This is a genomic window from Rhizobium sp. 862_C5_N1_2 (assembly GCF_051811205.1).
GTDB classification, from domain to species: domain Bacteria; phylum Pseudomonadota; class Alphaproteobacteria; order Rhizobiales; family Rhizobiaceae; genus Rhizobium; species Rhizobium leguminosarum.
The window spans coordinates 2,306,000-2,416,153 of sequence record NZ_JBPWPT010000001.1 but is presented as its reverse complement, the minus strand read 5'-3'; the positions used below and the strand labels follow the sequence as shown (position 1 = coordinate 2,416,153).

The 110,154-nt window shown below is 61.9% G+C and carries 115 protein-coding genes, 2 pseudogenes and 1 riboswitch (1 of these 118 running past the window's edge); of the genes and pseudogenes, 68 read left to right on the top strand and 49 right to left on the bottom strand.

Going from position 1 to position 110,154, the window contains the following annotated elements:
- Nucleotides 1–42: 42 nt before the first annotated feature.
- The gene (locus ACD590_RS12215) at nt 43–1,098 is read right to left on the bottom strand and encodes a GlxA family transcriptional regulator (protein WP_193446587.1); all 1,056 of its coding nucleotides are present in this window, start codon (nt 1,096–1,098) and stop codon (nt 43–45) included.
- Nucleotides 1,099–1,247: 149 nt separating this feature from the next.
- Between ACD590_RS12215 and ACD590_RS12210 the strand changes: the two genes are divergently transcribed.
- The 6 genes from ACD590_RS12210 to ACD590_RS12185 all read left to right on the top strand — a co-directional run bounded on the left by ACD590_RS12210 (nt 1,248) and on the right by ACD590_RS12185 (nt 6,852).
- Nucleotides 1,248–2,126 (top strand): ABC transporter substrate-binding protein, encoded by an 879-nt coding sequence (locus tag ACD590_RS12210; protein ID WP_439002631.1) that lies wholly within the window; start codon nt 1,248–1,250, stop codon nt 2,124–2,126.
- A gap of 181 nt (nt 2,127–2,307) precedes the next feature.
- Entirely contained in the window at nt 2,308–3,060 is a 753-nt protein-coding gene (locus ACD590_RS12205) for an amino acid ABC transporter ATP-binding protein (RefSeq protein ID WP_047610405.1), read from the top strand.
- Between the two features lie 7 nt (nt 3,061–3,067).
- Entirely contained in the window at nt 3,068–3,727 is a 660-nt protein-coding gene (locus ACD590_RS12200) for an amino acid ABC transporter permease (protein ID WP_018242469.1), read from the top strand.
- On the top strand, nt 3,724–4,386 hold the full coding sequence (locus tag ACD590_RS12195; RefSeq protein ID WP_113541979.1) for an amino acid ABC transporter permease: 663 nt from the start codon (nt 3,724–3,726) through the stop codon (nt 4,384–4,386). Before ACD590_RS12200 ends, ACD590_RS12195 begins: the two co-directional genes overlap by 4 nt.
- A gap of 23 nt (nt 4,387–4,409) precedes the next feature.
- Nucleotides 4,410–5,639, top strand: a complete 1,230-nt coding sequence (locus ACD590_RS12190) for an Atu1372/SO_1960 family protein (protein WP_439002630.1) — start codon at nt 4,410–4,412, stop codon at nt 5,637–5,639.
- A 1-nt stretch (nt 5,640) separates the two neighbouring features.
- On the top strand, nt 5,641–6,852 hold the full coding sequence (locus ACD590_RS12185) for an FAD-dependent oxidoreductase (protein WP_439002629.1): 1,212 nt from the start codon (nt 5,641–5,643) through the stop codon (nt 6,850–6,852).
- 177 nt (nt 6,853–7,029) lie between these two features.
- On the opposite strand, the gene ACD590_RS12180 is transcribed toward ACD590_RS12185, so the two are convergent.
- A complete protein-coding gene (locus ACD590_RS12180; RefSeq protein ID WP_439002628.1) occupies nt 7,030–7,800 on the bottom strand; it encodes a siderophore-interacting protein in 771 nt (256 codons plus the stop codon).
- Between the two features lie 283 nt (nt 7,801–8,083).
- On the opposite strand from ACD590_RS12180, the gene ACD590_RS12175 reads away from it, so the two are divergent.
- Both ACD590_RS12175 and ACD590_RS12170 read left to right on the top strand, forming a co-directional pair.
- A complete protein-coding gene (locus ACD590_RS12175) occupies nt 8,084–8,695 on the top strand; it encodes an O-methyltransferase (RefSeq protein WP_130652598.1) in 612 nt (203 codons plus the stop codon).
- A 123-nt stretch (nt 8,696–8,818) separates the two neighbouring features.
- Nucleotides 8,819–9,214 (top strand): hypothetical protein, encoded by a 396-nt coding sequence (locus tag ACD590_RS12170; RefSeq protein ID WP_130749903.1) that lies wholly within the window; start codon nt 8,819–8,821, stop codon nt 9,212–9,214.
- A gap of 6 nt (nt 9,215–9,220) precedes the next feature.
- On the opposite strand, the gene ACD590_RS12165 is transcribed toward ACD590_RS12170, so the two are convergent.
- Nucleotides 9,221–9,907 (bottom strand): GntR family transcriptional regulator, encoded by a 687-nt coding sequence (locus ACD590_RS12165; protein WP_439002627.1) that lies wholly within the window; start codon nt 9,905–9,907, stop codon nt 9,221–9,223.
- Nucleotides 9,908–10,268: 361 nt separating this feature from the next.
- Here ACD590_RS12165 and ACD590_RS12160 point away from each other — a divergent pair, with 361 nt between their 5' ends.
- The gene (locus ACD590_RS12160; RefSeq protein ID WP_439002626.1) at nt 10,269–11,051 is read left to right on the top strand and encodes an alpha/beta fold hydrolase; all 783 of its coding nucleotides are present in this window, start codon (nt 10,269–10,271) and stop codon (nt 11,049–11,051) included.
- Between the two features lie 65 nt (nt 11,052–11,116).
- On the opposite strand, the gene ACD590_RS12155 is transcribed toward ACD590_RS12160, so the two are convergent.
- From ACD590_RS12155 to ACD590_RS12145, 3 genes and pseudogenes are all read right to left on the bottom strand, one after another.
- Complete coding sequence (locus ACD590_RS12155) at nt 11,117–12,463, bottom strand: epoxide hydrolase family protein (protein ID WP_439002625.1); 1,347 nt, start codon at nt 12,461–12,463, stop codon at nt 11,117–11,119.
- Nucleotides 12,464–12,538: 75 nt separating this feature from the next.
- Nucleotides 12,539–12,667, bottom strand: a pseudogene (locus tag ACD590_RS12150) (isochorismatase family protein); the annotation flags it as partial.
- A 9-nt stretch (nt 12,668–12,676) separates the two neighbouring features.
- Nucleotides 12,677–13,348, bottom strand: coding sequence for a TetR/AcrR family transcriptional regulator (locus ACD590_RS12145; protein ID WP_247266423.1), 672 nt, complete (start codon nt 13,346–13,348; stop codon nt 12,677–12,679).
- A 93-nt stretch (nt 13,349–13,441) separates the two neighbouring features.
- Between ACD590_RS12145 and ACD590_RS12140 the strand changes: the two genes are divergently transcribed.
- The 3 genes and pseudogenes from ACD590_RS12140 to ACD590_RS12130 all read left to right on the top strand — a co-directional run bounded on the left by ACD590_RS12140 (nt 13,442) and on the right by ACD590_RS12130 (nt 15,930).
- Complete coding sequence (locus ACD590_RS12140) at nt 13,442–14,080, top strand: NAD(P)H-dependent oxidoreductase (RefSeq protein ID WP_168319297.1); 639 nt, start codon at nt 13,442–13,444, stop codon at nt 14,078–14,080.
- 62 nt (nt 14,081–14,142) lie between these two features.
- Nucleotides 14,143–15,102, top strand: a complete 960-nt coding sequence (locus ACD590_RS12135) for an acetylxylan esterase (RefSeq protein ID WP_439020862.1) — start codon at nt 14,143–14,145, stop codon at nt 15,100–15,102.
- Between the two features lie 159 nt (nt 15,103–15,261).
- Nucleotides 15,262–15,930 (top strand): annotated as a pseudogene (locus tag ACD590_RS12130) (esterase family protein).
- Nucleotides 15,931–15,946: 16 nt separating this feature from the next.
- Here ACD590_RS12130 and ACD590_RS12125 read toward each other — a convergent pair.
- The 14 genes from ACD590_RS12125 to ACD590_RS12060 all read right to left on the bottom strand — a co-directional run bounded on the left by ACD590_RS12125 (nt 15,947) and on the right by ACD590_RS12060 (nt 28,188).
- Nucleotides 15,947–16,939: a dihydroxyacetone kinase subunit DhaK gene (locus ACD590_RS12125; protein WP_130652593.1), complete on the bottom strand. Its 993-nt coding sequence runs from the start codon at nt 16,937–16,939 to the stop codon at nt 15,947–15,949.
- 51 nt (nt 16,940–16,990) lie between these two features.
- Nucleotides 16,991–17,398, bottom strand: a complete 408-nt coding sequence (locus ACD590_RS12120; protein WP_018242455.1) for a hypothetical protein — start codon at nt 17,396–17,398, stop codon at nt 16,991–16,993.
- 1 nt (nt 17,399) lies between these two features.
- Nucleotides 17,400–18,971 carry a putative PEP-binding protein gene (locus ACD590_RS12115; RefSeq protein ID WP_439002624.1) on the bottom strand — a complete coding sequence of 524 codons (1,572 nt, stop codon included), beginning with the start codon at nt 18,969–18,971 and terminating at the stop codon, nt 17,400–17,402.
- The gene (locus tag ACD590_RS12110) at nt 18,955–19,299 is read right to left on the bottom strand and encodes an HPr family phosphocarrier protein (RefSeq protein ID WP_026230806.1); all 345 of its coding nucleotides are present in this window, start codon (nt 19,297–19,299) and stop codon (nt 18,955–18,957) included. Before ACD590_RS12110 ends, ACD590_RS12115 begins: the two co-directional genes overlap by 17 nt.
- Complete coding sequence (gene dhaM, locus ACD590_RS12105) at nt 19,299–19,697, bottom strand: dihydroxyacetone kinase phosphoryl donor subunit DhaM (RefSeq protein ID WP_028733133.1); 399 nt, start codon at nt 19,695–19,697, stop codon at nt 19,299–19,301. The genes ACD590_RS12110 and dhaM overlap by 1 nt, the downstream gene beginning before the upstream one ends.
- Nucleotides 19,694–20,308 carry a dihydroxyacetone kinase subunit DhaL gene (gene dhaL / locus ACD590_RS12100; RefSeq protein ID WP_028733132.1) on the bottom strand — a complete coding sequence of 205 codons (615 nt, stop codon included), beginning with the start codon at nt 20,306–20,308 and terminating at the stop codon, nt 19,694–19,696. Before dhaL ends, dhaM begins: the two co-directional genes overlap by 4 nt.
- 52 nt (nt 20,309–20,360) lie before the next feature.
- Nucleotides 20,361–22,004 (bottom strand): dihydroxyacetone kinase subunit DhaK, encoded by a 1,644-nt coding sequence (locus ACD590_RS12095; protein ID WP_439002623.1) that lies wholly within the window; start codon nt 22,002–22,004, stop codon nt 20,361–20,363.
- Nucleotides 22,005–22,057: 53 nt separating this feature from the next.
- Nucleotides 22,058–23,065, bottom strand: coding sequence for an ABC transporter ATP-binding protein (locus ACD590_RS12090; protein WP_028733130.1), 1,008 nt, complete (start codon nt 23,063–23,065; stop codon nt 22,058–22,060).
- Nucleotides 23,058–24,155, bottom strand: a complete 1,098-nt coding sequence (locus tag ACD590_RS12085; protein WP_130729096.1) for an ABC transporter ATP-binding protein — start codon at nt 24,153–24,155, stop codon at nt 23,058–23,060. The genes ACD590_RS12090 and ACD590_RS12085 overlap by 8 nt, the downstream gene beginning before the upstream one ends.
- 3 nt (nt 24,156–24,158) lie before the next feature.
- Complete coding sequence (locus tag ACD590_RS12080; protein ID WP_018447247.1) at nt 24,159–24,371, bottom strand: hypothetical protein; 213 nt, start codon at nt 24,369–24,371, stop codon at nt 24,159–24,161.
- Nucleotides 24,368–25,321: a carbohydrate ABC transporter permease gene (locus tag ACD590_RS12075; RefSeq protein WP_018242446.1), complete on the bottom strand. Its 954-nt coding sequence runs from the start codon at nt 25,319–25,321 to the stop codon at nt 24,368–24,370. The genes ACD590_RS12080 and ACD590_RS12075 overlap by 4 nt, the downstream gene beginning before the upstream one ends.
- A complete protein-coding gene (locus ACD590_RS12070) occupies nt 25,318–26,286 on the bottom strand; it encodes a carbohydrate ABC transporter permease (RefSeq protein WP_112906592.1) in 969 nt (322 codons plus the stop codon). Before ACD590_RS12070 ends, ACD590_RS12075 begins: the two co-directional genes overlap by 4 nt.
- Before the next feature lie 102 nt (nt 26,287–26,388).
- Nucleotides 26,389–27,714 (bottom strand): ABC transporter substrate-binding protein, encoded by a 1,326-nt coding sequence (locus tag ACD590_RS12065; RefSeq protein WP_439002622.1) that lies wholly within the window; start codon nt 27,712–27,714, stop codon nt 26,389–26,391.
- A 105-nt stretch (nt 27,715–27,819) separates the two neighbouring features.
- Nucleotides 27,820–28,188 carry a hypothetical protein gene (locus tag ACD590_RS12060; RefSeq protein WP_439002621.1) on the bottom strand — a complete coding sequence of 123 codons (369 nt, stop codon included), beginning with the start codon at nt 28,186–28,188 and terminating at the stop codon, nt 27,820–27,822.
- Between the two features lie 84 nt (nt 28,189–28,272).
- Here ACD590_RS12060 and ACD590_RS12055 point away from each other — a divergent pair, with 84 nt between their 5' ends.
- From ACD590_RS12055 to ACD590_RS12035, 5 genes are all read left to right on the top strand, one after another.
- Complete coding sequence (locus tag ACD590_RS12055; RefSeq protein WP_439002620.1) at nt 28,273–29,718, top strand: MFS transporter; 1,446 nt, start codon at nt 28,273–28,275, stop codon at nt 29,716–29,718.
- 278 nt (nt 29,719–29,996) lie between these two features.
- Entirely contained in the window at nt 29,997–31,061 is a 1,065-nt protein-coding gene (locus ACD590_RS12050) for a histidine kinase dimerization/phosphoacceptor domain -containing protein (protein WP_439002619.1), read from the top strand.
- Nucleotides 31,062–31,170: 109 nt separating this feature from the next.
- Nucleotides 31,171–31,722, top strand: coding sequence for a DUF924 family protein (locus ACD590_RS12045; RefSeq protein ID WP_193446563.1), 552 nt, complete (start codon nt 31,171–31,173; stop codon nt 31,720–31,722).
- Between the two features lie 91 nt (nt 31,723–31,813).
- Nucleotides 31,814–34,348 carry a mechanosensitive ion channel family protein gene (locus ACD590_RS12040; RefSeq protein WP_439002618.1) on the top strand — a complete coding sequence of 845 codons (2,535 nt, stop codon included), beginning with the start codon at nt 31,814–31,816 and terminating at the stop codon, nt 34,346–34,348.
- 112 nt (nt 34,349–34,460) lie between these two features.
- Nucleotides 34,461–34,727 carry a hypothetical protein gene (locus tag ACD590_RS12035; protein WP_018242438.1) on the top strand — a complete coding sequence of 89 codons (267 nt, stop codon included), beginning with the start codon at nt 34,461–34,463 and terminating at the stop codon, nt 34,725–34,727.
- Between the two features lie 21 nt (nt 34,728–34,748).
- Here ACD590_RS12035 and arsK read toward each other — a convergent pair whose 3' ends face one another.
- The 5 genes from arsK to ACD590_RS12010 are packed head-to-tail and all read right to left on the bottom strand — an operon-like array spanning nt 34,749 to nt 38,201.
- The gene (gene arsK, locus ACD590_RS12030; protein ID WP_439002617.1) at nt 34,749–35,981 is read right to left on the bottom strand and encodes an arsenite efflux MFS transporter ArsK; all 1,233 of its coding nucleotides are present in this window, start codon (nt 35,979–35,981) and stop codon (nt 34,749–34,751) included.
- Complete coding sequence (gene arsH / locus ACD590_RS12025; RefSeq protein WP_193446560.1) at nt 35,978–36,703, bottom strand: arsenical resistance protein ArsH; 726 nt, start codon at nt 36,701–36,703, stop codon at nt 35,978–35,980. The genes arsK and arsH overlap by 4 nt, the downstream gene beginning before the upstream one ends.
- Nucleotides 36,678–37,100, bottom strand: coding sequence for an arsenate reductase (glutaredoxin) (gene arsC / locus ACD590_RS12020; RefSeq protein WP_439002616.1), 423 nt, complete (start codon nt 37,098–37,100; stop codon nt 36,678–36,680). The genes arsH and arsC overlap by 26 nt, the downstream gene beginning before the upstream one ends.
- Entirely contained in the window at nt 37,097–37,792 is a 696-nt protein-coding gene (locus tag ACD590_RS12015) for an aquaporin (RefSeq protein ID WP_439002615.1), read from the bottom strand. Before ACD590_RS12015 ends, arsC begins: the two co-directional genes overlap by 4 nt.
- 52 nt (nt 37,793–37,844) lie before the next feature.
- Nucleotides 37,845–38,201 carry an ArsR/SmtB family transcription factor gene (locus ACD590_RS12010; protein WP_047620990.1) on the bottom strand — a complete coding sequence of 119 codons (357 nt, stop codon included), beginning with the start codon at nt 38,199–38,201 and terminating at the stop codon, nt 37,845–37,847.
- 42 nt (nt 38,202–38,243) lie between these two features.
- Between ACD590_RS12010 and ACD590_RS12005 the strand changes: the two genes are divergently transcribed.
- The 3 genes from ACD590_RS12005 to ACD590_RS11995 all read left to right on the top strand — a co-directional run bounded on the left by ACD590_RS12005 (nt 38,244) and on the right by ACD590_RS11995 (nt 40,026).
- Complete coding sequence (locus tag ACD590_RS12005) at nt 38,244–38,768, top strand: DUF6428 family protein (RefSeq protein ID WP_028733121.1); 525 nt, start codon at nt 38,244–38,246, stop codon at nt 38,766–38,768.
- A gap of 120 nt (nt 38,769–38,888) precedes the next feature.
- Nucleotides 38,889–39,392: a DinB family protein gene (locus ACD590_RS12000; RefSeq protein WP_439002614.1), complete on the top strand. Its 504-nt coding sequence runs from the start codon at nt 38,889–38,891 to the stop codon at nt 39,390–39,392.
- 19 nt (nt 39,393–39,411) lie between these two features.
- On the top strand, nt 39,412–40,026 hold the full coding sequence (locus ACD590_RS11995) for a TetR/AcrR family transcriptional regulator (protein WP_439003530.1): 615 nt from the start codon (nt 39,412–39,414) through the stop codon (nt 40,024–40,026).
- Here ACD590_RS11995 and ACD590_RS11990 read toward each other — a convergent pair.
- Complete coding sequence (locus ACD590_RS11990; protein WP_439002613.1) at nt 40,012–40,995, bottom strand: squalene cyclase; 984 nt, start codon at nt 40,993–40,995, stop codon at nt 40,012–40,014. The two genes, ACD590_RS11995 and ACD590_RS11990, sit on opposite strands and share 15 nt — an antisense overlap.
- Nucleotides 40,996–41,124: 129 nt before the next feature.
- Between ACD590_RS11990 and ACD590_RS11985 the strand changes: the two genes are divergently transcribed.
- From ACD590_RS11985 to ACD590_RS11975, 3 genes are all read left to right on the top strand, one after another.
- Complete coding sequence (locus tag ACD590_RS11985; protein WP_261320509.1) at nt 41,125–41,250, top strand: hypothetical protein; 126 nt, start codon at nt 41,125–41,127, stop codon at nt 41,248–41,250.
- A 145-nt stretch (nt 41,251–41,395) separates the two neighbouring features.
- Nucleotides 41,396–42,226 (top strand): response regulator, encoded by an 831-nt coding sequence (locus ACD590_RS11980; protein WP_032980464.1) that lies wholly within the window; start codon nt 41,396–41,398, stop codon nt 42,224–42,226.
- A 186-nt stretch (nt 42,227–42,412) separates the two neighbouring features.
- The gene (locus tag ACD590_RS11975) at nt 42,413–43,744 is read left to right on the top strand and encodes a diguanylate cyclase (RefSeq protein WP_018074553.1); all 1,332 of its coding nucleotides are present in this window, start codon (nt 42,413–42,415) and stop codon (nt 43,742–43,744) included.
- A 119-nt stretch (nt 43,745–43,863) separates the two neighbouring features.
- On the opposite strand, the gene ACD590_RS11970 is transcribed toward ACD590_RS11975, so the two are convergent.
- The 5 genes from ACD590_RS11970 to ACD590_RS11950 form a co-directional block, all read right to left on the bottom strand.
- Nucleotides 43,864–44,883: a GlxA family transcriptional regulator gene (locus tag ACD590_RS11970; protein ID WP_018242426.1), complete on the bottom strand. Its 1,020-nt coding sequence runs from the start codon at nt 44,881–44,883 to the stop codon at nt 43,864–43,866.
- A 295-nt stretch (nt 44,884–45,178) separates the two neighbouring features.
- Nucleotides 45,179–45,379 (bottom strand): hypothetical protein, encoded by a 201-nt coding sequence (locus tag ACD590_RS11965; protein ID WP_018447267.1) that lies wholly within the window; start codon nt 45,377–45,379, stop codon nt 45,179–45,181.
- Between the two features lie 399 nt (nt 45,380–45,778).
- On the bottom strand, nt 45,779–46,177 hold the full coding sequence (locus ACD590_RS11960; protein WP_018242420.1) for a hypothetical protein: 399 nt from the start codon (nt 46,175–46,177) through the stop codon (nt 45,779–45,781).
- A 55-nt stretch (nt 46,178–46,232) separates the two neighbouring features.
- Entirely contained in the window at nt 46,233–48,389 is a 2,157-nt protein-coding gene (locus ACD590_RS11955) for a mechanosensitive ion channel family protein (RefSeq protein ID WP_439002612.1), read from the bottom strand.
- A 47-nt stretch (nt 48,390–48,436) separates the two neighbouring features.
- Nucleotides 48,437–49,750: an alpha/beta hydrolase gene (locus ACD590_RS11950; protein ID WP_028733116.1), complete on the bottom strand. Its 1,314-nt coding sequence runs from the start codon at nt 49,748–49,750 to the stop codon at nt 48,437–48,439.
- Nucleotides 49,751–50,103: 353 nt separating this feature from the next.
- On the opposite strand from ACD590_RS11950, the gene ACD590_RS11945 reads away from it, so the two are divergent.
- The 4 genes from ACD590_RS11945 (at nt 50,104) to ACD590_RS11930 (ending at nt 51,797) form a co-directional block, all read left to right on the top strand.
- Entirely contained in the window at nt 50,104–50,337 is a 234-nt protein-coding gene (locus ACD590_RS11945; protein ID WP_012757858.1) for a DUF2171 domain-containing protein, read from the top strand.
- A 107-nt stretch (nt 50,338–50,444) separates the two neighbouring features.
- On the top strand, nt 50,445–50,630 hold the full coding sequence (locus ACD590_RS11940; protein ID WP_028733115.1) for a DUF3008 family protein: 186 nt from the start codon (nt 50,445–50,447) through the stop codon (nt 50,628–50,630).
- A gap of 214 nt (nt 50,631–50,844) precedes the next feature.
- Nucleotides 50,845–51,327: a transcription elongation factor GreA gene (greA, locus tag ACD590_RS11935; RefSeq protein ID WP_168331894.1), complete on the top strand. Its 483-nt coding sequence runs from the start codon at nt 50,845–50,847 to the stop codon at nt 51,325–51,327.
- A 110-nt stretch (nt 51,328–51,437) separates the two neighbouring features.
- On the top strand, nt 51,438–51,797 hold the full coding sequence (locus ACD590_RS11930) for a hypothetical protein (RefSeq protein ID WP_115157398.1): 360 nt from the start codon (nt 51,438–51,440) through the stop codon (nt 51,795–51,797).
- 39 nt (nt 51,798–51,836) lie between these two features.
- On the opposite strand, the gene ACD590_RS11925 is transcribed toward ACD590_RS11930, so the two are convergent.
- Nucleotides 51,837–52,730, bottom strand: a complete 894-nt coding sequence (locus ACD590_RS11925) for a LysR family transcriptional regulator ArgP (protein ID WP_028733113.1) — start codon at nt 52,728–52,730, stop codon at nt 51,837–51,839.
- Between the two features lie 100 nt (nt 52,731–52,830).
- Between ACD590_RS11925 and ACD590_RS11920 the strand changes: the two genes are divergently transcribed.
- Nucleotides 52,831–53,439, top strand: a complete 609-nt coding sequence (locus tag ACD590_RS11920) for a LysE/ArgO family amino acid transporter (protein ID WP_032998455.1) — start codon at nt 52,831–52,833, stop codon at nt 53,437–53,439.
- A 111-nt stretch (nt 53,440–53,550) separates the two neighbouring features.
- On the opposite strand, the gene ACD590_RS11915 is transcribed toward ACD590_RS11920, so the two are convergent.
- The gene (locus ACD590_RS11915) at nt 53,551–53,739 is read right to left on the bottom strand and encodes a hypothetical protein (protein ID WP_018242412.1); all 189 of its coding nucleotides are present in this window, start codon (nt 53,737–53,739) and stop codon (nt 53,551–53,553) included.
- 73 nt (nt 53,740–53,812) lie between these two features.
- On the opposite strand from ACD590_RS11915, the gene ACD590_RS11910 reads away from it, so the two are divergent.
- Together ACD590_RS11910 and ACD590_RS11905 are read left to right on the top strand one after the other, a co-directional pair.
- Nucleotides 53,813–54,754, top strand: coding sequence for a LysR family transcriptional regulator (locus ACD590_RS11910; RefSeq protein ID WP_018242411.1), 942 nt, complete (start codon nt 53,813–53,815; stop codon nt 54,752–54,754).
- 154 nt (nt 54,755–54,908) lie between these two features.
- Nucleotides 54,909–55,064, top strand: a complete 156-nt coding sequence (locus tag ACD590_RS11905) for a hypothetical protein (RefSeq protein ID WP_003540537.1) — start codon at nt 54,909–54,911, stop codon at nt 55,062–55,064.
- Between the two features lie 86 nt (nt 55,065–55,150).
- Here the strand turns inward: ACD590_RS11905 and ACD590_RS11900 are convergent, their stop codons facing one another.
- The gene (locus tag ACD590_RS11900) at nt 55,151–55,513 is read right to left on the bottom strand and encodes a hypothetical protein (RefSeq protein ID WP_028733111.1); all 363 of its coding nucleotides are present in this window, start codon (nt 55,511–55,513) and stop codon (nt 55,151–55,153) included.
- 19 nt (nt 55,514–55,532) lie between these two features.
- Entirely contained in the window at nt 55,533–56,534 is a 1,002-nt protein-coding gene (locus tag ACD590_RS11895) for a glycine betaine ABC transporter substrate-binding protein (RefSeq protein ID WP_018242409.1), read from the bottom strand.
- Between the two features lie 649 nt (nt 56,535–57,183).
- Between ACD590_RS11895 and ACD590_RS11890 the strand changes: the two genes are divergently transcribed.
- Together ACD590_RS11890 and ACD590_RS11885 are read left to right on the top strand one after the other, a co-directional pair.
- Nucleotides 57,184–58,638, top strand: a complete 1,455-nt coding sequence (locus ACD590_RS11890) for a cobyric acid synthase (RefSeq protein WP_026188424.1) — start codon at nt 57,184–57,186, stop codon at nt 58,636–58,638.
- A gap of 121 nt (nt 58,639–58,759) precedes the next feature.
- Complete coding sequence (locus tag ACD590_RS11885) at nt 58,760–59,530, top strand: SDR family oxidoreductase (RefSeq protein WP_018242406.1); 771 nt, start codon at nt 58,760–58,762, stop codon at nt 59,528–59,530.
- Between the two features lie 78 nt (nt 59,531–59,608).
- Here the strand turns inward: ACD590_RS11885 and ACD590_RS11880 are convergent, their stop codons facing one another.
- Nucleotides 59,609–60,742, bottom strand: coding sequence for a helix-turn-helix transcriptional regulator (locus ACD590_RS11880; protein WP_018447278.1), 1,134 nt, complete (start codon nt 60,740–60,742; stop codon nt 59,609–59,611).
- A gap of 186 nt (nt 60,743–60,928) precedes the next feature.
- On the opposite strand from ACD590_RS11880, the gene ACD590_RS11875 reads away from it, so the two are divergent.
- From ACD590_RS11875 to ACD590_RS11860, 4 genes are all read left to right on the top strand, one after another.
- Nucleotides 60,929–61,414 (top strand): hypothetical protein, encoded by a 486-nt coding sequence (locus ACD590_RS11875; RefSeq protein ID WP_115157400.1) that lies wholly within the window; start codon nt 60,929–60,931, stop codon nt 61,412–61,414.
- 42 nt (nt 61,415–61,456) lie between these two features.
- Nucleotides 61,457–61,732: a DUF4242 domain-containing protein gene (locus ACD590_RS11870; RefSeq protein ID WP_018242402.1), complete on the top strand. Its 276-nt coding sequence runs from the start codon at nt 61,457–61,459 to the stop codon at nt 61,730–61,732.
- A gap of 187 nt (nt 61,733–61,919) precedes the next feature.
- Nucleotides 61,920–62,141 carry a DUF1127 domain-containing protein gene (locus ACD590_RS11865; RefSeq protein WP_018447281.1) on the top strand — a complete coding sequence of 74 codons (222 nt, stop codon included), beginning with the start codon at nt 61,920–61,922 and terminating at the stop codon, nt 62,139–62,141.
- Between the two features lie 370 nt (nt 62,142–62,511).
- Complete coding sequence (locus tag ACD590_RS11860; RefSeq protein WP_245368759.1) at nt 62,512–63,558, top strand: adenylate/guanylate cyclase domain-containing protein; 1,047 nt, start codon at nt 62,512–62,514, stop codon at nt 63,556–63,558.
- Between the two features lie 28 nt (nt 63,559–63,586).
- Here ACD590_RS11860 and ACD590_RS11855 read toward each other — a convergent pair whose 3' ends face one another.
- Complete coding sequence (locus ACD590_RS11855; RefSeq protein WP_018242399.1) at nt 63,587–65,377, bottom strand: chloride channel protein; 1,791 nt, start codon at nt 65,375–65,377, stop codon at nt 63,587–63,589.
- Between the two features lie 258 nt (nt 65,378–65,635).
- A riboswitch (cobalamin riboswitch) is annotated at nt 65,636–66,032 on the top strand.
- 161 nt (nt 66,033–66,193) lie between these two features.
- Here ACD590_RS11855 and cobU point away from each other — a divergent pair.
- Genes cobU through cobO form a run of 4 tightly spaced genes read left to right on the top strand, consistent with a single transcriptional unit; the run spans nt 66,194 to nt 72,224 of the window.
- Nucleotides 66,194–66,718: a bifunctional adenosylcobinamide kinase/adenosylcobinamide-phosphate guanylyltransferase gene (gene cobU, locus ACD590_RS11850; RefSeq protein ID WP_028733104.1), complete on the top strand. Its 525-nt coding sequence runs from the start codon at nt 66,194–66,196 to the stop codon at nt 66,716–66,718.
- A 4-nt stretch (nt 66,719–66,722) separates the two neighbouring features.
- Nucleotides 66,723–67,772 carry a cobalamin biosynthesis protein CobW gene (gene cobW / locus ACD590_RS11845; protein WP_130652576.1) on the top strand — a complete coding sequence of 350 codons (1,050 nt, stop codon included), beginning with the start codon at nt 66,723–66,725 and terminating at the stop codon, nt 67,770–67,772.
- 4 nt (nt 67,773–67,776) lie between these two features.
- Nucleotides 67,777–71,577 carry a cobaltochelatase subunit CobN gene (gene cobN, locus ACD590_RS11840; protein WP_439002610.1) on the top strand — a complete coding sequence of 1,267 codons (3,801 nt, stop codon included), beginning with the start codon at nt 67,777–67,779 and terminating at the stop codon, nt 71,575–71,577.
- Complete coding sequence (gene cobO, locus ACD590_RS11835; RefSeq protein ID WP_018242395.1) at nt 71,574–72,224, top strand: cob(I)yrinic acid a,c-diamide adenosyltransferase; 651 nt, start codon at nt 71,574–71,576, stop codon at nt 72,222–72,224. Before cobN ends, cobO begins: the two co-directional genes overlap by 4 nt.
- A gap of 5 nt (nt 72,225–72,229) precedes the next feature.
- Here the strand turns inward: cobO and ACD590_RS11830 are convergent, their stop codons facing one another.
- From ACD590_RS11830 to ACD590_RS11820, 3 genes are all read right to left on the bottom strand, one after another.
- Nucleotides 72,230–73,024: a helix-turn-helix domain-containing protein gene (locus tag ACD590_RS11830; protein ID WP_439002609.1), complete on the bottom strand. Its 795-nt coding sequence runs from the start codon at nt 73,022–73,024 to the stop codon at nt 72,230–72,232.
- Nucleotides 73,024–73,437: a nuclear transport factor 2 family protein gene (locus ACD590_RS11825; protein ID WP_171820906.1), complete on the bottom strand. Its 414-nt coding sequence runs from the start codon at nt 73,435–73,437 to the stop codon at nt 73,024–73,026. Before ACD590_RS11825 ends, ACD590_RS11830 begins: the two co-directional genes overlap by 1 nt.
- Before the next feature lie 63 nt (nt 73,438–73,500).
- On the bottom strand, nt 73,501–74,286 hold the full coding sequence (locus ACD590_RS11820; protein WP_439002608.1) for a TSUP family transporter: 786 nt from the start codon (nt 74,284–74,286) through the stop codon (nt 73,501–73,503).
- 101 nt (nt 74,287–74,387) lie between these two features.
- Between ACD590_RS11820 and ACD590_RS11815 the strand changes: the two genes are divergently transcribed.
- The 8 genes from ACD590_RS11815 (at nt 74,388) to ACD590_RS11780 (ending at nt 81,068) form a co-directional block, all read left to right on the top strand.
- Nucleotides 74,388–74,807: a cobalamin biosynthesis protein gene (locus ACD590_RS11815; RefSeq protein ID WP_018242391.1), complete on the top strand. Its 420-nt coding sequence runs from the start codon at nt 74,388–74,390 to the stop codon at nt 74,805–74,807.
- 70 nt (nt 74,808–74,877) lie between these two features.
- On the top strand, nt 74,878–75,831 hold the full coding sequence (locus tag ACD590_RS11810) for a nucleoside hydrolase (protein ID WP_439002607.1): 954 nt from the start codon (nt 74,878–74,880) through the stop codon (nt 75,829–75,831).
- A 189-nt stretch (nt 75,832–76,020) separates the two neighbouring features.
- A complete protein-coding gene (cobA, locus tag ACD590_RS11805; protein ID WP_439002606.1) occupies nt 76,021–76,860 on the top strand; it encodes a uroporphyrinogen-III C-methyltransferase in 840 nt (279 codons plus the stop codon).
- Nucleotides 76,857–78,164 carry a cobyrinate a,c-diamide synthase gene (locus ACD590_RS11800; RefSeq protein ID WP_018447294.1) on the top strand — a complete coding sequence of 436 codons (1,308 nt, stop codon included), beginning with the start codon at nt 76,857–76,859 and terminating at the stop codon, nt 78,162–78,164. Before cobA ends, ACD590_RS11800 begins: the two co-directional genes overlap by 4 nt.
- A complete protein-coding gene (gene cobD, locus ACD590_RS11795) occupies nt 78,161–79,225 on the top strand; it encodes a threonine-phosphate decarboxylase CobD (RefSeq protein ID WP_439002605.1) in 1,065 nt (354 codons plus the stop codon). Before ACD590_RS11800 ends, cobD begins: the two co-directional genes overlap by 4 nt.
- A complete protein-coding gene (gene cbiB / locus ACD590_RS11790; RefSeq protein ID WP_439002604.1) occupies nt 79,222–80,202 on the top strand; it encodes an adenosylcobinamide-phosphate synthase CbiB in 981 nt (326 codons plus the stop codon). The genes cobD and cbiB overlap by 4 nt, the downstream gene beginning before the upstream one ends.
- Before the next feature lie 88 nt (nt 80,203–80,290).
- On the top strand, nt 80,291–80,491 hold the full coding sequence (locus ACD590_RS11785) for an ECs_2282 family putative zinc-binding protein (protein ID WP_018074603.1): 201 nt from the start codon (nt 80,291–80,293) through the stop codon (nt 80,489–80,491).
- A gap of 145 nt (nt 80,492–80,636) precedes the next feature.
- Nucleotides 80,637–81,068, top strand: a complete 432-nt coding sequence (locus ACD590_RS11780; protein ID WP_196767180.1) for a L,D-transpeptidase — start codon at nt 80,637–80,639, stop codon at nt 81,066–81,068.
- Between the two features lie 43 nt (nt 81,069–81,111).
- Here the strand turns inward: ACD590_RS11780 and ACD590_RS11775 are convergent, their stop codons facing one another.
- Nucleotides 81,112–81,834 carry a Crp/Fnr family transcriptional regulator gene (locus tag ACD590_RS11775; protein WP_439002603.1) on the bottom strand — a complete coding sequence of 241 codons (723 nt, stop codon included), beginning with the start codon at nt 81,832–81,834 and terminating at the stop codon, nt 81,112–81,114.
- A 155-nt stretch (nt 81,835–81,989) separates the two neighbouring features.
- Between ACD590_RS11775 and ACD590_RS11770 the strand changes: the two genes are divergently transcribed.
- From ACD590_RS11770 to ACD590_RS11735, 8 genes are all read left to right on the top strand, one after another.
- Nucleotides 81,990–82,223 (top strand): hypothetical protein, encoded by a 234-nt coding sequence (locus ACD590_RS11770; protein WP_130716548.1) that lies wholly within the window; start codon nt 81,990–81,992, stop codon nt 82,221–82,223.
- Between the two features lie 52 nt (nt 82,224–82,275).
- On the top strand, nt 82,276–82,554 hold the full coding sequence (locus ACD590_RS11765; RefSeq protein ID WP_003540486.1) for an acyl carrier protein: 279 nt from the start codon (nt 82,276–82,278) through the stop codon (nt 82,552–82,554).
- A gap of 117 nt (nt 82,555–82,671) precedes the next feature.
- Entirely contained in the window at nt 82,672–83,154 is a 483-nt protein-coding gene (locus tag ACD590_RS11760) for a 3-hydroxyacyl-ACP dehydratase FabZ family protein (protein WP_115157410.1), read from the top strand.
- Nucleotides 83,151–84,356, top strand: coding sequence for a beta-ketoacyl-ACP synthase (locus ACD590_RS11755; protein ID WP_028733090.1), 1,206 nt, complete (start codon nt 83,151–83,153; stop codon nt 84,354–84,356). The genes ACD590_RS11760 and ACD590_RS11755 overlap by 4 nt, the downstream gene beginning before the upstream one ends.
- 12 nt (nt 84,357–84,368) lie before the next feature.
- Nucleotides 84,369–85,655, top strand: coding sequence for a beta-ketoacyl-ACP synthase (locus ACD590_RS11750; protein WP_210067552.1), 1,287 nt, complete (start codon nt 84,369–84,371; stop codon nt 85,653–85,655).
- 56 nt (nt 85,656–85,711) lie between these two features.
- The gene (locus tag ACD590_RS11745) at nt 85,712–86,740 is read left to right on the top strand and encodes a zinc-binding dehydrogenase (protein WP_018447304.1); all 1,029 of its coding nucleotides are present in this window, start codon (nt 85,712–85,714) and stop codon (nt 86,738–86,740) included.
- A 4-nt stretch (nt 86,741–86,744) separates the two neighbouring features.
- Complete coding sequence (locus tag ACD590_RS11740) at nt 86,745–87,680, top strand: lipid A biosynthesis lauroyl acyltransferase (protein ID WP_439002602.1); 936 nt, start codon at nt 86,745–86,747, stop codon at nt 87,678–87,680.
- Between the two features lie 255 nt (nt 87,681–87,935).
- Nucleotides 87,936–88,652: a PAS domain-containing protein gene (locus tag ACD590_RS11735; RefSeq protein ID WP_193446539.1), complete on the top strand. Its 717-nt coding sequence runs from the start codon at nt 87,936–87,938 to the stop codon at nt 88,650–88,652.
- Between the two features lie 55 nt (nt 88,653–88,707).
- On the opposite strand, the gene ACD590_RS11730 is transcribed toward ACD590_RS11735, so the two are convergent.
- The 3 genes from ACD590_RS11730 to ACD590_RS11720 all read right to left on the bottom strand — a co-directional run bounded on the left by ACD590_RS11730 (nt 88,708) and on the right by ACD590_RS11720 (nt 90,331).
- Nucleotides 88,708–89,070, bottom strand: coding sequence for a VOC family protein (locus ACD590_RS11730; protein WP_018242378.1), 363 nt, complete (start codon nt 89,068–89,070; stop codon nt 88,708–88,710).
- The gene (locus ACD590_RS11725; protein ID WP_018242377.1) at nt 89,071–89,469 is read right to left on the bottom strand and encodes a polyketide cyclase; all 399 of its coding nucleotides are present in this window, start codon (nt 89,467–89,469) and stop codon (nt 89,071–89,073) included.
- 70 nt (nt 89,470–89,539) lie between these two features.
- The gene (locus tag ACD590_RS11720) at nt 89,540–90,331 is read right to left on the bottom strand and encodes a helix-turn-helix domain-containing protein (protein ID WP_439002601.1); all 792 of its coding nucleotides are present in this window, start codon (nt 90,329–90,331) and stop codon (nt 89,540–89,542) included.
- A gap of 212 nt (nt 90,332–90,543) precedes the next feature.
- Between ACD590_RS11720 and gndA the strand changes: the two genes are divergently transcribed.
- Nucleotides 90,544–91,995 carry an NADP-dependent phosphogluconate dehydrogenase gene (gene gndA, locus ACD590_RS11715; RefSeq protein ID WP_193446537.1) on the top strand — a complete coding sequence of 484 codons (1,452 nt, stop codon included), beginning with the start codon at nt 90,544–90,546 and terminating at the stop codon, nt 91,993–91,995.
- A 154-nt stretch (nt 91,996–92,149) separates the two neighbouring features.
- On the opposite strand, the gene ACD590_RS11710 is transcribed toward gndA, so the two are convergent.
- Nucleotides 92,150–92,527, bottom strand: a complete 378-nt coding sequence (locus ACD590_RS11710) for a VOC family protein (protein WP_130729069.1) — start codon at nt 92,525–92,527, stop codon at nt 92,150–92,152.
- 238 nt (nt 92,528–92,765) lie between these two features.
- Here ACD590_RS11710 and ACD590_RS11705 point away from each other — a divergent pair, with 238 nt between their 5' ends.
- From ACD590_RS11705 to ACD590_RS11695, 3 genes are all read left to right on the top strand, one after another.
- Nucleotides 92,766–93,260, top strand: coding sequence for a GNAT family N-acetyltransferase (locus tag ACD590_RS11705; RefSeq protein WP_018242373.1), 495 nt, complete (start codon nt 92,766–92,768; stop codon nt 93,258–93,260).
- Between the two features lie 56 nt (nt 93,261–93,316).
- Nucleotides 93,317–93,826, top strand: a complete 510-nt coding sequence (locus tag ACD590_RS11700; protein WP_018242372.1) for a GNAT family N-acetyltransferase — start codon at nt 93,317–93,319, stop codon at nt 93,824–93,826.
- Nucleotides 93,827–93,927: 101 nt separating this feature from the next.
- Nucleotides 93,928–94,545: a class I SAM-dependent methyltransferase gene (locus ACD590_RS11695; protein ID WP_439002600.1), complete on the top strand. Its 618-nt coding sequence runs from the start codon at nt 93,928–93,930 to the stop codon at nt 94,543–94,545.
- Between the two features lie 45 nt (nt 94,546–94,590).
- Here the strand turns inward: ACD590_RS11695 and ACD590_RS11690 are convergent, their stop codons facing one another.
- The 3 genes from ACD590_RS11690 to ACD590_RS11680 are packed head-to-tail and all read right to left on the bottom strand — an operon-like array spanning nt 94,591 to nt 96,875.
- Entirely contained in the window at nt 94,591–95,136 is a 546-nt protein-coding gene (locus tag ACD590_RS11690; RefSeq protein ID WP_113542013.1) for an AAA family ATPase, read from the bottom strand.
- 14 nt (nt 95,137–95,150) lie between these two features.
- Nucleotides 95,151–96,227, bottom strand: a complete 1,077-nt coding sequence (locus ACD590_RS11685; protein WP_439002599.1) for a D-alanine--D-alanine ligase family protein — start codon at nt 96,225–96,227, stop codon at nt 95,151–95,153.
- A gap of 33 nt (nt 96,228–96,260) precedes the next feature.
- Nucleotides 96,261–96,875: a C39 family peptidase gene (locus ACD590_RS11680; protein WP_113542015.1), complete on the bottom strand. Its 615-nt coding sequence runs from the start codon at nt 96,873–96,875 to the stop codon at nt 96,261–96,263.
- A gap of 173 nt (nt 96,876–97,048) precedes the next feature.
- Between ACD590_RS11680 and ACD590_RS11675 the strand changes: the two genes are divergently transcribed.
- The gene (locus ACD590_RS11675; protein ID WP_439002598.1) at nt 97,049–97,957 is read left to right on the top strand and encodes a LysR substrate-binding domain-containing protein; all 909 of its coding nucleotides are present in this window, start codon (nt 97,049–97,051) and stop codon (nt 97,955–97,957) included.
- 388 nt (nt 97,958–98,345) lie between these two features.
- Nucleotides 98,346–100,862 (top strand): leucine--tRNA ligase, encoded by a 2,517-nt coding sequence (leuS, locus tag ACD590_RS11670; RefSeq protein WP_439002597.1) that lies wholly within the window; start codon nt 98,346–98,348, stop codon nt 100,860–100,862.
- Between the two features lie 57 nt (nt 100,863–100,919).
- On the opposite strand, the gene ACD590_RS11665 is transcribed toward leuS, so the two are convergent.
- Entirely contained in the window at nt 100,920–101,963 is a 1,044-nt protein-coding gene (locus ACD590_RS11665; protein WP_018242366.1) for a LacI family transcriptional regulator, read from the bottom strand.
- Between the two features lie 454 nt (nt 101,964–102,417).
- Between ACD590_RS11665 and ACD590_RS11660 the strand changes: the two genes are divergently transcribed.
- The 6 genes from ACD590_RS11660 to ACD590_RS11635 form a co-directional block, all read left to right on the top strand.
- Nucleotides 102,418–103,653, top strand: coding sequence for an ABC transporter substrate-binding protein (locus tag ACD590_RS11660; RefSeq protein WP_018242365.1), 1,236 nt, complete (start codon nt 102,418–102,420; stop codon nt 103,651–103,653).
- A 184-nt stretch (nt 103,654–103,837) separates the two neighbouring features.
- Entirely contained in the window at nt 103,838–104,743 is a 906-nt protein-coding gene (locus ACD590_RS11655) for a carbohydrate ABC transporter permease (RefSeq protein ID WP_018242364.1), read from the top strand.
- Complete coding sequence (locus tag ACD590_RS11650; RefSeq protein WP_439002596.1) at nt 104,736–105,680, top strand: carbohydrate ABC transporter permease; 945 nt, start codon at nt 104,736–104,738, stop codon at nt 105,678–105,680. Before ACD590_RS11655 ends, ACD590_RS11650 begins: the two co-directional genes overlap by 8 nt.
- 4 nt (nt 105,681–105,684) lie before the next feature.
- Nucleotides 105,685–106,776, top strand: a complete 1,092-nt coding sequence (locus tag ACD590_RS11645; protein ID WP_439002595.1) for an ABC transporter ATP-binding protein — start codon at nt 105,685–105,687, stop codon at nt 106,774–106,776.
- 122 nt (nt 106,777–106,898) lie between these two features.
- Nucleotides 106,899–109,361: a beta-mannosidase gene (locus ACD590_RS11640; protein WP_439002594.1), complete on the top strand. Its 2,463-nt coding sequence runs from the start codon at nt 106,899–106,901 to the stop codon at nt 109,359–109,361.
- Nucleotides 109,362–109,398: 37 nt separating this feature from the next.
- A protein-coding gene (locus tag ACD590_RS11635) for a sugar phosphate isomerase/epimerase family protein (RefSeq protein WP_018242361.1) crosses the window boundary here: on the top strand, nt 109,399–110,154 show its 5' portion. Its footprint extends 6 nt past the window's final position; only the first 756 of its 762 coding nucleotides appear in the window; the start codon lies at nt 109,399–109,401; its stop codon lies off the right edge, out of view.

Below are 110,154 nucleotides of genomic sequence, written 5' to 3'. Positions count from 1 at the left end.
TCGAAGTCGGTTTTCGATCCTGCCGTGGTGACCCGACAAAGATCAGCGGAAACTCCTGGGAGGCTTCCCATACTTCTTGCGAAAAGCGGTCGCGAAATGGGCGGAGTCGGAGAATCCGATTTCAAAGGCGATCGCCGTCATGGGCAGTGGGCTATTTTCGACCAGAAAACGGCCATAGCGCAATCTCGTCTCGACGATAAAGCGCTTCGGGGTCATGCCGATATTGTCCTGGAAGAGACGCGCGAACTGGCGTGGCGACAGGCCGACCATAGAGGCCACCTGTTCCGGTGAGACGTCGCGGCCTTTCCGACTCTCGATGAGAACGACGGCTCGCTGTATGCGCGAATCTTCTGTGCGGCGAAATGTTGTGGCGCGGCCGTGATCGAAGACGCTCATGTGCTTCTGCTCCGTGAGCGAAAGCTGGTGCACCGCCTTAGCCGCCCGATCCGGTCCGCAATGCGTGCGGATGAGTTCAGTCATCAGCGACAGGATCGATACGCCGCCAGGCACGGTAATGCGACCGTTTTCGATCAGGAAATCATCGCGCGTGGAGAAGGCAAGACGCGGAAAGGCAATCCGGAAATCCTCCGCATGAAACGGATGAACGCACGCCTTGCGTCCGGCAAGCAGTCCTTCCTGCGCCAAGACGAAGGCGCCCGTGCAAACACCAATTACCGGGACACCTGCCGATGCCGCCACCCTGAGATAGTCGCGATGCTTGCTGGGTGCAGCGCGCAGATGTGGCAGGAGGCCACCGATAACCACGACGTAGTCGAAGTCGGTCGGGTTGGTGTAGGGCGCATCGGCATGAACCCGGATGCCGCAGCTGGCGACCGCTGCATGGCCCGGAGCCCCCATGATCGACCAGCGACAATGTAATGGGCGGGAATTGTCGGCAAAGTCCGCCGCATGCCTGAGAGGCTCGACGATACCCGTCAGCGACATCATCGGGAAGGTCGGCCAGAGGAGAATGCCGACGGAGAGATCGGCCTTTCGGTCGCGTGCGACCAGAAGCCGCTCGGCCCAAAGATCGTCGAGCCAGCGCACATAGTCTGGCTCGCCGGCGGATGCTTCAGGAGGTTGCTCGGATGTGATCATGGCGCAGCCATGTCCTTTTTTCAAAGAAAATGTCTGATTTATAAAATTCAGGCGCGGTCTTCAGTGTCAAGTTTCTTCTCGTCGAACGCGACATCCGGGGAGCAGAAACCACCGGACCGGGGAACCAACAAATCAAGGATCACAGAACAATGGCACTTTCTCTTTCGAGAAGGATGGTGACGTGCGCTCTGCTGGCAGGCAGCTTCATGTCCCTTTCATCTATCGCCAATGCTTTCGAACTTGCCGAGCAGGGCAAGCTGACGGTTGCCTTCACCGGCGACATGCCCGGCTCCGGCTGGCAGGACGGGAAGCTGATAGGCTACGACGGTGAAATCATGCAGCGCATTGCCGACAAGCTCGGCCTCAAGATTGAGCCGGCGCTCATGGAATGGTCGGGTACGATCGCCTCCGTTCAGTCAGGCCGCGTCGACGTCATGCTCGGCACCATGGGCTGGACCGAAAAGCGTACGAAGATCATGAGTTTGTCTGAGCCGATCCACTACTTCAAAAATGGCATCATGCAATCGACGAAGACGAGTTGGGACAAGCTTTCCGATTTGGAAGGCAAGAAGATCGGCACGATCACCGGCTTTTCGTTCATTCCGGAATTGAAGAGCATCAAAGATCTTCAGCTCTCGCTCTACGACACGTCCGACGCGGCCGTGCGCGATCTTATTGCCGGGCGCATCGACGCGGTCATCGGCGATCCGCCGGTGGTCTCCTATGCCATCAAGCAGAACCCTGATTGGAAAATGCACTTCCTTGCCTTCACCGATAACAGCCCGGACTTCCCGCTGCTGACCGGTCTCGGCCAGGTGGTCTATGGCCTCAATCAGAAGAACGACGATCTGCGCCAGAAGATGGACGCCATCATCGCTGACATGTGGAAGACTTGCGAGATGAAGGAAATCGGCGCCCGCTACGGATTGTCGTCGGATGTCTGGTTCAAGCCGGTGGGCCAAAACTTCCGAGCCGGCGTCGATCGCCCGGCAGATTACAAGCTGCCGTCTTGCGCAGCTGGCGGCTGAACGGCCGTGCGGACGGAAGCTGCACGGCAGCTTTCGTCCACCCTCTTCGCCTACTGCATAATTCCTTAAATCGGAATCGATTTCAGGAGAAAATTATGCAGCAATTCAAAGTGCTACAGCGTCCTTGGCGCGTCTGAAAAGACGCGCGGCGCCGTAGATATAGTCGCATAAGGAAACGGCGATGAATGCGCTTCTCAGCGTTGCAGGCCTGCGCAAGAGCTATGGTCCTATCGAAGTTCTCAAAGGCATCGATTTCGATGTCGCGCCAGGTGAGAAGATTGCCCTGATCGGCCCATCCGGCTCTGGGAAATCCACCTGTCTGCGCTGCATGAATTTTCTGGAAAAGCCCAGTGCCGGCGAGATCCGCCTCGACGGCGAGCGCATCGGCGTGCGCAACGGCCATGTCATGAGCGACCGGCAACTTGCACCGCAGCGCGCCGAGATGGGCATGGTCTTCCAGCTCTTCAATCTCTGGCCGCATCTGTCGGTGACGGAAAACGTGGCGATCGCGGCGCGCAAGGTGCGCGGCCTGCCTGCTGCCGAGGCCCGCGAACTGGCGTTGGAGATGTTGGCCAAAGTCCATATGACGCACCGCGCCGACGCCTCACCGCTCGAACTGTCCGGTGGCCAGCAGCAACGTGTCGCGATCGCGCGGGCGCTTGCCCAGAAGCCAAAGCTCATGCTGTTCGACGAGCCGACATCCGCACTCGATCCCGAACTGGTCCAGGAGGTTCTGAAAGTGATGGAGGAGCTGGCAGCCGAAGGGCGCACGATGCTGATCGTCACGCACGAGATCGCGTTTGCGCGCGACATTGCCGATCGCGTCCTGTTTCTTGACGGCGGCACCATCGTCGAAGCCGGGCCGGCGCGCCAGGTCATAACCGCTCCCCGCGAAGCGCGCACGCAAGCGTTTCTCAACAAGATCCGGCACTAGGCGCCTCATGACCGGATTTTCCATATTCTTCTCGGTCGTCCAGGGGCTCGTCGCCGGCCTCGGCGTAACCGTTTTCGTCACGATCGCCTCGCTGGCGCTCGCAGCCGCCTTCGGGTTCCTTCTCGCCCTGCTCAGGCAATTTGCCGGGATCAAATTCATCGATCTGGCGATCGATGTCTGCTGCGAGATTCTCTGCAATGTGCCGGCCTTGACGCATCTGTTCATCCTCTACTTCGGGCTTGCCAGCATCGGCGTGAAATTGACGTCGATCACGGCGGCCGTCCTGGGCCTCGGGCTCATCGGAGCGGCGATCACCTGTGCAATCTTTCGCGCCGGTTTCGCCGCGCTGCCTGGCGGGCAGGCGGAGGCGGCGCTTGCCGCAGGGCTGACCCCGCTCCAGACCATCTTTGAGATCCTGACGCCGCAGGCCATGCGGATAGCGCTTCCAGGGCTCGGGAACTACGCGGTGCAGCTTCTCAAGGATACATCCGTCGTCTCGGCCATCGCGGCGCCGGAAATCATGTTCTTTGCCCGCTCAATGGTGACGTCGTCCTTCCAGACAACAATGATCTACGCGACGGCGGCGGCACTCTACCTGTTGCTGAGCTTGCCATTGATGCAGGTCACGCGGTTCCTCGAAAGACGTTATGGGAGATTGAAAGGATGAGCGCTTTCCTAGCGCCCTATGGCGATTATGGTGCCGAATGGCTGCCTCTCCTCCTGCGGGCGATGGTGAATACGGCCCTGCTTTCCGTTTGTGCCTTTGCCCTGGCATTCGTTTTTGGCTTGCTGCTTTCGCTCTGCCAGAAATCCAGTTTCGCGGCGCTAAGGTATTTTGCGGCCCTTTATGTGACGATCGTGCGTGGCGTGCCGCTGCTGGCGGTTTTGTTTCTGCTTTATTTCGGCTTGCCGGGTATCGGGATCGTCTTTGATGCTTTCGGCGCGGCGATTGCGGGCCTGGCGTTGTGTTTCGCGGCCCAGGTCGCAGAGCTTTTCCGCGCCGGCCTGAAGGCTATACCTGCCGGGCAGAGCGAGGCAGCGTTGGCCGCGGGCTTCAGCCCGGCCCAGAGCTTCGTCCTGATCATCCTGCCGCAGGTCGCGCGTGTCATTCTGGCGCCCATGATCATCACCTTCGTCTCGCTGCTCAAGGATTCTTCGCTCGCTTCGCTGATTACCGTCAACGAACTGGTCCTCACCGGGCGGTCAATGGCGACCGAGTATTTCCTGCCCCTGCAAATCTACATTGCCGTCGGCCTCTGCTATTTCGCGATAGCCTGGCCTTTCTCGGTCCTCTCGCGCCGGCTAGCCCTTCCGGCCACCCGCTAACTCGTCATCACAAGGCCAAGACCATGACCATTGAAACGACCGTTGCCACCGGCGACGCACGTCGGCATGCAACGCAATCGGATGAACCTCGTTGGCCGGTGATCCTCATGACGCCCGACCTCAGCGAAGCGCCTGATGCTCCGACCGAGAAGGAGTATGTGGTACGCGCCAACTATGCGGACGCCATAGCCGAGGCAGGGGGAATTCCGTTGATCCTGCCTTACAATACCCGGAACCTGGCACCGGCCTTGGCACTCGCCGATGGAATCCTCCTTACCGGTGCGCGGCCGGGGACGGAGGTGACAGGGGCGCGCAGGCAGTTCGAAATTCAGCTGGTCGAGCAAGCCTTGAAAACCGGCAAGCCGCTTCTCGGCATCTGCCATGGCATGCAACTGATCGGTGAATGCCTTGGAGGCAAATTTCAAACCGAGCTGCCGGCCGCCGCCGTATCCCACATCCCGCAAGATGTCCCCGACGTGCTGGCGCACGAGATCATCGTCGAGCAGGGCAGCGTGCTCGCCAACTGGGTCGGGAAGAGGTCGGCGCGCGTCAACAGCCTGCATCGGCATGCTTTGGCCGGCCACGGACGATTCCGTGTCGCTGCGAGGGCGCCGGACGGCATCATCGAGGCATTCGAAGGAGAAACAGACGGCTTTTGCCTGGGTATCCAATGGCACCCGGAATACCGGCTGACTGAACTCGATAGGAATGTCATGAGGGCCTTCGTCGACCGCAGCGCCGAAGCGGCAGCCCGCAAGGCACGCAATGCTTCGTCGGCTGGAAGCAATCGCGTGCGCGAACGGCTGGTACAGCTCGAGCTTGCTCTGCCGGAAGCATCCTCGCCGCCGGGTGCATTTTCCGGAGCTGTGCGGACCGGCAATATCATCACCATTTCCGGTCAAGTGCCGTTGAAGGATGGCGTGGTGCTGCAGACGGGACACCTCGGAGCATCAGTCTCCATCGAAGAGGGGCGAGAATGTGCGCGTTGGGCGCTCCTCAATGCGCTTGCCCAGTTGGAGGGAGCTGCGGGCGGCTTCCACAAGATCCGGGGCTTCGTACGGCTGGCGGGCTATGTCGCGGCAGATGCTGCTTTCGAGCGCCACGGCGCGGTCGTCGATGGCGCTTCGGAACTGCTCCGAGAGCTTTTCCCGGATCGATGGACGCATGCCCGCATCGCGGTCGGCGTTGCATCCCTGCCACGTGGGGTTCCTGTTGAAGTCGAGCTGACGGCCATCGTCGGCGACGAGGCCTGAGATGGGGCGCGTTGCGGTGATCGGCGCCGGCGTCATCGGTGTATCGTCGGCCTATCTTCTCGCCCGGGCCGGGCATGATGTGACACTTATCGATGCGGCGGGCGAGCCGGGCATGGGGGCGAGTGCCGGCAACGCCGCGCAACTGTCCTGGGCCTATGGTGACGCTATGGCATCGCCAGCCCTGCTGAAGCATCTGCCAGCCATTGCGATGGCGCGCGATCCGGCCTTCCGCATCCACTGGCAACTCGACCGGGACTTTCTGCGTTGGGGGCTGAAATTTATTGCCAATACCCCGTTCAGGCGTTGGTGGAACAATACGCAGGACATCCTGCGCCTCGCCGAGCAATCCCGTTGCGAACTCGCGATCCTGCTTAAGGAAACCGATGTCGAATTCGATTACCGTGTCGCCGGAAAGCTGCATCTCTACGCCGACCGGCAGAGTTTTGCTGCCGCCCATTCCAGTGTCGTGCGCAAGAATGCCCTTGGCTTCGAACAGCGCCTGCTGACGCGGATGGAAGCGGAAAACATCGAACCGGCGCTTGCCGCGTATCAGGGAGAGATTGCCGGCGCCGTTTATACCCCGGATGATGCCCTCGGCGATGCGGCCGAATTTTGCCGCCAGCTGACCGCCTGGATGATCGGGCGCGGGCAGGTGTCGACGCTTTTCGGCAGAAGGGTTTCGAGCTTTGTCCAAACGGGAGGGGTGCTGACAGGGTTGAGGTTCGAGGATCGCGACGAGCTTCACGTCGACGCCGCCGTTGTCGCCGCAGGACCGCAGATCCTTTCCCTCGTGTCCGATCTGCCCGAGGCCCGGGACATACGCTCCGTCAGAGGCTACTCGCTCACCATTCCAAGATCCGGCCTTGCACCAAGTATCAGCCTGACAGACGTCAAGCGAAAGCTTGCCTTTGCGGCAATCGGCGACCGTTTTCGTGTTGCCGGACTGGCAGACATCGAGCGTCCCGGAGCCGGTTTTGATGTCGGGCGTTTCGACACGCTCAAGCTGGCCGCGTCCGCAGTGCTGCCCGATCTTTTCGACCGATCGGACGAATTGAAGAGATGGTCGGGCGAGAGGCCCATGACTCCGACCTCCAAGCCCATGATCGCCGCCTCCCGACGCATCAAAGGTCTCTACATCAATGCCGGCCACGGCATGTTGGGATGGACGCTCGCATTGGGTTCTGCCCGCCGCGTGGTCGATCTCCTTCGATAAGTCGGTGGTTGGCGCCCGGTGCTCACAGTTGCGGACGCCCACCTGCCGCAGCGTTCCGGCAGATGCGGGGACTTCGCTCAATTCATACCTCTTCACATCCATCTGATCGCTTCGGATCATAAAATCCGGAGCGAAGTGAGTGAGAGCGCGTCACCAATGGAATCTGTGGAATGACCCCTAGCCGAATTTCTCAGTCGTGTCGGCCTTGCCGAACACCCAATAGCCGGATGCCTTGATCCAGCCGAGCGGGCAACCTCGTTCCAGCAGATAGGCGCGGATATCGCGTGTTACCGAGGCTTCCGCCGCGACCCAGATGAAGGTTTCCGGTTGGATATCGACCGTGCTCAACAATTTCAGCAGCGCTGCGGCATCGGTTGCCTGCGAGAGAGGCCGATGCGCCCAGTGGATGTGCAGTTCGGCTGATGTCGTGAAGACCTGCTCTTCCAACGGGCCGGTGACGGCTGCGATTGTGGTGATGACGGTTCCGGCACTGCTCTCCTCGATCCGGCGGCCGATTGCCGGCAGTGCCGTTTCGTCGCCGATCAGCAGCCATCGTTTGAGTGTCTTCGAAACCACGGCGGAGCCCCTTGGTCCGCCGATCTCGAGCCTGTCGCCGGGGCGCGCGTCGATCGCCCATTGGGTCACGGGGCCCGCCTCGTGCAAGGCGAAGTCGATGGTCAGTCTGCGTTCGGCATTGTCGTAGCGGCGCGGCGTGTAGTCACGGCGTTCTTCCCCGCCATCGGTGGCCGGTACGAAAATCTTGATGTGGTCATCGGGTGCAAGACTGGTGAAGTCGGCGAGATCGCCGCCGGTCAATTCGATGCGGCGCATGCTGGGGGTGATGTCGATGACGCTTTCGACCATCAGGGTGCGCCGTCGCGTGTCGTGGCGGATCCGCTCGATGACAGGGGCGGGTGAAGTCTGTTCTTTGAGTTGATTGTTATCCATGTGTCCTTCCGGGGCTTTGAAGCTCGATCCGCAGGACATAGTCGCGCAGATCGAAGCCGCAAAAGCCGTTCGATCATACGCGTTGAGTGACGTTAACGCTTACGTGGCCGGGTGACCCGACCATTGAGCGCATGATGTAACCGACGCCGGCGGCATGTGCAACGGCAAGGTGGCCAACAAGGGCGATGATTGCCAAAGTTTAACTTTCCGGCGGTGTTTCGGTCGGGCAATGATCATCTGCTCAACGCGCAGGAATTTCGTGCAGGCGGTCATGGAGAAGACAATGGACACCGAAATCCAGGACGTGCTCGACATCTATCACGCGATGATCGAGACCGAGCATAACAGCCCGCGCGAACTGCCTCCCGGCGGCCGCGACGGAGGACAGGATCAGCGGCTGCGCGCGGTGGGACCAGAGACTGGGCAGTTCATCAATATCCTCGCCAGGAGCCTCAAGGCGCCGACGATCCTCGAACTCGGCACCTCCTTCGGTTATTCCGGGATATGGCTGGCGGAAGCCGCGCGCGCTTCCGGCGGTCGGCTGATCACCATGGAAATGCACGACTACAAGTCTGCCTACGCACGCGACATGGCCGTCAGGGCAGGGCTTGCCGAGTATGTGGAATTCAAGGTCGGGGATGCCGTCCAGATGATCGGCGCGCTTTCCTCCGGCATCGACTTCGTGCTGGTGGATCTGTGGAAGGATCTCTACGTTCCCTGCCTCGAAGCCTTCTATCCCAAGCTCAATCCGGGCGCGATCATCGTTGCCGACAACATGCTGCGCCCGGGAGGCGATGATCTCAAACGCTATGGTGAGGCTGTCCGTGCCAAGCCAGGGATATCAAGCGTGCTGCTGCCGGTCGGCAGCGGGCTTGAGGTCAGTCGGTTCGATTGAGGCTGAGGTGAGATTAGCTGTCATTTTGTTTTTTGGTTGCAGAAAAAAAGAAGACACGTTTTAAGCTAATTTCCGACACGTTCCCGATCAAAGCTCTGCGTTATTGCGAGCTTTGGAGATGTGATGTCGGGCATTCTTGTCGCCACCCTTTTGGCAACGGTTTCTGCAAAGATTCCAGCCGGGTTTTCTAGCGGTGACGTTCTCTATTCTGATTGCAGCGAGTCCCGGCAGTTTGTCGTCGGGTATGTTGCCGGTTGGTTGGACAAATGGAATAGGGATGAGCAACTCGCTCGTCGCATTTTTACCGAAGCCGCTCCCAGACCCAGCAGGATGGTGAACTCGGCGCATTTTGCAATCGCCGTTGGTGTCAACGTCTGTATCCCAGTCGGAACTACGGCGGAAGCGATCGGCAATACGCTATGCACGTTCCTGGAGGAGAATCCCGGCATACGCGGGGCCACCGGCGACGAGTTGATGACCACCATGGCTCATTATAAATACCACTGCCCTATTCCTTAGGGAGATTCACGCCGGCTTGTTGGCCTCGATGAAACGGCTGAGCGAGGTGGCGGCGTTGAGCATATGGGCGCGCATGCGCCGTGACGCCATCTCGCCGTCGCCTTCGGCGATCGCCTGCATGATGGCCTCGTGTTCGTCGCGGGAGCGGCTCAGCCTTTCGCCCTGGCGCAGTTGCGTGCGTCGGAAGGCGTTCAGGCGGTTGCGGATGGCGATCGCCTGCTCCGCGAGGAAGCCGTTGTGGGTGGCGCGGTAGATGGTCTCGTGGAATTGGCGGTTGAAGCTGTCATAGGCGTCGAAATTTCCGGCTTGGACAATCGGCTCTGAGAGCTCGTGCAGTTCGATCAGGCGGCTGCGCTCCAGCGGCGTCATGCGGTAGGTCGCGAGCCTGACGCAGACGGCCTCGATCTCGGCCACCGTCTCGAACATCTCCATGATGCGTTCCGGCGTCATACGGGCGACGACGCCGCCGCGCCGGGCGCGAAGCTCGACGAGGCCGCCCGCCGCCAGCTGACGCAGCGCTTCGCGAACCGGCGTGCGGGAGGCGCCGAAACGATCGGCAAGCTGCTGTTCGTCCAACGCTGCGCCCGCCGCCAGCGTGCCGGCGGCGATCTCGTCGGTCAGGGCGTTGCGAATGCGATCGGAGAGCAAGCCGCGATCATCGCCGTCATCCTCGGTTTCGAAACCATTCGCCATTCCGTCATCTCCGATCTGTTTCAGGCATCGGCCCCAAGCGCCCGCGTATGCGATTGCGTGCCCCTTCTGCGTATACACTTTTGGCATCACGAAGGTGTTACGTATTCAATAATTGACTTTATGTCGGATGGGAATACATAAATCTCCAGAAAGCAGCCTTCTGCATACAAGAAGCCGCTTCAAATACCGAGTTTGACGACGGGAGCGCGCAACCCGACGAAGGCCAGTGCCTCGCGCCCGGCTAGCGAACCGTTCCGACATGGCATCACAGGCCAACCGATTTTGACTTGGCTTCCGTTCTTCGGTCCCGAGCCGACATGCTTTCGATCCTTCAATTCCTGGACGCACAAGGAACCAGATCATGATGATGAACAGACGGACTTTCTCGGCCGCCCTTGTTGCCGGCGCTGCCGCTTCTCTGCTTGCCACACGCGGCATGGCCGCGACATCCGCTCCCATAAAGGCGCGCAACGTCGTGCTGGCGCACGGGCTGTTTGCCGACGGCTCGTGCTGGACCGAGGTGATCGCGCGCCTGCAGGCGGCTGGACTCAATGCCACGGCGGTGCAGAACCCGCTGACGACGCTGCCGGAGGCTGTCGCTGCCGTGAAGCGGGTGCTCGACCGACAGGATGGCCCGACGGTTCTCGTTGGGCATTCATTTTCCGGCATGATGGTTACCGAGGCCGGCGTGCACCCGGATGTTTCGGCGCTCGTCTACGTGGCGGCGCGGGCACCGGATGCAGGTGAGGATTATACCGCTCTCGCTAAGACTTTCCCAACGCCGCCGGCTTCGGCCGGCATCGTCTTCGACGGTGACGAGGGTCGGCTGAGCGAGGAAGCCTTCCTGCGTGATTTCGCCGGCGACCTGCCGGAGACGAAGGCGAAAGTGCTCTATGCCGTGCAGCAACCGTTCCAGAAGGCGCTGCTGACCGGCAAGACGACGCAGGCCGCCTGGCGTTCGAAGCCGAGCTGGTATGCCGTCTCGACCGAGGACCGGACGATTAATCCCGATCTCGAACGCTTCATGGCCAAGCGCATGGGCGCGAAGACGATAGAGGTGAAGGCCAGCCATCTGTCGCTGATCTCCCACCCCGACGAGATCGTCCGATTGATCCTCGACGCGGCGGGGCAGAATAGGGACTGATGCCGAGGCCGGGAAGCGGCAGGGCCGCGGCGGCATCCCTAAGCGGCGAGGGGCCGCCGCTCCTCTCATATCGGTCGGCGCAGCGGCCTGAACGCTGCACGAAGCTCGGCGGAGAAGAGCTCCGGCTGCTCCCAGGCGGCGAAGTGGCCGCCCTTGTCGACCTTGTGGAAATAGATAAGGTTGCGATAGGCGCGACGGGCCCATGTCTCCGGGGCCTGGTAGCTCTCCCCAGGAAAGACGGTGATGGCGACCGGAAGCGCGATCTTGGAGGTCTTCTCCCCGGCCGCAAGGACGGGACTGCGCCCGCCGCCATATTCCCAGTAGATCCGGGCCGAGGAAGCGGCGCTGTTGGTCAACCAGTAAAGCGTGATGTCGTCGAGCACCTCGTCGGGAGACTTTTCGGGATCGCTGCTGTCGTAGGTCCAGTGCGTGAAGCCTGGATGACCGAGCGTCCATGCCGCAAGGCCGGCCGGGGAGTCCGATATGGCGTAGCCGATCGTCTGCGGCCTCGTGCCCATCATCGTGGCATAGGACCTGTTCCCCATCTTGGCTGCGGCGCTGAGGGCATCGAACGCCGCGCGTTCCTCGGTGGAGAGTCGCTGCGGCGCCGGCCCGCCCGCGGCGAGCACCGCGGCAACTTCGGGCGGCACGACAGCCGGCAGGTTGATGTGGATGCCGAGCAGACCTTGTGGCGCGAGCCGTCCCATTGCGCCGGAGACCGGCGAGCCCCAGTCGCCGCCCTGGGCGACGTAGCTGCTGTAAGCGAGGCGCTTCATCAGTTCCGCCCAGGCCCGCGCGATGCGGTCTGGCCCCCAGCCGGTGCCGGTCGGCTTGCCGGAGAAGCCGTAGCCCGGCATCGACGGAATGACCACGTCGAACGCATCTTCGGCGCGTCCGCCATGAGCGGTCGGATCGGTGAGCGGGCCGATGATCTTGAGGTTCTCGAATACCGATCCCGGCCAGCCATGGGTGATGATGACGGGCAGGGCATTCGGATGTTTCGAGTGGACGTGAATGAAGTGGATGTCTAGGCCGTCGATCTCGGTGATGAACTGCGGCAGCGCGTTCAGCTTCGCTTCCGCCTTTCGCCAGTCGTAGCCGGTGCCCCAATAATCGACGAGCGGCTTGATCTTCTCGAGCTGTATGCCCTGCGTCTGGTCGTCGACCGTCTCGCGTTCGGGCCAGCGTGTTGCCAGCACGCGCCGGCGAAGGTCGAGGAGGTCCGCCTCGGGAGTGTCGACGCGAAACGGGCGGATAGCATCTCCCGTGGCAGCCGATGCCGGATAGGACGGAAACAGGCTGCGCGCGCCCGCGGCGGCGATCCCGATCGCCGCGGTGGTCAGGAACCTGCGCCGGTCGCGGTTCAGGGATTCCGAGCCGGCACTTGTGAGCAGTTTGAAGAGAATGGTCATGGCATTGTCCTTTGAAGCAGACGCCTTGGGCAAGACTTCGAAAAGTTCGGCCATCGTCAGAATAGCATGGGCCTAGGTCGGGCCGTCCAGCTTGTGCGCCGCATGCATCATTAGGTGCGAGAAGGCGGCCGTCGCGTCGCTCACCAGGGTCGCGAAATAACCGAGTTCCATGGCGAAGCGGGCGGTGGATTCGATACAGGTATTCCCGCCGGATCATCTCGATGCGAGGCCGGCCGTATTGCGCAGGTGATCGGGATGCGTGCCGCCGCCCATACTTCTCGCCACCATCGCGACGATAGTTTCGAAGAGTTCGTTCTTTGCCTCGACGGCGGTGATGTCGCCCGACGCGGCGGCATAGGAGAGGGCTTCGGCGGCGCCGAGCATGGCCCAGAGGCCGGCTGCGGCGATCGTGCCGGCACCGGTAAAGGGCGAAAGCGCGATGCGGCATTTCTCGATGAAGGCCGCTTCGTATTCGCGCTTGATCCTTTCGAGTTCCGGCGAGCCGGCAAGTGCTGCGATCACACCGGGGATTTCGCGGCCCTGAAGAAGCACGCAGTCGACATAGGAGGTGGCGATGACTGTGGCCCGGTCGGCGAGCGACGGCTGGCTTGCCGCAAGGGCTGCGTCCATCACAGTCGTCTGGCGGGCGTCGAATTCGCGGTAGAGCGCTGCGAGCAGGCCGGGGCGGGTTTCGAAATGATCATAGACCACGGGTTTCGTTACACCGGCCCGCTCGGAAAGCCGGCCGAGGGTCAGCGCTTCCGTTCCCTCGTCACGGGCGATCTGCCAAGCGACGTCGAGCAACTGGCGATGCCGATCCTGCCGCGACAGGCGGCGACGCGGTTGCGGATCTGTCGGCTGATTTATTGTTTGGGCGCTTGACATCGCTATATACCAAAAGTAACTTACTGAAAGTAGCTTACCAAAGGTATACAGGCTGCGTCTTCCATCCGCAATCATTCAGCAGGAGTTTTCGCCATGCACGCGCTCATCGTCGTCGCGCATCCCGATCCCCAGTCGCTCACCCACCGCGTCGCCGCCCATCTTGCCGAAGGTGTCACACTTTCCGATGCCGGCCATTCCGTCGAGTTTGCCGATCTCGCGGCCGAGGGCTTCGATCCCCGGTTCACCGCGGCCGATATTGCTCGGCATCTGAGGAAAGGGGTGCTGCCCGCCGACGTTGCCGCCGAGCAGGCAAGGATCGACCGCGCCGATGCGCTGGTGCTCGTCTATCCCGTCTACTGGTGGTCGATGCCGGGGCTTATCAAGGGATGGATCGACCGGGTGTTCACCAATGGCTGGGCTTACGACGATCGCCCGGATACTGGGCTGGTGAAGTTGCTTGGCCGCCTGCCGGTGCATCTGGTCGGCCTCGGCGGCGCCGATGCAGGGACCTATGTGCGGCACGGCTATTTCGGCGCCATGAAGACGCAGATCGATCACGGGATCTTCGACTATTGCGGCGCCCGCGTCGTGACATCGGAGCTGTTGCTCGAAGCCGGACCGAACCATGCGGCCGCCCATCTGGAGACTGCGCGCGCCGTTGGCCGCAGGCTCTTCGACACATCAAGGCGATACGAGGCGACTGACCGCGTAAAGGTGCCCGAGTTCCGGTAAGGTTTATCGGCTGGCTAAGGCAGAGTCTTGCGCCGCCGGCCTTTTCACGAGACAAGCCTTGGATGAGTATTCCGACGACACATCCCTTCGACTTTGATCCGACCTACGGCATGCAGCTCGCAGACCTCCTTGCCGTCAAGCAGCCCGAGGCGCCTGAGGGTTTCGACGATTTCTGGGAGGCGCGTTATCTCAGGGCGCTGGCGGTTGATCCGCAGCCGGTGCTGCGCCGGAGCAAGATCACCCATGCCGACTGGCACGTGCTCGATCTCGTCTATATCTCGACCGGTTCATTCAGGATCGGCGGCTGGCTCATCCTGCCGCGTCGAGGGGAGGTGCGGCGCGGGCTCGTCGTCGGGCATGGTTATGGCGGGCGGGATCGGCCTGAATTCGATCTGCCGGTCAAGGAAACGGCGGTGCTTTTTCCCTGCTGCCGCGGGCTGTCGCTTAGCGCTCGTCCGCCGATCTCGCAAAATCCCTCCTGGCATGTGCTCCACGATATCGACAAGCCGAAATCCTATATCATCGGCGGCTGCGTCGAAGATCTGTGGCTTGCCGTCTCGACACTTGTTGCGCTCTATCCTTGGCTTTCGGGGCATATCGGCTACAGCGGCATCAGCTTCGGCGGCGGTGTCGGGGCGATGGCGATCGCTTACGACCAGCGCATCGATCGCGGTCACCTTGCGCTGCCGAGCTCCGGGGATCAGCCGCTGCGGCTGATCTTGCCGACCGTCGGCAGCGCGCAATCGGTGCAGGAGTATCATAAGGAACACGCAGATGTGCTCGAGACGCTTCGGCTCTACGATGCGGCAACGGCCGCTTCGCGGATCAAGGTGCCGATGCTGGTTGCCGTTGCGCTGTTCGATCCTTCGGTGGCGCCACCCTGTCAGTTCGCTGTCGCAAATGCGCTACCGAAATTTAATGAAATCTTCATCCTGGATGCCGGGCATTTCGACTATCCTGGCAGCGCTGAGCAAGAGGCGGTTCTCCGCGACAAGGTGGGACAGTTTTTCAGGGTGCCATGAACCGCGAATATCTGCGCTGGTACAGACAGCGGCTGCATCGAGACATGGAGATGCTGCTGCATAATTCCTTCAATCGGACTCGATTTACGGACAAAATTATGCAGCCATTCAAAGTGCTACAGCGTCCTTTGCGCGTCTGAAAAGACGCGCGGCGCTGTAGTGTTCGGCCATGCCGGCGCCAAGGTGCTGGTCTTTCCGACGCGGGACGGGCGCTTCTTCGAGTATGAACAGCTCGGGCTGGTCGCGAGCCTCGCAGACAAGCTCGGGGCCGGCCATCTCCAGCTCTATTGCATCGAGGGCCCGGCGGCAGAAACCTTCTATGGCTTCCACCGTCACCCGGCCGAGCGCATCCGCCGGCATGGTGCGCTCGAGGATTACATCCTGAATGAGGTGCTGCCGCTGATGGCGGCGAAGAATTCGCATGAATGCACCATCGTGCATGGCTGCAGCCTCGGCGCCTTCCAGGCGGCAAGCCTGTTCTTTCGCCATCCGCATCTCTTCCGCAAGCTCGTCGCCTTTTCCGGCCGCTACGACCTGACGATGAAGGTGGAATCCTTCGGCGACCTGTTCGACGGCTATTACGACGACAGCGTCTATTTCCACACGCCGACGCATTTTCTGCCTGGGCTCGGCGGCGATTAGCGGCTCGACAGGCTGCGTGAGAGCGACATCATTCTCACCATTGGCGATGCTGACCCTTTCCTCGACAATAACCGCTATCTCAGCCGGTTGCTCGCGGACAAGAATGTCGGCCATCAGTTACATGTCTGGGATGGACGCGCCCACCGCGCCGGCGCCTGGCGGAAGATGGCGGCGCTTTATATCTGACACGCTTGGAACGCTGTCACGGCCAATGCAGCGCTGCGGTCGCTACCGGCGCGTCCCAGAGGGCGATCTCCTCGTCGGTCAGTAAGGCAAGGGTGACGGACAGTCCCTGCATGTCGAGCGAGGTGACGTAGGTTCCGACCAGTGAGCGCTCGATCGGGATGCCTCTTTCCTCGATGAAACGGCGGGCGCCGTTATAGGCGAGGTAGAGTTCGGCGGGCGGCGTGCCGCCGAGGCCGTTGACGAAGAGCAACGCCTTGGCGCCTGGCGCTGCCGCGATGTCGCCGGCGATGGTCTGGCAGAGATGGCCGATGATGGTGTCGGAGGCGGCGAAGGGCTGCCTGGCATGGCCGGGTTCGCCATGGATGCCGACGCCAATCTCCATTTCGTCGGGTCCGAGCGAAAATGTGGTGCGCTCGGTCTGCGGCACCGTCACGCCATTCAGCGCCACACCCATTGAGCGGATGCGCGTATTCAAACCTTCCCCAAGCTGCTTCAATGCGGAAAGTGTCATGCCGCGTTCGGCCGCAGCGCCGAGGATCTTTTCGACGACCAGCGTTCCGGCGACGCCGCGTCGGCCTCTGCCTTCGCCGATCTTCGATGTTTCGATATCGTCACTGACGACCACCATGTCGAGGCTGTGGCGATCTCCGGCCATTTCAATCGCCATTTCGAAATTCATCAGGTCGCCGTCGTAATTCTTGACCACGAGCAGGCAGCCGGCGCCGGTATCGGTCTCTTCGATCGCGGCGATGATCTGACTCGGCGTCGGCGAGGTGAAGATATGGCCGACGCAGGCGGCGTCCAGCATGCCGTGTCCGACGAAGCCGATATGCATCGGCTCATGGCCGGCGCCGCCGCCTGATATAAGCGCCACCTTGCCAGGGGTGAGATGGCGGCGGCGGATGCATCTGCGCTCAGGCCCGAACACCACGAAGGCCTCATGGGCGCGCACGAAGCCTTCGACGCTTTCGGCGACCATGGTTTCCGCAGTGTTCATGAACTTCTTCATCAAGCCTCTCCCAAGGCCAAAAGCGTTACGTTACGTCAACCAGCTTACTCGTCATTCCGCACCCGATATCGCGACGATTTTCTGCACCAGATCTGAGATCGCCTCTTCCAGCAGGCGGTTTTTCCTGTCGTCGCCGAAATCAGGCACCATCAGCGACAGGTGCCGCAATTTCTCGGAATGGCCGAGATCCGGCAACTTGCCGGGATGGGCGGCCTGATAGGCTTCGAGAAAGCGCTCCTGTTCGGCAGCGCTGAAATGGCAGACGCGGACAATCGTCGCGAGATGGCGCGCCGGCAGCGGCGTTGCATAGGTCGGGCTGGTGATCTGGGTGACGAAGCTGCGATGTTTTCCAAGCGCCGTCGCCAGTCGCTGGCGCGTGCCCGATGGCCTGTTGTCGATGATCTGCGCCAGAATGGACTTGTAGGCGATAATGGCGTCTTCGATGTCTTCGCGCGCCATCCTACTCTCCGGCTGCCCTTGTGCCATCGGCATTGAGGCCGATGATCGCCGATCTTATCGCGGGACGCCGGGCCGGCGCCACGGAAAAATGCCGGAGGCCGGCGGCGAGCAGCCTGGGCAGATAGCTGGGATCGCCGGCCATGTCGCCACAGATACTGACTGGCTTGCCGGCGGAAAGTTTCACCGCCTGGGCGAGCAGCCGGAGCACGGCGGGTGCAGCCTTGCCGGCATCGGCGTCCATATCGTCGCGGGCGGAGGCGGCAAGATATTGGGTTAGGTCGTTGGTTCCGAACGAGAAGAAAGCCGCCGACCCGAAGGCGTCGAGCATCAAGGCGGCTGATGGTACCTCCACCATCATGCCGATCGGCGGCATTCGGTGGGGCAGGGCACGGCGGCCCAGCTTTTCGGCTTCCTTGCGGAATAGCTCGCGCATCCTGTCGACCTCGTCGGGAAACGTCACCATCGGCAGCATCACCGACAGCCTGCCAAAGACAGCGGCGCGCAACAGGGCGCGGGCCTGCACGCGGGCGATTTCCGGCCGGGCAAGCAGCAGCCGGATGCCGCGCAGGCCCGAGGCGAGAGCCGGCAGGTCTTCCAGGCCGGCGAGCGGCTTGTCGCCGCCGATATCGAGCATTCTTATGATCACCGGCCTGTCGCCTGCCTGCTCCAGCACGCGGCGATAGATCGCCAGCTGTCGTTCCTCGTTGGCAGCATCGGCGACCGAGGCAACTGAAAACTCCGAGCGCATCAGGCCGACGCCTGCGGTTGCCGGATCGAGCGCATCGATCTCGGCGGGATCGTTGATATTGATGGAGAGCAGGATCGGCACGCCGTCCGCCGTGCGCAGCTCACTGCTGCCGGTTTGCGTGTCGCTGGCAGGTGCTTGTGCCGGTGCCGGGATCAGCATGCCGCCGGCCTTCAGGATGACCGCACCGGCGTCGCCATCCACGCGAACGGGATCTCCATCTGCTGCCGAAAAGCGACCCGTGCCGACCACCATCGGCACCGATTTCGCCCGGGCAAGCAGGGCGACATGGCCGGCGGTGCTGCCTGCAAACAGCGCGATGCCACCGCCCTTCGACCAGTCATGGGCGAGAAAGCGGCTCGGCTCCATATCCTTGCCGACGAAGACCGAGCCAGGCGGGAAATCGGCGATCGGGGTGCCGGCGAGCGCCCCGAGCACGCGGTTCTTGATGTCGAGAATATCGACGGCGCGTGCCCGCATCTGCTCCTCGTCGGCCGCTTCGAGTTCACCGATATAGGCGTCGAGGGTGGCGACCCAGGCGAAGACGACATTCTCGTCGGCCTCCATGCGTGCGCCCGTCGCTTCCGCGATCGTCGGATCGCGCAGCACCTCGATCTGGAAATCGATGATATCCCGGCTTTCGGCATCGGCTCCATCGGCAAGGTGCTCGAGTTCGCCGATCGAGATGTCGATCGCCTTCTCCAGCGCGCTGTATCCACCGACGGCTCGGGATGCAGGGGCGGCGTCCGGCCGCTCGCCAAGAAAGGCCGGGCCGGATGCGATGCCCGGGGATGCGCTCTTCGCTTTCAGTCTAAGCGGTTCGGCCATGTTTCTTTTCCTCATCGAAGTTGCGCTCGATGAGTTCCTTCAGCGCGCGGATCGCCTCTTCGGCGAGAATGCCGTCGGCGCGGATCCTGAGGATCGACCCTTTTCGGATTCTCGCACCCATGATCTTGATGATGCTCTTGCCGTTGAGCCAGACGTCGCTGCCGTTGACAGCGATCTCGATCGAACAGGGGAAGGACTTGGCAAGCCGCGTGAAGGTGACGGAGGGGCGGGCATGCAGCCCGACACCGTGCTTGACTTCCACCTCCGTCTGGCAATTCACGTGCAATGGGTCGGGCTCCTGTTTTTCACTACGCAATCCGCTCGTCATCAGGGGGACAGTTCCTCGGCTGTGGCGACGACTTTGGCCAGCGACGCGCCCCCCGACGCCTCGGCAGCGGCGATGACGGCGCCTTCAACCAAAGGCGCGTTGCAGATGGAGACGAGGGCCGCGCGCGGAAGGCCCAGCATTTCGATCGCCATCTCGCTGTTGGTCTCGGCGCCACCGAGATCGACGAAGACGGCGACGCCGGCATCGGACCATGCGGCCTCGATCGCTTTCAGGATGCCGCCGGCATCGGTGCCGAGGTCGCCGTGGACATTGCCACCCGACCAGGCGAGCGGCACGCAGTCGCCGACCATCTGCCGCACCATGTCGGCGATCCCCCTTGCCACCAGCGGCGAGTGGGAGACGATCACGATACCCACATTTGCGGTCTTTCCATTCATTGCGGACGGTGCTCCCCGAGATAGCGGCAGATCGCCGTGGTCAGCAGCGCGCAGCTCGACGCGCCGGGATCGACATGACCGATGGAGCGGTCGCCGAGATAGGCCGCGCGCCCGCGCATTGCCTTCATGTCAGCAGTGCGGTTGGCGGAACGCTCGGCCCTGCGGGCGATTGCGCCGAGTGGCGAGCGGCTGGCAAGTGCCGCATGCACGGGATAGAGCACGTCGAGCAGGGTTTTGTCGCCGGCATGCGCGCGACCGCGTCTGGCCACGGCATCGATCGCCTGTTTCAGCACCTGCGAAAAATCGGCCTTTTCATCACTTTTGCGAAGCTCGCGGCCGATCTCCATCAGCAGCGTGCCGTAGAGAGGCCCGGCGGCACCGCCGACAGTCATCACCAGCGTCAGGCCGATCTTTTCCATGGCGTCGGGAAAGGGCAGGCTGGACAGGCTTTCGCCTTCGGCGCTCACTGCCTCGCAGCCGCGCCGCATGTTGGTTCCGTGATCGCCATCGCCGATGGCGCGATCGAGCGCGCAGAGATGATCGCTGTTTGCCGCGATCGTCGCGCGGCACACCTCTATCAATCCTGCCACAAGCACCGGTTCCGCCTGCACTGCCGTCCTCCCTGTCGCCGCGCCTCCCGCGGGCTTCTGAATTTCACGCCGGTCAGGCGAGGCTTGCCGCCACGCCGAACGCGCCGGCAACCGCGACGGCGCCGGGATCGGCGACACCCGCCAGATCCCTTTCGCCGACATAGGAGGCGCGTCCGGCTTTCGCCTTCATCATCGACTTCGTCGACTCCGCACCGGCTGCCGCAGCTCTTGCCGCGGCGGCGACATCGCCGGATGCGAGCGCCTGCAGGGCAGGCGACAACGCATCGACCATCGTCCGGTCGCCGACTCCGGCTCCGCCATAGAACGTCATCCTGTCGAGCCCGGCAAGAAGGGCTGCTGATATATCGGCTTTGTCAGCCATCGCCTTTGCCGCGGCGGTGAAGAAGATCGACAGCAGCACGCCGCTCGATCCGCCCATGCTGGTGCCGAGGATCTCGCCGAGCGAGGCAAGCGTTGCCGCCGGCCGGTCGAGCGGCAGCGTGTCGAGGCGGGCAAGCACACTGCGGGCGCCTGAGGCCACCGTCGAGCCGGTATCGCCGTCGCCGACGCGCCCGTCCAGCCGGTTGAGTTCGCTTTCCTGCGAGATCAGATGCTCGCAGAGCGCCGTGATGAGGCGCCGGTTGCGATCATTTTCTCCGGCCTTGCCGTTGGCGCCGTTCAATCCGGCTGATGTTCTCGGTGCGGCGACGATCCTGATCTCGTGGCGTTCGACGGCCGGCATCCAAGCGTGCGGCTCGACCGCTGCCGTCAGCGCCGCCTCGCGCTCGGCATCCAGCCAGATCAGCGACAGCGAGAAACCGTTCATGTTGAGCGCGGTCATCATCGGTGCCGGGCCGATGATCAGCCGGACGCGGCGGCCAAGCGGCGAGGACAGCACTGCATTGGCGATGACGGTCATTTCTAGCGGCGGCACGGCGCCGAGATTGTTGATGAGAAGGGCGTGGCTTCCCCCTTCACGCAGCGTTGGCGACAGGCGTGCCACCATGGTGGCGACGATATCGATGACCGGCTGCAGCGCGATGCGCTCGACGCCAGGCTCGCCATGGATGCCGAGGCCGAGCTCGCCTTCGTCCGCGCCGAGACGGTCCTCATGCGCCTGGCCGGGCACGCTGCAGGTGGACAGCGACACGCCGAGCGAGACGATGTCGCCGGCTGCTGCCGCGGCATGGGCCGCGACTGTCTTCAGATTCTCGCCTCGTTCGGCGTGATGGCCAGCGATTTTGTGGACGAATAGCGTGCCGGCCACGCCGCGCGGCTGGTTGATGCCAGGGATGGCGATATCGTCGGCGACGATGACCATCTCGACGTCGAAGCCCTCAGCGCGCGCCTTTTCGGCGGCAAGGCCAAAATTCAGCCGGTCGCCGGTATAGTTCTTGACGATCAGCAGGGCGCCCTTCGGGCCGGCGACGGCGCGGATCGCCGTCAGCACGGCATCGACGCTCGGCGAGGCGAAAATCTCGCCGGATACGGCCGCCGTCAGCATGCCTTTGCCGACGAAGCCGGCATGGGAGGGCTCATGGCCGGCGCCGCCGCCGGAGATGATCGCCACCTTCGACTTGTCCCAGTCCGCGCGCAGGATCACCTTGATGTCGGGAAAGCTGTCGAGGCGGGCCAGACGGCCATTGCTGCTCGTCAGAAGCAGACCGTCCAAGGCTTCGGTGACGATGTTTTCCCTGCGGTTGAAGAAGTGTTTCATCGATTGAGACCCGTCTGTTTGTTTTTCATGCCATCATCATGTCTGTTTGCCGGTCAGGAAAGGCGCTGTCCACCCGCGTCGAAATAAAGCGGATCGCGCAATGTCAGGCTGATCCGGTCGCCCGGCGCGATCGCCAGATATGGATCCGCAAGTGTGACGAGCTTGTGATTGCCTGCCCTGATGTGCAGATGGTTCTGGTCGCCGAGATGTTCGATCCAGTCGATTTCGGCATTGGCATTCTTGCCGACAATGATGTCGAGATGTTCGGTGCGCGCACCGATGGTCTTCGTGCCGGGCGGCGGCTGGCCGCCGGGCAAGAGGTCCGCAGGCAGTAGGTTGATGTGCGGCTGCCCGAGGCGGGCGGCGACATGCAGGTTGGCGGGATTGCCGTAGATCTCGCGCGGTGTTCCCACCTGCATCAGCCGTCCCTCGGCGACGATGCCGATCCGGTCGGCCATGGTCATGGCTTCCACCTGGTCATGGGTGACATAGAGCAGCGTCGAGCCGAGTTCCTTCTGGATGCGCTTCAGCTCCAGGCGCAGTTCGGCGCGCAGCTTGGCATCGAGCGAGGACAAAGGTTCATCCATCAGATAGATCGCCGGCCGGCGCACCAATGCCCGGCCGATCGCGACACGCTGCATCTCGCCGCCGGAAAGCCTGGTCGAGCGGTTCTCCAGCTTGTGGTCGATCCTGACCATGCGGGCGACCTCTCGGACGCGGCGGTCGATTTCCTCGGCGCTGAGTTTGCGGACCGGCGCCTTCAGCGGAAAAGCAAGGTTCTCGTAAACCGTCATGTGCGGATAGAGCGAATATTGCTGGAAGACGAAGGCGACGTCGCGTTCGGCGGGGGCTTCGGCGGCGACATTGCGGCCGCCGATTTCGATGCGGCCGCTATCTGGCTTTTCGAGGCCGGCGATCAGCCGCAGCGTCGTGGTTTTGCCGGCACCGGTCGGGCCGAGCAGCACGACGAACTCGCCGTCGCGGATCGAAAGATCAAGATCGGCCAGAGCCTGGGTGTCGCCGAAGCGCTTGGCGAGGTTCCTGAGGACGACATCAGCCATGCCGGGTCTCCTGATAGAGCGAGGACGGGACGGCACGGCCCGATGTGCAGTCGAAGAGCGCGAGTTTCGCCGGATTGAATTCCAGGCCGACCCTCTCGCCGATCTGGAAGCTGCGATTGGCGGGAACGCGGGCCTTGATCAGCCCGCCCGGGGTTTCCACAGCCACGACCTGATTGGTGCCGAGATATTCGCTGCCATAGACGGCGCCGCGGAGCCGCGAGGCGTCGCTGAAGCGGATATGCTCCGGCCGCACACCGAGCGCCAGCTCGCTTTCGGCCATGTCCTGATGGATCTCGGGAACGGCGACATCGACGCCGTCGAGCAGGATGGAGCGGTCGCCGCTCTTCAGACCCGAGGTGAAACGCATGAAGTTCATCGGCGGCGAGCCGATGAAATCGGCGACATACATGGTCGCCGGCTTTGAATAGATCTCCTGCGGCGTGCCGAACTGCTCGATGACGCCGTGGTTCATGACGGCGATCTTGTCGGCCATCGCCATTGCCTCGTGCTGGTCGTGAGTGACGTAGACGGTGGTCGCGTGGATGCGGTTGTGCAGTTCGCGCAATTCGTGGACCATGATCTCGCGGAACTCGGCGTCGAGCGTGCCGAGCGGCTCGTCCATCAGGAAGCATTTCGGACGCCGGACGATGGCGCGGCCGAGCGCCACGCGCTGCCGGTCGCCGCCGGCAAGGCCGGAGACCGAGCGGTTGAGAATATGGTCGATCTGCAGCAGGCGGGCGGTCTCTTCCACGCGTTGACGGATTTCGGCCTTTGCCATGCCCTGCGACAGCAGCGGGAAGCCGATATTCCTACGCACGTTCATATGTGGGTAGAGCGCGAAGAGCTGGAAGACGAAGGCGATGTCGCGGGCGCTGGCGCGGTTGAAGGTGACGTCCTCGCCGTCGAGATAGATCTTGCCACTGCTTGGCAGCTCGAGGCCGGCGATCATGCGCAGCGTGGTGGTCTTGCCGCAGCCGGAAGGCCCGAGCAGCGCCAGGAACTCGCCGTCATGGACGGTGAAGCTGGAATCTTGAACGGCGACGAAACTGCCGAATTCCTTGCGGAGATTTTCGATCCGGATGTCCGCCATGGTTCACTCCGGGAATTTCGAAACGATGATGAACATGACGGTGCCTGCAAGCAGGGTCACCAGCGAATAGGTGTAGAGCACCAGCAGGAAGGGCTGGAACAGCATCAGGAAGCCCAACCCGATCAGCACGGTCGCGATGGTTTCCATCGGGCCGCGGCGCAGGAGGAATGGACGCTTTGGGCGGGCGGGCGCAGGTGTTTCGATCAGATGGCTCATTTGCGGACGGCTCCGAAGGTGATGCCGCGCAGCAGCTGCTTGCGCAGGAGAATGGTGAAGACGAGGATCGGGATCAGGAAGATCGTCGTGCCGGCGGCGACCGCCGGCCAGTCCTGCCCGCCTTCGCCGATGATCGTCGGGATGAAGGGCGGCGCGGTCTGGGCCTCGCCCGAGGTCAGAAGGGCGGCGAAGGCATATTCGTTCCAGGCGAAGATCAGGCAGAAGATCGCGGTCGCGGCAATGCCCGTCGTCGCCTGCGGCAGTACGACCTTGCGGAAGGCCTGCAGTCTCGTATAGCCGTCGATCATCGCCGCTTCCTCGTATTCGCGCGGGATTTCGTCGATGAAACCCTTGAGCAGCCAGACGGCGAGCGAGACGTTGACGGCGGTGTAAAGCAGAATCATGCCGAGCGCCGTGTCCGACAGGCCGAGCTCGCGGTACATGAGGTAGATCGGGATGGCGACGGCGATCGGCGGCATCATGCGCGTCGACAGAATGAAGAACAGCAGGTCGTCGGCGAGCGGCACCTTGAAGCGGGAGAAGCCATAGGCGGCGAGTGTGCCGAGAAAGACCGCAAGGAAGGTGGAGCCGAAGGCGATCACCAGCGAATTGACGAAACGCGGCAGGAAGTTCGACGGGCCGGCGATCACCATGTTGCGCCTGCGCGTTACCTCGTCACAGGCGCCGACCGGCGCCGGCAGCGAAGCGATATAATCAGGCGTCTGCCGGGTGCGCGTGGTGAACAGGTTGCAATAGCCTTCGAGCGACGGCGTGAAGACGATCTTCGGGGGATAACTGATCGAATCCGGCGGCGACTTGATGCTGGTTAGGAAGATCCAGACGAGCGGGATGAGGGTGATCAGCGCATAGATGACGACGATGGTGCCGGCGATGCGCTTGCTGGAGAGGCTCGGTTCGACGACCGAATGGGCTGAGTTGGCGGCGCTCATCGTTGCTTCACCTTGTTCAGTGCCTTGACGTAGATGTTGGCGAGACCGAACACCGCGACGAAGAGGATGATGGCAAAGGCCGAGGCCCGGCCGGTCGCCCAGCTTTCGAAGGCGGCGCGTTTCAGCGTGATCGAGGCGACCTCAGTGACTGAGCCCGGCCCGCCGCCGGTGAGCAGCGTCACCATGTCGAACATCTTGAAATTCTCGATGCCGCGGAAGAGCACGGCGAGCATGATGAAGGGCAGGGCCATCGGCACGGTGATCGACCAGAACTGGCGCCATGGCGAAGCGCGATCGACCTCGGCAGCCTCATAGATATAGTCGGGGATGGAGCGCAGGCCGGCGAGGCAGATCAGCATCACATAGGGCGTCCACATCCAGGTATCGACGATGATAATCGCCCAGGGCGCCAGAGAGACATTACCGAGCATCTGGATATCCGATGTCGGGATGCCAGACACCATCGACACGGCATAGGCGAAGAGGCCGATCTGAGGCTCGTAGAGAAAGCGCCAGAAATTGCCGACCACGGCAGGCGACAGCATCATCGGGATCAGGATGATCGTCGTCCAGAAGGCATGGCCGCGAAACTTGCGGTCGATCAGATAGGCGAGCGTGAAGCCGATCACCGTCTGCAGCACGATCGTCCAGAAAACGAAATGCGCGGTGGTCTGCATCGCCTGCCAGATATCGGGATCGTTGAGGACGCGCTGGTAATTTCCAAGGCCGACGCCCTGGACAGGCGCATTCGGCCGGTTGGCGCGGTAATTGGTGAAGGAGAGGTAGACCGCCCAAAGCAGCGGAAAGATGTTGATCGCCAGCAGCAAGGTGATAGCCGGCGCAATGAACAGCCAGGCGATCGCCCTGTCGGAGAGGCCGCGGACGCGCCGGGCGACCGAGACGGGCGTCGCCCTTGCTGTCGCATCGGCTGCTTTCTCGACGATCGAGGAAGGGGAAATAGTCAAGTTTTCACCCGGTCTTTTGGGATATGGGAAATTTGGCGGCCCGGCTCGTCTGCCGATCCGGGCCGCCATCTTAAGGATGGCACGCATCAGGGATGCCGCACGCTAGATCTTGCCGTCGTCCTTGAAGACGTCGCTCCAGTCCTTCACCAGACCGTCGAGCGCTTCCTTGGCGGTGCCATTGCCGGCGACCACGTAGTTATGGACGCGCTTCTGCATGGCCTGCAGCAGCGAGGCGTAGCTCGGCTCGGCCCAGAAGTCCTTGACGATCGCCATCGAGTCGAGGAAGGCCTGGGCATAGGGCTGGCTCTTGGCAAAGCCCGGCGCATTGACGACGGAGTTCAGGCAGGAAAAACCGCCGAGTTCCCACCATTTGGCCTGCACATCGGGCTGTGCGAACCACTTGATGTATTGCAGGGCAGCATCGCGCTTGTCGGAGTAGGAGACCACCGAGATGCCCTGGCCGCCGAGCTGGGCGAAGTGCGCCTTTTCAGCCGGATTGGGGAAGAAGCCGATCCTGTCGCCACCGACCTTCTCGTCCTTGTAAAGGCCGGGCCAAGTGAAGGCGAAGTTCATCTGCATGGCGACCTGGCCGGATTTGAAGGCATCGGCGGATTCGACCATGTAGACGTTGGAGCTGCCGGGCGGTGTGCAGCAATCATAAAGGGACTTGTAGAATTCGAGGCCCTTGACCGCGTCGGCCGAGTTGACGAAGCCTTCCATGTCATAGGGCTTTTGCGGGTTTTCGTACTGGAAGCCCCAGTCGTAGAGGACGTTGGTCACGCCCATGGTGATGCCTTCGGAGCCGCGCTCGGTATAGATCGAGGCGCCGTAGACGGTCTTGCCGTCGATCTCACGTTTCTGGAAGAACTCGGCGATTTGCTTCAGCTCATCGTAGGTCTTCGGCGCTGCGAGATCCCGGCCGTATTTCGCCTTGAATTCCTTCTGCAGTTCCGGCTTCTCGAACCAGTCCTTGCGGTAGGTCCAGCCGACGACGTCGCCCATGGCGGGCAGCGCCCAGTAGTTCGGCGTGTTCTTCGGCCATTCCGAGTAGCCGACGACGGTCGCCGGCACGAAGTCATCCATCTTGATGCCTTCCTTGTCGAAGAAGTCGTTGAGCTTGACATAGTGGCCGTTCTCGGCCGAGCCGCCGATCCACTGGCTGTCGCCGATGATGAGGTCGCAGAGCTTGCCATGGGAATTCAGCTCGTTGAGGAAGCGGTCGGCATAACTCGTCCAGGGAACGAATTCGAATTTCATCTGCGTGCCGGTCTTGGCGGTGAAATCCTTCGACAGCTCGACGAGCGCATTGGCGGGGTCCCATGCGGCCCAGCACAGCGTCAGTTCATCGGCTTTGGCGAGATTGGGCAATGCCGACGACATGACGAATGCCGTGGCCAGCCCCAAAAGGGCTTTCGATGTTTTCTGCATAAGTTCCTCCCAGAACCAAAAGCCGGCTCCCCGCCGGCGTCGCATGTTCACCCACTTCAGAGAATGCTCACATGAACTCCTCAATCATCATGTTTAGCAATATGTTTAGTGATATCTATTTTTATAAACATTGCAAGCCTCAATCGTTGCTGCAATGCGAAAAGCGTGGCGCCACATGGGCGGATATTTTTGGGAGCCGATCTTTTCGGCCGATCTCGAAAAATTCTTTGGCGAGCGTACCGATGCAGCGACATCTGGCCTCGCTGCGACATGGATCGCACGGTATGGACTGCGCGCCGCTCCTGCTTTTCCCCGGAGCGGATCACTTGGCCTCGCTTCGGCGGGGCCTTTTTCTTGAATCTTTTCTTTAGCTGCCCGTAATCCGGATGCATCGGGAATATTCCTGCGCAGTGCGAGATTTAGCCTTTCCGCCCGGCTGCAACGGGCGTATTCAGCCAGTGCGCGGCTTTCCATGTCCGCGCTCCCCGCGCGGCAGATCTCCGATCGACTTCTTCCCGTTTCCCTGCCGCGTCATCCGGAATTTCTATTGGCAGATCCATGACCACGGCAGAGACGAGCGAGAATGGGCAAGAGGCGGCGAGCGGCCGCCAGGCGAAGATCGTGGCGCTGGTCGTTGCCGTTTCCTTCTTCATGCAGATCCTCGACGGCACGATCGTCACCACCTCGCTGCCGCAGATGGCGGCTAGCTTCGGCGTGCAGCCGGTATCGATGAGCATCGGCATCACCGTCTACATGCTGACGATGGCCGCCTTCATTCCGCTGTCGGGCTGGCTCGGCGATCGGTTCGGTGCGCGCCGTATCTTCCTGATGTCGATTGCCGTCTTTACCGGCGCCTCGCTGTTTTGCGGGCTGTCCGGCAGCCTTGCGGAATTCGTCCTGTGGCGCGCCGTGCAGGGGGCGGGCAGCGCGCTGATGACGCCGGTCGGGCGTATCATCGTGCTGAAAAACGCCCGCAAGTCGGAACTGGTCCAGGCGATCGCACTGATCACCTGGCCGGCGCTGACGGCGCCGGTGATCGGCCCAGTGCTCGGCGGCTTCATCACCACCTATGCCAGCTGGCACTGGAACTTCCTCATCAACATCCCGATCGGCATTCTCGGCATCGCGCTGGTGCTGCGTTTCGTGCCGGAGCAGCGCGAGACCAATCCCGGCCGGCTGGATCTCATCGGCTTCGTCCTTAGTGCTGCGGGCCTGACCTTCCTGCTCGCCGCCCTCGAACTCTCGGTCAAATGGGAGAGCGGGCTTTTGCCCGTCATATCAATGCTGGCGGCGGGCATCGTACTGTCGGTCATGGCGACGCGGCATTTCCTCGCCGTCGACAACCCGCTGCTCGACCTTTCGGCTTTCCGCATCCAGACCTTCTCGATGTCGACGCTGTCGGCGGGCACGGCCTGCCGGATGGCGATCAATGCGACGCCGTTCCTGCTGCCTCTGCTGTTCCAGCTCGGCTTCGGTCTGAGCTCGATTGCCGCCGGCACCTATCTACTCGTTTATTTCCTCGGCAATTTCAGCATGAAGGCGGTGACGACGCCGCTGCTGCGCTTCTTCGGCTTTCGCTCGGTGCTTGGGGTCAACGGGCTGATCGCGGCGCTTTCGATCGCCGCCTGCGGTTTCCTTTCGCCGGAGACGCCGCCGTTTTTCATCCATACGCTGCTCTTTCTCGCCGGCCTGTCGCGGTCGATGGAATTCACCGCGCTGAACACGTTGGCCTTCGCCGATATCGGCCCGGCGCAGCGAAGCTCGGCCTCTACGCTGTCGAGCATGCTGCAGCAGGTATCGATGCTGCTCGGCGTGGCGGTGGCGGCGGCCGTGCTCAACATCGGCTCGGCTCTCAGGGGCGCCGACAATCCCGTTCTTGCCGACTTCCGCTGGGCTTTCGTCGCGGTCGGCGCGATCGGCATCGTCTCGTCGCTGCGCTTTATGCAATTGCCGGCAGAGGCAGGGGCCGAAGTATCCGGCCATCGGAAATTCCAGAAAAATTAGCTTATTGGCGGAACCAATCGAGTCGCTCAGCGTTCACGCATTTCATTTCAGGTTTTTCGTTTCCCATCTCTTTCAAAGGCTTCCATGGGGAACCTCTCCAGGCCAAGGTCATGTTCTAAAAATGCCGGAGTCCCGACATCCTCCTTCCGTGCCGCCTGCGACAAGAGCGAGGGATAACCGCTGTTTACCCCAGACGGCCAATGCAATACGACATTCCCATGCGGACGACTCGGACGCTTGCGGGCGGTCGTCGCTGCGAGAGAACGCCGGGAGACTGAATGAGCAATTCTAGCGGCGATGCGGATGCCCTGATCCACATCCTCTATATCGACGACGACGAGGGGCTTGCCCTACTGATGCAGAAAAACCTGCGTCGGTGTGGCTTTTCGGTCGAGTGGGCCGAGAGCGGCGCTGCCGGCCTTGCGAGACTCGGCGAAGGCGGTATCGACGCCGTCGTGCTCGATCATATCCTGGCTGGCGAGACCGGCCTCGACATTCTGCCCTGCATCACGGCGATGCCGGATCATCCGCCAGTGATCTATGCGACGGGTTCGGACGATACCAGCATCGCGGTCGCGGCGCTGAAGGCCGGCGCCGACGATTACATGCTCAAGGGGATCTCAGCCGATTATTTCGACCTGCTCGCGGCCGCGCTCGAACAGGTACTGGAGCGGGCGCGTTTTCGCCGCGAGACGGCGCAGGCGCAGGAGGTGATCCGCCAGCAGCGCGACCTTGCCGAAATGCTGCTTGCCGAGGTCAATCACCGCATCGCCAACAGCCTCGGCCTCGTCGGCGCGCTGATCCGCATGCAATCCTCGATGACCAAAGACCAGGTGGCGATCGATGCGCTGCACGAAACGCAGATGCGCATCAACGCCATCGCCAGCGTGCACCGCAGGCTCTACACCAACCGGCAGGTCGGCTCGGTGCAGGTCGACGAATATCTGAACAGCCTGCTCACCGAACTCGAAGCCTCGATGCGCGACGACAAGCGGCCGCATCGGATCGTGCTCACCGCGCAGCCGGTCAACCTGGCGACCGACAAGGTGATCACGCTCGGGCTGATCGTCAGCGAGCTCGTCACCAATGCCTTCAAATATGCCTATCCGGACAGCGTGCCGGGCGAGATCCGCGTCATCGTCGACCAGACGGACGAGGCATTGCGCGTCATCGTCGAGGATGACGGCGCCGGTTTCGATCCGTCGAGCCCGGCCCGGGGGACCGGCCTTGGTACACGCATTCTGACGGCCATGGCCGCCAGCTTGAAATCGGATTTCGCCTATGACCCCGGCCATGACGGAACCAAGGCGACGCTGGTGTTCTCGTTGCATGAGGGGAAGTAGGGTATTCCCCGTTCAGTGCTGAGTTTGTCGCCATGCGGAACGCCGTTTCTTCTATCATTACAATAGCTTGCCGACGATACATCAAGAAACATGACGCTAGGGGAGGAACATGGCGACGATCCGCACACCGAAGGAAGTCTATGATTTCTGGTTCGTCAGATGCGGCCGGGAGCTGTGGTTCCGCGCGACGCCTGACCTCGATGCAGAGATCAGCACGGTCTTTCGCGATACTCATCTGGCCCTTGCCGCGGATGTTGGCGCCGAATGGCGGGCGGATGCGGAGAGCCGGCTGGCGGCTGTCATCGTGCTCGACCAATTTCCTCGCAACATCTATCGCGGCACGCCGCTTGCCGTTGCGACCGACGGGCTGGCGCTTCGCGAAGCCAAACTCGCGCTGGCATCCGGCGCCGACCGGGTGGTGGAGGCCGCATGCCGTACCTTCTTCTACTTGCCGTTCGAACATGCCGAAGACCTTGGCGAACAGGAACGATCGGTGGCGTTGTTTACCGCCCTCGGCGATGAAGAATATCTCGATTATGCGATTCGCCACCGCGACGTGATCGCTGCCTATGGCCGTTTTCCGCACCGCAATGCCATGCTTGGGCGGGAGTCGACGGCTGGGGAGCGCGACTATCTTTCCAAGCCCGGCGCCGGTTTCTAGGCCTTTCCAGGGAGCTTCCGCCTTTCTGTCGCCTTTCTTTACTATGACAAGCTGGCATTCTACCTCGACGACAACCTTTCCGGAGGCGCTTTTGCGGCTGAGACCTATCCTGCTTCGCACCATTCTTCTGCTGACGCTGGCGGTCGCTGGCGCGCATTTCAAGGGTGCTGCGGCCTTTGCGCAGGAGCCACAGGCACCGGCGGCCGCGCAGGCGCCGCTTGCCGATACGCCGCTCGACCAGGCGACAAAGGAGATCGACAAGGCGAAGGTCCAGCTGACGGCGCTTCAGGACGGCGTCAAGCAGAATGCCGACAATGACGATGCCCTGGTCGGGCTTGCAACCAAGGCCGACGAGCTCAGCCGCGCCGTCATCACCATATCGATCAATCTGAGGCCGCGTTTGGACCAGATCAAGAACCGGCTTGCCGAGATCGGCGATCCGCCGAAGGACGGGCAACCGCCGGAGGCCGAGATCGTCACCCAAGAGCGCAACGCGCTCGCCGCCGAGCGCGCGCAGATCAATGCGGTGACGGGCGACGCCGAAAACCTGTCGATCACGGTGACGAAGCTCGTCAACGAGGTCACCGAAATGCGGCGGCGGCTGTTTGCCGACACGTTGCTCAGGCGCACCGAGATCTCTGTCTCGGTGCTGGATGACGCCGGCGGTGCCTTCGTGCATGAGGCCAGCGAATTCTTGCAGGCCCTGTCAAGTTGGGCCACGTTCGTCTGGAAATTTAAGCGTTTCCCGCTGTTTGCCGCGATTTTCCTGTCACTCGCCTCGGCCCTCATCCTGCTTTCCGGCAGTTACCGGCTGTTCGGTTCGTATCTCCGTCGCGACGAAGCAGTCGAGAACCCGTCCTATATCGGCCGGCTGTCGATTGCCTTCTGGTCGACGCTGATCCGCACCCTGGCGCTCTCGGTTCTACTCGTCACGTCGTTCTTCTTCCTCAATGGTTTCAACGTATTGCGACCCGACATCGCACCCGTCATCGGCGCTCTGTTCGGGGCGATCGGTCTCGTCTATTTCGTCGGCCGCTTCGTCAATGCGATCTTCGCGCCGAATGAACCGCGCTGGCGGCTCGTTCGGCTTTCCAATCTCGGCGCGCGCTCGATCGGTTATTGCTTGCTGGCGATGGCCGTCGTCAACGCGCTCGATTATTTGTTCGGTACGATCGGCGAGGCGATGAGCTCGCCGCTGGTGCTGACCGTGGTCAGGAGCCTGATTGCCGCGCTGATCATCGGCCTGATCCTGATTTCGGTCTCGTTCGGCAAACCGATGCTGGCGAAGAACGGCGATCCAGATGCACCGGGCCGGCATTGGCCGCGCGGCATGGCGATCATCCTGCGTGTCGTCGGCGCCGGCCTCATCCTCACCGCGCTGACTGGTTATGTGGGGCTGGCACGCTTCGTCGCCACGCAGCTCATCATCACCGGCGCGGTCGTCGTCACGATGTATGTCGGCCTGCTTTCCGGCAAGGCGATATCCAGGCAGGAAAGCTTCGGTGACACCTTCTTCGCTCGCTTCCTGACGCGCCGTTTCAAGTTGGGACCTGTGGCGATCGACCAGGCTGGCCTGGTCGTCGGCCTTGCCATCTATGCCGTGGCGCTTATCGTCGGCATCCCCCTGATCCTGCTGCTCTGGGGTTTCCATGTGCAGGACCTGCAGATGCTTGCCTATAGGCTGTTCACCGAGGTCAGGCTCGGTGGCATTAGCATCTCGCTGCTCGGCATCTGCACCGGTATCCTGCTGTTTGCCGGCGTCTACCTGCTGACGCGCTGGCTGCAGCGCTGGCTGGATGGCAATGTGATGGCGCGAAGCCATGTCGATCTCGGCGTGCGCAATTCGGTCAAGACAGGTATCGGCTATCTCGGCGTCGGCATCGCGGCGATCATCGGCGTTTCGGCCGCAGGCATCGACCTCTCAAGCTTCGCGCTCGTCGCCTCGGCGCTCTCTGTCGGTATCGGTTTCGGCTTGCAGAACATCGTCTCTAACTTCGTCTCCGGCTTGATCCTGCTCGTCGAGCGGCCGTTCAAGGTCGGGGACCATGTCGTTTCCGGCACGGCCGAAGGCATCGTCAAACGCATTTCGGTGCGCGCCACCGAGATCGAGACGTTCCGCAAGCAGTCGATCATCGTGCCGAATTCCGAGCTGATCAACGGCCTCGTCGGCAACTGGACACACCGCAACAAGATCGGTCGCTCGGAAATTCCGGTTTCCGTTGCCTACAACGCGGATCCGCAGCAGGTGATGGACATCCTACTGGAACTGACGGCCAAGATACCGCTCGTCATGCGCAATCCGGAGCCGCATGTCGAATTCCTGCGCTTCGGGCCATATTCGCTGGATTTCGAGCTGCGTTTCTTCCTCGCCGACATGGGTGACGGCATGGCGGTGCGCAACAATCTCAGGATCGAGATCCTTAAGCGCTTCAAGGCCGAGGGAATCGAGATCCCGCTGCCACAGACTGATCTTACCATCCATCGGGAGGCTCGTCCCGCGCTTACCGATGCGGGCAAGGATCAACCCAACGAGCAGGAAAACTCGGCGGACACGCTCATGGGGGAGGAAGAGCAGCCGGTGCGGCAATTGCGCAGCAAGACGGCAGACGGCAATCGGAAAGGCTGAACGGGTCATTCAGCCATCATTCACAGCTATATGTGCATGATCTCCACTATCGGGATCGCTGCCGGGGGCAGCACCGATCGCTCGAGGGGAGGGCGCGCCAGCGCCGCCGCACATGATGGCAAGATTTGCCGCCGTTCTGCTTGTCCCGCTGCTTGCCGCGCCCGCGGTTGAAGCGGCATCCATCACCAACACCGATCCCGCCGCCGTCGTGCTCGTCATCACCGAGAGCGGCCAGCGCGTCGAGGTCGTCGTCGATGCCGGCGCTTCGGAAAGCCTCTGCCCTTCCGGCTGCTTCATGACGACGCCCGACGGCGACCGCATTGGGCTCGACGGCGGCGAGACGATCGACATCGTCAAGGGCTCGGCCGTCGTCAAGTAGCGGCTGCACTGATTAATGCGCTCAGGCTTCTCCGGGGTTGGGAACAGTTTCCGACCGGGCAACCGGGCGCGTCAGCCGCATAATAGCGGAGAATGCGGCGACGGGGATGGTGCTGAGCAATGCTGCGATCGACAGTGACCATGATACGCCGAGATTGCCCATCAGGAAGGCGAGTGCGAACGGCGCCATCGAGGAGACGACGAGACGGGCCGACATGATTTGTCCTTGCCGCCGGCCGTAGCCATCGCTTCCGAAGAGCGCGAGCGGTAAGGTTCCGTAGACGATGCTGTTAAGGCCGGAGCCGAGGCCGAAGACAATGGCGAAGACCAGCGCGCCGGGCACCGAGGGTGCGGTGGCGATGAGGATGACAAGGGCCGCCGGCAGCAGGATGGCGCAGATGATCGCCAGCATCACTTGCGACAAGCTCTCACCAAAGACCATATTGATGAGGCGGCTCAACACCTGTGACGGGCCGAAGAGCGTTCCGACCACCACTGCCATGGTGCCGAGGCCGAGTGCAGACATGACAGGCACCATGTGAACCAGAAGTGCCGAGTTCACGAAGCTTTCCAAAGCAAAGCCCGTTACCATCAGGATAAAGGCCGGCCGGCGCACCGACGGCTGAAGGCTCGGCTCGACGCGTTTGGCGGACTCCTTTCCTGTCCGTCTCCTGGTCTCGCTGACGCCACGGGAGAGCCAGGCATGAATGGGAAGGCAGATGGCGAGATGAAGCGCGGCGAAGATCAGATAGACATTCTGCCATGAGAGATGCGCGTGCAGCGCCGTGGTGATCGGCCAAAAGATGGTCGAGGCGAAGCCGGCGATCAGCGTCAGGTAGGTGATACTGCGCTGGGCGATGCGCGGCCTGATCTGCACGAGCAGGGCGAAGGCGGCGCCATATTGCACCAGGTTCGAGGCGATCTCGATGCCGATCAATGCCGCGACGAAAGCGACCTTTCCCGGCGCGAAGGCGCAGACGACGAGGGCAGCGGCGGCAATCGCCGAGCCCGATGTCATGATCCTGCCTGCGCCGAAGCGATCGATCCATGTGCCCATTAGAGGTGCGGCCAGGCCGCCGATCAGAAGGGCTAGGGAGAGCGCAGCGAAGATCCATTCCGATGACCAGTTGAGATCGCGGGCCATGTCAGGGGCGAGGATGCTGAAGCTGTAATAGAGCGATCCATAACCGATGATCTGTGTAAGCCCGAGTGCAACAATGGTCGCTACCGGCGGTCGTTCGGTGCTGATTGTCATAGGGATCTGAGGCTCACGCGCTGTTCGAGCTTTTCGGCTTCTTCTTTCCGCTCGCTGTAGCGGTCGGTCAGATAGTTCGACGCACCACGGGTCAGCAGCGTGAACTTCACCAGTTCCTCGCAGACGTCGACGACGCGGTCGTAATAGGATGAGGGTTTCATGCGGCCGTCGGCGTCGAATTCCTGAAAAGCCCTGGCGACTGATGACTGATTGGGAATTGTGATCATCCGCATCCAGCGACCAAGGATGCGAAGCTGGCCTACTGCATTGAAGGACTGGGAACCGCCGGAGACCTGCATCACTGCCAGCGTTTTACCCTGTGTCGGCCGGACCGAGCCGACCGACAGGGGGATCCAGTCGATCTGCGCTTTCATGATACCGCTCATTGCTCCATGACGTTCAGGGCTGATCCATACCTGGCCTTCCGACCATGCCGACAATTCGCGCAGTTCCTGAACTTTTGGGTGGCTCGCCGGCTCGGCGTCGGGCAACGGCAGATCTTCCGGATTGAAGATACGCACTTCACAGCCGAAATATTCGAGCAGCCGTGCCGCCTCCTGTGCGAGGAGGCGGCTATAGGACACCGCTCGCAAGGAGCCATAAAGGATCAGGATGCGGGGCTTGTGCGTCGAGAACGCCGGCCTGAGTGCGTCCATATCGGGTTGACGCAGATGCATCGGCGATACGGCAGGCAGATCAGACAATGCGCTTGCCCTCGGCATCGAGCACCTTCTCGCCATCTTCCTTGGTGAAGGCGCCGTTGTGCGTTTCCGGCAGGATTTCGAGGACAAGTTCCGACGGTCGCGACAGGCGCGTACCGAGAGGGGTGACGACGAAAGGCCGGTTGATCAGGATCGGATCTTTCAGCATCGCGTCGAGAAGCTGATCGTCGCTTAGATCGGGATTGTCGAGGTCGAGTTCGGCGTAGGGTGTATCTTTCTGGCGAATGGCATCGCGCACTGTCAGGCCGGCATCGGCAATCATCCTGCCCAGCTCGTGACGTGACGGCGGGTTTTGCAGATATTCGATGATATCAGGTTCGATGCCGGCATTGCGGATCATCGCCAGCGTGTTGCGGGAGGTGCCGCAGGCAGGGTTGTGATAGATGGTGACGTTCATAGTTTTGCCTCTGACGACAGGGTTGATGAAGCGCCTGGCTGCAGCAGCCAGGTGAACAGGAAAAGGGCTGCGACCGCGCCTGTTATTTCGGCGATCCAGAAGCCGGGAAGATCGACCGGACGAATGCCGGAGAAGGTATCGGTCAGCGAGCGGGCCAAGGCGACGGCCGGATTGGCGAACGAGGTCGAGGCGGTGAACCAGTACGCGGCGGTGATATAGAGCCCGACCAGCCGCGGCACCGCCTTCTGCTCGAACTTGATGCCGGCGACGATGATCGCGACCAGGCCGAAAGTGGCAACGCCTTCCGAAAACCATTGCGCGCCGCCGGTGCGTATCTTGCTCGACATTTCGAGAAGCGGCAGGGCAAACATCAGATGGGCGGCGACGGTCCCGACGATGCCTCCAGAGATTTGTGCGGCGATATATCCGGCGAGATCGCGTTTTGCCAGCGAGCCCGACATCGCAAAGATCAGCGAGACCGCCGGGTTGAAGTGGGCGCCGGAGATCGGTCCGAGCACAGTGACCAGCACCACCAGGATGGCGCCGGTCGCGAGCGTGTTGCCGAGCAGGGCAAGTCCTACGTCCTGCGTCAGCGATGTCGCCATGATACCCGACCCGACAACTGTCGCGACCAGCATGGCGGTGCCGAGACCCTCGGCGACGAGCCGGCGTGGTAGATCGAAGCCCGTCATCAGCCCATCCTCGTCGTGCCGCGGAACGGTGTATCGCCAATCCGGCCTACGGTCATTGCAGTTCCTCTTTCGTTGCAGGTGCACAGCATGCGGCGACGGCGGCAGCCGGCGCGCAGATCTGAGGATTTCCGCTGCAGCAATCCTCCATCAGGAAACGGATCAGGCCGCCGAGTGCCTCGTAATTGGCGGTGTAGATGATCGAGCGGGATTCGCGCTGCTGCGTAATCAGGCCCGAGCGTTCGAGCTCCTTCAGGTGGAAGGAAATATTGGACGGCGAGACCTCCGCCTTTTCCGCGATTGCACCTGCCGCCAAGCCATCGGGACCCGAAACCACGAGCATGCGGACGATGTGCAGGCGAGTCTCTTGCGAGAGAGCACCGAATGCGACGAGGGCTTGACGTTGATCCATATTTCAATGATCCTTGAATTATTGAAATGAGGATTAGCTGATATGAGCGCGATCGACAACGGAAAAATTCAAGAGGACGACATCAGCCTTGGCCAGCTGCTCAATACGCTCGACGGCGAAAGGGACGCGCCGCTGGTTTTCTATTACGACGGCCGGCCGGTGAAGCCTGGTTATCATATCACCGAGGTCAAAGCGGGCCAGTTCTCGGCCCTCGATTGCGGCGCCAATCCTGAGGCCTGGACGGAGATCTTCATCCAGCTCTGGGACATCGAAGAGGGCGACCGCACACACATGCCGGCCGGCAAGTTCCAGGCGATCATCCGCAAGGTTACCGACCACGTGCAGCTGGATGGTTCGGCGAAGCTGACCTTCGAAGTCAGCGATGGCGTGCGCCCGATGCAACTCTATTGCGCGGCGATGCCGATTCTCAGCGCTGGAACCGTCCATGTTTCGCTTTCGCCACGGCCGGCAAGCTGCAAGCCGCGCGACCGCTGGCTGGCAGAGGAAAACAGCAAGGCGGCGGCCTGCTGTGGGCCGCGAACGGCAACGCGCGGCTGCTGCGCGTAAGGGACACATGATTGTGCGGCAGGGCAGCGCGGGATCGTATTGACTGACCACCAGTCAGTCATATAAATGGAGGCTGTCGGTTTGATGCCGGCGCCGCCCGTTTCACACCCGGAGATCGCAATGAGCGCGCAGACCCTGTTGAACTCTCTGTTCCGATACAAAGCCAGCGTTGACGATGAGCTTCTCGATGCCTTGAATGCGCTCGGGGCTGAGGCGCGATCTGACGACTTTCGCTCAGCCCTTCGTGTGCTCAATCACGCCCATCTCGTCGATCGTATTTTCGTCGCCAATCTTCAGCGGCTCAATCATTCCTACGCGGCGAGCTGGAGCAGCGAAGTGCCGCCGTTGGCGCAGCTGTCGTCCGATATCCGGGAAACCGACCGTTGGTATACCGACTATACCTCGCGCATAACGCTTCCGGAAATGGAGGAAGTCATAGACTTCACCTTCACCGATGGTGGGCGCGGGCGCATGTCCCGCGAAGAGATGCTGGCCCATGTGGTGACGCATGCCGGTTATCATCGCGGTGAGGTCGGTCGCCTGCTGCCAGAAATCGAGAGCATCGCCATGCGCGACGTTTTTACCGGCTACCTGCACAGGACCGACCCCACGCGCCGTCAATGAGAGTGGAAGCACCGTGTCGATGCCGGCCGATCCTGTTTCTAAACCGAGAACCAAACCTCCCGAGGAGCGACGCGACGAGCTGATGACCGCAGCCGAGCGGCTGTTTCTGGAAAAGGGCGTGGAGCTGACCACGATCGAGGAGATCACGACGGGGGCGGGGGTCGCCAAGGGCACCTTCTATCTGCACTTTTCCTCGAAGGCCGATGTTCTCCAGGCGCTGCGCGCCCGTTTCGTGCAGGGCGTGCTGGATGGCATCGTTGCGGCGGTCGAAGGACGGAGACGAGAGGATTGGCGCGGGAGACTGGCGGCCTGGTCCATGGCATGCGCCACCGGCTATCTCGACGCGGCCGGGCTGCATCATCTCGCCTTCGTGACAGCACCTCCCGCAACAAGGGAAGGGCTTTCGCGCAACATCCTGATCGACCATTTGAGCGAATTGCTCGCCGCTGGCGCTTGCGAGAATGCCTGGTCGATCGACGATCCTGGCTTCACGGCGGTGTTCCTGTTCAATGCCCTGCACGGCGTGGTCAATCAGCCGGGCATCGGCGAGACGCCATCCGATCGCGCCGAATTGCTGCGGGCGATCGAGGCGCATTTCCTGCGCGGGCTGGGTTTGCCGTCAGGCATTGATTGAGGGCTGGGCATTCCACCATCTCAGCACCCGCATAGCCCGGAGCGTCACCCATCGCGACGGCTTGCCTTGCCCGTCGTCGATCTCGAACCACACCCGACCTGCAGGGCTCCCGTCGAGCTGCCAGCTGCCGTCCCGAAGGCGTCTGGAACGCAGGTGCTCGATCGCCTCGCCGAGACGCGGATCGGGATTATTGCCGGTCAGGATCGCGCTGGAGCGGAAATAGTCGAGCGCACGCAGAATGTCGTAGCGCCAGCGGTTCGGGTGCAGGAAGTGCAAGAAGCGCTCGTCGGCCGGCTCGCCGGTGCCGAGGCGGCGGAAGAGGTTGCGGGCCAGTAGAAACTCCTCGCCCGTCCTGCGCGCCTCTTGAGACCGATGCGTGCCGCCGGTCGACCTCTCGTATTCCAGCAAGCCTTCCAGCACGTTGATGGTGCTGGCGAAAGATGAGCGGACAGAGCCATTGATCCGCTCGCAGTTCCAGCCGCCGTCGTCGAGACGCTCGCCGGCCAGCCTGTCGACGATGGGCGAGACGTCGATCCCGAAATAGGCGCCATCGGCAATGGTGCGGCCGTTGATGCACTCCTCGACTTCGCCTTCCCAGTAGGGCTGGCCGCCTTCTTCCCAACGGGCGCTGGCGCCGATCAATTCGACGGTGCGCCTGGCGCACCCGCAGGCGGGATCAAGACCGAACTCCCTCAATTGCGATAGCGAGAAAGTCGTGGCCGTCCACGGCTGGCCACGCTCCCTCCACTCGCGAGCGTCGAAACCGGCGGGCAGGAAGGCGCCGCCCGCCCACTGCCCGTCCTCGTCCTGGCAAGAGAGCAGCCTGGCGCCCCAACCCTCGGTCTCGACTTTGGCCCGCTCGGCCATCCATTCCCTATCTGGGGCATCGAGCAGGTCGCGCATCACCTGCCACCGGATCGACGGATCGGAGTCGAGAAGCCATTCGATCACCGGATCGGATTGGATCATGGGGCGAACCTGTCGGCGGATCGGGTCGATGGCTCGTTTATAATCGCTTCGGCTGAGCAGTGCCACCCGGACAGGCCCACGGGAAATCGTCTAAATCCGACGTGGTCGCGTCAGGCGCTGGCGCTTGCGATGCCGCGGCCGGACTATGCCAGCGAAGGCACGAAGCTGAAGATCAAAATCCTCGGTTCGACCTATAATGCGACGGTTGTCGGCGAAAGCCCGTTCGATGCCTGGAATGCGGCGCTTCGCGCCTGATTTCTTAATCATATCCGCAAAGAAATCGGAGGCGGCGCCATTGAGCCGCCTCTTCGTTTAGAACTGGGCGCGCCGATTAATAATTATTCAAATCAATTGATGTATCAGTTTGATCCGGGGACAGATTTTACATCAAAGGTTTGCTATGGCGTTTCTAGGTATTTCGGGGATGCAATATTCCGGGGAAATGTTTGCTGGTGCGCGTATTATTGTCGCGGAAGATTCCAACGTATTCACCTCGATGATCAGCAAACGCCTCAAGGAGCTGTTCGACATCGAGGTCGAGATTTGCCGCAGCTTCGAGGATCTGCAGGTTTCCTACGACAAGTCTTCCGATCCGATCACGCTGGCGATCTCGAACATCAATCTGCCCGGCGCCGAAAACGGCGAAGCGCTCGAATATCTGGTCGATCTCTCCATACCCACAATCGTCTTTACCGGCACCTTCCATGAAAGCATGCGCGACAAGCTGATGGCCAAGGATATCGTGGACTATATCCTCAAGGACAATATCTTTGCCGTCGACCTGCTGGCGGAATCGATCTGTCGCTTCCTCACCAATCACCGCCATCACGTGCTGATCGTCGATGATAGTGCGACCGCGCGCGCCCTGCTGTCGAGCCGGCTGAAGCGCTACAATTTTCGTGTCAGCGTCGCCGAGAGCGGCGGCAAGGCGCTGGAGATCCTGAAGGCCAACCGCGATATCGGCCTGATGATCACCGACTACAACATGCCCGACATCGACGGCTTCGAACTGACGCGGCGCATCCGCGCGAGCATCGGCTCGCACGAGCTGCGCATCATCGGTGTTTCCTCCTCCTCGAACCGGCTGCTTTCGGCGCGATTCCTGAAGGCCGGCGGCAATGATTTCATGCTGCGTCCCTTCATTGACGAGGAGTTCTATTGCCGCGTCAACCAGAACCTCGATACGCTGCTGCAGATTCAATCGATGCGCAAGGAGCGGGCGGTTGCCTGACGGCCCTTCCAGTATCGGTATCGTCAGGGGGGCGGATATCACGCTCGGGGACAGTCGTCGAATTTCTGCAATTACAGGTAATGTCGCTGTTATTTGTCCCCTTCACGCGCACAGGCCTCTCGGTTATCGTCCCCGCCGGGGAGAGGGCCGAGTCGAGCCCATCGGGCGCATCGGGGAGTAGGGGCTGTGGCTTTTCAAGCGGATTTCCAGCGGGATGGTATCGGGCTGCGCTCCGGCGGGCTCAAGATACTTCTGGTTGAAGATTCCCGGATGTTTTCCGCCGTGCTCTGTCACCGATTCCAGACGGAGCTCGGCCTTGCCGTCAAATCCTGCCCGTCGCTGAAAGCTCTTCGCAAGGAACTTGCTGACGACGGTCACGGCTACACCATGGCCGTCGTCGACCTCAACCTGCCGGATTCGCCCTATGGTGAAGCGCTCGACTGCACGATCGAGCACGATATCCCGGCAATCGTCTTCACGGCGACATTCGATCTCAACACGCGCAACAAGATCATGGAGCGCAATGTCATCGATTACGTGCTGAAGGACAATGAATTCGCGCTCGACAATCTGGTCGCCACCGTCCGCCGGGCGATCTCCAACCGCAAGACGCGAGTGCTCGTCGTCGACGATGTCGTCTCGGCACGCCAGGTGCTCGTCGACCTGCTCAAGGCACAGCAATATCTCGTCGTCGAGGCAAATTCGGGGCTCGAGGCGCTGGCGGCGCTCGAGGCCTACAGCGATATCGAGCTCGTCGTCACCGACCACCATATGCCCGATATGAGCGGCTACGAGCTGACGCGGCGCATTCGCCATCGCTTCGGCTCGGACAGGCTGCGTGTCATCGGCGTTTCCTCCTCCAACGACCGCATGCTTTCGGCGAGTTTCCTCAAGGCCGGCGCCAGCGATTTCGTTTACCGGCCCTTCGTTGCCGAGGAGCTGCAATGCCGCATCGCCAACAATGCCGAAACGCTGGCGCAGATGCGGCAGCTGAGGGCGGCGGCGGCCTGCGACTACCTGACCGGCCTCTATAACCGCCGCTATTTCTACGACAACGGCCCGAAGCTGGTGAACGAGTGCCTGCGGCTGAAGGTACCGAGCTCCGTCGCCATTCTCGATATTGACCATTTCAAGCGGCTGAACGACACCTATGGCCACGAGATCGGCGACAAGGTGCTGAAGGCTGTCGCAAACAGGCTGTTTACGATCTTCGAGGGCAGCGACAATCTTCTGTCGCGCCTGGGGGGCGAGGAATTCGCCATCCTCTTCCCGCAGATGGATTCCGCTGCCGCGACCAAGCTCTGCGACGAGATCCGCTCGGATATTTCGCGGCTGAAGGTCACGGCCGACGACGAGGAACTCGGCGTTACGATTTCGATCGGCATCGCCGAGATCGGCGGTTACGAGACCTTCGAGAATTACCTCAACGCCGCCGACCAGTTTCTCTACATGGCCAAACACCGGGGCCGCAACCAGGTCTATTCCGACGCCAGGATGACGGAAGAGGCGGCGCAATAGCGCCATCCGAAGGGCAGAGCCAAGCCGCCGCCTTTCATATCAGGCGGCAGATGGCCGTCTTATCATCTCAAGCGGCGACCGTCTTTTATTGTCTCAGGCGGCGACTGTCCTTTATTGTCTCAGGCGGCGACGGCCTGGCGAGCGGTCGCCATGGTCATCTTGCGCTCGGCGCGCTCCTGCTGCGGTGAGCGATGGTAGAGTTCGCGATAACACTTGGAGAAGTGCGAGGCCGAGACGAAGCCGCAGGCGACGGCGACCTCGACGACGGGCATCGAGGACTGCACCAGGAGGTGGCGCGCACGGTCGAGGCGGATTTCCAGATAGTAGCGGGCCGGCGAGCGACCCATCTCCTGGCGGAACAGCCGTTCGATCTGGCGACGGGAGAGGCCGGCGCCGTCGGCGATCTCGATCAGCGACAGCGGCTCGGCGAGATTGCCTTCCATCAACTCGATGATCGACAGCACCTTGGCGTTCTGGACGCCGAGGCGGGCGCGCAGCGGCAGACGCTGGCGGTCATGCGGGTTGCGCACGCGGTCGGTCAGGTGCTGCTCGCAGATGCGGTTGACAAGGCTTTCGCCGAAATCCTCGCCGACGAGGTTCAGCATCATGTCGAGCGAGGCGGTGCCGCCGGCGCAGGTATAGAGATTGCCGTCGATCTCGTAGAGATCGGCATAGACTTCCGCCTGCGGGAAGGCTTCCGAAAAGCCCGGCAGGTTTTCCCAGTGGATGGCGCAGCGCTTGCCGTTCAGGAGGCCGGCCTGAGCAAGCACATGCGCGCCCGTACAGAGGCTGCCGACGGCAACGCCGCGATTGTAGCATTCACGCAGCCAGGCATTGACCGATTTGTTGTTGAACTGCTCGACATCGATGCCGGAACAGACGAGCACCATGCCCGGCCGGTTTTCGCCGCCGAGATGGCGGCGCTCCTCGGCAAGCGAGGAATTGGCCTCGACGCCGATGCCGCAGGAGGAATAGACTTTTTCCCCATCGACGGAGGTCAGTCGCCAGGTATAGGCCTGATAACCGAGCATGCGATTGGCGATGCGCAAGGTGTCCACGGCCGCCGAAAAGGGCAGCATGGTGAATTGCGGTACCATAAAGAAGACCAGCGAACGCTTCTTGATCTGCATCCTGTTCATAGCGAAATCCATGCTCGAGGGACGATGACACATTCGTTGCGCGGAATGCGTCGCGCCGATGTCCTGAAAGCGACACTGGCATGGAAAAATGCGGCCGGGAAGAGCAAATATGCGACATCGGGCACGATTTGGCCGATCAAACTGCCGGAATGGCTGCGGATAGGGCTGATGACGGGCTGATAGGCGACTGAAATTCAAGACTGAAAAGGGCTTGGGAATGGACGGTCAGGCCACGAAAAAGGCGGCGTTGCGCAAAGCAGACGCCGCCCTTATCTTGGGTGGAATGTCGCATTCATTACATGGTCCGGTGTTTGCTGTCGTCCGTGCTCGGCCAGCCGATGTCCTTGCGGATGTCGAAGGGCATGGCTTCGATTTCACGGGCCGTCTGCCAGCGTGTCCAGGCGAGGGTGAGCTTGCGGGCATAATGTGCCAGATCGAAGCGGCCTTGGCCGGAGGTGAGGGACTTACCACCACCGCGATAGGTGAGCGTGGTCATTTTCCGGTTCCTTTCTAGGGTCAGGGGCATGGTCGTCAATGGGAGGTTCGTCCATGTCCATAATCACAATATGGGCCTTGGGAACTCATCATTCAAACGAATAGAACTTATGGATAACATCAGAGATATTGAATGATGGCGGTGCGCCCGCTAGTCCCGTTGGAGGCCACTATAGGGTCGGTCATCCTCATGGGCCTCCTGGCTTTCCGTGCAAGGAGATCTGCGGAGCGGAGCATAATACCGAAAGGAGTGTGCTGTTTTCGGACGACGTCATGCTCTGTTTGATTTAGTGGGCGGCGGATCAGACCGGTGACGAGTATCGCGCTGGCGATCGAGACGACTTTGCCGGAGGCGATGATAGTGGCCGTGATGCCGACTCGCGAGCCTTCTGCGAGCCACTCAGCGCGGGCATACGTCCCAGAAGCCCGTCGTCTTGTCGGGTGAGGTGTAGTACCAGCACTGACCGGACTGAGGCGGCGTACCTGCCAATGAAACGGCGGCAGCTCCGGCGACGAAGCCGATGGCGGCGCCTGCGGCGATGGCGGTACCCGGACGCCAGTAGCGGCGAGGGGTCACCACCACGACGCCGCGCCGGACGGGCGGCCGAACGGCAGGACTGGTGCGTCCGACCGCAGCGCATCCGCGCGGTCCGCAAGCCGCAGCGCCGCAGCCCCTCGGGCCGCAGGCCGCAGCGCCGCGACGGGCTTCGGCCGTCGCCGGTACGAGGAGGGGCGCGCAGACCGTCATCAGCACGGCAAGTGTCGCAAGCACATGCGATAGGTTGACCGGGAACTTCATTTCATTTCCTCCCATTGCTTTCGTGTCTTGTTTAAGGGCCTGAAGAATGCCGCGCTCAGGCCGGGTTCGTGGCGCTCGCCGCACTATGCGCCGCGAGCGTCTGCTGGGCAGCGGCTGCAACAGCGTCGTCCTTTCCGCCCGAGACCTGGACGGTTGGCACGGCGAGCTTGATGCCGTTTTCGTTGAACGCCTGATGGATCATCCGCAGGGCGCGCCGCTTCAGCGTGAACTGCTGGCCCGGAAGCGTCATGACTTTCATCCGCAGGAGCAGGCCGGAGTCACCCAGGCTGTCGATCCCCTGCATTTTCAGCGGCTCGATCGTCGTCGGTTTGAATTCCGGATCCTCGAACAGTTCCAGGCCGATTTTCTTGATGATCTTGCGGGCCTTCTCGATGTCGGAATCGTAGGTGATGGTGATAGTCATCTTCTCGATCACCCAGTCGCGGCTCATGTTCTGGACTGCTCCGAGCTCGCTGAAGGGGACGATGTAGACGGCGCCGCGGTGGTGCCGGAGCTTGATGGATCGCAAACTGAAGGACTCGACGGTGCCCTTGTAGCTGCCGCTCTGAATATATTCGCCCACCCTGAAGGCGTCGTCGAGCAGGTAGAACATCCCGCTGATCACGTCCTTGACCACGGTCTGCGCACCAAAGCCGATGGCGACGCCAACTACGCCGGCACCGGCGATCAATGGGCCGATTTCCACACCGAGCGATGACAGCGCCATCATGATCGCGATGGCGACGAAGAGGATCATGAGGAAATTGCGAAGGATCGGCAGCAGGGTCCTGAGACGCGTGCGCCGCCGCTCCCGTTCGCTGCCGACTTCAAGGACGGCCTCGGTGTCGCCCAGCTTGCGATCGATCAGCACTTTCACCACATTCCAGGCGAGATCGACAACCAGGAGAATGATCCCGGCGCTGAAGAGACCGCGCACGAGGCGGAGAAGCGGCGAATCCTGCATCGTCATCTGCGTCAGTCTGACGTCCAAGGCGTCCGCAAGCAGAACGATCGCACCGACGATCAGCGCCGCCCTTATGCCGCGCTCGATAATCACCGAAGCGACGGTGCTTCTTTGCTGGCCGTCCTTCTGGTCCGCGGAAGAGTGCAGGATATTGTTAACCGACGCCTTGGTGAGGGCGATAGCGCCGGGCAATGCCGCGCAGACCACCGCGATCCAGAACAGCTTCATGGCTCCCACCACCCACAGCAGCCAGACGCCAGCGAAATAGACCGTCCAGAGCCAATTCCGGGCGCGTAGTCCGATCCGGCTGGCTTGGCCGGCAGACAATCGGGACGGACGTCTCCAGACAGCTTCGATGCCGATGACGAGCAACACGAGGCCAAGCGAATAGGCGACCAGTTGCCGGGCCGGGTCGGAAAAGCCGAGAGTGCCGAGCAGGCGGATGGTCACCCAGCCAAAGGCATACCAGCCGACGAGATAGCCCAGGCGTTTCGCCCAGTGGCGGGCGGCATCCTTCGTGATCGGGACGACACGGAATCGACCCTCTTCCTCTGCCCGGGGCGCGAGAAGCACGTCGAAAAGCGCGCTCGCCAGGCGGAAGACGACGATCGCGAAGAGATAGCCGACGACGATCTCCCGGATAACAGGCGGCCATTGGAACAGCAGGAAGAAGCCGATGCTGCCAAGCCCGAAGGAGAGGACGTAACATGCCGCCCACAGAAGCCTCGCGGCCAGTGCCACCACCCTCTCGCGGACCGTGGCAAAGGGCGCGCGCGCCATCCATGCGCGCCAGCCGGCGCTGATCCACCAGAACAGCCATTGCGCGGCCAGACCGACAGCGACGAAGGCCGCGACCAGGAAGATCGGCCTCGTCCCGCCATTCGCCTGGATGTCCCGTTCGAGCACTGCCCCGCCTTGCATCGTCTCCAGGGGAAAGGACTGGATAGCGCCGAGAAGGCCGGAGGCGTGGGCACGGAATCGCATCGCGAATTCCGAGAATGATGGGTCGGAGTTCGGGGTTGCCAAGGGCGGTTTCGCCGCAGCCTGGGCTGCTTGGGACTGCTGTTGCAGGAAGCGCTGGACGTCAGGATCCGAGAACATCCCAATGAAGCGTTGAACGCTTTCAGGCTGCGCGTTCGCAGGCGTCACGCTTTGAGCCACGGTAATGGAGGCACAAAGGAGAACGGCCGCCAGGGCGGCCGCCGTGAGAAGCGATCTAAACATGCGGATCTTGGAAACTCGTGGCATTGTCTATCCTGATCTTTGTGAACTGTCAGTTGCCAATTCCTGAACCGTTATTGCCTGCACGACTCCTTCGATCGGCCTCCGGCAGTGCAGTCGGGCGCCCGCTGCTGTTTGCCCATAGGACCCGTGAGGCCGCTGACCTGGCCGGCATAATTATCTCTGGTGTCGGCATCGACGACTGCGACCGGGGCGGCAAGGATCAGGCCGGCTGCGCTGCCCGCTGCGGCGGCCGTGCTCGTTGTTGCGGCAAGGATCTTGTCCCCGAGCCCGACCTTGCTGTCAGTCAGCGTCTGGCCGTCGGAAATCCGCGCTCCGATCAGCTGAACAACCTCGGGCGATTCTGCAAATTTCCCGTGGTTCAGTCTGTCGCCCGCTTTGACTTTGGTGAGGTCGATCACCGTGATCTGGCTGTCGGCCAGTTCCTTCTTGAAGGGAGCCTGCTCGGGATCGATGGCGCCGAGTCTCGCGACGTCACCCCATACCCTGCGGGATACTGCGAGCGCGCGGTCATCTCGCGAGACGAACAAGGTGAACTGCGGATGCTGCTTGCCCATGTCGACGATCTGCTGGCGGAAGACATCGACATCCACGTCGGGCGAGGCCAGCATCACATTCTCGAACTTGGCAGGGAGGCGGCCGTTGCGGATCGCCATCTGGCGAAGCGCTTCCAGCGCCAGCCAGTTCCCCATGGAATGCGCGAGGATGGACACCTCCTTCACTTCAGGATCCCTGGCGAGATATTGGAAGAGCATCTCCAATGCGTTGCGCGTGTAGTTCGTGCTCTCCCTGTCATATCCGTATGCAAGCAGACTGCCGCGCGACGGCCATGTCACGAGCACGGGAGCACTATGGACGCCGGAATCCTTGACGATCTGAGCGAAGCGATAAACGGAGTCTTCGAAGCGGTTGTTGAAGCCGTGGATGAACACCAGCACGCTGCGGTCGTGGCTCTTCCTGACCGAGGCGCTCAGCCATTTCTTGGCGTCGTCGCGCGTGATCTCGTCGGCTTTCAAGGTTGCGAAATCGGTTGCGGGATTGGATGGAAGCCTCTTCGGCCAGGCGACTTCGCCGACCTTTCGGACGTTTGCAGGGGGGATGGATACGGTGATGTCGGCAAAGGCCGGGGCGAGTGCGCGCTCGCCTGTAAACATTTCGCCCCGTATCGTGGAGCGGCTGCGCGTCGTGGTCACTAGCATGTCGACCTTGGTGGAATTCGGCGCGCTGTCGGCAACGGGGATGAGCACATTCTTCGGGTGGCCGCCACATCCGACCAATACGCAGAGCAGCAGGAGAGCCAAGATCCATTCCAGACCTGGGTAAAGTCTCGGTTGAATTCGGCCATTATGACATCTTGCTGTGCTCACTGCGGCTGCTCCTCATAACTCTGCCGAGTTCAAGCAGGCCTCGACGCCGCACGCCGCGGCGGTCGAAGTCTGCACAAGGCCAGACTACGCGAATATCGGAGACGTTACCCGTATAATCGGCGTATGTTACGCAGAGACAGTGTCAGCGGGGTTGCAGATCCGAGACGGTGGGAGCAGCCGACGCCGATTTATCGGGCACCGCCGCTCCCGCCTCGCGAACTGGCATCCGGACCTTCAACCCGGACGACAATTGGGACGTGACTGCTGATTGAACACGGTCGCGCGTGTTGGGAACCAAGTCTGCTCCACCTCGTTGCCGCTTCGTACCTGACAATGATGCAAAGGAGGAAACGATGATTTCCGCAGAGCAGATCCGTGAACATATGGAAGTGCGGGCTGCCGACGGCACCCATGTCGGCACAGTCGATCATCTCGACGGCCCCACGCGCATCAAGCTGACGAAGCTCGATTCGGAGGACGGCAAGCACCACTTGATCCCGATCGATTGGGTCGATCACGTGGATGCTCACGTCCATCTGTCGAAGAACGCCAGGGATGTTCGAAGCCAGTGGGCCACCATCAACTGACAGCCGGTCGGCTGCGGCTTGCGGGCCGCAGCCTCCTTAGAACAGGATAGTTAGAGCATGATGACTTTGACGCCGGCCACCGCCCGTTCAAGCGATAGGAGATCGATATGCCAGCCAAGTCCAGGGCCCAGCAGAAGGCCGCAGGCGCCGCCCTCTCGGCCAAGCGCGGCGAGACACCCAAGAGTGAACTCAAAGGCGCCTCGAAACAAATGGTCGAATCCATGAGCGAAAAGCAGCTCGAAGAGTTCGCCTCAACCAAGAGGAAGGGCAAACCCCAGCACGTTTCGAAATGAGGGTGCCGAGCACCGCCATGTGTTGCGGAACGTTTCCACCGCTTAACAGCTACGGGGCGGTGACCTTGAAAGCGGGCTGCCTCTGCCGCCGGCGCCGGCCGCCTATCAACCGAGATTGGCGGTTCGTCCGCGGTCGGTGTATGGTTCCGACAATCGTTTCGCGGCAATTCCCCATCAGCTAGAAGAGCGCATCGCGCTAAAACGGAGTCCGAGATTGGCCGTCGCTTTTACCAAGGAAGAGAGTTTCGAAACCGCTTCGGAAACCCTGCTGCCCGATCGTCCGATTTCGGCGCATCCGAACCTTGTTACGGAAGCAGGACTGAAGGCTCTCGAGCTGCGCTTCAAAGAGGCTCGCGAGGCCTATGATGGCGCGAGCACCATCGACGACGTGAACGAACGGCGGCGGCAGACAGCCAGTCCCTTGCGTGATCTTCGCTACTTAGCCGCAAGACTTCGCACCGCCCAGCTCGTGCCTGACCCTACGTCAATCGACACCGTCGCCTTCGGCAGCACGGTGACTTTCCGCCGTGACGACGGGCGCGTGCAGACCTATCGTATCGTCGGAGAGGACGAAGCCGATCCCAAGGCCGGATCGATTTCCTACGTTTCCCCGGTGGCGCGGTTGCTGATGGGCAAGGCTGTCGGCGATTTGGTGGAGACAGGCGGCCAGGAACTGGAAATCATCGCCATCGCATAGGAGCGCGCTATTTGCGTAGCCATCCCCGTTATTTTGGTACTATCCGGTACTTTATTTATCGAACCTTTACCATCCGTGGCTAGAACGATGACATTCCACCATCGAAAGTCATGCTCATGGTCAGCGCAATTTCCAGTTCTGCATCCACCATTTTGAGTTCAGCCGCTACAACCTCGTCTTCCAGTTCGTCGGATCAGCTTGCCTCTCTCGAGGCACAGCTTGCCGAAAAGAAGGCAGCCCTGTCGGAAACGCAGGACGAGCAAGAGAAGGCCACGATCGAAAAATCCATCGATACGCTGGAAGCGAAGATTGCCAAGCTCGAAGCGAGCGAGAGCAGCCAAACTCAGGCGTCTGCTGCATCGAAGCCTGCCGGTGACGCTCCGAAAGAATTTTCCGGCGAAAGCGAGCGTATCGGCACGACGAATTTTGACGAGACCAGTGAGTTCGGCAGCCGCACGGCTTACGTTTGATAAAAGGGACCCGGTTCTGCTGCATTCTTGAGTGACGCGTCAAAGACGGCGCTTGGCCACTGTGACGACTTCGCGCGTCAGATCCGCCAGGCGATCGGCGGCGAGGCGGTTTATCTGCCAGTAGAGCGGGACATCGAGCGGTGTGTCGGGCACCAGCTCGACCAGCCGTCCGGACGCGAGATGCTCGCGGGTCAGCTGGGTCGGGTTCATCCCCCAACCCATGCCCGAGAGGCTGGCTTCGACGAAGCTTTGCGGCGACGGCAGCCAATGGGTAGGATAGTCGAGATCGCGTCCGAACATCCGCCGCACCCAACTGCTTTGTAACCTGTCCTTCTGATTGAAGGTCAGCGCCGGGGCGTTGCGGATTGCCTCTGATGTCACGCCATGCGGAAAGTGCCGTGCGACGAAATCGGGCGTTGCAGTTGCGTGGTAACGCAGAATGCCGAGTGCAAAACGTCGGCATCCGCGGACCGGCTTTTCCAGGCTGGTGACAGCGGCGATCACCCGCCCGCGCTGTAGCCATTCGGCGGTGTGGTCCTGGTCGTCGACGGCGACGTTCAGCAGATAGGAAGAGCTCCTGGCGAAACTCGACATGGCCTCGACGAACCATGTCCCGAGGCTGTCGGCGTTCGTCGCGATTTGAAGCGTGACCCTTTGGCGAGGTTCGTCGGGATCGATGAGGGCCGGCAGCTGCCCGAAGAGTTCTGCTTCGAGCATGCCGACATTCTCCATATGGCGGCAGAGCCATTCTCCCTTTTCCGTCGCCGTGCACGGCGTGCCTCTGACGATGAGGACGACGCCGAGACGCTCTTCGAGCTGCTTCACGCGCTGCGAAATGGCCGACGGGGTCACGCTCAGGACGGTCGCGGCTCTCTCGAAGCTGCCTGTCTGGACAATGGTTGCGACGGCACGAAGTGCGGGATAGTCGAGCATGGATTAGTTTCACTTAATCTAGGTAAGTCAGATTAACTAGCCTAATTCTCCCAATCGCGATAGCGCAACCTTACCGAAATGAGGGGCGTTGGCCGAAGAGATGAATTTTTCGATCTATATAACCGGCTTGATGATGGGCCTCAGCCTGATTGTCGCCATTGGCGCGCAGAACGCCTTCATCCTCCGCCAAGGCTTGCGAAACGAACATATCTTTGCCGTCTGCCTCGCATGCGCGGTATCGGATGCCGCGCTGATCGTACTTGGTGTGACCAGCCTCCAGCAGATCGCCAGGTTCATGCCCTGGCTCGACCCGGTCATGCGCTATGGCGGAGCCGCATTTCTGGTCTGGTACGGGGCAAGAAGCCTCTATTCCGCCTTGCGGTCGTCCGCTGCTCTGACGGCCGGGGAAGCAAAGTCGTCGAGTTTTCGGCAGACGCTGGCGACCTGCCTCGCACTCACCTGGCTCAATCCCCACGTCTATCTCGACACGGTCGTGCTGCTCGGCACGATATCGACGCGATATCCGGGAGAGCAGGTTTCCTTTGCGGCAGGGGCGGTGACGGGTTCCTTCCTGTTCTTCTTTTCGCTCGGATATGGCGCAAAGCGGCTGCGGCCGATCTTCTCGAAACCCTCATCCTGGCGCATGCTGGAAACGCTCGTCGCTTTCACGATGTGGATCATAGCGTTCAAACTGCTGGGCGGGATGTGATCGGCGTTCGACCGTCGATCATCCGCTGCGGCGCAAGTCGAGTAAGACGTTGCGAGTTGACCGGCATCGAGGTGCCCAGATCCTGAGCGGATTCAAAGGGATGAAGCGTCTCTACCGCGTCCCATCGCACGCGCGGCGCTCCGGGACGGTCAACTCTAGCTCGCGCTGGCAATCTGCCAGCAGATGTGGCGGAAAGCGCCTTAGCTCTCGGAGCGCATGCTCATGGTTCGCATCCCTGCGCCTCTGCGACTTGAATGCGGAAAGGGCCTGTACGATATTCCAGATGTTTGTTTGAGGCATGTCGGGCCTCCTTTGCTGCATTTAGCTGCCGACGCCCGAAATATGAGGGTCAATTGACATTCAATCAAACAAAATGATATGGGGTTATGAATCAGAAAAATTGAAAGATGCGACGATGAGCATTCCCTTTCGCCGTCCCATTCCGCTGCTTGATAACGAGGTGCTGCGTACCTTCGTGGCTATCGCAGAGACAGGCAATTTTTCGACCGCCGCAGAGGCGGTCTTCCGCACGCCATCGGCGGTGTCGATGCAGATCAAGAAACTTGAAGAACAACTGGGGGCAACACTGTTTCTGCGCGACGCCCGCTCGGTATCGCTGACGCGCCACGGCGAGATGTTGCTGTCCTACGCGCGCAACATCCTGGCGCTGTCGAACGAGGCGGTGTCGCGCTTCATCATGCCGGAGCTTAGCGGCGTCGTGCGGCTCGGCGCGCCTGAGGATATCGGCGAACGGCTGCTGCCGAGCATCCTGAAGAGTTTCGCCGAGAGCTATCCCGGCATCATGGTCGATGTGACGATCGACATGAGCATCGGACTGAAGAAGCGCATGGAGGAGCAGCGGCTCGACCTCGCGTTGATCAACTGTGCGACACGGCCGTTCCCGACGGGCGGCGAGGTCGTGTTCCGCGAGCGGCTGGTCTGGGCTGGCGCCAGGTGCGGTTCGGCGCATCGCCGAGATCCCCTGCCGATCTCGATCTGGGAGGATGGCTGCATCTGGCGCCAGGAGGCGCTCTCCCAACTCGAACGCAACAAGCGGCATTATCGCGTCGCCTATCTCAGCGGCCACACGATGGCGCAGCGCGCCGCCGTGCTTTCTGATCTCGCCATCGCGCCACTGCCGCTGTCCTATGTCAACGAGGACATGGCGATCCTCGGGCCTCAGGAAGGGCTGCCGGAACTCGGCGCCTTCGATATCCGGCTGCTAACCGCCTCGCAGGTGTCGGGGCCGATCGAGACGGTGGCCGACAGCATTCGCGGCGCCTTTGCCGAGAGAGCAAAGGCGGTCGCCGCCTAATCCCCGAAAATCCGATTCGATTTTCGCAAAGGATTATGCGCGGATAGTCTGACAGGTATCCTTCTAGCCGGTGAACCTTTTGGTTTGTCGTGCGTTATCGGCGCGGACGGCAATTGTCGCCGTTCGGGGTTGATTTCAAACAAGGATATCCGAGATGACGACAACGGCCAAAATTGCCGCAGCCTTGATGGTTCTTCTTGCCCTTTCCTCCTGCGGAAACACGATCCGCGGCATAGGAAAGGATACAGCAAATACCGTGAACGCCACGCAGGATGCCGGCCGCTCAGTCGACCGCGCCGCGAAGAAGTAACGACCGTTCAGATCGCTGCCAGAATCGCCGGATCAGGTGCTGACCGGAGTCGGATCATCCTAACGGATGACCGGGGCCGGACCATCCTAACGGATGACCGGGGGATAAACCTTTTCCAGCCCGCCGGATCGGTCGAGACCGGTCCGGAAGGCTTGGTAGGCGGGATGTTGGCTGGAGCGGGCGGTTTCCATCAGTCGGATCTGTAACCGGTCCGGCGCCTGGGTTCCGAGCCAAATTCCCAGATTTTCGAGCTTCAGCGAGTTCAGGAAACGCGATCCGGCGGCAAGATCGAGATGGCGGCGCAGGCCGTCGAGCAGGTTGTCGTCCTGGGCGGCGTTTTCCATCAGTAGCGCCACATACGACTTGTCGGTCTCCGACAGCGCGGCAAGCTTTTCCGCAACGGTATCGCGGTCGGGAAAGGGAACATTGCCTGTCATCGAATCGTCCATGCTTGCTCGTGTCTTGTCGTTATAAGCTCGCCTTGACCTTCTCGGCTACATCGACAGGCACCCATTTCGTCCACAGGCCCTCGTAATTGCGAAGGAAATAGATCGCGGCATCCTCGTTGCTTTCGCGGTTTTCGTCCTGCCAGGCGAGCACCTGGTTGATCGTCTCATTGTCCCATTTGCGGGTCTTGAGATAGGTCGTGACAGGTCCGGCACGGCTGGCGAAAGACCGGGTCATCAGTGTGAAGGCGCGCGAGACCGGGTAGGAATTCAGCTGCGGCCTGGCGCAGCCGGCAACTGCGGTACAGCGGTCCCATTCGTTCTTGTTGTGGCCGACGCCGAAGCTCAGGCGCGTCATGTCATATTTGCCGAGGATGGCGGTCGGCGCCCAGTAATAACCGAGCCAGCCGACCTTGTTTTCGAAAGCGCGGGCAATCGAGGCATCCAACTGTTCGGGACTGCCGGTTTCGACAAGCTCGAAGCTTTTCTTGTCGGCAGCAAGCGCCTTGAACAGGTTGGTGGTTGATATCTGGCAGCTCCAGTCGGCGGGACAGTTGTAGACTGCGCCCTTCGATGGGTCGTCCTCGGCGGGGAAGAGCTCGGGATGTCTCAGCGCGTCTTCGACCGAGCGGATGTCGGGGTGGGCGTCGGCGATGAATTTCGGGATCCACCAACCCTCGACGGCGCCGTCAGCCAGGATTTCGGCCCCCTGCACCAGCCGGCCGCTGTTGACGGCTTGATCGAGCAGGGCCCTGACGGAATTGATCCAGTATTCCGAGGCGATGTCAGGGGTGCCTTTCTCATTCATCGAGGCAAAGGTCGGCAGGGTGTCGCCATCGACAATGGTGACGGAACAGCCGTAGCCCTTTTCCAGGATGATCTTGTCGAAGCTCGCCGCAATTCCTGCCGAGGCCCATTTCATTTCGGCGATCGAAACGGTGCCGCATTCGGCTGCTTCAGCCGGCGCAACGGTAGAAAGAGCCGCGGCAAAGACGGCCGGAATCAGAAACGTCTTCATCGTCATTCCCCGAATTCTTCTTAGGCGGACGCGCAGGCTCTGAAATCAACCGACATATATCTCTGGCACCTGAGGGGAAAACGCCTGCCGGGCGATACAGCAACAGGCTTTCCGGTTCATGGCACCGTCCGTCCTTGCGGCTCCGGCAACTCGTCGCAGGCCATGTTCAACAATGGCGCATTATGACGGAGCCTACGCGTTCGCTCGCAGAAATCAACCATCTTCTGCTCATGGTTGCGTGACTAAATGATTGAATTCGAAGAATTTATGTGAAGATCCCGAAAATGGCGCCCCTGGGCGAAATGCACGCTCTTCGCGATCGGCGGCGGATCTTCGGCAGAAATTTCGACGAGAATGTCAAAAAAGATCAAAATTAACATTTGCGTAAGCCTTCAATAACCCTCCGGTAAGAATGTGCCGTTATCAGTTGGGTCGTGGCAGCAATGACCGCCGCTTCTCTGGTTCAGGTAGTGCGTACCGGAGAAAGCGAGCTTCGCCGTGTAGGGGCGAAGACGCCTGAGTTTTCGGCAAACCGCGCAGAGCCAAGGCCATGCGCGGTTTTCGCGTTTGCGGCACGGAACTTTGGGGCAAGTCTTGACCCGGGATTACCGCCTATTGTAGGCCTCGCCTGAACGAGAGGCGGATGCGGGCCACCATGGCAAGAGCGATCATGCTGCAGGGAACCGGCTCCGATGTCGGCAAGACGGTTCTGGTTGCAGGCCTCTGCCGGCTGGCGGCCAATCGCGGGCTGACGGTCCGGCCGTTCAAGCCCCAGAATATGTCGAACAATGCGGCGGTCGCCGATGATGGCGGCGAGATCGGCCGGGCGCAGTGGCTGCAATCGCTGGCCGCGCGCACGCCATCCTCGGTGCACATGAATCCGGTGCTGCTTAAGCCGCAATCGGAGAATGGCAGCCAGATCATCGTGCAGGGCAGGGTGTTCGGCCAGGCGAAGGGGCGCGACTACCAGCGGCTGAAGCCACAGTTGCTCGGCGCCGTGCTCGAGAGCTTCGAAAAAGTGGCTGCGGGCGCCGACCTCGTTATCGTCGAGGGTGCCGGATCGCCGGCAGAGATCAATCTCAGGGCCGGCGATATCGCCAATATGGGCTTTGCGACGCAGGCGGGCGTGCCTGTCGTGCTCGTCGGCGATATCGACCGCGGCGGCGTCATCGCCTCGCTGGTCGGCACGCATGCAATCCTCGACGATGGCGACCGGGCGATGATTGCGGGTTATATCATCAACAAGTTCCGCGGCGACGTCTCGCTGTTTGACGACGGCATCCGCGCCATCGAGGGCTTTACCGGCTGGCCGTGCTTCGGCGTCGTGCCGTGGCTGCCGGGTGCGGGACGCCTGCCGGCCGAAGATTCTGTCGTGCTCGAACGGCTGGCGAGGGGCGGGACGGGCGCGCTGAAGATCGCCGTGCCGGTGCTGCCGCGCATCGCCAATTTCGACGATCTCGATCCGCTGAGGACCGAGCCGGATGTCGAGCTGGTGTTCGTGCGATCAGGCGAGCGGATACCTGCCGATGCGAGCCTCGTTGTGCTTCCCGGCTCGAAATCGACGATATCGGATCTCGCCGACTTCAGGGCTGAGGGCTGGGACCGCGATCTCAAGGCGCATGTCAGGCGCGGCGGCCGGGTGATCGGCATCTGCGGCGGCTACCAGATGCTCGGCCGGACAGTGCGCGATCCGCTCGGCATCGAGGGCGGGACGCTCGAGACGCCGGGGCTTGGGCTGCTCGACATCGAGACCGAGATGGCGCCGGAGAAGACCGTGCGGAACAGCCAGGCTCGCTCGACCGAATATGACGCGCCGCTTGCCGGCTACCAGATCCATCTCGGCATCACCCGCGGCCCGGATTGCGATCGGCCCTCGGCGATCATTGACGGCGCGCCCGACGGCGCGCTGTCGGCCGACGGTCGGATCATGGGCACCTATCTGCACGGGCTCTTCGGTAGCGACGCCTATCGCGACCGGCTGCTTCAAAGCTTCGGCCTATCAGGTGGGCGGAGGAATTACCGCGAGAGCGTCGAGCAGGCGCTCGACGACGTCGCCGGGGAATTGGAACGCCACCTCGATTCGCGCTGGTTGGCCGGGCTGCTCGGTTAGGCCGGATGTGTACCGGACGGGCTGCCTCACCGTCATCCGGTCTCGTCGTTCGGCTATTGCCAAATTAGTTGACTGAGTCCATTAATTGTCGCGACGGACCCGGTTGAGAGCGACGAAAACCATGAGCATATTGGATAGATTTTCACTGGCAGGTCAGGTGGCGCTCGTGACCGGCGGCGGCCGTGGTCTGGGCTTCGAGATGGCGCGCGCCCTTGCCGAGGCCGGCGCGCATGTCATCGTCAACGGACGCAGGGCGGCGACGCTGGAAGGCGCCGTCAGGACCATCCGTGCCGCTGGCGGCACGGCGGAGGCCGCCGCATTCGATGTCGCCGACCGCGAGGCACAGCGTGCTGCGATGGCCGATATCGACAAGATCCATGGTCGTCTCGATATTTTGATCAACAATGTCGGCGCCCGCGACAGGCGGCCGCTGGCCGAATTCGACGATGATGCGATCATCGAACTGCTGCGCACCGACCTTGCGGCGGCGATGACGCTTTCGCGCGACGCTGCCGTGTTGATGAAGCGACGCAATCACGGCCGCCTGATCGCGGTGACCTCGATCAGCGGCCATGTCGTAATGCCCGGCGACTGCGTCTATCCGGCAGCCAAGCAGGGACTGACCGGACTGATGCGCGGCATGGCGGTCGAATTCGGCCCGCACGGCATCACCAGCAACGCAATTGCGCCCGGCTGGTTTGCCACCGAGACGAACGCGGCGATGGCTGCGAACGAGGAATTGATGCCCTTCGTGCGCCAGCGCATCCCGGTTCAACGCTGGGGACGGCCGGACGAGATCGCCGGCGCCGCGCTCTTTCTGGCAAGCGCCGCCGCTTCCTTTGTCAACGGCCACGTACTGACGGTCGACGGCGGCATGACGGTCAGGATGTGAGCGGAGCCCGCAGCTGCCGTGGCGCCGGCGTGCTTTTTCGCGTCTGCTGCCAGTCGGCCGAAGTTTAATGTCGACTTCTTAGGCGCGCCTCACAGGTGGGCTAAGTTCGCGGACGAGCTGCTGCAGGCTGCGCTGGTCTTCCGCTCCCGTCTTGTCGTAGATGGCGGCCAGTTGCGATTTGACGGTACCGTCGGCAACGCCCTGTGCATTTGCGATCTCGGATCGCGTCATGCCTTCGGACACGTAGCCGACCACGCGCCGTTCGGCAGGCGTGAGAGCAAAAAGGGCAGCAACGGCTTCGACGGCCGACTGGATCACCGTTCCAGCCGCGGCGAGAAAGATCGCCGCCGCCGCCCGGCTTTCGAAGCGTCCCCTTTCGGTGCGCCGCTGCAACGGCAGAACGTGAGCGACGGCGGGGCGCTCGGCCGAGGCAAGGGGAACATCGATCCCAGCGGCTGCGAGACTGATTTCGTCACGCGCGCCAAGCATCACGGCGTTGGAAAGGGCGGCGCCTGCATAACTGTAGCGAGCGGCCAGCCGACCTGAAAGCGAGTGGACCACCTGCTGCTCGCGCAGCCGTGCTTCGGCGGCATCATTGGCGAAGAGGATCGTCATGTCTTCGGCGACGATGAAGACCGCATGGTCGAGAGCGTCGATGACCTCCCTGAGGACGGCGGCTTCGGCGCGCTCCATCTCGAACATATCGTGGATCGTCACGGCACGGCGGATATGCGGGCCGAGCAGCCCGACGATGTCGAAGACGCGTCGTTCGTTCGGTTCGTATTGCACCGAAATGTTGATCGTCCCGACACGGGTCGGGCGCTTCAGTACGGCCATGTCGATCGAGTTTAGAACCCCATACCTGGCATGAAAGTTCTGGTATAGCGCACCGCTCTTCCAGACGGCTTCGCCATCGGGTCCATAGAGGGAAAACATCCGTTCCAGCGTATCCGGCTGATCGATCTCCATTCGGTGAAGAAGGTGGAAGAACGGGACGTCCTTCGCATGCGCGACGAGGGTGCGGATGGCCTCTCCGTCGTCGCAGGCGATCTGGGCCAGACGTGCGGAACGCGTGGTCGTGTCGAAGACGGCAAGCGTGGTTAGAAAACCATTGACCTGGCCATTGATCAGACGAAGAGCGTTTGGCCAGGCATCCTCCCGGGCCACGCAATCATAAATAGCGCCAATAATTTCCGACAGCTGCTGTTCCATGATCACAATCCTGCATCAGCCCGGCCAGCGCGGTCAATTGTCGCCGGCCATGGCGCCTTCATTTCCGGGATTTGCGGAAGATTTCATCCCCCACGCGGGAGATGTTTCATCGCGCGGATTTTTTACAACGCAATGCCGGCCGGAATCCAATCGGCTTGGACAACCAGAAATTGGAGGGCAATCTTCATGAAAGTGACAAAAGCGCTAATCGCGGCGCTTCTCATTATGGCAGTTCTTCCGGCTGCAGCGCTCGGCGGCGGCGGCCTGCCGGAACTGGTTCGGGAGGCCAATGCGCGCCTCCGGGACGTCAACCAGGCCGTCAAGGAAGGCTATTCGCCGATCCCATGCACCAGCGGCATAGATGGAGGTGCGATGGGTATCCACTATGTCAGTGCCGACCTCATCAAGGATGAGGCCATTGATCTCTCCAAGCCGGAGGCTGTGATGTACGAGCCTGACGAACACGGCAAGATGAAACTCGTCGCTGTCGAATACATCACGACAAAAGGTCCCGCCAATCTCGGCGGCCAGCTGTTCAGTTTCACGAACGCACCGAACCGCTACGGCCTTCCGGCTTTCTACGAGCTGCACGTCTGGGCATGGAAGAATAATCCGAAGGGACCGTTCGCCGACATGAACCCGGACGTCAGCTGCCGGCATGCGCACGGTTGATGAAGCGCTGCGTCACTCAAAACATCATGGAAGGATAAAACAATGCCGCAATTCGTTGTCGAACGAAACATTCCAGGTCTCGGGGACATGGACAAGGAAACCCTGCGAGAGATCTCGGCGAAATCCAACGCCGTCGTGGCCTCCCTCGGCGAACCCTATACCTGGATCACCAGCTATGTGACCGGGGACAAGATGTACTGCGTTCATGAGGCCGAGAGCGCCGATGCGGTCTATCGGCACGCGGAAAAGGGTGGCTTTCCGGCGGACCGCGTGACGGAGATCACCACGCTCATCGGCCCTCATTCGGCCGCGCGTTAAGACCGCGTTCGATAGGGCGCGCCAACCACGCTCTGTCGCTTTTCAATCCACGCATAACCCTTTCACCAAACCGATCTCGATTCCGAGGTCTGCGCTGGGCGCGGGAGCCGGCCGGCGGACGAGGCGCCGACCGGCTCGCAGGGCGCACCGATCTTTGTGATCGGCGCACGATTCCATGGGGACGATCATGAACGAGAAGCTCTTGTCAGGCGGGTTCGAACTGCGACTGCGCAAAGCGGTGCTGCTGCTGTTTTCTCCGGCTCGTAGCCTCATGCTGTGGCGACGACGGCGATCGGTGGAAAATCGGCTTGGGGCGTTGTCGGACCACATGCTGAAGGACATTGCGGTGTCGAGAGGCGAGATCCCGTTCGTCGCCTCGCGGGACGGAGACTGGAACAGATTCCGCTAACCGAGCAGCCCTTTACATATCGAAGTGAAGCCGAACGGTTGAGGAAAAGCGCCGGCGCTCCTTGTTGTCATCATTGGATTCCCTATCACTTCCATTCGCCCAGGAGTGGTATAGCGACGTGAAGCAGGCTAAGGAATGAGATGCGTGATATCGCTCTTTCAGCGCGTATCTGCGGTTCGTGTTGCCGGGCTTTGGTGGCGAAAACGGTCATTCCCGGTTCCCGGTCCCATGCGGAGGTTCGAAAATTAACGATCATATTCAGTGGCTTATAGAGCAGGGACTCACCAGCGAGCATATTGGCGATCTCGTCGCCGGCCTGTGCGACCGGCTGATCGCAGATGGCATTCCGATCTGGCGGGCCAGCATTACCATGCCATCCCTTCATCCCATGTATCGCGGCGTCTCGGCCAATTTCGTGCGGGGCGGTGCAACCGTTCTCGAAAATGCAGCGCATGGCAGCGTAGAAGAGCGCAACTTCGAGAAAACACCGATATTTTACCTGCTGAACCGCGGCGAGAGAACAGGGCGCTGGATATTGGCCAGGGGTGAGGGGCTTGACTATCCGCAGCTCGCGGAATTTGCGCTTGCCGGCGGCACGGACCATCTGGTCAGCCTTTGCGAATTTCCGAAGGAGGTCGCGTTGCGCGGGCTTGGTTTCTCCCTGACCAGCGATGCGCCGGGCGGATTTTCCGATGATCAGCTGGCGATCGTCAAAGCGCTTGTCCCGGCGCTGGGTCTGGCGGCTTACCGTGTGGCGGCATCGAAAACCGCCACCGACATCCTCGCGGTCTATACCGGCGCCAGGACGAGCGCGCGCATTCTGGCCGGGGAGACCCAGAGGGGAACCGGCGGCTCCATCAATGCGGCGATCCTGATTGCGGACCTCAGAAATTTCACGGCCTTGACCGAGGTCTATCAACCCAGCGAGATCGTCGGGTTTCTGAACGAACATTTCGAGCTGATCGACCGGCATGTCGAGGAAAATTCCGGCGAGATCCTCAAGTTCATGGGCGACAGCGTGCTTGCGATCTTTCCGACCGACGCCGAGGATCCGCAGAAGGCCTGCATGGCCGCGCTGGCTTCTACGAAGAATCTGCTGAAAGCAAACGAGGCGCTGAACCGTGAGCGGACGAAAAACGGCGGCCCCGATATCGGCGTCGATGTCGTCCTGCATCTCGGCGAGGTTTTCTACGGGAACGTCGGCGCCCGTGGCAGGCTCGATTTCACGGTGATCGGCAGGGCCGTCAACGAGGCCTCGCGGCTCGAAAAGCTCTGCGGCACGCTTGAACAACACCTGCTGATGTCGGAGAGCTTCGCGGCCACCTGCGCCGTGGCCTGCGAGTATCTAGGATCGTTCGAGCTGCGCGGTGTTTCGAAGCGGGCCGACGTGTTCAAGCTCGCCGACGCCGTATCCTGAAGCGTCGATCCGATCGGCGCGACGACGCTCAGATCTCGCCTGAGACCTCGCGGCGGCGGCGGTCGAGTTCTTCGCTGTAGCGGCGCAGCGTATAGCTTTCGCTGAGCTGGCCGATCACCTTGCGTTCGATCAGGTTGTTGACGACGGCGAGTGCTTCGCTTTCGCTCTTGTCGAAGATCGCCGCCGCTTGCCTGGCATTCATCTGCGGCTGCAGGAAATCGTTGCGGTAGTGGATGAAATCGGCAAGCGTCTTGCCCTCGTCCTGGGCGTCGGTCGGGTTGGCGTAGATCTCCGGCACCAGCACGAGGCCCGCATATTTGTCGCTCTCCTCGACGAGGATGACGCGCTGGGTCGAGCCGATCGGGAAGGCCTGCTTGAATTCCTCCAGAGAGATGCCCGCCCTTGCCGTCTTGACATCGGCGCGCATCAGCTTGTCGACCGTCAGATTGCGGATCCAGCCGACATCATGGGCGCTGCGGATGCTTTCGCCGCGAAGATGAAAGCGCCATGTGGCGAAGGAGTAACCGAAGGTCGAGCGGACGACGAGCGAGGAGGTGATGACGGCGGCGAGCACCAGCGCCGTAATCGGGAAATCGCCGGTGATTTCGAGCGCCAGGAACGTCATGGTCAGCGGCCCGCCGATGACGGCGACGGCGAGCGAACTCATGCCGACCACGGCATAGATGACGGGCGTCAGCGTCGCATCGGCGAAATAGGGGCCGCAATAGGCGAAGAGCTTGCCGAGCAGGGCGCCCATGAACAGCGAGGCGAAGAACAGCCCACCCCTGAAGCCGGAGCCGATCGAGATCGCCGAGGCGAAGGATTTCAAGAGGAAGAGGCCGATCAGCGTCGGGATCGCCACCTCACGGGAAAGGTTGAGATGCAACGCGCCGTGGCCGGCCGAGAGCACCTGCGGTGAGATCATCGCCAACAGCCCGACGATGATGCCGCCGAGTGCCGGGCGGAAGGGTGGGGCGATCGAGCTCTTGCGCGCCAGCTCTTCGACAAAGGCGACGCCCTGCATGATCAGGATGCCGACACCGGCGCAGAAAGCACCGAGCAGCAGTGCCGGGATATAATCGGCTGGCACGACCGAGCCGAAGCTGCCGATATCGATGGTGAAATCGCTGCCGGCAAGCAGCCTTGCGATCAGGGTGGAGACAAGGGCGGAGACGACGACAGGCGTCAGCGACACGATCGTATAGGTGCCGATGATCAGCTCAAAAGCATAGAAAGCACCGGTCAGCGGCGCGTTGAAGGCGGCGGCGATGGCGCCCGCCGCGCCGCAGCCAACGAGGGTGCGCAGGTCCGAGCGGCGAAGCTGCAGCTTCAGGCCGAATTTCGAGGCGAGGCCGGCAGCAAGCTGGGTATAGCCGGCCTCCAGGCCGACGGAGGCGCCGAAACCGTTGGAGATCAGGTTCTGCACGGCAACGATGATGCTGTCGGTCAAGGACAGGCGGCCGCCATGCAGCGCATTGGCCTCGATCGGGTCGACCATCGGCTTCTTGCGTCGTTTCGCCAGCACTAGGAGCAACAGGCCGAGCAGGGCGCCGCCAATGACGGGGGCAGTGAGCAGCAGCATCTTGTTCTCGATCTCGGACGAGCTCAGTCGCTCGCTGTCTGATATGCCGAAGACCAGCTGATGCAGCTCGTTGGAGACGTAACTCATGCCGGTGACGGCGAGACCCGAGATGATGCCGACGACGGCGCCCGCCAGCGACAGGCCAACCTCGCTACGGCGGGTCAGCGCCCGCAGGCGTCCCGGATCGAAGAAAACACGCAGCGCACGAAAACGGCGCCGATCCAATTTCATAAGCATGGCTAGACAACTAGGCGGGGAGAGGCCCGGTCAAGGGCGGAGATGGTCGCGCAGTCCGCTTGCGACGCAATTGCGGCGAAAAGCCGGCGGCTGGGACAAATTTTTATGATGTAAGTCTCTGATAAATGACGATATTTTAGGTAGAGTAAGTCGTGTTGGCGGAGTTGCTTCCTCTGGCCGGCCATTGCCCGGTCGCCAAGGCCGGTTGACTTCACCTCTGAGCTTGCCTAACCATCCCTCAACGGATGGTCGCCCGACCATCCCGACATAACGGATGGTTCCGGATCGGTGTTACGCCCTTCCGGATGAAAAGGGAATGTGACGCGGCGGACCCAAGCCGGGCGCCTTCATCACAGCCGACCCCGCGACTGTAGAGCGGTCAGGGTCTTCCATCCGGCGTTAAGCCCTTTCTGCCGGCAGCCTGCAATCGTGCAGGCGGGCGGGACGGGCGGCATGCCGGAAAAGCCACTGGATATGCATGGTGATCAACCGGGGTCGGACGCCTCTCAAGTCTACGAATCGTCCACCTTTTCACTGATGCAGCCGGGAAGGCAAGGATGATCCGCTGGCACGATCAGGGCGACCGGTTTCCGGTCTGCCCCGATCGCAGCCGATAACCGCGAGCCAGGAGACCTGCCATGCGTGCCGGGCGCGAAGCCCACACCTGGGCACTATGCCCGTTGCCAGCACGGAGGTTGTCTTGGCTGAACGATTGAATTCAGCGCAGCCTGGTGCGGCGCGATTTGGCGGGGCCTTACAGCCGCCGGCGTCTTCCGTAGCGGCTTGCGCGGCATCTATTCAGAAGGCAACGCCGGCATGACGGCTGCCCCCTCCAACACTGTCTTCATCCTCGGCGGCGCGCGCTCCGGCAAGTCCAGGTTCGCCGAATCCCTCGTCACCGCGACCGATCTGGATCGCCACTACCTTGCCACCGGGCGGGCCTGGGACGAGGAGATGCAGGCGCGCATAACGCAACACAAGGCCGATCGCGGTCCGTCCTGGACGACGCATGAGGAGCCGCTCGATCTTGTCGGCAAGCTTACCGACATCGATGGCGAAGGGCGCATCGTGCTGATCGATTGCCTGACGCTGTGGGTCACCAATCTGATGATCGAGGAGCGTGAGATGGCGGTGGAATTTGCCGCACTTGCCGATTTCCTGCCCGCCGCGAAGGCGCGGCTCGTTTTCGTTTCCAACGAGGTCGGTCTCGGCATCGTGCCGGATAATCGCATGGCGCGGGATTTTCGCGATCATGCCGGCCGGCTGCACCAATCGATCGCGGCGAAGGCCGCCGAAGTCTATTTCATCGCGGCAGGCTTGCCGCTGAAAATGAAGGGTTAAGTCCATGAACCAGCAGAAGATTCCCGCAACCGTCATCACCGGCTTCCTCGGTGCCGGCAAAACGACGATGATCCGCAACCTGCTGACCAATGCCGGCGGCAAGAAGATTGCGCTGATTATCAACGAATTCGGCGATCTCGGCGTCGACGGCGACGTGCTGAAGGGCTGCGGTGCGGAGAATTGCACTGAGGACGACATTATCGAGCTCACCAATGGCTGCATCTGCTGCACGGTCGCGGACGACTTCATCCCGACGATGACGAAGCTGCTCGAACGCGAACAGCGGCCCGACCATATCGTCATCGAAACCTCGGGCCTTGCTTTGCCGCAGCCGCTGGTCGCCGCCTTCAACTGGCCCGACATTCGCACCCAGGTGACCGTCGACGGTGTCATCACGGTGGTCGATAGTGCTGCCGTTGCCGCCGGCCGTTTCGCCGACGACCATGATGCCGTCGATGCGCGCCGTGCCGAGGATGAATCGCTCGATCACGAAAGCCCGATCGAGGAGCTGTTCGAGGACCAGCTCACCTGCGCCGACCTCATCGTGCTCAACAAGACCGACTTGATCGACGCCGCGGGCCTTATCAGGGTGCGCGACGAGGTCGCCTCCCGCACGGTGCGCAAGCCCGTGATGATCGAGGCGAGAAATGGCGAGGTGTCAGCCGGCATCTTGCTCGGCCTTGGCATCGGCACGGAGGACGATGTCGCCAATCGCAAGTCGCATCACGAGCTGGAGCATGAGGATGGCGCGCCGCACGATCACGACGAATTCGACAGCTTTGTCGTCGATCTCGGAGCCATTGCCGATCCCGCCGGTTTCGTCGAAGCGCTGAAGGACATCATATCAGCCCATGACGTGCTGCGTCTCAAGGGTTTCGTCGACGTTTCAGGCAAGCCGATGCGTTTGCAGCTCCAGGCCGTCGGCAGCCGCATCGACCATTATTTCGACCGCGCCTGGGCAGCCGGAGAAAAGCGCGGCACACGCCTCGTTGTCATTGGCCTGCACGAAATGGACCAGGACGCGGTGAGGGCGGCGATCGAAGCGCTGGCATAGACCGATGCATCTGCTTCTGGCCCAGCAGGGAACGATCAGCGACGGCGAGGAGGCAATCGACCTTGGGCAGACGCCGGGCGATATCCTGTTCCTGTCGGCGGCCGACAGCGAGCTTGCCGCGATCGCAGCCGCCCATCGCGATCGCCGGACAGCACCTTCGCTGAGGCTCGCCAGTCTGATGAGCCTCAAGCATCCGATGTCGGTCGATACCTATGTCGAGCGCACCGCGCGGCATGCGAAGCTGATCATCGTGCGTGCGCTCGGCGGCGCCAGCTATTTCCACTATGCGCTGGAAGCGCTGCATGCGGCTGCGGCTCGCGCCGGTGCACTGATTGCGGTCTTGCCGGGTGATGCCAGGCCAGATGCGGGGCTGGTTCCTTTCTCCAATGTTGATCTCGACGATCTCAACGCGCTCTGGGCCTATCTGATCGAGGGCGGCGATGCTAATGCGCGGGCGTTTCTCGATTATGCCGGGGCGATGCTGTCGGGCACAGAGATGCCGGCACCGGCTGTGCCTTTGATGAAGGCAGGTATTTGGTGGCCGGGGCGGGGGTTGATCGGGGTCGAGGAGTGGCGGCGGGTCGTTTTAGATATGTCTTCGGGTGCGGGGATGGTAGCGGAGGAGGGATTTGAATCCCCTACAGTCGCCATCAGCTTCTACCGCGCCCTGGTGCAGAGCGGCGAGACCGGGCCGATCGAAGCGCTTGTCGAGGCGCTGGCCGCACTCGGCCTCCGGCCGCTGCCGGTCTTTGCCTATAGCCTCAAGGATCCCATCTCCACCGGCATTCTCGAAAGCGTGTTTTCGGCGCTGAAACCCGACGTTGTCATCAACACGACGGGCTTTGCGGTCTCGGCACCGGGTGCGGACCGGCAGCCGACGGTGCTGGAAGCGAATGAGGCGATCGTGCTGCAGGCGATCCTGTCGGCCTCGTCGAAGGAGGCATGGGCGGCTTCTCCGCAGGGCTTGTCGGCGCGCGATCTCGGCATGAACGTGGCACTGCCTGAAGTCGATGGCCGGGTGCTGGCGCGGGCGGTGTCCTTCAAGACGGCGGCGCGCTACGATGCGCTGGTCGAGACGAATATCGTCGCCAGCCAGGCCGATGCCGGCCGGGTGCGCTATACGGCTGAACTTGCCGCCAATTGGGCGCGGCTGCGGAAGACTTCCGCCGGCCACCGGCGCATCGCGCTCGTCATGGCGAACTATCCGAACCGCGACGGCCGGATCGGCAACGGCGTCGGCTTGGATACGCCGGCCGGCACCGTCGAGGTGCTCAAGGCTATGCGGGCGGCGGGATATCCGGTCGCCGAGATTCCGGCCGACGGCGATGCGCTGATCCGCCACCTGATGGAAGGACCGACCAATTCCGGTTCCGACGGAAAGATCATCCGCGAGACGCTTTCCCTGAGTCTGTACAACAGCTTCCTGGAATCTCTTCCCAGTAAGATTCAGGATGAGGTGAGAGCCCGCTGGGGCAACCCGCAAGACGATCCGTATTTTCGCGAAGGCGTCTTCGCCCTGCCTTTTGCGCGCTTCGGCGAGGTGCTCGTCGGCATCCAGCCAGCACGCGGCTATAATATCGACCCGAAAGAGAGTTATCATTCGCCGGATCTCGTGCCGCCGCACGGTTATCTCGCCTTCTACGCTTTCCTGCGCCGCGCGTTCGGCGCCCATGCCGTCATCCATATGGGCAAGCACGGCAATCTTGAATGGCTGCCGGGCAAGGCGCTAGCGCTGTCAGAAAGCTGCTATCCCGAGGCGATCCTCGGGCCGTTGCCACATCTCTATCCCTTCATCGTCAACGATCCGGGCGAGGGCACGCAAGCCAAGCGCCGAGGTGCGGCCGTCATTATCGATCATCTGACGCCGCCGTTGACGCGGGCAGAAAGCTACGGGCCGCTGAAGGATCTGGAGGCGCTGGTCGACGAATATTACGAGGCGTCGGGCGGTGATCCCCGCCGCATTCGTCTGCTCAGCCGCCAGATCCTCGAGCTCGTTGCCGATATCGGCCTCGACCGTGATGCCGGTATCGCGAGCGGCGAAAGCGAGGGCGAGGCGCTGAAGAAGCTCGACGCCTATCTCTGCGACCTCAAGGAGATGCAGATCCGCGATGGACTGCATGTGTTCGGGGTCTCGCCTGAAGGACGGCTCTTGACTGACCTGACCGTGGCGCTGGCGCGGGTGCCGCGCGGGCTTGGCGAGGGCGGTGATGCGAGTTTGCAGCGGGCGATCGCGGCGGATGCGGGATTGGGCGGCGGCGTGCGGGGTGCCTCCTCCTTCGACCCTCTCGACACCGACATGGCTGCCGTTTGGGCCGGTCCGCGTCCTGATATCCTCGCAGATGTTCTCGATGCCCCATGGCGAACCAACGGCGACGCCGTCGAGCGCATCGAACTGCTGGCAGCGAAGTTCGTTTCCGGCGAAATGGAGTGCCCAGCGGACTGGAAGGCTACGCAGGCTGTACTCTTGGAGATCGAAACCCGCCTCAAACCCTCTATCGTCGCCTGCGGCCCCGCTGAGATCGCGGGTCTGCTCGCTGGCCTCGACGGTCGCTTCGTCGCACCCGGACCCTCCGGTGCACCAACACGCGGGCGGCCCGATGTGCTGCCCACCGGCCGCAATTTCTATTCGGTCGACAGCCGCGCCGTGCCGACGCCGGCCGCCTACGAGCTCGGCAAAAAATCGGCGGAACTGCTGGTGCGCCGCTATGTGCAGGATCATGGCGAGTGGCCTGTCTCCTTCGGGTTGACGGCCTGGGGTACGTCAAACATGCGCACCGGCGGCGACGATATCGCCCAGGCGCTGGCGCTGATCGGCGTCAAGCCGCTCTGGGACATGAGTTCGCGCCGTGTCACCGGCTACGAGATCGTTCCGCCGGCGATGCTCGGGCGGCCGCGCGTTGACGTGACGCTCCGGATTTCCGGCTTCTTCCGCGATGCCTTTCCCGAGCAGATCGCGCTGTTCGACAAGGCAATCCGTGCCATCGGCGCGCTTGAAGAGGACGAGGCCGACAATCCGATCGCAACGCGCATGCGCGGCGAGGCGGCAAGGCTTGGCGCGGCCGGTCTGGACGAAGTCTCGGCAAAGCGCCGGGCGGGCTACCGCGTCTTCGGCTCGAAGCCCGGCGCCTATGGCGCCGGCCTGCAGGCGCTGATCGATGAAAAGGGCTGGGAGCGGCGCGCCGATCTCGCCGAGGCCTATCTCGTCTGGGGCAGCTATGCCTATGGCGCAGGCGAGGAGGGCAGGGCCGAACGCGGCTTGTTCGAGGAGCGGCTGCGCTCGGTGCAGGCTGTGATCCAGAACCAGGACAATCGCGAGCACGACCTGCTCGACAGCGATGACTATTACCAGTTCGAGGGCGGCATGGCCGCCGCCGCCGAGCAGCTCACAGGTGCGCGTCCTTCGATCTATCATAACGACCATTCCAGGCCGGAAAAGCCGGTGATCCGCTCGCTGGAAGAGGAGATCGGCCGCGTCGTGCGCGGGCGCGTCGTCAATCCGAAATGGATCGCAGGCGTCATGCGCCATGGCTACAAGGGAGCGGCAGAGATTGCCGCCACCGTCGACTATCTCTTCGCTTTTTCGGCGACGACGGGTGCGGTCGGCGCGCATCATTTCGAGGCCGTTTATCAGGCCTTCGTCGCCGATGCCGGCGTGCGCGATTTCATGATCGAGAAGAATCCGGCTGCATATAACGAGATGAAGGAGCGGCTGCTTGAAGCAATCGACCACAGTCTCTGGACGCCGCGCAGCAATTCGGCCCGGTTCGACCTGGCCGCCAGACAACAGAATGAGGTGAACCAATGAGCGACGAGACCACGAACAGCGAGATCGGAGAAGCCGGGAGCGGCAAGGACGACGCCCGCCACGCCGAGAAGATGGCGAAGAAGAAGGCCGCGCGCGACAAAATCATGGCGACCAAGACCGACGGCAAGGGCCTGATCATCGTCCATACCGGCAAAGGCAAGGGTAAGTCATCAGCCGCCTTCGGGATGATCTTCCGCCATATCGCCCACGGCAAGCCGTCGGCCGTCGTGCAGTTCATCAAGGGCGCGATGTGGACCGGCGAACGCGACCTGATCGAGAAGCATTTCTCCGATCTCTGCCAGTTCCACACGATGGGCGAGGGTTTCACCTGGGAAACGCAGGACCGCGCCCGCGACGTCGCCGCAGCCGCGGCCGCCTGGGAAAAGGCCAAGGAACTGATCCGCGACGAAAGCAACTCCATGGTGCTGCTCGACGAGATCAACATCGCGCTGCGCTACGATTATCTCGACATCAACGACGTCGTCGCCTTCCTGACGAGCGAGAAGCCCGCCATGACGCATGTCGTGCTGACCGGCCGGAACGCCAAGGAAGAATTGATCGAGATCGCCGATCTGGTGACCGAGATGGAACTCGTCAAGCACCCCTTCCGCTCCGGCATCAAGGGTCAGCCGGGCGTCGAGTTCTGAGACGGTCAGTTGAGCGCGAGGCTGCGCAGGATGGCAGCCGTTTCCTCATCCGCCGGAAAGAAAGATTCGACCGCGAGTTCCGACAAAGTGATGTCGACGGGCGTGCCGAAGATCGTTGTTGTCGAGATCAGGGAAAGCAAGCCGGCCTTGGTCCAAAGCTGAAGGGGAACGGCGATGCCGGCATAGTCGGTATGGACCTCGCCAGCAGTTTTAGGCGCTGGATAGGACAACAACTCCTTCAAAAGCTTGTCCAACATTGGATCGCCCGAAGCCGAGAACTGTTGGCGCAGCCTGCCGATAAGGTGGGCGCGCCACTCGGAAAGGTTTTTGATATGGGGCGCCAATCCTTGTGGATGCAAGCTGAGGCGCAGTACGTTGACGGGTGCCTTGAGCAGAGACTGGTCAGCAACGGCTGAGAGCAGCGGAGCGATGGCCGCATTGGCCGCGATGAGTGTCCAATGGCGGTCGACGGCGATTGCTGGGAAGGGCTCGTGCCCTTTCAGCACTATGTCGATGGCGAGACGGGCCGGTTCCATTGCGGGATCGTCGAGCGCGCGTTCGGCAAAAACAGGAGCGAAACCCGCCGCGAGCAGCAGCGGGTTCCGATCGCGAAGGGGCACGTCGAGCCGTTCGGCAAGATGCAGCAGCATGTCGCGGCTCGGTGTCGAGCGCCCGCTCTCGATGAAGCTCAGATGGCGCTGCGAGATCTCCGCCTCCAGCGCGAGCTCGAGCTGGCTCATGCGGCGACGTTGGCGCCATTCGCGCAAATGGTCTCCAAGCGAGCGGGCGGTCGGCGTCATCAGGCGGCTTCCGGCAGCAAATCTATGAACCCGCGGACGGATTTCAGCTTGCCGCCTTGGAGTTCGGCGAAATCCGTGCCCTTTATCAGCGCTTCGCCATTTTCCGGGCCGAGGCCCCAGGAGAAGCGCAGGTTGTCGCCGTAGCCGTCGGCCGCCCCGATCAGGGCGAAGCGGAAGCCGGGGAAGCGGCTTTGCACGGCCTCGACCAGCGAATTGATCTGCTCATGGCCTTCTCCGCGCATCAGTGGGTCGATATAGGTTGCGGCTTCGCTCCAGCTCTCGGCGATGAGAGCGCGGCGGCGAGCGGCATCTGTCTCATTCCAGATGGCGAGATAGCGCTCTGCGTTGGTGTTTGCTTCGTTCATCGGGTCATCTCCTTCTGATCGCCCATCAGTTCCAGGCAGCCCGATCATGCGGGAAGGCGGTGCACCTTATCAATTACGCCAGAGGTAATGGAAGATGGTCGAGGGTTTGGGTCAGACGCCGAGCCACAGGCGCAGCGGATTTGCCGGGTCGGCGAGCAGCTTTACCGCAAGGGCGACGCAGACGATCACAAGCAGCGGCTTGATGAGCTTTGCGCCGATGCGTATGGCAAGCCGCGAGCCCAGCTGCGCGCCGAGGAATTGGCAGGCACCCATCAACAGGCCGATCTTCCAGAGTATCGCGCCGAAGCTTGCGAAGACGATCAGCGCGCCGAAATTCGAGCCGAGATTGAGAAGCTTGGTGTGGGCCGTCGCCTTCAGCATGCCGAAGCCGGCGAGCGTGACGAAGGCCAACATGAAGAAGGAGCCCGTGCCGGGGCCGAAGACGCCGTCATAAAAGCCGATGACAGGTACCAGCGTCAGACCGAAGGCGAAGGGAGTCATGCGGCGGTGGGTGTCGAGGTCGTTGAGGTTCGGCTTGACGGCGAAGAAGACGGCGATCGCCACCAGGAGTACCGGCATGATGGCCTGCAGCACCTGGCCTGGAACGATCGTCGCGAGTGCCGCGCCGAGCGCGCCGCCCATGGTGGCCATCAGCGCCATCGGCAGTTGTTCGGCAAGTTGCACATGGCCCCTGCGGGCATAGGCTATCGTGGCCGAGGCGGCGCCGAAGAGAGACTGCACCTTGTTGGTGCCGAGGGCCTGGAGTGGTGGAATACCTACGATCAGCATGACGGGAACGGTGATGAGGCCGCCGCCGCCGGCAATGGAATCGACGAAACCGGCAAAAAAGGCCGCCGCGCAGAGCAGCGGAAGCAGATGGAAAGCGATATCGGGCAAGGTGGTATTCCGGGGGAGGGACTTCAGACGGCCTTGTTGCATTTGCCGCGCCAAGCTGCAATGGCTGCAACGACACGGGCAGGGCGCATTCGACGGTTTCCATGAGCGATCTCTCTTTCGATACGGCGAGGCACCACGTGCTCGGCCTCGGCTGCGAGCGCGGGACGTCGCCTGCCGAGGTGCTGGCGCTTGCGATCGAGGCGCTCGACGTAGCCGGTATCGGCGCGGCGGAACTCGCAGCCATCGCCTCGATCGACAGCCGAAGACTGGAGCCGGCGATCCTTGCGGTTGCTGCGCATTTTTCCGTGCCTGGCGTCTTCTTCGATGCGCTGCGGCTGGAGGAGGAGACGCCGCGGCTCGCGAATCCCTCTGCGATCGTTTTTGCCCGCGTCGGCTGCCATGGGGTCGCCGAGGCAGCTGCGCTGGCGGCTGCGGGGCCGGATGCCGAGCTTGCTGTCGCCAAGATCAAATCTGCGCATGCGACGGCGGCAGTTGCCCGCAGCGGGTTGCAGAAAGCCTAGTGGGCGTTATGGTGGCGCCAATTCGCGGCGCCGTCCGGCAGCTTCACGGTTCACATCTAGAGGATATCTCATGCACAAGGTCATCTATGACACCGACCCTGGCGTCGACGACGCCATGGCGCTTCTCTTCCTGCATCGTCATCCCGAAATCGACCTTCTCGGCATCACCACGGTCTTCGGCAACGCCTCGGTCGAGACGACGACGCGCAATGCGCTCTTCCTCAAGCGTGAATGGAATATACCGGCACCCGTTTCCAAAGGCGCCAGCGTCACTATCGATTCCTCGCGCGCGGAGCGGCCATGGCCCGCCATGGTGCATGGCGAGAACGGCCTCGGTGATATCGACGTGCCCGAGACGATCGACCTGCCGCTCGATCCGCGCCCGGCGCATCGTTTTATCATCGACACGGTGCGCGCCTACCCGGGCGAAGTGCGGCTCGTCGCCGTTGGCCGTATGACCAATCTGGCGCTGGCGCTGAAGGAAGATCCCGAGATTGCGACGCTGGCCAAGGACGTCGTCATCATGGGCGGCAATTTCTATGTGCCGGGAAATGTCTCGCCCGTCGCCGAGGCCAATATCCACGGTGATCCTGAGGCTGCCGACATCGTCATGACCGCGCCCTGGAAGGTGGCCGTCATTGGCCTCGACGTCACCGCGATCACCACGATGAGCCGCAGCTATCTCGGCGATATGGCGGCTATGGGCGACAAGGCGGTCAAGCAGCTCGACGCACTCTCGCAGTCCTACATCGATTTCTACAAGCACGCGGTTGAAGACGGCATGATGGTGCATGACAGCTGCGCCTGCGTCTATGTCGTGGTGCCGGAGCTGTTCTCGTCAATATCGGGTGCAGTGCGTGTCGTCTGCGGCGGCATCGCCGATGGCCAGACGATCGTCAGGCCAGATGGGCGGCGTTTTCCGCCTGATGGCGCTTGGGATGGCTTGCCGAGCCAGATCGTCTGCACAGGCATCGAGTCGGAAAGGGTCCTCGACCTCATCCGTAATACGCTGCTTGCAGCCTGACACGCTTGAGGGCCGGCAGCATCGCGGCCGGCCCTTGGGATATATTGTAATATATTCATTGCGTTGTGCGGGTTCTCCGAGGATTTGAATCCGACGCTTCACAAAGTGATTCATGACCATCTCAGCAACTTCAAGTGAGGCGATGGGCGCGGCGTTGACCTTGCCCTTTGCGGGGCCTAGATCAGCAGGATGATCGATGCCGCATTCTCCAATCTTCCGGCGCTTGAGCCGGGCAGCGTCTGGCTCGTCGGCGCCGGTCCCGGCGATCCCGGGCTTTTGACGCTGCTCGCCGCCAAGGGGCTTTCCGAGGCCGACGTCATCGTGCACGACGCTTTGGTCAACGAGGAATGCCTGGCGCTGGCGCGGCCGGAAACGCTTGTGGAATATGCCGGTAAACGCGGCGGCAAGCCTTCGGCGAAGCAGCGCGACATCTCGCTGCGGCTGGTGGAGCTTGCGCGAGCCGGCAAACGGGTGCTGCGGCTGAAGGGCGGCGATCCTTTCGTTTTCGGCCGCGGCGGCGAGGAGGCGTTGACGCTGGTCGAGCACAACATCCCCTTCCGCATCGTGCCGGGCATCACCGCCGGCATCGGCGGGCTCGCATATGCCGGCATCCCGGTGACGCATCGCGACATCAACCATGCCGTGACCTTCCTCACCGGCCATGATTCCTCCGGCATCGTGCCCGACAGGATCAACTGGGAGGCGATTGGCCAGGGCTCACCCGTCATCGTCATGTACATGGCAATGAAGCATATCGGCGAGATCAGCGCCAATCTCATCGCCGCAGGCCGGCTGCCGTCGGAGCCCGTCGCCTTCGTCTGCAATGCGGCCACTGGGCGGCAGCAGGTGTTGGAAACGACACTCGCCGATGCGCCCGGGGCCGTTGCCGCCTCCGGGCTGGAGCCGCCGGCGGTGGTCGTCGTCGGTGAGGTGGTCCGGCTCCGAGCCTCGCTCGACTGGCTTGGTGCGCTGGCAGGGCGGCGCCTACAACCCGATCCATTCCGCCGGTCAGGCAAGGTGCGGGCATGAGCGGCCTCCTGATCGCAGCCCCTTCCTCCGGTGCCGGCAAGACGACGGTGACGCTCGGGCTGCTCCGAGCGCTTCGCCGGCGCGGCATCGCGGTCGCGCCCGGCAAGGCCGGCCCTGACTATATCGATCCCGCCTTCCATGCGGCAGCGAGCGGCACGCTCTGTCTGAATTTCGATCCCTGGGCGATGCGCCCGGAGCTGATCTCGGCCAATGCGGCCCTTCACCGTTCCGGCGACCGCATCCTCGTCATCGAGGCGATGATGGGGCTTTTCGATGGGGCGGCCGACGGAAGGGGTACGGCGGCCGATCTGGCGGCCCAGCTTGGGCTTTCCGTGGTGTTGGTCGTCGATGCTTCGCGCATGTCGCAGTCGGTGGCGGCGCTGGTTACTGGTTTTGCCGGTTTCCGTGCCGATGTGCGGGTTGCTGGCGTCATCCTCAACAAGGTCGGCAGCGACCGGCACGAGGCGATGCTGCGGCAGGCGCTCGAAGCTATCCGGATGCCTGTCATCGCCGTCATCGGCAGCGACAAGGCGCTTTCCCTGCCGGAGCGCCATCTCGGCCTCGTCCAGGCCGGCGAACACGCAACCCTCGACAATTTCATCGACCATGCGGCGGATGCCGTCTCCGAGGAATGTAATTTCGAATTCCTGCTGCGCATCGCCAGGCAGGGGCTCAACCGGCCGTCGGCCGCCAATATCGACCGGTTGCCGCCACTGGGTGCCCGCATCGCCGTGGCGCGCGATGTCGCCTTTGCCTTTTCCTACGAGCATATGCTGCTCGGCTGGCGCCGCCGGGGTGCTGCGATTTCCTTCTTCTCGCCGCTTGCCGACGAGGCGCCGGCTGGTGATGCCGATGCGATCTATCTGCCCGGTGGTTATCCCGAGCTGCATGCCGGGCGGCTGGCAGAGGCGCAGAATTTCCGCGCCGGCATGCTCGATGCGGCAGCGCGCGACATCCGGATCTATGGCGAATGCGGCGGCTACATGGTGCTTGGCGAGGGCTTGATCGATGCAAAGGGGCATCGCCATGAAATGCTCGGCTTGCTGCCCGTCGTCACCACCTATGCCGAGCGAAAGCGCCATCTCGGCTATCGCCGTGTTGTGCCCCTCGACGGCGCCTTCTTTGCTCGGATGATGACGGCCCATGAATTCCACTATTCCAGCGTCGTTTCCGAGGGCGAGGGCAAACGGCTTTTTCAGGTGCAGGATGCGCTCGGAACCGATCTGGGCGCCGCCGGTCTCAGGCGCGACCAGGTGGCAGGCTCCTACATGCATCTGATCGATCTTGCCGGAGCTGCAGGATGAGCGCACCGATCGTCCACGGCGGCGGCATCACCGCCGCTGCCGCTACCTTCGGCGGTAGACCGGAAGATTGGCTCGATCTTTCCACGGGCATCAATCCGTGCCCCGTCGCCCTGCCTGACATTCCGGCAAGGGCCTGGCATCGCCTGCCGGACCGGCATCTCCTCGATGAGGCAAGGCGTGCGGCGCGAGATCATTACCGCAGCGGCGAGATCTTGCCGCTGCCGGTGCCAGGTACGCAGTCGGTCATCCAGCTTCTGCCGCGCCTCGTCGAGGCGGATAGGCTGGTTGGCGGCACGGTCAACAGTGTCGCGGTGACGGATAACAGGGTTGCCGTGACGGACAACAGGGTTGCCGTGGTATCGCCGACCTATGGCGAGTATGCGCGCGCCTTCGCCTCGGCCGGTTTTGCCGTCGATGCGGTCGACGATATTGCCGCGATCGGAGCCGGACATCGGCTGGCTGTCGTCGTCAATCCGAACAATCCTGATGGGTTGATATGGCCGGCCGAAACGCTGATTGCCCTGCACGACAGGATGAAGGCAGCGGACGGACTTCTCGTCGTCGACGAAGCCTTTGGCGATACCGATCCGGCACTCAGCCTTGCATCCCGCGCGCCGCAGCTTTCCAATCTGGTGATCTTTCGTTCTTTCGGCAAGTTCTTCGGGCTTGCCGGCCTGCGGCTCGGTTTTGCGATTGCGCGCAGCGATATTCTCGCGCGTTTCGAAGACTGGCTCGGCCCCTGGGCGGTCTCCGGCCCGGCTCTTTCGATTGCAGCTTCGCTGCTGCGCTCGGACGTTTCTCCGATTCGCGGCCGCATCAATGAACGCTGCGCCGGCCTGCATGGGGTGCTGACGGGCGCCGGGTTGCAGCTTTCAGGAGGCACGGCGCTCTTCACCCTTGTCGCCGATGCGAGAGCCGACGACATTTACACACATCTCTGCCGCCATCATATTCTCGTCCGCAAGTTCGACTATGCGCCGGAGTGGCTGCGTTTCGGGCTGCCGCCCGATCCGGCGGCAGACAGGCGGCTTGGCGAAGCCCTTCAGAGATTTGAGCGATGACGATCGACGAAAACCTTCTCGTACTGCTTCTGGCGCTGCTGCTCGACCGGATCGCCGGCGATCCGCAATGGCTGTGGTCGCGGATGCCGCATCCCGTCGTCATGTTCGGCGCGGCGATCTCCTACGCCGAGCGGCAGCTCAACCCGGCAAGCCTCACGGGCTCGCAGCGCCGAATGAACGGTATCGCCGCCATCCTGGCGCTGCTTCTTTTGGCGGCGGCCGCCGGCTTCGTGTTCAACCGGTTCTTCGCGCTGTTCGGCCTTATCGGCATCTTGCTGGAGACCGGGCTGGTGGCGATCTTCCTGGCGCAGAAAAGCCTTGCCGATCACGTCGCGGCTGTCGTCGTCGCCTTACGCGACGAGGGGCTTGCCGGCGGGCGAGCCGCCGTTTCCCGCATCGTCGGACGCGATCCCGAGACGCTGGACGAGCCGGCCGTCTGCCGCGCGGCGATCGAAAGCCTTGCCGAGAATTTCTCCGACGGCGTCGTGGCGCCGGCGCTCTGGTATGCCGTCTTCGGGCTGCCGGGGCTCTTCGCCTACAAGATGCTGAACACGGCGGATTCGATGATCGGCCATAAGTCTGAAAAATACATCGACTTCGGCTGGGCGGCCGCTCGGCTCGACGATGTCGCCAACTGGCCGGCCGCGCGCCTCTCCATCCTGCTGATTGCCGCCGGCGCCTGGATCCGGCGGGGAACAAGCGCCGGCCGTGAAGCGATCCGCGTGGCGATGCGGGACGGGGCCTTACACCGCTCGCCGAATTCCGGTCGGCCGGAGGCGGCCATGGCGGGTGCGCTGAACGTCCAGCTCGCCGGGCCGCGCATCTATGGCGGCGTCATCGTGCGTGAACCGATGATCAACGACGCCGGCCGCGACGTGGCGACCTCAGGCGACATCGAGGGCGGCGTATCGGTGTTCTACGCCAGCTGCATGGTGCTCGCCGGTGTTACGTTCGGGCTGTTTTTGTGTTTTCTGTAGGGTTGTGCCGTGCACGCCCCCAGTGGACAGGCCAGGCTCAAACGTTTATTCCGACCGCCTCATATCTCATCAGACCGGAAGCAGAGCGATGACAGTTCAGGTTGAATTACCGTGCCCGAAGTGCAAGAGCACCAAGATGAAGTTCGAGCGGCCCGAGATCCGGGAGACCGACATCATCACCTGTGCGGCCTGCGGGCATAATCTCGGCACGATGGCCTCGATCCGCGAGAAGATGAACAAGGCCTACCAAGGGCTCAAGAAGCCTTCGGCGGCACGCAAGCTCCAGTGAGCAGGTGCCACTATCTTCCGGCGCTAGCTCCTGCTTTGGCTCGTTAAAATTGTGATTACCATTCGGATTAAAGCAATATAACAAGTATTGCCGTAGTCTCTCTTTCGTGAGGGCGCAATTAAGCTGCGCGAGTTCGAAGAGGGCTATGATGAAGACGATTTTGGCGGCTGCGGCCGCAAGTTTATTGCTGCAGTTTTCTCCCGTTGCCGCTCAGGCAGCAACGCTCGTCGCCAATATCAGCATCGGTAAGCAGATGATGACCGTTTCCGAGAACGGCTTCGTCAAGTATCGCTGGAAGGTTTCGACCGCGCGCAACGGCTATGTCACGCCGACCGGTTCGTGGAGCGCCAAGTGGCTATCGCGCGATCACCGCTCCAGAAAATACGACAACGCGCCGATGCCCTTTGCCGTCTTCTTCAACGGCGGTTACGCCGTTCACGCCACCTTCGACCTAAAACGCCTGGGTCGGCCGGCCTCGCATGGCTGCGTTCGTCTGCATCCCGACAATGCCGCCCAGTTCTTCTCGCTGGCGCGGCAGGCCGGCCTTGCCAATACCCGCGTAGTCATTACGCGCTAATCTCGGATCAGCGCCTGAAACCGAATTCGACAGCTGATTCCCTTTACGCGCTGATCATCCTCTCCAGCTCATCCATGTCGGGGACGATGATATGCCGGAAGTTCTCGATGCGAATGACGCCGCTCTTGCGCAACCTGGTCATCTGGCGGCTGACGGTTTCGATCGTCAGACCGAGGAAATCGGCGATCTCGGCGCGGGATAGCGGCAGGTCGAAGGCGGTGCTTGTGGCCGTTTGCGGTTCGGCATGGGTGGCGATGAGGTGGAGTAGGCTTGCGACCTTCTCCTCGGCGGTGCGCCGGCCGAGCGTCAGCATCCATTCACGCGCGGCATCCAGCTCCTTCAGCGCCTGATCGTGCAGGCTGCGCTGCAGTTCCGGCGTCTCCGATATCATGCGGTCGAGCAGGCTGCGGGGGAAGATGCAGATTTCGGCATCGGTCGCAGCCTCGGCCGACAGCGTGCTTTCGCGCACGAAGGGCCTGCCGACGAAATCGGGAGCGAATTGCAGGCCGACGATCTGCTGGCGCCCGTCCGGCATCACCTTGCAGAGCTTCACCACCCCGCGCATGATGTTCGAATAGAAAGAACTTTCCGACCCTTGTGCGATGATCTCGCAGCCGGCATCGACCTTGCGGCGCAGCGAGTGGCGGCCGAGGTCCTTCAACTGACCGCTCGACAGTACGCCGCAGACGACGCCGTGCCGCGCCTGGCAGGAACGGCAGGCGACGGGGATACCAACCTCGAGAACCCCACTATGTGCGACGTCCATATCCTGATCCCTTCGAAATCCGCATGTGCCGGGCGTAGATGCGCATGCCGGGCATACCGGGCATACCGTAGACGATTACGCCGCGATTGCGGGTTCGGCTATCCCGATTTCTTCCAGCGCGGCTTGATGATTATCAATTTCGCCGGGATCGCGATTTGATCCAGATCAAAGTTTGCGTGCCCTGGTTGTTAATGGAAGTGCGGCGTCGAGACGAGGCCGTCCGTGGGTTTGATTCGTGCGGCTTCTTCGCCCTCGCTGGTGAGACGGGTTTTCTGCAGCGGCATCGCCTCGCGCCTTGGGTGACGGCAAAGGCCGGCATTCCATTGCTGTTTAGGCAACACCCAGCCGGCAAATTGCCCCAACGCCGGGACGAAAGCATTGGCTTTTGAAATGGATTTGCCTATGAGGGGGTTTAAATCGTCATTTCATGAGGTACAGCGCGTGACCGCTACATTCGATAAAGTTGCCGACATTATTGCAGAAACCAGTGAGATCGACCGCGCGACGATCACGCCGGAGAGCCATACGATCGACGACCTTGGTATCGACAGCCTCGATTTCCTCGACATCGTCTTCGCGATCGACAAGGAATTCGGCATCAAGATCCCGCTCGAAAAGTGGACGCAGGAAGTCAATGAAGGCAAGGTTTCCACCGAAGAATACTTCGTGCTGAAGAACCTCTGCGCCAAGATCGACGAGCTCAAAGCAGCCAAGGCCTGAGCGATATAACAGTCTTTTTTGAACGCCCTGCCGCCCTGAATATGGCGGCCGGGCGATTTTGTTCCTAAGTAGGCGTCACCGGCGGGCGGATCTGGCCTGTCGGGCCGGAGGATCCGAATGCTGCTGGAATATTTCCAGATGATCGACCGCGTCGAAGCGGTGGACCTGAAGAAGGGCACGCTTAGGGCGCGATCCGTCGTGCCGGCGAAGAGCCCTGTCTTCGAGGGTCATTTTCCCGGCATGCCGCTCGTTCCCGGCGTGCTCCTGATCGAGACCATGGCGCAGGCCTCCGGCATGCTGGTGCTTGCCGTCACCAATTTCGCCGCCATGCCCTTCCTGATGACAGTCGACGGCGCCAAGATGCGCACTTTCGTCGAACCGGAAGCCGTGCTCGACATCGAGGCAGTGCTCGAGCATGACGGTTCGGGTTTCGCGGTCACCAAGGCTAAAATCACCAGCGGCGGCAAGAAGGTCTGCGATGCGCAGCTGAAACTCCGCACCATGCCGTTTTCCGAGGTGCCGCTCGGCGATATCGTGAAGAAACGTGCCGGCGAGATCGGGCTTCTCGAAGCGATCGCGGCGCAGGGAGTGATTGGATGAGCAAGGCTGCAAACGACGTCGTCATCTCGGGCATCGGCATCGTCACCTGTCAGGGCGTCGGCAAGGATGCGCATATCGCGCTGCTTTCGGCCACCAGCACGCCGAAGGCGATCGTCGAGACCGAGAAGTTCAAGCCCTATCCGGTGCACCCGCTGCCGGAGATCGACTGGTCGCAGCAGATCGCCAAGCGCGGTGATCAGCGCCAGATGGAGAACTGGCAGCGCATCGGCGTCTTCGCCGCCGGCCTTGCGCTCGATGATGCCGGTTTCAAGGATGATATCGAAGCCTGCGGCACGATGGACATGATCGTGGCGGCCGGCGGCGGCGAGCGCGACATCAATGTCGACACACTAATCGTCGACGAAGCGCTGAAGCGCAATGACCGCGAGCTGCTGCTCAACGAGAAGCTGACGACGGAGCTCAGGCCGACGCTGTTCCTCGCCCAGCTTTCCAATCTGCTCGCCGGGAATATCTCGATCGTGCACAAGGTCACCGGCTCGTCGCGCACCTTCATGGGCGAGGAAGCGGCCGGCATATCCGCCGTCGAGACCGCCTTCTACCGCATCAAATCAGGCGAATCCTCGCATGCGCTTGTTGGAGGCGCCTTCGCGGCTGAACGGCCGGATATGATCCTGCTCACCGAAGCGATCGGCGCCCATGCGCGCGGCGACTGGGTGCCGCTCTGGTCGCGCAAGCCGAGCGACGGCGGCGGCATGATCACCGGTTCGGCAGGCGCCTTCCTGGTGCTCGAATCGCGCAAACACGCCGAAGCCCGCGGCGCCCATATCTATGCGGTCATCGACGCGGTCGAGGGCGATCGCGGCAACCGCAATTCCGGCAATCTCGAAGTCCGGCTGGAGCGGCTTTTGGCACCAGCCGCCGGGCTTGCCGCCGAAAGCACGGCGATCTTTTCCGGATCAACCGGCATGCATGATTTGGCCGCCCGTGAGCGGGCGGTGCTCGAACATCAATTGCCGGACGTTGCGATCCGCGGCTTCGGCGGCGTCACCGGCCATACGATCGAGACGCAGTTCACGCTGGGTCTTGCGCTCGCCGCCCTTGCCGTCGACGGCAAGGCCAAGGTTCCGCCCTTCGATGCCGCCCATGAGGCGCCGATGCGGGCAGGCGCCACCGCCGCCGTCGTGACCACGGTCGGACACCAGCGCGGCGAGGGCATTGCCGTTCTTTCCGCAGATGCGTGAGGAGTGAGAGATATGACAGCTTCCGCTTATAGAGATCACCTCGGCCGTCCGATCGTGGCTGTTACCGGCATGGGCATCATCACCTCGCTCGGCCAGGGCCTCAGCGACAACTGGGCAGCGCTTTCGTCAGGCACGTCGGGCATCCACGAGATCAACCGCTTCCCGACTGAGGGCCTGTCGACGCGGATCGCCGGCACCGTCGATTTCATCGGTATTCCGGTGCCGAACGCCGTCGAGCGCTCCTATGCCTTTGCGCGCGAGACGACGATCGAGGCGCTGGCCGATGCCGGCCTTTCCGGTGATTTCAACGGTCCGCTATTCCTCGCCGCCCCGCCGATCGAGCCGGAATGGAGCGCGCGCTTCGAGCTTGCCGACCGTTCGCCGGCCTCCGACCATCCGGGTGATGCCTATGAGCGTTTCCTGACGGCGCTGCGCCAGCGTCCGGACCCGGCCTTCCATGAGGCGGCCCTGTTCGGCGCGATTTCCGAGCGCCTTGCCGACCGGTTCGGCACCCGCGGCCTTCCCGTGACGCTGTCGACCGCCTGTGCCTCCGGCGTCACGGCGATCCAGCTCGGCATCGAGGCAATCCGCCAGGGCCGCACGGATCGGGCGCTGACGGTCGCGACCGACGGATCGCTGAGTGCCGAAGCGCTGATCCGCTTCTCGTTGCTGTCAGCCCTTTCGACGCAGAACGATCCGCCGACCAAGGCTTCCAAGCCATTCAGCAAGGATCGTGACGGCTTCGTCATCGCCGAGGGCGCGGCGACCCTGGTGCTGGAATCGCTGGAATCAGCAGTCGCCCGCGGCGCCAAGGTGCTCGGCATCATGAGGGGCGCCGGCGACAAGGCCGACAGCTTCCACCGCACCCGGTCGTCGCCGGATGGCGGCCCGGCAATCGCGACGATCCGTGCAGCCCTTGCCGACGCCGGCATGAACGAGAGCGGCATCGGCTACATCAATGCGCACGGCACCTCGACGCCGGAGAACGACAAGATGGAGTATGGCGCGATGTCGGCTGTGTTCGGCGAGCGGCTCGTCGGCATTCCGGTTTCGTCGAACAAGTCGATGATCGGCCATACGCTGACGGCGGCGGGCGCTGTCGAGGCGGTGTTCTCGCTGCAGACGATGCTGACCGGAACGCTGCCGCCGACCATCAACTACAACAACCCCGATCCGTCGATCGTTCTCGATGTCGTGCCGAACAAGAAGCGGGAAGCACAGGTTTCAGCCGTGCTTTCCAACTCCTTCGGCTTCGGCGGGCAGAATGCCAGCCTTGTCATGGCGCTCGAACCGGCTTAAGCGGTTCCCGACAAATTTTCGAGACGAGATGACGCCTTCAGGCGAGGGATTTTGCCATGCGCGCTTTGCAACTGATCGACGACCGCAAGCTTGAGATCACCGATCTGCCGGAACCGGATGCTCCAGCCGCTGGCGAGGTGACGCTGCGCGTCAAGGCGGTGGCGCTCAACCATATCGACGTCTGGGGCTGGCGCGGCATGGCATTTGCCAAGCGCAAGATGCCGCTGGTCATCGGTGCGGAAGCCTCCGGCGTGGTGGAATCGATCGGGCCGGGCGTCTCCAACGTGCTGCCGGGCCAGCTCGTCTCCATCTACGGCGCGCGCACCTGCGGCCTCTGCCGCCCCTGCCGCGAAGGCCGCGACAATCTCTGCGAACATGTCTCGGGCGTGCACGGCTTCCATCTCGACGGCTTTGCGCAGGAGAAGGTCAACCTGCCGGCGCGCCTGCTGGTGCCGGCTCCTCCCGGCGTCGACGCGATCGGCGCGGCGCTTGCTCCGGTCACTTTCGGCACGGTCGAGCACATGCTGTTCGACAATGCCAAGCTTGAGCCGGGCGAGACGATCCTCGTCCATGCCGGCGGCTCCGGCATCGGCACGGCGGCAATCCAGCTTGCCAAGAAGATCGGCTGCACCGTCATCACCACGGTCGGCTCGGACGACAAGATCGAGAAGGCCAAGGCGCTCGGCGCCGATCACGTCATCAACTACCGCACCGACCGTTTCGAGGGCGTGGTGCGCAAACTCACCAAGAAGAAGGGCGTTGACGTCGTCTTCGAACATGTCGGCAAGGACACTTGGGCAGGCTCGATGCTCTGCATGAAGCGGGGCGGGCGGCTCGTCACCTGCGGCTCGACCTCGGGTGTTTCCACAGAGATGAACCTGATGATGCTGTTCCAGCAGCAGCTGAAGCTCTTCGGCTCGTTCGGCTGCCGTATGGAGAACATGGCGGATGCGATGCAGAAGATGGGCCGCGGACTCGTCCATCCGGTCATCGATACCGAGGTCAGCTTCGGCGATATCGATCGGGCACTGGAGCGGATGGAATCGCGCCAGATCTTCGGCAAGATCATCCTGAAGATGGATTGACCGCGTGAAGCTGTTCATCACCCGGATCGTTCTGGCGCTCAGGAATTTCCAGCAATGGCTGGTGGCGCAGATGATGTTCGGCTTTCTGAATTTCCTGAAGCTGTTTCCGGCCGATGGCGCGATCCGCTTCGCCGACAGGATGATGCGCCGCCTCGGCCGGCTGACCAGCCGCCACAGACTGATGCTGACCAATCTGCGCAACGCCTTTCCTGAGAAGAGCGAGGCCGAGATCGAGGAGATCGCGCTCGCCAGTTGGGGCAATATGGGCCGGCTTGCTGCGGAATACGTCTTCCTCGACCAACTGTTCGACTATGATCCCGGAAAGTCGGAGCCGGGCAGGGTGGAGGTGTCGGGCGTCCCGATCTTCCTCGACCTGCGCGACAATCCGCGCCCCTTCATCGTCTTTACCGGCCATACCGCCAATTTCGAGCTGCTGCCGGTGGCGGGCGCCGCCTTCGGGCTCACGGTAACCGTGCTCTTTCGGCCGCCGAATAATCCTTATGTCGCCAAGAAAGTGTTCGACTTCAGGAGCGCGCGCATGGGCAAGCTGGTCCCCTCTCATGCCGGCTCCTCCTTCGCGCTCGCCCGTCAGCTGGAAGCAGGTCAGGGCGTGGGCGTGCTGGTCGACCAGAAATTCCGCAAGGGGCTGAAGGGCACCTTCTTTGGCCGCGACGTGAAGACCAATCCGCTGCTGCCGAAGCTGGTGCGCCAGTTCAACTGCGAAGTCTATCCGGCGCGCTGCATCCGGCTGCCGGGAAATCGCTACCGGCTGGAAATCGAGCCGCGGCTAGACATGCCGCGCGACGCCAATGGCAATCTCGACCTGCCGGCCGCCGCCCAGTTGCTCAACGACAAGGTGGAAAGCTGGGTGCGGGAATATCCGGAACAGTGGCTCTGGTATCACGACCGCTGGCAGATCAAGCAGACGCTCGCGCCTTAGAGCAGGATGATTAAATAATTAGAGCACGATGTCGCGTGAAAACCGCTCACACTTTCGGCATCATGCTCCAAAAACGTCCACCCTCATTTATCAGCGGTGAAAAGCGGCAGGTGCTCTCGGATTGAAACTGAGGGCACTTCATGTTACCCGTCACCACCAAGACGCGAATAATGTCTACCGGAAGGCGCATTTTTGGGAAATGCAGCCATATGAGGTTTCGGACTCGTCTCTTGGGAAAATGGGAGTGGAGGCGTCTTGCTGGAGCTTTTTCGAGCTTTTTCCTTGCGTTGCGTGCAAATCGAGGAAGCCATACGCCTGGGCGACGACCAGCGCGTCACGGCGCTCGACCGCCATGTCGAGCCGCTGGTCGAGGCAATCCTCGCCTACCGGGCAGTCAATCTGCTCGAAGTTTACATGCAACTGCAGTTTGTGAGCCATCTGATCAACCAGGATGCCGACGACAGCGCCAGCGTCACGGAGCACACGTCGGTGCTTTCCTACCTGCTCGACCGCTATTTCGGGGCGCATGGGCCGGACTGGCGCGTGCCTTCGCCGCAGGATGTGCGCATCGAGCCGCCGCCGGCCTATGTGCCTGATACCGACAATGGCCAGTTCCTCAACGCGGTAATCCTTGAAAGCCTGCCGGACCGCGTGGCGGTGCTGACAAGGGACTATCGCTACCTCTATTCCAATCCAGCCAACAGCGCCCATCTCAACAGGAAGCCGATGGAGCTCATCGGCCGCCACCTTTCCGAATTCATCGGCGAGGAGCGGTTTGCCGAATGCGCCAAGCATAAGCTCGATGCCTGTTTTGCCGGCGAACAGATCGACTATTCCTATGAGCGCTCGGCCGGCAGCGGCGAATCGCGGCAGGTGCGCTGTCGCATGTCGCCGCTGCGCGATGCGGGCGGTACGGTGATTGGCGCCCTGCTCGTCATGGAAGATCTCGATCGCCTGTCGCAGGCTGCCTGATCCCGGTCGGCAGCCTTAGGCAGCCTGACCAACTCGGCCGCCTTGGGTAGTCTGGCTAAGCCGCCGCCCAGACGGCGAGCTCGTAACCATCGCGGTCGAGGAAGTGGAAGCGACGGCCGCCGGGAAAATCGGTGATCGGCCGGCAGATCGTGCCACCGGCTCTTTCGACTGAGGTCAGCACTTCTTCCAGATCGCTGGCATAGACGACGACAAGCGGGCCGCCGCCCGGCCGCACGGGTCCGAAATCGGTAAAGCCGCCCTTCAGCCGGCCATCGTCGAATTCGCAATAATTGGGACCGTAATCGGTGAAGCGCCAGCCGAAGGCCGAGCCGTAGAAGGCTTTGGCGGCGGCGATGTCGGCGACGTTGAATTCGACATAGTCGATGCGGCGGTCGTGGTTTTCTGTCTTCTCGGCCATCTATCTCTCCATCAGGGCTTTCAGCATGGCGAGATCCTTCTCGACATGGGCGGCATCGGCGGAAAACTGTGTGTCGGTCATGCCGGGCAGACGCAGCAGCGTGAACATGACCTCGCAACCATCGCCGTTCGGCACGATGCGCAGGGCATTATAAACCCTCAGGCCGGATTCGATGGTCACCGTATGGTCGATCACGCCGAATTCATTGGCAGGAACGAAGCTCACCTTGACGCTGCCGAGAGTGCCGTGGGCGATCCAGTCGGCGCCGTGAGGCTCTAAGCCGGTCGCAAGGCCGGAGGCCCAGAGCGGCATGTTCTCCGGCTTGCCGGCGAAGTCATAGACGTCGCGCCAGTCGCGCTCTATCGACAGGTGGATGATTTTCGCGGGCATTGTCGACATGGCTTGCAGGTCCCTGGCATTTGGTTTCGTCAGAATAACAGACCGGCCAGCAGCGTCTTGAACAAAACGGTCAATCGGCTCTTTGCCGTATACTGAGCTGGTCGAGAATGACGGCAGGTGTCAGCGTCGAGAGCTCGCCGACCTCGCGTGTCATGTGGGGCTGGTCGGCAAAGCCCGCTTCGAGCGCAAGGCGGGCAAGCGGCATCGCGCCCGACCTGTGGCAGAGGTCGAGGAAACGCTGGAACCGGCGAATCCGTTCCAGCGTCTTTGCGCCGTAGCCGAAATGGTGGTGGCAGCGGCGGCGCAGCTGCCTCTCACTCATGCCGAGGTGCTCGAGCAGGCTGGACGCCGGGCGAGAGCTGTCGGCGGCGGCGAAGATCATGGCGGCATCGCGGGCGGGCTCCTCCTCATCGCGCGCGGTCTCTTCGAGCAGGCGGCTAAACAGCGCCCTGGCGGCCGAGGGGTCGGGACAATCCGCAAGCCGCGCTTCGAATTCGGCGGTGTCCTTCCGGCCGATGTCAGCGAGGGGCACCGAGCAGCCGACCAGTGCCGAGAGCGGCGTCTTCAGCCAGGGGGCTGCGGCGCCGGCCGCAAAACGTGCGCCGATGACTGTCGCGCCCGGCCGGATGACGGGAAAGGACGCTGTCCTGTCGGGACCGGCGACAACCAGCCGGCCGTCGATCCAGAGGAGATCGCAATAACCGTCAGGCACGATCGCCACCATTGCCGGCGGTCCGTCATGAAGCGCATGCGACCAGAGGCGGCTGAAATGGCGTCGCAGCGCCGGCGGCGGCATAGACTCGCGGTAGCAGCCGGCGCGGGCCGCCAGGAGAGCCGTATCTGTTCGTCTTCCCGATGCCAATGCGATATCTCCCGAGGCACTGATGATTACATGAGATAGGGCGTTGCGGGCGGGGCGCACGAAAAAACCTAGGGCTTCCGGAGTGGGCGCCAGCCGGCGGGTTGTCGGACAAGCGGCGATATTGCAAGCTTCATTTCATTGGCTTTTGCGAACCGATTAGACCCTTGCGAGACTTGCCGTTTGATTGAGACAGTGCCACAACACCGGTCCAAATGACACATCGGAGGTTTGTCGTGGAAAAGGCAGAAATCGGACTGATCGGCCTTGCGGTCATGGGCTCCAACCTGGCGCTCAATATCGCGGAAAAAGGCAATAAAATCGCGGTGTTCAACCGCACGCCGGAGAAAACCGACGAATTCTACGAAAGCGCCGGCGATCTGAAGAAGCAGATTATTCCCTGCAAGACGATCGAAGAGTTCGTCGATGCGATCCGGCCGCCGCGTCCGATCATCATCATGATCAAGGCGGGCGAGGCCGTCGACCAGCAGATGGAGCTGCTGCGCCCGCATCTCTCCAAGGGCGACATCATGATCGATGCCGGCAACGCCAATTTCCGCGACACCGTCGCCCGCTTCGACCGGCTGAAGAATACCGATCTGACCTTCATCGGCATGGGTGTTTCCGGCGGCGAAGAAGGTGCGCGCCATGGCCCGTCAATCATGGTCGGCGGCACCGAAGAGTCCTGGAAGCGCGTCGAGAAGGTGCTGACATCGATTGCCGCCCGCTACAATGACGAGCCCTGCGTCGCCTGGCTCGGCAATGACGGCGCCGGCCATTTCGTCAAGACCATCCATAACGGCATCGAATATGCCGACATGCAGATGATCGCCGAAATCTACGGCATCCTGCGCGACGGCCTCGGCAAGAGCGCCTCCGAAATCTCCGGCATCTTCGGCGAATGGAACAAGGGCCGGCTGAACTCCTACCTGATCGAAATCTCCGAGAAGGTGCTTGCGGCCACTGATCCGGTCTCCGGCGGGCCGATGGTCGACATGATCCTCGACAAAGCAGGCCAGAAAGGCACCGGCAAGTGGTCGGCGATCGAGGCGCAGAATATGGGCATTCCGGCAACGGCGATCGAAGCCGCCGTCGCCGCCCGCAGCCTCTCTTCGATGAAGTCGCAGCGCGAAGCCGCCGAAAAGATCTTCGGCACCCAGGCTGTGTCCTTCCCGATCGCTTACGGCCCCGAACTCAACAAGGATCTGGAACTGGCGCTGTTTGCCGCCAAGATCGGCGCCTATGCGCAGGGCTTCGCGGTGATGGCGGAAGCATCGCGCGAGTTTAACTGGTCGCTGCCGATGCCGACGATTGCCAGGATCTGGCGCGCCGGCTGCATCATCCGCTCGCAGTTCCTCGACGAGATCACCTCGGCTTTCACCAAGGCGCCTGATGCTGCCAACCTGATCGTCACGCCTGCCTTCTCCGACATGGTCAAGGAATCGATCCCGGCGCTACGCCGCGTCGTCGGTGCCGCGATTGCCGCCGGCCTGCCGGTTCCGGCGCTGACCTCGGCGCTGACCTATTTCGACGCCTATCGCCAGGCCAGGGGAACGGCAAACCTCATCCAGGCGCAGCGCGACTTCTTCGGCGCCCACGGTTTCGACCGCCTGGACGGCAAGGATTTCCACCACGGCCCCTGGGGCAGCGGTGCGTCGACCTTCTGAGGTTGCTGAGAAGAGATCGAGGAAAAGCCCGGCCGTCGCGCCGGGCTTTTTCGTCATTGTGCCCTCAAATTCTCCATCTACGATCCGCTGGGGTGGCGCTCCCTGCGCAGGCCCGATCGGATAGTCTGCAAGGCATCCAATTGCGGCGATCGGGCTAGATTGGTTGACCGACGTCGATGCGGTTCCCGTCGGGATCTTCAAACACGAATGCCCGCAATCCGTAGTCCTTGTCCTGAAGGCTTTTGATGATTCTTAACCCGTATTGCCGGCAAACCGTGTGCAGGGCATCGACATCGTCCACCATCAGGTGCGCAACATTGAAGTCCGCAGCCTTGTGGCTCGGCTGCAAGGTGAGATGCAGCTCCCCGCGATCACGCTTCAGGATCATGAAGCCGACAGGATTTCCGTTCTCGAATATTTTCTGGAAGCCGAGGACATTGGCATAAAAATCGTAGGCTTTGGTCATGTCCTTGACTGGCAGCATGGCGGCAATTCGTCCGAAACGAACACCGTGATCGGCGATATTATTCATCGCAGAACCTCTGGTTGCGAAGACGCTCACACCCTTCGGACGGTGCCGGCAGAGATTTCACGCTTCGATGTTTCGATCAGCAGGACGGTGCCCACGCCTCTCCGTCTATAGCCTCGGAAAATCCTCTGCGGAAGAGGGGCAACCGATTCCCGCGAGATTCGCGTGGGTCTACGACACTTCGTTTCAATAGGATAAGACGTTATTTATACGCGACAACGCGCCCGAGGAATTGACCGTGATGCTTATCCGAGACGAAACGCCGGAGGATTTCGACGCGATCCATGATCTGACCTCGACCGCCTTCAAGCCGATGTCTTACAGCGACGGGACGGAAGCGGAGATTGTTCGAAGACTTCGTGAAAACGGTGATCTGACAATATCGCTGGTCGCAGAGCAGCACGGCGAGATCCTGGGGCATGTCGCGTTTTCCCCGGTGACGATCGACGGCGCGCATGATGGCTGGTTCGGGCTGGGGCCGATATCGGTCAAGCCGGAGAGACAACGGCAAGGCATCGGTAAGGCGATGATTGCAAGAGGTCTCGAACTGCTGAACGAGATGGGTGCCAGCGGATGCGCGTTGATCGGCAATCCCGACATCTATAGCCGTGTCGGTTTCAGCAGCGACGGGCAACTGAAGTATCTCGACCTCGATACGCGGCTCGTGCAGCGGATTGTTTTTCGCGGATCCCGGCCAAGCGGGACGTTGCAATTCGCCCCGGCATTTGAAAGCTAGGATATTCCGTTCAACGGCCGAAACTTCAAAACCAAGCTGACAGAGAAGGCGGCGACATGTCCGAAACGGGCGCGATGACCATCCGAACCGAGCGTCTCAGGCTCCGCATGCCAGATATCGACGATTTCGCCGCCTATGCGCAGTTGATGGCGTCGCCGCGATCGCTCGGAATGGGCGGCCCGTTCGATCTGCGCGCGGCGTGGGGGATGTTCTGTCACGACGTCGCTCTCTGGCAGCTTTTCGGCCACGGAGCGCTGACGATGGAGCTCAGCGAAACTGGCGAATGCGTCGGTCAGGTAGGGATCAATCACGGGCCGCTCTTTCCAGAGAAGGAGCTCGGCTGGTTCGTCTATGCGGAATATGAGCGCAAGGGCTATGCTACCGAAGCGGCCTTGGCGCTGCGCGACTGGGCCTTTGCGACACTCAAGCTGCCATCGCTTGTCAGCTATATCGCTCCCGGCAATGCCGCATCCGTTGCGGTTGCGGAACGGCTGGGAGCGCGTCTCGATCCCGCAGCACCCCGAACCGATCCCGCCGATCTCGTTTACCGGCACCTCCCTTCCTGAAATGCGGAAGTGGTCTTGGGAACTGCATTGGTTGCGGACGTCTCAGTCCCTACATGTTGATCTGTTAGGATGTCGGGCTCCGCAAGAGATGGGGATATCGGATGACAGGCGCGAAGCGGGAACACTGGGACGAGGTCTACCGCACGAAAGCTGCCGACAGCGTCAGCTGGTATCAGCCGACGCCCGGGCCTTCCTTGCGAGCGCTTGACGAGCTGCAACTGCCGGTCACGGCCTCGCTGATCGATGTGGGCGGCGGCGCATCGAACCTTGTCGACCGTCTTATTGAGCGCGGGTGGTCCGACCTCACCGTCCTCGACATCGCCGCGCCGGCGCTCGAGGTCGCCAAGGCGCGGCTGCGGGATGAAGCCGGCCGGATCGCCTGGGTGGTTTCTGACGTCACTTCATGGCAACCCGACCGGCATTACGATGTGTGGCACGACCGCGCCGTCTTTCACTTCCTCACCGAGCCCGAGCAGCGGCTGGCCTATCGGCATGCGCTCGAAACCGGCACTGCGCCGGGCAGCGCCGTGATCATCGCCACCTTCGCGCCGGACGGGCCGGAACGGTGCAGCGGCCTGCCGGTCCAGCGCTACGACGCGGTAGCGCTTGCGAGTGAATTCTCGTCCACCTTCGTGCTTCAGCGCGACTGGCGCGAGGAGCACACGACACCCGCTGGTGGCCGGCAGTCGTTCCAGTGGTGCGTCTTTCGCAGGCGCTGAGCCCTCGGAGAGGGCGGCCGAGAGGCACGACCCTGATGATCGCGTCTACTGCTGCCTCGTTTCCCGAGAGAGGCAGTCGAGGATGAAATCCGCCCGGTCTGCGACCGCGATTTTCGGCAGTATGATGATGTCGTAGCCGAGCGTCGGATAGATCGCGGCCAACCGGTCATATTCGTCGACAGCCTCGTCGAAGCCATGGCGCCGCTCGGGATCGGTCGTGTAGATTTCGGGCCATGGCGGGGTCAGAAAAACCGTCTGGTGATAGCGGTGGGCTACGCTCAATTTTTCCAGGATAGGTTCTCCGGTGAGGTGCTGAAGCGCTGCCGCCGCATCGACCAGCCCGCGATCGAAAAACATCCAGCCGGTCTGCTCACACGCCGCTGCATGGTCGGCGATCGCCATCTCGATCGCGCGGCGCGCAAAGGCCACCATGTCGACCCAGGGCAGGGCTGCGCCGTCGTCTTCAAGTTCTTGCTTGACGATACGCCGGCCGGGCTCTTCGACGACGGCATGACCGCGGACAACAAGCTCCTGAAGCAGCGTCGATTTCCCGCCGCCGGAACATCCCGAAATCAAGACCGACCTGTTCATGTTCGAGCTCCCGCCTAGGCGACCCGGCGGGCGCGCGCCAGGCCGTGGTCGACGAGCCTGTCGATGATTTCGGCGTATCCGACGCCGCTTGCCGCCATCGCTTTGGAATACATGCTGATATTGGTGAAGCCGGGGATGGTGTTGATTTCATTGACCAGGAACTGCATGTCATCAGTCAGGAAGAAGTCGATGCGGGCCATGCCGTCGCAACCGACGGCCCGGAAGGCTCTTGCGGCCGCGTCGTGCATGGCAGCCTCGACTTCCTCAGGCAGTTCGGCCGGCACTTTCAGCGCCGCACCTTTCTCGTCGATATATTTGGCATCGTAACTGTAGAAGCCGTGGCTTTCGGCCGGCACGATCTCGCCCGGCCGGGAAACGAAGAGTTCTCCTGCCGTATCTTCCAAGACGCTGAATTCGATCTCACGGCCGCGCACGAATTCTTCGGCGAGCAGCGTGCGATCATGGCGGAAGGCCTCAGTAAGGGCGGGCGCGAATTCCTGGCTGGCATGGACCTTGGCGACACCGACCGACGATCCCTGCCGCGCCGGCTTGATGAAGAGCGGCAGGCCGAGTTCACCTTCGAGGGCTGCCAGCGAAGGGGCAGCACCCTCACGGATCGTTACCGCACGCGCTACCGGCAGGCCCGCCGCCCTCAGCAGGCGCTTGGCGATGTCCTTGTCGAGTGCTGCGGCGGAGCCGAGGATGCCGCAGCCGGCGAGCGGAACGCGGGCCACCTCCGCCACGCCTTGCACTGAGCCGTCTTCGCCGTGGGGTCCGTGCAGCACGGGAAACAGGATGTCGATCCTTGCCAGTTCATGCGGCGCGCCGTGGGCCGGGATCGCCAGCATCCGGCCCCGTCCGCCCGGCACGAGGCAGATTTCCGCACCCGATGAAGGTGTCGCCAATACGCCGTCCTCGAAACAGCTCAGCAGCCATTGTCCCGCGCGGGTGATGAAGATGGGGACGGCATCGTATTTTTCGGGCTTGAGCGCGCCCATGACATTGGTTGCCGAGAGCACGGAAACCTCATGCTCGGCCGAGCGTCCGCCGAAGAGCACGGCAATGCGCAGCCTGTGTGGGGAAGGGGTCATGAAAGCCTCCGAAACGATCTGGTGTTGAAAAGGTCAGGCGTCGACCGATATGCCGCGATTGGCGAAGAAGCGGTCGAAGACGGCAAGCGGCAGCGTCACATCGGCCTGGCTCGCCGCGTCGTGGCCGGACGGGTTGTGGAATCGGATTGCCCCCTGCGAGGCCGCCGTCACCAGCACCAGATGCCCGCCCTTCGACGGCGGCTCGCGCTCCGGCCAGCGGATGCCCGAGTTCACCGAGGCGATGAAGAACCGGCGCTTCGACAGAAGCTCGGGAATGGCTGATGTCTCGACGCCGGTCATCGTCTCCGCGCTAAGTGCGAAACGGTCGGCGGCGAAGCGGACGAAGGGCGCGTAGATCAGCCCCTTGATCGTGGCGTCGATTTCGTTGACGACATATCCGCCATAGGCGGTGCAGGCGCGGGCAAGCTCGAGTGTCGGATGGATCTCGCCGCGTGCGGCAAGAATCATCTTCAGGCAGGCCATGCCGCAGACATTGACTGCCCAGCGCGCATATTCCTCGATCGTTGGGGCCCCCGATTGATGCCAGAGCGGGTCGCCGAGCAGGGCCTGTTGTCCCTCGGCAAGCACCGGCAACGTCATGCCGGGTGTTTCCCATTGGCTGAAATAGGGCACGCCGCTTTGCTGCATCCTGTCGATATCCCCCTGGTTCGTCTCATGAGATGGCCGGCAATCTTGGCTTTTTTCGAACCGATGCCCGCTTGCGAATCCAAGGCTAAGGTGCAGCTTTCTTTAGGTCCACTTAATTAAAGTAAGTATATAGGTTAGAAATTATGGCCAATTGATCGGCCGGGGAAACAGGCTTGGATTTCTTCCGATTGCGCACACTTCGCGAGCTTTCGCGCCGCGAGACGATGGCGGCGGTCGCCGACGCGCTGGGTATTTCCTCATCGGACGTTTCTCAGCAGATCGCCCAACTGGAGGACGAAGTTGGAATCCGGCTCGTCGAGCGGCGCGGGCGAGGGGTGATGCTGACACCGGCCGGCCAGAGGCTCGTCCTGCATGCCGATCGGATATTCGCCGTCGTCGAGGAAGCCAAAACCGATATTGCCGAGCTGCAGAACATCGTCGCCGGCGACTTGAGGATCGCCGCCCAACCCTCCGCGGCGTCCTCCTTCATCCCGGCCGCGATGCGCGAGCTCGCGATCCACCATCCGCATCTCAACATCGTCATGACGACGATGGGACCTGCCGAAGGCGTGGCCGCGCTCCGGGCCTGGCAGGCCGACATCGTCGTTGCCGACGACATATCCTTCGATCCGCACACGCTCGAGGGCACGGTCGACACGCTGTTCCTCTGCCGCGACCAGCTCTTCGCGCTTCTGCCCGCCGGCCACAGGCTGGAGAGCGAGCCCGTCATCGAACTCGCACAGCTGAGGGATGAACATTGGGCACTCGACGTCGCCTCCAGCGCCTATTCCATGGCGATCCGCCAGGCCTGCCGCGACATCGGTTTCGAGCCCGTCATCAACGGTTTCAGCGACAGTTTCGAAGTGGTGTTCGCGCTCGTCGAAGCCGGATGCTCGATTTCGGTGATGCCCGGACTGGCGCTTCGAGATTTTGGCGAAGGCCTCACCGTCAAGCCGCTGGCGCCAGCCGCCTACCGCGGCATCCATGCGATTAGCCGGCGCGGCGAGGTGCGCAACCCGAAGGTCGCGGCGGTGCTCGATCAACTGGTAAAGAGCGCGCCGCGGGATTTGAACAGATCCTGATTTCGCGCGAATGCACTCTTGGCAGAAGCGATCATATCGGGCACTCTTGGTTCATGACTATGGCAACTCAAGCAGCAGACGTTCGCGCACGCGACGCACGACTTACCACCACGGCCTCCTGATCGGAGCCGGGTTAACACTGTCGTTTGCTTTCTCCTTATTTGCCTTGAGTCACCGTCCATGGACACCAGATCAAAGCCATATCGCGTTTTTTTCGTCCGGAGCGTCGCGCGGACGTTCTGCGTCGCAACTCCGCACGCGTTTCGACTTAGCCGCGGCTGCCGGACGTCACCGGAGCACCGGCAGCCGTAGCTGCTCCTGAACCAAAGAACGCCTCCATTTTTCAGGACACGCCGCCGGCAGAGCCGGTCGGCGCCAGGAGTGATGCATGCCTTATGATCCCACAAAGATCGAACCGAAGTGGCAGGCCTATTGGGCCGATCACCATATTTTTCGCGCGGAAATCGATCCGGCCAGGCCGAAATTCTACGCGCTCGACATGTTTCCGTATCCTTCGGGCGCGGGCCTGCATGTTGGCCATCCCCTTGGCTACACTGCCACGGATATAATGTGCCGCTACAAACGCATGCGCGGCTTCAACGTCCTGCATCCGATGGGATGGGACAGTTTCGGCCTGCCGGCGGAGCGCCACGCCATGCGGACCGGTGTGCATCCCGATGTCACGACGAAGCGCAATATCGAAACGTTTCGCGGACAGGTGCAAAGGTTGGGTTTCTCATATGACTGGAGCCGCGAGTTCGCCACCACCGAACCTGCCTACGTGCGCTGGACACAGTGGATATTCCTGAAGCTGTTCGAGAAGGGCCTCGCCTATCAAGCCGAGGTCGCGGTCAACTGGTGCCCGGCACAGAACGCCGTGCTCGCCGACGAGGAGGTCAAGGACGGGTGTTACGTCGAGACCGGCGATCCCGTCATCCGCCGCAGAATGCGCCAGTGGATGCTGCGCATTACGGCTTATGCTGACCGACTGCTGGAGGGACTGGATGGCCTCGATTGGCCCGAAAGCCTGAAAACCATGCAGCGCAACTGGATCGGGCGTTCTGAAGGGGCCGAAATCCGTTTTTCGCTCGAGCATGGCACGGAGGGCATTACCGTCTTCACGACGCGCCCGGAAACCCTATTCGGAGCAAGCTATATCGTGCTCGCACCGGAGCATCCCGCTGTCGCCACCACCGTCACGCCCGAAGCAAGAGAGGCGGTTGCCGCCTATATTGCCGAGGCCAAGGCATTGGAGGAAACGACGCGTACCGATGCTGGACGCGAGAAGACCGGCGTCTTCACCGGCGCCGATGCCGTCAATCCCGCAACCGGCGCCCGGCTACCGATCTGGGTGGCCGATTACGTCCTGGCGGGCTACGGCGCCGGCGCCTTGATGGCGGTGCCGGCCCATGATGCGCGGGACCACGCTTTTGCCTGCGCGCACGGCCTGCCGATCATTCGCGTGGTCGACAGTGCGGACGACATCGAAAAGGCGGCCTTTGAGGGCGAGGGGAGGATGGTTAATTCCGACTTCCTGAATGGTCTGGCCGCGCCAGAGGCCAGGAAAGCCATGATTGCTTGGCTGCAGGCGAGTGGCGCAGGCTGGCCTAAGGTCACCTATTGCCTAAGCGATTGGCTGTTTTCCCGCCAGCGCTACTGGGGCGAGCCGATACCGGTGCTGCATCTGGCGGATGGCTCGGTGATGCCGCTGCCCGAGGAATGCCTGCCGCTGCTGCCGCCTGAACTGGACGACTACGCCCCGACGCCGGATGGCGAACCGCCGCTTGCCCGTGCGCATGCCTGGGTCGAGACGATCGTGCCGGGCACCGACATTCCGGCACGGCGGGAGACTAACACGATGCCGCAATGGGCGGGCTCCTGCTGGTATTTTCTCAGATTTCTTGATCCCGGCAACGCCCGCGAGCCCGTCGCGCGTGAGGCCGAGCGCTATTGGATGCCGGTTGATCTCTACGTCGGCGGTGCCGAGCATGCGGTCCTGCATCTGCTCTATGCCCGCTTCTGGCACAAGGTTCTTTACGATATCGGGGTCGTTTCGACGGAAGAGCCGTTCCAGCGTCTGTTCAACCAGGGCATGATCCTTGCTCATTCCTACCGCGATGCGGCGGGCCGGTATTACTCGCCGTCTTCCGTCGTCGAAGAGCAGGGCAGATGGTTCGCTGGGCCGGTCGAAGTGCAACGCGCCGTCGAGAAGATGTCGAAGTCGCGGTTGAACGTCGTCAATCCCGACGATGTCGTCGATCAGTTCGGGGCCGACGCCTTGCGGTTGTACGAAATGTTCATGGGACCTCTGGATGCGGCAAAACCCTGGCAGACCGCTGGCGTGATCGGTGTGCGCCGGTTTCTAGAGCGCGCCTGGCGTATTGTTTGCGACGAGAGCGACGGACTCTCCTCAGCGGTGCGGGAGGCGGCCCCGAGCCCGCAGCTTCTGTGCTTGCGCCACCAGACGGTGAAGACCGTGACGGCGGATATCGAAGCAATGCGGTTCAACACCGCGGTTTCCCGGCTGATGGAACTGGCCAACGCACTGACGGTGGAAGCCGCGCGTCCGCGCGAAGTGGTGGAGACATTCGTGCTGTTGCTGGCACCCTTTGCGCCTCACATCGCGGAGGAGTTATGGAGCAAGCTTGGTCACGGGGTAACACTGACATGGGTTTCCTGGCCGACCTTCGACCCTGCGATGATCGAGCTTGAGACCTGCGAATATGTCGTGCAGATCAACGGCAACGTTCGCCACCGCTTCGAAGCCGCCGCCGACCTCGGCGAGGCGCTGCTGGCGGCGGCGCGATCGGAACCCGCTGTCATGGCCTTGCTCGACGGCAGAATGGTGGTCAAGGAAGTTCTGGTCCCGGGGCGACTGGTGAATTTCGTCCTCGAAGACCTGTGATGATCCAAAGCTGATCGTCGGATTTGAGCCCGGCGGTCCGTTCCCTCAACCGACCGCCTACCTGCCGCTCTCCGGCCAAGTCGGCTGGCTGACGCTCTGCAGCAGTTCCGGTTCGACGCCGTCGATGCGGGCGATGACGGCTTTGGCCATTTCGCGGCCGGCTTGGCGCACGTCTTCCTGGGCGGTGATGATCTCGGGGCGGATCCAGTTCAGGATCGGTACCGATTGCTTGGAAACCATGTCGAGATCGCGGCCGAGCGCTTTGCCGGCGGCCTCGATGCCGGCATTGACGGCGATTGCCGCGCTACCGGCCGAACAGACGATACCGTCGGGGGCGTTGGCCGAGCGCATCATCACCTCGACGATGTCGCGGATGTCGGCGAGCGGGGCGTCGGTGTTGACGCGCAGCGGCACTTCCTCGGCGCCGTAATCATGCAGGCCGGTCTGGAAGCCGATGCGGATATGGGCGTAGTAGGTGAGCTTGCTCGGCGGCTGCAGCAGGGCAATGCGGCGGCGGCCGCGCTTGACGAGCTTTTCCACCGCCTGATGCGCGAAGGCCTCGTTGTCGAAATCGTGGAACGGGTGCGTGAGACCCGCGTCGGTGCGCCCATGTGTGGCGAAGGGCATGCCGCGCTCGCTCAGCAGCCGCACGCGCGGATCATCCGGCTCGATGCGGGAGATGATGACGCCGTCCGCCGAGCCGGTATCAAGGATATAGCGCACCGGCAGCATCGGGTCCTTGCTGTGGGAATGCGGCGTGATGACGATATGATAGGGCGTGCCGGATAGCACCTCGGAGATGCCGAAGACCATCTGGCTCGAGAAGCCCATGATCTCCTCGTCGATGCTGAGAACGAGGGCAATGACGTTGGTCTTGCCGGTGCGCAGGCGCACACCTGCTCTGTTGGGCTGGTAGCCGAGCTGGCGGGCGACCATGCGCACCCGCTCCTTGGTTTCCGCTCCGATATCCGGCGCATCCTTCAGCGCCCGCGACACCGTCGTCACGCCAAGGCCGGTCATGTAGGCGATCGTCTTCAACGTCGGGCGCTCGCGCGCTGCCGGCGTCGATGCCGTGTTCTCGAAATTTCCCTTGTTTTCCATCCTTTTAGGCCTGCCTCGCGCGAATTGGTGTCGCTTATAGAGGCTTTTTCCAGCGTCGTAAGCCCGCCGCCTGCCAAAATCGCGCCTCCCTGAGGAATGCAATCTGTAACGATACAGTAGAAATGTCGAGTGCTTTTTGTTGTGTGCGTTGCAACATTGTACGCATAGGTTGAATCGGCAATTCGTGCTTTGTTTTTTTGCGATTGCGAAGAGGCTGAATCGCACGGCTCAATTTATCGTGTAAAATTATTATGGTTATTCAAATAGATAAATTGAAAACGCATGTGCGAGAACGGCCGATTGCATTTCGCTTCAGGGGATGCGGCGCTTCCGATGGAAACAGGCAGAAGTAGCATTTCCCGTTATCGCGGAAAAATTTGCCTGCGGGCAGTTGCGTGGAGAAATCGATTGATCTAAGTTTTTCCGGCAACGTTTCAGTGAGGGAGGAGAACTCATGAAAATCCGTATAATGGCGGCCGTGCTTGCCGCTTCGGTCGCGCTTCCGTTCGGCGCCGCCAACGCCACCGATCTCGAAGTCACGCACTGGTGGACTTCGGGCGGCGAATCCGCTGCCGTCGCCGAGCTGGCAAAGGCATTCGACGCCACCGGCAACCACTGGGTCGACGGTGCTATCGCCGGTTCGGGCGGCACTGCCCGTCCGATCATGATCAGCCGCATCACCGGCGGCGATCCGATGGGCGCCACCCAGTTCAACCATGGCCGCCAGGCCGAGGAACTCGTCCAGGCCGGCCTGATGCGCGACCTGACCGATGTGGCGACCGCCGAGCACTGGAAGGATATCATTCGTCCGTCGAGCCTGCTCGATTCCTGCACCATCGACGGCAAGATCTACTGCGCTCCCGTCAACATCCACTCCTGGCAGTGGCTGTGGCTTTCGAACGCCGCCTTCAAGAAGGCCGGCGTCGAGGTTCCGAAGAACTGGGATGAATTCGTCGCTGCGGCTCCGGCACTCGAAAAGGCCGGCATCATTCCGCTCGCCGTCGGCGGTCAGCCGTGGCAGGCGACAGGCGCCTTCGACGTGCTGATGGTTGCGGTTGCCGGCAAGGATACCTTCAACAAGGTCTTCAAGGACAAGGACGCGGAAGTTGCCGCCGGGCCCGAAATCGCCAAGGTGTTCAAGGCGGCCGACGACGCTCGGCGCATGGCCAAAGGCAGCAACGTCCAGGATTGGAACCAGGCCACCAACCTTGTCATCACAGGCAAGGCCGGCGGCCAGATCATGGGCGACTGGGCGCAGGGTGAGTTCGCGCTCGCCGGTCAGAAGGCCGGTACCGACTATACCTGCCTGCCGGGCCTCGGCGTGAACGAGATCATCTCGACTGGCGGCGACGCCTTCTACTTCCCGCTGCTGAAGGACGAAGAAAAGTCCAAGGCGCAGGCCGTGCTTGCCAAGACCCTGCTCGATCCCAAGACCCAGGTTGCCTTTAACCTGAAGAAGGGTTCGCTGCCGGTTCGCGGCGACGTCGATCTCGCTGCCGCCAACGATTGCATGAAGAAGGGTCTCGACATCCTGGCCAAGGGCAACGTGATCCAAGGCACCGACCAGCTGCTTTCGGCCGACAGCCAGAAGCAGAAGGAAGACCTTTTCTCCGAATTCTTCGCCAATCCGTCGATGACGCCGGAAGACGCTCAGAAGCGTTTCGCCGGGATCATCGCTTCAGCTGACTGATCAGCAGATTCGCTGCCCTTGCGGTCCGGCTCCCATCGGGGCCGGATCGTTCCGGACGGTCGGTGATGGTCCGGCGGGCGGCGGCGTCTCTCTGGTATCTTCAGCAGGTTTCAGAGGTGGAGACGACAGGCGGCGCCTTGCCGATCTGTCACTGGTCGCAGCTGCGATTTGAGGAGAAGTATTCATGACGGGTCAAGCGCGAGCAGGCCGGCCAAATAAGTTACTGCGCAATCTGAATGCCAAGATTGCGTCCATTCCGATGATCCTGACGGCGCTGGTGATCTTTGTCGGCGGCACGTTTTGGACGGTCTTTTATTCATTCACCAATTCCAAGCTCCTTCCGCGGTTGAGCTTTGTCGGCTTCGATCAGTACCAGCGCCTCTGGGCGGCACCCCGCTGGGTGACGGCGATCGAGAATCTGGCTGTCTACGGTATCCTCTCGCTGATTTTCAGCCTGGTCATCGGTTTCATGCTCGCGGCGCTGATGGACCAGAAGATCCGTTTCGAAAACACTTTCCGCACCATCTTTCTTTATCCCTTCGCGCTGTCCTTCATCGTGACGGGCCTCGTCTGGCAATGGGTTCTGAACCCCGATTTCGGCATTCAGGCTGTGGTGCGCTCGATGGGGTGGACGAGTTTCACCTTCAATCCGCTCTATACGCCTGAAATCGTCATCTACGGCATTCTGATCGCGGCGCTGTGGCAGGGAACGGGCCTCGTCATGTGCCTGATGCTTGCCGGCCTGCGTGGGATCGACGAGGACATCTGGAAAGCGGCGCGCGTGGACGGCATTCCGATGTGGAGGACCTATCTCTTCATCGTGATCCCGATGATGCGGCCGGTCTTTATCACGACGATCGTGATCATCGCCTCCGGCATCGTCAAGGTCTACGACCTCGTGGTCGCGCAGACATCGGGCGGACCGGGCATCTCCTCGGAAGTGCCGGCGAAATATGTCTACGATTACATGTTCCAGGCGCAGAACCTGGGGCAGGGCTTTGCTGCCTCGACCATGATGCTCGTCACAGTCGCGATCATTATCGTTCCGTGGGCCTATCTGGAATTCGGCGGAGGGCGCAAGCGTGGCTGATGTAGGAACTCTCAACACCATCGCTGCCGGCATCGACGCCGTCGCGCCTAAACTCGCCGAAGGCCCCAGCGGCCCCAGGCCGCGCCCGGCGGTGTCGGCGCGCAACATCATGCTCTACGGCACGCTTATCATTGCAGCGCTCTACTATCTGTTGCCGCTCTACGTGATGGTGGTGACGTCGCTGAAGGGTATGCCCGAGATCCGGCTCGGCAACATCTTTTCGCCGCCGGTAGAGATCACCTTCGAGCCCTGGGTGAAAGCCTGGGCGCAGGCTTGTACCGGGCTCAACTGCGATGGCCTGTCGCGCGGTTTCTGGAATTCGGTGCGCATCACGGTGCCATCGGTCATCATCTCGATCGCGATCGCCTCGGTGAACGGCTACGCGCTGGCGAACTGGCGCTTCAGAGGATCTGAGCTTTTCTTCTCGATCCTGATCATCGGCGCATTCATTCCCTATCAGGTGATGATCTATCCGATCGTCATCATCCTGCGCGAAATCGGCATCTACGGCACGCTGAGTGGCCTCGTGATCGTGCATTCGATCTTCGGCATGCCGATCCTGACGCTGCTCTTCCGCAATTATTTCGTGTCGCTGCCGGAGGAACTGTTCAAGGCGGCGCGTGTCGACGGGGCGGGCTTCTGGCAGATCTTCCTGCGCATCATGCTGCCGATGTCGCTGCCGATCTTCGTAGTCGCGATGATCCTGCAGGTGACCGGCATCTGGAACGACTTCCTGTTCGGCGTGGTCTTCACCCGGCCGGATACCTATCCGATGACCGTGCAGCTCAACAACATCGTCAATTCCGTCCAGGGCGTGAAGGAATACAACGTCAACATGGCGGCAACGATCCTGACGGGTCTCGTGCCGCTCATCGTCTACTTCGTGTCGGGACGGCTTTTCGTCCGCGGCATCGCCGCCGGCGCAGTGAAGGGTTGATCTCATGAATATGAATGCAAGCGTTTCCATCAAGGATCTGTCCCTGAACTTCGGTGCGGTGAGCGTGCTGAAGGATCTCAACCTCGACATCAACGACGGCGAATTCCTCGTGCTGCTCGGCTCGTCCGGCTGCGGCAAGTCGACCTTGCTGAATTGCATCGCCGGCCTGCTCGATGCGTCGGAAGGGCAGATCTTCATCAAGGGCAAGAACGTTACCTGGGAAGAGCCTAAGGACCGCGGCATCGGCATGGTGTTCCAGTCCTATGCGCTCTATCCGCAGATGACCGTCGAGAAGAACCTGTCCTTCGGTCTTCGCGTCGCCAAGGTGCCGCAGGCTGAGATCGACAAGCGGGTGGCGCGCGCCTCCGAAATCCTGCAGATTCAGCCGCTCCTGAAGCGCAAGCCGGCCGAGCTTTCCGGCGGCCAGCGCCAGCGCGTGGCGATCGGCCGGGCACTGGTGCGCGACGTCGACGTCTTCCTGTTCGATGAGCCGCTGTCCAACCTCGACGCCAAACTCCGCTCGGAGTTGCGCGTTGAGATCAAGCGCCTGCACCAGTCGCTGAAGAACACGATGATCTACGTCACCCACGACCAGATCGAGGCGCTGACGCTTGCCGACCGCATCGCCATCATGAAGAGCGGCATCATCCAGCAGCTCGACGATCCGACGACGATCTACAACAGGCCGCGCAATCTGTTCGTCGCCGGCTTCATCGGTTCGCCGTCGATGAACTTCCTGCATGGCGAGCTGGTCAAATCAGGCGACAGCATTGCCTTTTTTGCCAACGGCGTCATTTTCTCGCTCGCTGCCTACGACGCCAGCGAGACGTTGCAGCCCGGCCGCAAAGTGGTGCTCGGCGTCCGTCCAGAACACATCAAGGTCAACGAGAATACCGGCGGCGAAGAACATGACGCCACCGTCGATATCGAGGAGCCGATGGGCGCGGACAATCTGCTGTGGCTGAAACATGCCGGTCACACGATGTCGGTACGTGTCAACGGCGCACGCCGCTTCAACGTCGGAGCCAAGGTGAAGCTCAGCTTCGACATGACGGTCGCCTCGGTCTTCGATGCCGAAAGCGAGCTGCGTCTCTAGAGAACTCTGCGGGCGGGGCCGAAATGGCGCCGCCCTACCTCCAATCGGCCATCAGGCCAGCCAAATTCGGCCGCGGTCCGGCTTGTCCGGCGTCCCAGGAGCGGCCCGATCGGGATACGACTATGACATCCTTGCCGAAGAACGGTTTCAACATCGACCTTTCCGGTTCGTGGCAGCTTGCCTCTGTCGATGGCGAGATCCGCACTACAATCATCTTGCCGGGCGACGTGCACACCGCGCTCCACCGGGCAGGACTGATCCCCGATCCCTATTTCGGCCGCAACGAGGAAAAGGTGCAGTGGGTCGCCGAGCGCGAATGGGCGGTCGAGCGCAGCTTCACGCTTCCTGAGGTCGAAGGCGACTGGTATCTCGATATCGACTATCTCGACACGGTCGCCAGCGTCCACGTCAACGGCTTCCTGGCGCTCGAAGCCGATAATAGCTTCCGCCGCCACCGGCCCGATATCTCCAGCATGCTGAAATCAGGCGACAACAGCATCCGCATCGTCTTTGCGTCCAGCATCGCTGTTGCTGCTGCGCGGCAGAAGCAGCAGCCCTTCTACATTCCCTACAGCACCGGAAATTCGCCAATCCCCGACGGCAACATGTTGCGCAAGCCGCAATGCCATTTCGGCTGGGACTGGAACATCGCCATTGCGCCGCTCGGCCTTTACGGGACGATCGCGCTGAAAAAGCTCGAAACGGCGCGCATCGAACACGTCGTCAGCCGCCAGACCCACAATAATGACGGTTCGGTCGATCTCAAAGTGACGGCGACGCTGTTTTCCAAGGGGCCGGACATTGCCCAGGTCTATTTCGAGCTCGACGGCGAGCGCGTGCGCCTGGATGTCGGCGTCAATGGCGAGACCCATGTCAACCATCTCTTCCATATCGACAATCCACGCCTCTGGTGGCCGTCTGGCAGCGGTGAGCAGGCGCTCTACAGACTATCCGTCGAATTGCCGACGGATGAGGTGAACAAGCAGATCGGTCTTCGCACCATCGAACTGATCACCACGCCGGATGCATCAGGCAGCCGCTTCGCTTTCAAGGTCAACGGCCGCGAGATCTTCTGCCGCGGCGCCAACTGGATCCCGGCCGACGCGCTATTTTCGCTGTCTTCGCCCGAGAAGACCGAGGACCTGCTGCAATCGGCCAAAGCCGCCAATATGAACATGATCCGCGTCTGGGGCGGCGGCTTCTACGAGCAGGATCATTTCTACGATCTCTGCGACCGGCTTGGCCTCATGGTCTGGCAGGACTTCATGTTCGCTTGCAACCTCTATCCCTCGACCGAGGACTTCCTCGACAATATAACGATCGAGGTCGATTACCAGGTGCGCCGGCTCTCCTCGCATCCCTCGATCGTGCTCTGGTGCGGCGACAACGAGCTGGTCGGGGCGCTCACCTGGTTCGAGGAATCCCGCAAGGACCGCGACCGTTATCTCGTCTCCTATGATCGCCTCAACCGCACGATCGAGCAGGCGGTGAAAAAGGCGTTGCCCGGCGCGCTCTGGTGGCCGTCGAGCCCGGCGTCCGGCTATCTCGATTTCGGCGATGCCTGGCATGCGGACGGGTCCGGCGACATGCACTACTGGTCGGTCTGGCACGAGAACAAGTCGTTCGACAATTACCGTTCGGTGCGTCCGCGCTTCTGCTCGGAATTCGGCTTCCAGTCCTATACGTCGCTGCCTGTGATCAGGACCTATGCCGAGGAGAAGGACATGAACGTCGCTTCCCCCGTCATGGAGCTGCACCAGAAGAATGCCGGCGGTAACGAGCGCATCGCCGGCACGATGTTCCGCTATTTTCGCTTCCCCAAGGATTTTCCGAACTTCGTCTATCTCTCCCAGATCCAGCAGGGGCTGGCGATCAAGACGGCGGTGGAATACTGGCGGTCGCTCAAACCCCATTGCATGGGCACGATCTACTGGCAGCTCAACGACACCTGGCCGGTCGCCTCCTGGTCGAGCCTCGACTATGGCGGCCGCTGGAAGGCGATGCACTATCTCGTCAAGCGCTTCTTCCAACCGGTCGCGGTCGCTGCCATTCCTTCCGATGACGGAAAGACGATCCGCTTCTCGCTGGTCAACGACACGCTTGCCGATGTCAGCGTTGATCTTGCAGTCTCGATCCTGACGGTAAAGGGCGAACGCCGGCACCTGAAGGACGTGCAGGCCGTGTGTTCGCCGGATGCGGCCGTCACTGCCGCGAGCATCGACGTTTCCGATATTCCCGAGGGAACGCTGCTTGCCTGGCACTTCACCGCGTCGAACGGCACGGGCGGCGAGGGGCATTACGTCAACGGTACCTACAAGGCGCTGGAGCTGGAGCCCGCGGGGCTTGCTGTCACCCACGAATATGTCGAGGAGAATGGCTCCGTGGACATCAACGTCACCGCTAGGGGACTTGCGCTCTTCGTGATGATCGAGACCGAGACGGACGGAAAATATTCCGACAATGCCTTCGATCTCGCGGCCGGCGAGAGCCGCCGCATCACCTTTACCCCGGCACGGCCGCTTGATCGTGGCGCGCTTCCGGAGTTCCGATTCTACGACCTGTATTCCTGCCAGTCGGCGGATTGATCTTGCAAGAATGGGCACGAGGCCCAAGGAGAACATAATGACGAAACTCAGCTACCAGCTCTATAGCGCCCGCAACTTCCAGCCTTATTCGGCGATTTTCGAAAAACTTGGCAAATCAGGCTATGCCGAAGTCGAGGGCTTCGGCGGTATCTATGCCGATCTCGACGATGCCGGGCTGAAGAGCCTTCGCGCTGAGCTCGACAAGAATGGCCTGGTTATGGCGAGCGGCCATTTCAGCCCCGACTTCCTCGAGAAGGAGGTTGAGAAGTCGCTGAACATTGCCAAGATCCTCGGCATGGATTCGATTTATGCGCCGCATCTGGCGGCCGAGGAACGCCCGTCCGACGCTGCCGGCTGGGCCGCCTTCGGCAAACGCCTGCAGGAGATCAGCAAGCCCTACAAGGCTGCCGGCTACGAATTCGGCTGGCACAATCATGATTTCGAATTCTTCAAGCTGCAGGATGGCTCGCGGCCGATCGAGCACATCTTCGAAGGCGCGCCCGACATTTCCTGGGAGGCGGATATCGCCTGGGTTATCCGCGGCGGCGCCGATCCCTTCGCCTGGATCGAGAAGCTCGGACCGCGCATCACCGCGGTCCATGTCAAGGACATCGCACCGGCCGGCGAGGCGACGGATGAGAGCGGCTGGGCAGATGTCGGTCACGGCAAGGTCGAGTGGGCCAGGCTGATGACGGCGTTGCGCGCCACCAAGGCCAAGCACTACGTCGTCGAACACGATAACCCGAATGACATCGACCGCAATATCAGCCGCTCGATCGCATCCTTCCAGACC

Coding starts and splice junctions, on each gene's coding strand:
- ACD590_RS11730 (WP_018242378.1), bottom strand. CDS start 89,070: ATGGCCGAGAAGACAGAAAACCACGACCGCCGCATCGACTATGTCGAA.
- ACD590_RS11810 (WP_439002607.1), top strand. CDS start 74,878: ATGCACAAGGTCATCTATGACACCGACCCTGGCGTCGACGACGCCATG.
- ACD590_RS11695 (WP_439002600.1), top strand. CDS start 93,928: ATGACAGGCGCGAAGCGGGAACACTGGGACGAGGTCTACCGCACGAAA.
- gndA (WP_193446537.1), top strand. CDS start 90,544: ATGACACATCGGAGGTTTGTCGTGGAAAAGGCAGAAATCGGACTGATC.
- ACD590_RS12015 (WP_439002615.1), bottom strand. CDS start 37,792: ATGACGGGCTTCGATCTACCACGCCGGCTCGTCGCCGAGGGTCTCGGC.
- ACD590_RS12080 (WP_018447247.1), bottom strand. CDS start 24,371: ATGAGCCATCTGATCGAAACACCTGCGCCCGCCCGCCCAAAGCGTCCA.
- ACD590_RS11910 (WP_018242411.1), top strand. CDS start 53,813: ATGATATGGGGTTATGAATCAGAAAAATTGAAAGATGCGACGATGAGC.
- cobU (WP_028733104.1), top strand. CDS start 66,194: ATGACGGCTGCCCCCTCCAACACTGTCTTCATCCTCGGCGGCGCGCGC.
- ACD590_RS12170 (WP_130749903.1), top strand. CDS start 8,819: ATGTCGGGCATTCTTGTCGCCACCCTTTTGGCAACGGTTTCTGCAAAG.
- ACD590_RS12125 (WP_130652593.1), bottom strand. CDS start 16,939: ATGAAGAAGTTCATGAACACTGCGGAAACCATGGTCGCCGAAAGCGTC.
- ACD590_RS12005 (WP_028733121.1), top strand. CDS start 38,244: ATGAGCGCGATCGACAACGGAAAAATTCAAGAGGACGACATCAGCCTT.
- ACD590_RS11645 (WP_439002595.1), top strand. CDS start 105,685: ATGAATATGAATGCAAGCGTTTCCATCAAGGATCTGTCCCTGAACTTC.
- ACD590_RS11875 (WP_115157400.1), top strand. CDS start 60,929: ATGAAAGTGACAAAAGCGCTAATCGCGGCGCTTCTCATTATGGCAGTT.
- ACD590_RS12110 (WP_026230806.1), bottom strand. CDS start 19,299: ATGACGAGCGGATTGCGTAGTGAAAAACAGGAGCCCGACCCATTGCAC.
- ACD590_RS11710 (WP_130729069.1), bottom strand. CDS start 92,527: ATGAATAATATCGCCGATCACGGTGTTCGTTTCGGACGAATTGCCGCC.
- arsC (WP_439002616.1), bottom strand. CDS start 37,100: ATGAACGTCACCATCTATCACAACCCTGCCTGCGGCACCTCCCGCAAC.
- cobW (WP_130652576.1), top strand. CDS start 66,723: ATGAACCAGCAGAAGATTCCCGCAACCGTCATCACCGGCTTCCTCGGT.
- ACD590_RS12090 (WP_028733130.1), bottom strand. CDS start 23,065: ATGGCTGATGTCGTCCTCAGGAACCTCGCCAAGCGCTTCGGCGACACC.
- ACD590_RS11690 (WP_113542013.1), bottom strand. CDS start 95,136: ATGAACAGGTCGGTCTTGATTTCGGGATGTTCCGGCGGCGGGAAATCG.
- ACD590_RS12160 (WP_439002626.1), top strand. CDS start 10,269: ATGATGATGAACAGACGGACTTTCTCGGCCGCCCTTGTTGCCGGCGCT.
- ACD590_RS12055 (WP_439002620.1), top strand. CDS start 28,273: ATGACCACGGCAGAGACGAGCGAGAATGGGCAAGAGGCGGCGAGCGGC.
- ACD590_RS12165 (WP_439002627.1), bottom strand. CDS start 9,907: ATGGCGAATGGTTTCGAAACCGAGGATGACGGCGATGATCGCGGCTTG.
- ACD590_RS12115 (WP_439002624.1), bottom strand. CDS start 18,971: ATGGCCGAACCGCTTAGACTGAAAGCGAAGAGCGCATCCCCGGGCATC.
- cobA (WP_439002606.1), top strand. CDS start 76,021: ATGATCGATGCCGCATTCTCCAATCTTCCGGCGCTTGAGCCGGGCAGC.
- cobD (WP_439002605.1), top strand. CDS start 78,161: ATGAGCGCACCGATCGTCCACGGCGGCGGCATCACCGCCGCTGCCGCT.
- ACD590_RS11990 (WP_439002613.1), bottom strand. CDS start 40,995: ATGATCCAATCCGATCCGGTGATCGAATGGCTTCTCGACTCCGATCCG.
- ACD590_RS11865 (WP_018447281.1), top strand. CDS start 61,920: ATGAACGAGAAGCTCTTGTCAGGCGGGTTCGAACTGCGACTGCGCAAA.
- ACD590_RS11930 (WP_115157398.1), top strand. CDS start 51,438: ATGCTCATGGTCAGCGCAATTTCCAGTTCTGCATCCACCATTTTGAGT.
- ACD590_RS11925 (WP_028733113.1), bottom strand. CDS start 52,730: ATGCTCGACTATCCCGCACTTCGTGCCGTCGCAACCATTGTCCAGACA.
- arsK (WP_439002617.1), bottom strand. CDS start 35,981: ATGACAATCAGCACCGAACGACCGCCGGTAGCGACCATTGTTGCACTC.
- ACD590_RS12000 (WP_439002614.1), top strand. CDS start 38,889: ATGAGCGCGCAGACCCTGTTGAACTCTCTGTTCCGATACAAAGCCAGC.
- ACD590_RS11985 (WP_261320509.1), top strand. CDS start 41,125: ATGCCGCGGCCGGACTATGCCAGCGAAGGCACGAAGCTGAAGATCAAA.
- ACD590_RS11955 (WP_439002612.1), bottom strand. CDS start 48,389: ATGCCACGAGTTTCCAAGATCCGCATGTTTAGATCGCTTCTCACGGCG.
- ACD590_RS11755 (WP_028733090.1), top strand. CDS start 83,151: ATGAGCAAGGCTGCAAACGACGTCGTCATCTCGGGCATCGGCATCGTC.
- ACD590_RS11945 (WP_012757858.1), top strand. CDS start 50,104: ATGATTTCCGCAGAGCAGATCCGTGAACATATGGAAGTGCGGGCTGCC.
- ACD590_RS11960 (WP_018242420.1), bottom strand. CDS start 46,177: ATGAAGTTCCCGGTCAACCTATCGCATGTGCTTGCGACACTTGCCGTG.
- ACD590_RS12210 (WP_439002631.1), top strand. CDS start 1,248: ATGGCACTTTCTCTTTCGAGAAGGATGGTGACGTGCGCTCTGCTGGCA.
- ACD590_RS12175 (WP_130652598.1), top strand. CDS start 8,084: ATGGACACCGAAATCCAGGACGTGCTCGACATCTATCACGCGATGATC.
- cbiB (WP_439002604.1), top strand. CDS start 79,222: ATGACGATCGACGAAAACCTTCTCGTACTGCTTCTGGCGCTGCTGCTC.
- ACD590_RS12050 (WP_439002619.1), top strand. CDS start 29,997: ATGAGCAATTCTAGCGGCGATGCGGATGCCCTGATCCACATCCTCTAT.
- ACD590_RS11660 (WP_018242365.1), top strand. CDS start 102,418: ATGAAAATCCGTATAATGGCGGCCGTGCTTGCCGCTTCGGTCGCGCTT.
- ACD590_RS11760 (WP_115157410.1), top strand. CDS start 82,672: ATGCTGCTGGAATATTTCCAGATGATCGACCGCGTCGAAGCGGTGGAC.
- ACD590_RS11895 (WP_018242409.1), bottom strand. CDS start 56,534: ATGACGATGAAGACGTTTCTGATTCCGGCCGTCTTTGCCGCGGCTCTT.
- ACD590_RS12075 (WP_018242446.1), bottom strand. CDS start 25,321: ATGAGCGCCGCCAACTCAGCCCATTCGGTCGTCGAACCGAGCCTCTCC.
- ACD590_RS11815 (WP_018242391.1), top strand. CDS start 74,388: ATGAGCGATCTCTCTTTCGATACGGCGAGGCACCACGTGCTCGGCCTC.
- ACD590_RS12155 (WP_439002625.1), bottom strand. CDS start 12,463: ATGACCATTCTCTTCAAACTGCTCACAAGTGCCGGCTCGGAATCCCTG.
- ACD590_RS11785 (WP_018074603.1), top strand. CDS start 80,291: ATGACAGTTCAGGTTGAATTACCGTGCCCGAAGTGCAAGAGCACCAAG.
- ACD590_RS11685 (WP_439002599.1), bottom strand. CDS start 96,227: ATGACCCCTTCCCCACACAGGCTGCGCATTGCCGTGCTCTTCGGCGGA.
- ACD590_RS11725 (WP_018242377.1), bottom strand. CDS start 89,469: ATGTCGACAATGCCCGCGAAAATCATCCACCTGTCGATAGAGCGCGAC.
- ACD590_RS12145 (WP_247266423.1), bottom strand. CDS start 13,348: ATGTCAAGCGCCCAAACAATAAATCAGCCGACAGATCCGCAACCGCGT.
- ACD590_RS11680 (WP_113542015.1), bottom strand. CDS start 96,875: ATGCAGCAAAGCGGCGTGCCCTATTTCAGCCAATGGGAAACACCCGGC.
- ACD590_RS11965 (WP_018447267.1), bottom strand. CDS start 45,379: ATGACCACGCTCACCTATCGCGGTGGTGGTAAGTCCCTCACCTCCGGC.
- ACD590_RS11905 (WP_003540537.1), top strand. CDS start 54,909: ATGACGACAACGGCCAAAATTGCCGCAGCCTTGATGGTTCTTCTTGCC.
- ACD590_RS11880 (WP_018447278.1), bottom strand. CDS start 60,742: ATGGAACAGCAGCTGTCGGAAATTATTGGCGCTATTTATGATTGCGTG.
- ACD590_RS11940 (WP_028733115.1), top strand. CDS start 50,445: ATGCCAGCCAAGTCCAGGGCCCAGCAGAAGGCCGCAGGCGCCGCCCTC.
- ACD590_RS12140 (WP_168319297.1), top strand. CDS start 13,442: ATGCACGCGCTCATCGTCGTCGCGCATCCCGATCCCCAGTCGCTCACC.
- ACD590_RS12180 (WP_439002628.1), bottom strand. CDS start 7,800: ATGGATAACAATCAACTCAAAGAACAGACTTCACCCGCCCCTGTCATC.
- ACD590_RS11800 (WP_018447294.1), top strand. CDS start 76,857: ATGAGCGGCCTCCTGATCGCAGCCCCTTCCTCCGGTGCCGGCAAGACG.
- ACD590_RS11890 (WP_026188424.1), top strand. CDS start 57,184: ATGGCAAGAGCGATCATGCTGCAGGGAACCGGCTCCGATGTCGGCAAG.
- ACD590_RS12135 (WP_439020862.1), top strand. CDS start 14,143: ATGAGTATTCCGACGACACATCCCTTCGACTTTGATCCGACCTACGGC.
- ACD590_RS12010 (WP_047620990.1), bottom strand. CDS start 38,201: ATGGATCAACGTCAAGCCCTCGTCGCATTCGGTGCTCTCTCGCAAGAG.
- ACD590_RS11915 (WP_018242412.1), bottom strand. CDS start 53,739: ATGCCTCAAACAAACATCTGGAATATCGTACAGGCCCTTTCCGCATTC.
- ACD590_RS12045 (WP_193446563.1), top strand. CDS start 31,171: ATGGCGACGATCCGCACACCGAAGGAAGTCTATGATTTCTGGTTCGTC.
- ACD590_RS11860 (WP_245368759.1), top strand. CDS start 62,512: ATGCCATCCCTTCATCCCATGTATCGCGGCGTCTCGGCCAATTTCGTG.
- ACD590_RS11980 (WP_032980464.1), top strand. CDS start 41,396: ATGGCGTTTCTAGGTATTTCGGGGATGCAATATTCCGGGGAAATGTTT.
- ACD590_RS11705 (WP_018242373.1), top strand. CDS start 92,766: ATGCTTATCCGAGACGAAACGCCGGAGGATTTCGACGCGATCCATGAT.
- ACD590_RS11885 (WP_018242406.1), top strand. CDS start 58,760: ATGAGCATATTGGATAGATTTTCACTGGCAGGTCAGGTGGCGCTCGTG.
- dhaM (WP_028733133.1), bottom strand. CDS start 19,697: ATGAATGGAAAGACCGCAAATGTGGGTATCGTGATCGTCTCCCACTCG.
- leuS (WP_439002597.1), top strand. CDS start 98,346: ATGCCTTATGATCCCACAAAGATCGAACCGAAGTGGCAGGCCTATTGG.
- ACD590_RS11920 (WP_032998455.1), top strand. CDS start 52,831: ATGAATTTTTCGATCTATATAACCGGCTTGATGATGGGCCTCAGCCTG.
- ACD590_RS12185 (WP_439002629.1), top strand. CDS start 5,641: ATGGGGCGCGTTGCGGTGATCGGCGCCGGCGTCATCGGTGTATCGTCG.
- ACD590_RS12095 (WP_439002623.1), bottom strand. CDS start 22,004: ATGAAACACTTCTTCAACCGCAGGGAAAACATCGTCACCGAAGCCTTG.
- ACD590_RS11870 (WP_018242402.1), top strand. CDS start 61,457: ATGCCGCAATTCGTTGTCGAACGAAACATTCCAGGTCTCGGGGACATG.
- ACD590_RS11855 (WP_018242399.1), bottom strand. CDS start 65,377: ATGCTTATGAAATTGGATCGGCGCCGTTTTCGTGCGCTGCGTGTTTTC.
- ACD590_RS11825 (WP_171820906.1), bottom strand. CDS start 73,437: ATGATCGGGCTGCCTGGAACTGATGGGCGATCAGAAGGAGATGACCCG.
- ACD590_RS12205 (WP_047610405.1), top strand. CDS start 2,308: ATGAATGCGCTTCTCAGCGTTGCAGGCCTGCGCAAGAGCTATGGTCCT.
- ACD590_RS11700 (WP_018242372.1), top strand. CDS start 93,317: ATGTCCGAAACGGGCGCGATGACCATCCGAACCGAGCGTCTCAGGCTC.
- ACD590_RS11995 (WP_439003530.1), top strand. CDS start 39,412: ATGCCGGCCGATCCTGTTTCTAAACCGAGAACCAAACCTCCCGAGGAG.
- ACD590_RS12085 (WP_130729096.1), bottom strand. CDS start 24,155: ATGGCGGACATCCGGATCGAAAATCTCCGCAAGGAATTCGGCAGTTTC.
- ACD590_RS11750 (WP_210067552.1), top strand. CDS start 84,369: ATGACAGCTTCCGCTTATAGAGATCACCTCGGCCGTCCGATCGTGGCT.
- ACD590_RS11970 (WP_018242426.1), bottom strand. CDS start 44,883: ATGAACAGGATGCAGATCAAGAAGCGTTCGCTGGTCTTCTTTATGGTA.
- ACD590_RS11830 (WP_439002609.1), bottom strand. CDS start 73,024: ATGACGCCGACCGCCCGCTCGCTTGGAGACCATTTGCGCGAATGGCGC.
- ACD590_RS12060 (WP_439002621.1), bottom strand. CDS start 28,188: ATGGAAAGCCGCGCACTGGCTGAATACGCCCGTTGCAGCCGGGCGGAA.
- ACD590_RS11745 (WP_018447304.1), top strand. CDS start 85,712: ATGCGCGCTTTGCAACTGATCGACGACCGCAAGCTTGAGATCACCGAT.
- cobO (WP_018242395.1), top strand. CDS start 71,574: ATGAGCGACGAGACCACGAACAGCGAGATCGGAGAAGCCGGGAGCGGC.
- ACD590_RS12195 (WP_113541979.1), top strand. CDS start 3,724: ATGAGCGCTTTCCTAGCGCCCTATGGCGATTATGGTGCCGAATGGCTG.
- ACD590_RS11665 (WP_018242366.1), bottom strand. CDS start 101,963: ATGGAAAACAAGGGAAATTTCGAGAACACGGCATCGACGCCGGCAGCG.
- ACD590_RS12215 (WP_193446587.1), bottom strand. CDS start 1,098: ATGATCACATCCGAGCAACCTCCTGAAGCATCCGCCGGCGAGCCAGAC.
- cobN (WP_439002610.1), top strand. CDS start 67,777: ATGCATCTGCTTCTGGCCCAGCAGGGAACGATCAGCGACGGCGAGGAG.
- ACD590_RS12120 (WP_018242455.1), bottom strand. CDS start 17,398: ATGGCGCGCGAAGACATCGAAGACGCCATTATCGCCTACAAGTCCATT.
- ACD590_RS12035 (WP_018242438.1), top strand. CDS start 34,461: ATGATGGCAAGATTTGCCGCCGTTCTGCTTGTCCCGCTGCTTGCCGCG.
- ACD590_RS11780 (WP_196767180.1), top strand. CDS start 80,637: ATGATGAAGACGATTTTGGCGGCTGCGGCCGCAAGTTTATTGCTGCAG.
- ACD590_RS11655 (WP_018242364.1), top strand. CDS start 103,838: ATGACGGGTCAAGCGCGAGCAGGCCGGCCAAATAAGTTACTGCGCAAT.
- ACD590_RS12200 (WP_018242469.1), top strand. CDS start 3,068: ATGACCGGATTTTCCATATTCTTCTCGGTCGTCCAGGGGCTCGTCGCC.
- ACD590_RS12065 (WP_439002622.1), bottom strand. CDS start 27,714: ATGCAGAAAACATCGAAAGCCCTTTTGGGGCTGGCCACGGCATTCGTC.
- ACD590_RS12190 (WP_439002630.1), top strand. CDS start 4,410: ATGACCATTGAAACGACCGTTGCCACCGGCGACGCACGTCGGCATGCA.
- arsH (WP_193446560.1), bottom strand. CDS start 36,703: ATGCCGAGGGCAAGCGCATTGTCTGATCTGCCTGCCGTATCGCCGATG.
- ACD590_RS11775 (WP_439002603.1), bottom strand. CDS start 81,834: ATGGACGTCGCACATAGTGGGGTTCTCGAGGTTGGTATCCCCGTCGCC.
- ACD590_RS11640 (WP_439002594.1), top strand. CDS start 106,899: ATGACATCCTTGCCGAAGAACGGTTTCAACATCGACCTTTCCGGTTCG.
- ACD590_RS11900 (WP_028733111.1), bottom strand. CDS start 55,513: ATGGACGATTCGATGACAGGCAATGTTCCCTTTCCCGACCGCGATACC.